104 protein-coding genes and 3 pseudogenes (1 of these 107 running past the window's edge) are annotated in these 115,343 nt (G+C 50.5%); 29 read left to right on the forward strand and 78 right to left on the reverse strand.

Annotation, left to right across the window (positions count from 1 at the left end; genetic code table 11):
* Window positions 1–177: 177 nt before the first annotated feature.
* Window positions 178–1,695, reverse strand: a complete 1,518-nt coding sequence (locus DFQ01_RS07525; RefSeq protein ID WP_110043289.1) for a carboxypeptidase M32 — start codon at window positions 1,693–1,695, stop codon at window positions 178–180.
* 116 nt (window positions 1,696–1,811) lie between these two features.
* Between DFQ01_RS07525 and DFQ01_RS07530 the strand changes: the two genes are divergently transcribed.
* A complete protein-coding gene (locus DFQ01_RS07530; protein WP_110043290.1) occupies window positions 1,812–2,132 on the forward strand; it encodes an iron-sulfur cluster biosynthesis family protein in 321 nt (106 codons plus the stop codon).
* A gap of 12 nt (window positions 2,133–2,144) precedes the next feature.
* Window positions 2,145–2,723 (forward strand): beta-class carbonic anhydrase, encoded by a 579-nt coding sequence (locus DFQ01_RS07535; RefSeq protein ID WP_110043291.1) that lies wholly within the window; start codon window positions 2,145–2,147, stop codon window positions 2,721–2,723.
* Between the two features lie 37 nt (window positions 2,724–2,760).
* Here DFQ01_RS07535 and DFQ01_RS07540 read toward each other — a convergent pair whose 3' ends face one another.
* Window positions 2,761–3,294, reverse strand: coding sequence for a DUF309 domain-containing protein (locus tag DFQ01_RS07540; protein WP_110043567.1), 534 nt, complete (start codon window positions 3,292–3,294; stop codon window positions 2,761–2,763).
* A gap of 126 nt (window positions 3,295–3,420) precedes the next feature.
* Here DFQ01_RS07540 and DFQ01_RS07545 point away from each other — a divergent pair, with 126 nt between their 5' ends.
* Together DFQ01_RS07545 and DFQ01_RS07550 are read left to right on the forward strand one after the other, a co-directional pair.
* On the forward strand, window positions 3,421–3,849 hold the full coding sequence (locus tag DFQ01_RS07545; RefSeq protein ID WP_110043292.1) for a hypothetical protein: 429 nt from the start codon (window positions 3,421–3,423) through the stop codon (window positions 3,847–3,849).
* Window positions 3,850–3,857: 8 nt separating this feature from the next.
* Window positions 3,858–4,136, forward strand: coding sequence for a YxcD family protein (locus tag DFQ01_RS07550; protein WP_110043293.1), 279 nt, complete (start codon window positions 3,858–3,860; stop codon window positions 4,134–4,136).
* Window positions 4,137–4,193: 57 nt separating this feature from the next.
* Here the strand turns inward: DFQ01_RS07550 and DFQ01_RS07555 are convergent, their stop codons facing one another.
* The gene (locus DFQ01_RS07555; protein ID WP_110043294.1) at window positions 4,194–4,634 is read right to left on the reverse strand and encodes a GyrI-like domain-containing protein; all 441 of its coding nucleotides are present in this window, start codon (window positions 4,632–4,634) and stop codon (window positions 4,194–4,196) included.
* 215 nt (window positions 4,635–4,849) lie between these two features.
* Here DFQ01_RS07555 and DFQ01_RS07560 point away from each other — a divergent pair, with 215 nt between their 5' ends.
* Together DFQ01_RS07560 and DFQ01_RS07565 are read left to right on the forward strand one after the other, a co-directional pair.
* Window positions 4,850–6,355: a putative glycoside hydrolase gene (locus DFQ01_RS07560; RefSeq protein WP_110043295.1), complete on the forward strand. Its 1,506-nt coding sequence runs from the start codon at window positions 4,850–4,852 to the stop codon at window positions 6,353–6,355.
* Window positions 6,356–6,483: 128 nt separating this feature from the next.
* On the forward strand, window positions 6,484–7,071 hold the full coding sequence (locus DFQ01_RS07565) for a YcxB family protein (RefSeq protein ID WP_110043296.1): 588 nt from the start codon (window positions 6,484–6,486) through the stop codon (window positions 7,069–7,071).
* 16 nt (window positions 7,072–7,087) lie between these two features.
* On the opposite strand, the gene pdxR is transcribed toward DFQ01_RS07565, so the two are convergent.
* The gene (pdxR, locus tag DFQ01_RS07570; RefSeq protein WP_245946573.1) at window positions 7,088–8,569 is read right to left on the reverse strand and encodes a MocR-like pyridoxine biosynthesis transcription factor PdxR; all 1,482 of its coding nucleotides are present in this window, start codon (window positions 8,567–8,569) and stop codon (window positions 7,088–7,090) included.
* Window positions 8,570–8,725: 156 nt separating this feature from the next.
* Between pdxR and hisC (DFQ01_RS07575) the strand changes: the two genes are divergently transcribed.
* Together hisC (DFQ01_RS07575) and DFQ01_RS07580 are read left to right on the forward strand one after the other, a co-directional pair.
* Complete coding sequence (gene hisC / locus DFQ01_RS07575) at window positions 8,726–9,793, forward strand: histidinol-phosphate transaminase (RefSeq protein WP_110043297.1); 1,068 nt, start codon at window positions 8,726–8,728, stop codon at window positions 9,791–9,793.
* 117 nt (window positions 9,794–9,910) lie between these two features.
* On the forward strand, window positions 9,911–11,857 hold the full coding sequence (locus tag DFQ01_RS07580) for a glycosyl hydrolase family 18 protein (protein WP_110043298.1): 1,947 nt from the start codon (window positions 9,911–9,913) through the stop codon (window positions 11,855–11,857).
* A gap of 77 nt (window positions 11,858–11,934) precedes the next feature.
* Here DFQ01_RS07580 and DFQ01_RS07585 read toward each other — a convergent pair whose 3' ends face one another.
* The 3 genes from DFQ01_RS07585 to DFQ01_RS07595 all read right to left on the reverse strand — a co-directional run bounded on the left by DFQ01_RS07585 (window position 11,935) and on the right by DFQ01_RS07595 (window position 15,626).
* The gene (locus DFQ01_RS07585; protein WP_110043299.1) at window positions 11,935–12,705 is read right to left on the reverse strand and encodes a hypothetical protein; all 771 of its coding nucleotides are present in this window, start codon (window positions 12,703–12,705) and stop codon (window positions 11,935–11,937) included.
* Between the two features lie 142 nt (window positions 12,706–12,847).
* A complete protein-coding gene (locus DFQ01_RS07590) occupies window positions 12,848–14,938 on the reverse strand; it encodes a thioredoxin domain-containing protein (protein ID WP_110043300.1) in 2,091 nt (696 codons plus the stop codon).
* A gap of 109 nt (window positions 14,939–15,047) precedes the next feature.
* Window positions 15,048–15,626: an LURP-one-related family protein gene (locus DFQ01_RS07595; protein ID WP_110043301.1), complete on the reverse strand. Its 579-nt coding sequence runs from the start codon at window positions 15,624–15,626 to the stop codon at window positions 15,048–15,050.
* A gap of 316 nt (window positions 15,627–15,942) precedes the next feature.
* Between DFQ01_RS07595 and DFQ01_RS07600 the strand changes: the two genes are divergently transcribed.
* Window positions 15,943–16,962 (forward strand): phosphotransferase, encoded by a 1,020-nt coding sequence (locus DFQ01_RS07600; RefSeq protein WP_110043302.1) that lies wholly within the window; start codon window positions 15,943–15,945, stop codon window positions 16,960–16,962.
* A 59-nt stretch (window positions 16,963–17,021) separates the two neighbouring features.
* Here DFQ01_RS07600 and DFQ01_RS07605 read toward each other — a convergent pair whose 3' ends face one another.
* The 4 genes from DFQ01_RS07605 to DFQ01_RS07620 all read right to left on the reverse strand — a co-directional run bounded on the left by DFQ01_RS07605 (window position 17,022) and on the right by DFQ01_RS07620 (window position 18,944).
* Complete coding sequence (locus tag DFQ01_RS07605) at window positions 17,022–17,312, reverse strand: putative quinol monooxygenase (RefSeq protein WP_110043303.1); 291 nt, start codon at window positions 17,310–17,312, stop codon at window positions 17,022–17,024.
* Window positions 17,313–17,503: 191 nt separating this feature from the next.
* On the reverse strand, window positions 17,504–17,863 hold the full coding sequence (locus DFQ01_RS07610) for a GIY-YIG nuclease family protein (RefSeq protein ID WP_110043304.1): 360 nt from the start codon (window positions 17,861–17,863) through the stop codon (window positions 17,504–17,506).
* 9 nt (window positions 17,864–17,872) lie between these two features.
* A complete protein-coding gene (locus DFQ01_RS07615; protein WP_110043305.1) occupies window positions 17,873–18,352 on the reverse strand; it encodes a DUF6530 family protein in 480 nt (159 codons plus the stop codon).
* A 172-nt stretch (window positions 18,353–18,524) separates the two neighbouring features.
* The gene (locus DFQ01_RS07620; protein ID WP_110043306.1) at window positions 18,525–18,944 is read right to left on the reverse strand and encodes a VOC family protein; all 420 of its coding nucleotides are present in this window, start codon (window positions 18,942–18,944) and stop codon (window positions 18,525–18,527) included.
* A 239-nt stretch (window positions 18,945–19,183) separates the two neighbouring features.
* On the opposite strand from DFQ01_RS07620, the pseudogene DFQ01_RS31860 reads away from it, so the two are divergent.
* The 3 genes and pseudogenes from DFQ01_RS31860 to DFQ01_RS07630 form a co-directional block, all read left to right on the forward strand.
* Window positions 19,184–19,321: pseudogene (locus DFQ01_RS31860) on the forward strand (LacI family DNA-binding transcriptional regulator); the annotation flags it as partial.
* 72 nt (window positions 19,322–19,393) lie between these two features.
* Window positions 19,394–20,239 carry a LacI family DNA-binding transcriptional regulator gene (locus DFQ01_RS07625; protein WP_281271993.1) on the forward strand — a complete coding sequence of 282 codons (846 nt, stop codon included), beginning with the start codon at window positions 19,394–19,396 and terminating at the stop codon, window positions 20,237–20,239.
* A gap of 119 nt (window positions 20,240–20,358) precedes the next feature.
* Window positions 20,359–22,710 (forward strand): glycoside hydrolase family 94 protein, encoded by a 2,352-nt coding sequence (locus DFQ01_RS07630; RefSeq protein ID WP_110043308.1) that lies wholly within the window; start codon window positions 20,359–20,361, stop codon window positions 22,708–22,710.
* Between the two features lie 271 nt (window positions 22,711–22,981).
* On the opposite strand, the gene map is transcribed toward DFQ01_RS07630, so the two are convergent.
* The gene (gene map, locus DFQ01_RS07635; protein WP_110043309.1) at window positions 22,982–23,746 is read right to left on the reverse strand and encodes a type I methionyl aminopeptidase; all 765 of its coding nucleotides are present in this window, start codon (window positions 23,744–23,746) and stop codon (window positions 22,982–22,984) included.
* A gap of 240 nt (window positions 23,747–23,986) precedes the next feature.
* On the opposite strand from map, the gene DFQ01_RS07640 reads away from it, so the two are divergent.
* Window positions 23,987–25,270 (forward strand): methyl-accepting chemotaxis protein, encoded by a 1,284-nt coding sequence (locus DFQ01_RS07640; RefSeq protein ID WP_110043310.1) that lies wholly within the window; start codon window positions 23,987–23,989, stop codon window positions 25,268–25,270.
* Between the two features lie 324 nt (window positions 25,271–25,594).
* Here DFQ01_RS07640 and araA read toward each other — a convergent pair whose 3' ends face one another.
* Window positions 25,595–27,088 carry an L-arabinose isomerase gene (gene araA / locus DFQ01_RS07645; protein WP_110043311.1) on the reverse strand — a complete coding sequence of 498 codons (1,494 nt, stop codon included), beginning with the start codon at window positions 27,086–27,088 and terminating at the stop codon, window positions 25,595–25,597.
* Between the two features lie 390 nt (window positions 27,089–27,478).
* Between araA and DFQ01_RS07650 the strand changes: the two genes are divergently transcribed.
* Window positions 27,479–27,808 (forward strand): helix-turn-helix transcriptional regulator, encoded by a 330-nt coding sequence (locus DFQ01_RS07650; RefSeq protein WP_110043312.1) that lies wholly within the window; start codon window positions 27,479–27,481, stop codon window positions 27,806–27,808.
* Between the two features lie 33 nt (window positions 27,809–27,841).
* Here DFQ01_RS07650 and DFQ01_RS07655 read toward each other — a convergent pair whose 3' ends face one another.
* Both DFQ01_RS07655 and DFQ01_RS07660 read right to left on the reverse strand, forming a co-directional pair.
* On the reverse strand, window positions 27,842–28,474 hold the full coding sequence (locus DFQ01_RS07655; protein ID WP_110043313.1) for a phosphatase PAP2 family protein: 633 nt from the start codon (window positions 28,472–28,474) through the stop codon (window positions 27,842–27,844).
* A 24-nt stretch (window positions 28,475–28,498) separates the two neighbouring features.
* Window positions 28,499–30,643 carry an ATP-binding protein gene (locus tag DFQ01_RS07660; RefSeq protein ID WP_110043314.1) on the reverse strand — a complete coding sequence of 715 codons (2,145 nt, stop codon included), beginning with the start codon at window positions 30,641–30,643 and terminating at the stop codon, window positions 28,499–28,501.
* A gap of 132 nt (window positions 30,644–30,775) precedes the next feature.
* On the opposite strand from DFQ01_RS07660, the gene DFQ01_RS07665 reads away from it, so the two are divergent.
* The 3 genes from DFQ01_RS07665 to DFQ01_RS07675 are packed head-to-tail and all read left to right on the forward strand — an operon-like array spanning window position 30,776 to window position 33,124.
* Window positions 30,776–31,507: a response regulator transcription factor gene (locus tag DFQ01_RS07665; RefSeq protein ID WP_110043315.1), complete on the forward strand. Its 732-nt coding sequence runs from the start codon at window positions 30,776–30,778 to the stop codon at window positions 31,505–31,507.
* Window positions 31,494–32,363 (forward strand): class I SAM-dependent methyltransferase, encoded by an 870-nt coding sequence (locus DFQ01_RS07670; protein WP_110043316.1) that lies wholly within the window; start codon window positions 31,494–31,496, stop codon window positions 32,361–32,363. The genes DFQ01_RS07665 and DFQ01_RS07670 overlap by 14 nt, the downstream gene beginning before the upstream one ends.
* Window positions 32,363–33,124 carry an RluA family pseudouridine synthase gene (locus DFQ01_RS07675; RefSeq protein WP_110043317.1) on the forward strand — a complete coding sequence of 254 codons (762 nt, stop codon included), beginning with the start codon at window positions 32,363–32,365 and terminating at the stop codon, window positions 33,122–33,124. The genes DFQ01_RS07670 and DFQ01_RS07675 overlap by 1 nt, the downstream gene beginning before the upstream one ends.
* Window positions 33,125–33,240: 116 nt before the next feature.
* Here the strand turns inward: DFQ01_RS07675 and DFQ01_RS07680 are convergent, their stop codons facing one another.
* Window positions 33,241–33,675 (reverse strand): MarR family winged helix-turn-helix transcriptional regulator, encoded by a 435-nt coding sequence (locus tag DFQ01_RS07680; protein WP_110043318.1) that lies wholly within the window; start codon window positions 33,673–33,675, stop codon window positions 33,241–33,243.
* A gap of 263 nt (window positions 33,676–33,938) precedes the next feature.
* Here DFQ01_RS07680 and DFQ01_RS31020 point away from each other — a divergent pair, with 263 nt between their 5' ends.
* Window positions 33,939–34,106: a hypothetical protein gene (locus DFQ01_RS31020; RefSeq protein ID WP_174812651.1), complete on the forward strand. Its 168-nt coding sequence runs from the start codon at window positions 33,939–33,941 to the stop codon at window positions 34,104–34,106.
* Between the two features lie 9 nt (window positions 34,107–34,115).
* Here DFQ01_RS31020 and gyrA read toward each other — a convergent pair whose 3' ends face one another.
* From gyrA to leuC, 15 genes are all read right to left on the reverse strand, one after another.
* Window positions 34,116–36,566: a DNA gyrase subunit A gene (gene gyrA, locus DFQ01_RS07685; protein ID WP_110043319.1), complete on the reverse strand. Its 2,451-nt coding sequence runs from the start codon at window positions 36,564–36,566 to the stop codon at window positions 34,116–34,118.
* A 12-nt stretch (window positions 36,567–36,578) separates the two neighbouring features.
* The gene (gene parE, locus DFQ01_RS07690; RefSeq protein ID WP_110043320.1) at window positions 36,579–38,552 is read right to left on the reverse strand and encodes a DNA topoisomerase IV subunit B; all 1,974 of its coding nucleotides are present in this window, start codon (window positions 38,550–38,552) and stop codon (window positions 36,579–36,581) included.
* Window positions 38,553–38,926: 374 nt separating this feature from the next.
* Window positions 38,927–39,913: an ABC transporter permease gene (locus tag DFQ01_RS07700; RefSeq protein WP_110043322.1), complete on the reverse strand. Its 987-nt coding sequence runs from the start codon at window positions 39,911–39,913 to the stop codon at window positions 38,927–38,929.
* A complete protein-coding gene (locus DFQ01_RS07705; RefSeq protein WP_110043323.1) occupies window positions 39,906–40,925 on the reverse strand; it encodes an ABC transporter ATP-binding protein in 1,020 nt (339 codons plus the stop codon). Before DFQ01_RS07705 ends, DFQ01_RS07700 begins: the two co-directional genes overlap by 8 nt.
* 20 nt (window positions 40,926–40,945) lie before the next feature.
* Entirely contained in the window at window positions 40,946–41,818 is an 873-nt protein-coding gene (locus DFQ01_RS07710) for a GDSL-type esterase/lipase family protein (RefSeq protein ID WP_110043324.1), read from the reverse strand.
* A gap of 154 nt (window positions 41,819–41,972) precedes the next feature.
* On the reverse strand, window positions 41,973–43,163 hold the full coding sequence (gene purT, locus DFQ01_RS07715) for a formate-dependent phosphoribosylglycinamide formyltransferase (RefSeq protein ID WP_110043325.1): 1,191 nt from the start codon (window positions 43,161–43,163) through the stop codon (window positions 41,973–41,975).
* 164 nt (window positions 43,164–43,327) lie between these two features.
* Entirely contained in the window at window positions 43,328–45,160 is a 1,833-nt protein-coding gene (locus tag DFQ01_RS07720) for an ABC transporter ATP-binding protein (RefSeq protein ID WP_245946584.1), read from the reverse strand.
* A gap of 29 nt (window positions 45,161–45,189) precedes the next feature.
* Window positions 45,190–47,025, reverse strand: a complete 1,836-nt coding sequence (locus DFQ01_RS07725; protein WP_110043327.1) for an ABC transporter ATP-binding protein — start codon at window positions 47,023–47,025, stop codon at window positions 45,190–45,192.
* A 658-nt stretch (window positions 47,026–47,683) separates the two neighbouring features.
* On the reverse strand, window positions 47,684–51,403 hold the full coding sequence (locus DFQ01_RS07730; RefSeq protein ID WP_245946574.1) for a dynamin family protein: 3,720 nt from the start codon (window positions 51,401–51,403) through the stop codon (window positions 47,684–47,686).
* 205 nt (window positions 51,404–51,608) lie between these two features.
* The gene (gene nth, locus DFQ01_RS07735) at window positions 51,609–52,322 is read right to left on the reverse strand and encodes an endonuclease III (RefSeq protein WP_110043328.1); all 714 of its coding nucleotides are present in this window, start codon (window positions 52,320–52,322) and stop codon (window positions 51,609–51,611) included.
* Between the two features lie 143 nt (window positions 52,323–52,465).
* Window positions 52,466–55,186, reverse strand: coding sequence for an S-layer homology domain-containing protein (locus DFQ01_RS07740; protein ID WP_110043329.1), 2,721 nt, complete (start codon window positions 55,184–55,186; stop codon window positions 52,466–52,468).
* Between the two features lie 53 nt (window positions 55,187–55,239).
* On the reverse strand, window positions 55,240–55,797 hold the full coding sequence (locus DFQ01_RS07745; RefSeq protein WP_110043330.1) for a GerMN domain-containing protein: 558 nt from the start codon (window positions 55,795–55,797) through the stop codon (window positions 55,240–55,242).
* A 13-nt stretch (window positions 55,798–55,810) separates the two neighbouring features.
* Window positions 55,811–57,274, reverse strand: coding sequence for an N-acetylmuramoyl-L-alanine amidase family protein (locus DFQ01_RS07750; protein ID WP_110043331.1), 1,464 nt, complete (start codon window positions 57,272–57,274; stop codon window positions 55,811–55,813).
* 498 nt (window positions 57,275–57,772) lie between these two features.
* A complete protein-coding gene (gene leuD, locus DFQ01_RS07755) occupies window positions 57,773–58,372 on the reverse strand; it encodes a 3-isopropylmalate dehydratase small subunit (protein WP_110043332.1) in 600 nt (199 codons plus the stop codon).
* 27 nt (window positions 58,373–58,399) lie between these two features.
* The gene (gene leuC, locus DFQ01_RS07760) at window positions 58,400–59,824 is read right to left on the reverse strand and encodes a 3-isopropylmalate dehydratase large subunit (RefSeq protein WP_110043333.1); all 1,425 of its coding nucleotides are present in this window, start codon (window positions 59,822–59,824) and stop codon (window positions 58,400–58,402) included.
* Window positions 59,825–59,991: 167 nt separating this feature from the next.
* Between leuC and DFQ01_RS07765 the strand changes: the two genes are divergently transcribed.
* The gene (locus DFQ01_RS07765) at window positions 59,992–60,894 is read left to right on the forward strand and encodes a LysR family transcriptional regulator (protein WP_110043334.1); all 903 of its coding nucleotides are present in this window, start codon (window positions 59,992–59,994) and stop codon (window positions 60,892–60,894) included.
* 36 nt (window positions 60,895–60,930) lie between these two features.
* On the opposite strand, the gene DFQ01_RS07770 is transcribed toward DFQ01_RS07765, so the two are convergent.
* Complete coding sequence (locus tag DFQ01_RS07770; RefSeq protein WP_110043335.1) at window positions 60,931–61,731, reverse strand: carbon-nitrogen family hydrolase; 801 nt, start codon at window positions 61,729–61,731, stop codon at window positions 60,931–60,933.
* Window positions 61,732–61,853: 122 nt separating this feature from the next.
* Here DFQ01_RS07770 and DFQ01_RS07775 point away from each other — a divergent pair, with 122 nt between their 5' ends.
* The 8 genes from DFQ01_RS07775 to mtnB all read left to right on the forward strand — a co-directional run bounded on the left by DFQ01_RS07775 (window position 61,854) and on the right by mtnB (window position 69,966).
* Window positions 61,854–62,315 carry a hypothetical protein gene (locus DFQ01_RS07775; RefSeq protein WP_110043336.1) on the forward strand — a complete coding sequence of 154 codons (462 nt, stop codon included), beginning with the start codon at window positions 61,854–61,856 and terminating at the stop codon, window positions 62,313–62,315.
* A 153-nt stretch (window positions 62,316–62,468) separates the two neighbouring features.
* A complete protein-coding gene (locus tag DFQ01_RS07780) occupies window positions 62,469–63,668 on the forward strand; it encodes a pyridoxal phosphate-dependent aminotransferase (RefSeq protein WP_110043337.1) in 1,200 nt (399 codons plus the stop codon).
* A gap of 447 nt (window positions 63,669–64,115) precedes the next feature.
* Window positions 64,116–65,216 carry a glutamate 5-kinase gene (gene proB / locus DFQ01_RS07785; protein ID WP_110043338.1) on the forward strand — a complete coding sequence of 367 codons (1,101 nt, stop codon included), beginning with the start codon at window positions 64,116–64,118 and terminating at the stop codon, window positions 65,214–65,216.
* Window positions 65,217–65,273: 57 nt separating this feature from the next.
* Window positions 65,274–66,521: a glutamate-5-semialdehyde dehydrogenase gene (locus tag DFQ01_RS07790; protein ID WP_110043570.1), complete on the forward strand. Its 1,248-nt coding sequence runs from the start codon at window positions 65,274–65,276 to the stop codon at window positions 66,519–66,521.
* A gap of 31 nt (window positions 66,522–66,552) precedes the next feature.
* Complete coding sequence (gene proC, locus DFQ01_RS07795; RefSeq protein ID WP_110043339.1) at window positions 66,553–67,425, forward strand: pyrroline-5-carboxylate reductase; 873 nt, start codon at window positions 66,553–66,555, stop codon at window positions 67,423–67,425.
* On the forward strand, window positions 67,422–68,654 hold the full coding sequence (locus DFQ01_RS07800; RefSeq protein ID WP_110043340.1) for a 2,3-diketo-5-methylthiopentyl-1-phosphate enolase: 1,233 nt from the start codon (window positions 67,422–67,424) through the stop codon (window positions 68,652–68,654). Before proC ends, DFQ01_RS07800 begins: the two co-directional genes overlap by 4 nt.
* Complete coding sequence (locus DFQ01_RS07805; RefSeq protein WP_110043341.1) at window positions 68,651–69,316, forward strand: 2-hydroxy-3-keto-5-methylthiopentenyl-1-phosphate phosphatase; 666 nt, start codon at window positions 68,651–68,653, stop codon at window positions 69,314–69,316. Before DFQ01_RS07800 ends, DFQ01_RS07805 begins: the two co-directional genes overlap by 4 nt.
* Window positions 69,313–69,966 carry a methylthioribulose 1-phosphate dehydratase gene (mtnB, locus tag DFQ01_RS07810; protein WP_110043342.1) on the forward strand — a complete coding sequence of 218 codons (654 nt, stop codon included), beginning with the start codon at window positions 69,313–69,315 and terminating at the stop codon, window positions 69,964–69,966. The genes DFQ01_RS07805 and mtnB overlap by 4 nt, the downstream gene beginning before the upstream one ends.
* A 90-nt stretch (window positions 69,967–70,056) precedes the next feature.
* Here the strand turns inward: mtnB and fur are convergent, their stop codons facing one another.
* The 23 genes from fur to DFQ01_RS07925 all read right to left on the reverse strand — a co-directional run bounded on the left by fur (window position 70,057) and on the right by DFQ01_RS07925 (window position 93,120).
* Window positions 70,057–70,545 (reverse strand): ferric iron uptake transcriptional regulator, encoded by a 489-nt coding sequence (gene fur / locus DFQ01_RS07815; protein WP_110043343.1) that lies wholly within the window; start codon window positions 70,543–70,545, stop codon window positions 70,057–70,059.
* Between the two features lie 301 nt (window positions 70,546–70,846).
* Window positions 70,847–71,566 carry a DnaD domain-containing protein gene (locus tag DFQ01_RS07820; protein ID WP_110043344.1) on the reverse strand — a complete coding sequence of 240 codons (720 nt, stop codon included), beginning with the start codon at window positions 71,564–71,566 and terminating at the stop codon, window positions 70,847–70,849.
* 35 nt (window positions 71,567–71,601) lie between these two features.
* Window positions 71,602–72,903: an asparagine--tRNA ligase gene (gene asnS, locus DFQ01_RS07825; RefSeq protein WP_110043345.1), complete on the reverse strand. Its 1,302-nt coding sequence runs from the start codon at window positions 72,901–72,903 to the stop codon at window positions 71,602–71,604.
* Window positions 72,904–72,976: 73 nt separating this feature from the next.
* Window positions 72,977–74,191 (reverse strand): acetate/propionate family kinase, encoded by a 1,215-nt coding sequence (locus DFQ01_RS07830; protein WP_110043346.1) that lies wholly within the window; start codon window positions 74,189–74,191, stop codon window positions 72,977–72,979.
* Window positions 74,188–75,060, reverse strand: a complete 873-nt coding sequence (locus tag DFQ01_RS07835; RefSeq protein ID WP_110043347.1) for a 3-hydroxyacyl-CoA dehydrogenase family protein — start codon at window positions 75,058–75,060, stop codon at window positions 74,188–74,190. The genes DFQ01_RS07830 and DFQ01_RS07835 overlap by 4 nt, the downstream gene beginning before the upstream one ends.
* A 172-nt stretch (window positions 75,061–75,232) precedes the next feature.
* Window positions 75,233–76,744 (reverse strand): AAA family ATPase, encoded by a 1,512-nt coding sequence (locus DFQ01_RS07840; RefSeq protein WP_110043348.1) that lies wholly within the window; start codon window positions 76,742–76,744, stop codon window positions 75,233–75,235.
* Window positions 76,744–77,274, reverse strand: a complete 531-nt coding sequence (locus DFQ01_RS07845) for a hypothetical protein (protein ID WP_110043349.1) — start codon at window positions 77,272–77,274, stop codon at window positions 76,744–76,746. Before DFQ01_RS07845 ends, DFQ01_RS07840 begins: the two co-directional genes overlap by 1 nt.
* Before the next feature lie 196 nt (window positions 77,275–77,470).
* Complete coding sequence (locus tag DFQ01_RS07850) at window positions 77,471–78,004, reverse strand: cell wall elongation regulator TseB-like domain-containing protein (RefSeq protein ID WP_146216843.1); 534 nt, start codon at window positions 78,002–78,004, stop codon at window positions 77,471–77,473.
* Between the two features lie 3 nt (window positions 78,005–78,007).
* Entirely contained in the window at window positions 78,008–79,300 is a 1,293-nt protein-coding gene (locus DFQ01_RS07855; protein WP_110043351.1) for an amidohydrolase, read from the reverse strand.
* Window positions 79,293–79,940: a redox-sensing transcriptional repressor Rex gene (locus tag DFQ01_RS07860; RefSeq protein WP_110043352.1), complete on the reverse strand. Its 648-nt coding sequence runs from the start codon at window positions 79,938–79,940 to the stop codon at window positions 79,293–79,295. The genes DFQ01_RS07855 and DFQ01_RS07860 overlap by 8 nt, the downstream gene beginning before the upstream one ends.
* Window positions 79,937–82,813, reverse strand: a complete 2,877-nt coding sequence (gene dinG / locus DFQ01_RS07865) for an ATP-dependent DNA helicase DinG (RefSeq protein ID WP_110043353.1) — start codon at window positions 82,811–82,813, stop codon at window positions 79,937–79,939. Before dinG ends, DFQ01_RS07860 begins: the two co-directional genes overlap by 4 nt.
* A 28-nt stretch (window positions 82,814–82,841) precedes the next feature.
* The gene (locus DFQ01_RS07870; RefSeq protein ID WP_110043354.1) at window positions 82,842–83,600 is read right to left on the reverse strand and encodes a tetratricopeptide repeat protein; all 759 of its coding nucleotides are present in this window, start codon (window positions 83,598–83,600) and stop codon (window positions 82,842–82,844) included.
* A 229-nt stretch (window positions 83,601–83,829) separates the two neighbouring features.
* Window positions 83,830–84,213, reverse strand: a complete 384-nt coding sequence (gene panD, locus DFQ01_RS07875; protein WP_110043355.1) for an aspartate 1-decarboxylase — start codon at window positions 84,211–84,213, stop codon at window positions 83,830–83,832.
* Window positions 84,206–85,096 carry a pantoate--beta-alanine ligase gene (panC, locus tag DFQ01_RS07880; protein ID WP_110043571.1) on the reverse strand — a complete coding sequence of 297 codons (891 nt, stop codon included), beginning with the start codon at window positions 85,094–85,096 and terminating at the stop codon, window positions 84,206–84,208. The genes panD and panC overlap by 8 nt, the downstream gene beginning before the upstream one ends.
* Window positions 85,096–85,995 carry a 3-methyl-2-oxobutanoate hydroxymethyltransferase gene (panB, locus tag DFQ01_RS07885; protein WP_110043356.1) on the reverse strand — a complete coding sequence of 300 codons (900 nt, stop codon included), beginning with the start codon at window positions 85,993–85,995 and terminating at the stop codon, window positions 85,096–85,098. Before panB ends, panC begins: the two co-directional genes overlap by 1 nt.
* Before the next feature lie 443 nt (window positions 85,996–86,438).
* On the reverse strand, window positions 86,439–87,416 hold the full coding sequence (locus tag DFQ01_RS07890) for a biotin--[acetyl-CoA-carboxylase] ligase (protein WP_110043357.1): 978 nt from the start codon (window positions 87,414–87,416) through the stop codon (window positions 86,439–86,441).
* A complete protein-coding gene (locus DFQ01_RS07895) occupies window positions 87,397–88,929 on the reverse strand; it encodes a CCA tRNA nucleotidyltransferase (protein WP_110043358.1) in 1,533 nt (510 codons plus the stop codon). The genes DFQ01_RS07890 and DFQ01_RS07895 overlap by 20 nt, the downstream gene beginning before the upstream one ends.
* Window positions 88,930–88,938: 9 nt before the next feature.
* A complete protein-coding gene (gene bshA, locus DFQ01_RS07900) occupies window positions 88,939–90,102 on the reverse strand; it encodes an N-acetyl-alpha-D-glucosaminyl L-malate synthase BshA (protein WP_110043359.1) in 1,164 nt (387 codons plus the stop codon).
* 91 nt (window positions 90,103–90,193) lie between these two features.
* Complete coding sequence (bshB1, locus tag DFQ01_RS07905; RefSeq protein ID WP_110043360.1) at window positions 90,194–90,886, reverse strand: bacillithiol biosynthesis deacetylase BshB1; 693 nt, start codon at window positions 90,884–90,886, stop codon at window positions 90,194–90,196.
* A 17-nt stretch (window positions 90,887–90,903) separates the two neighbouring features.
* Window positions 90,904–91,332, reverse strand: a complete 429-nt coding sequence (mgsA, locus tag DFQ01_RS07910) for a methylglyoxal synthase (protein WP_110043361.1) — start codon at window positions 91,330–91,332, stop codon at window positions 90,904–90,906.
* 28 nt (window positions 91,333–91,360) lie between these two features.
* Window positions 91,361–92,167, reverse strand: a complete 807-nt coding sequence (dapB, locus tag DFQ01_RS07915) for a 4-hydroxy-tetrahydrodipicolinate reductase (RefSeq protein ID WP_110043362.1) — start codon at window positions 92,165–92,167, stop codon at window positions 91,361–91,363.
* Between the two features lie 5 nt (window positions 92,168–92,172).
* Window positions 92,173–92,718 (reverse strand): tetratricopeptide repeat protein, encoded by a 546-nt coding sequence (locus tag DFQ01_RS07920; protein WP_110043363.1) that lies wholly within the window; start codon window positions 92,716–92,718, stop codon window positions 92,173–92,175.
* 72 nt (window positions 92,719–92,790) lie between these two features.
* Window positions 92,791–93,120 carry a nucleotide pyrophosphohydrolase gene (locus DFQ01_RS07925; protein ID WP_110043364.1) on the reverse strand — a complete coding sequence of 110 codons (330 nt, stop codon included), beginning with the start codon at window positions 93,118–93,120 and terminating at the stop codon, window positions 92,791–92,793.
* Between the two features lie 176 nt (window positions 93,121–93,296).
* On the opposite strand from DFQ01_RS07925, the gene DFQ01_RS07930 reads away from it, so the two are divergent.
* Window positions 93,297–94,163, forward strand: coding sequence for a YitT family protein (locus DFQ01_RS07930; protein WP_110043365.1), 867 nt, complete (start codon window positions 93,297–93,299; stop codon window positions 94,161–94,163).
* A 345-nt stretch (window positions 94,164–94,508) separates the two neighbouring features.
* On the opposite strand, the pseudogene DFQ01_RS32110 reads toward DFQ01_RS07930, so the two are convergent.
* From DFQ01_RS32110 to hisC (DFQ01_RS08005), 15 genes and pseudogenes are all read right to left on the reverse strand, one after another.
* Window positions 94,509–94,926, reverse strand: a pseudogene (locus DFQ01_RS32110) (transposase); the annotation flags it as partial.
* Window positions 94,927–95,386: 460 nt separating this feature from the next.
* Window positions 95,387–96,307, reverse strand: a complete 921-nt coding sequence (locus DFQ01_RS07940; RefSeq protein ID WP_174812650.1) for a sporulation protein YpjB — start codon at window positions 96,305–96,307, stop codon at window positions 95,387–95,389.
* A 113-nt stretch (window positions 96,308–96,420) separates the two neighbouring features.
* The gene (locus DFQ01_RS07945; protein ID WP_110043367.1) at window positions 96,421–97,065 is read right to left on the reverse strand and encodes a DUF1405 domain-containing protein; all 645 of its coding nucleotides are present in this window, start codon (window positions 97,063–97,065) and stop codon (window positions 96,421–96,423) included.
* 118 nt (window positions 97,066–97,183) lie between these two features.
* Window positions 97,184–98,053, reverse strand: coding sequence for a menaquinol-cytochrome c reductase cytochrome b/c subunit (locus DFQ01_RS07950; protein WP_110043368.1), 870 nt, complete (start codon window positions 98,051–98,053; stop codon window positions 97,184–97,186).
* Window positions 98,054–98,072: 19 nt separating this feature from the next.
* Window positions 98,073–98,744, reverse strand: a complete 672-nt coding sequence (gene qcrB / locus DFQ01_RS07955) for a menaquinol-cytochrome c reductase cytochrome b subunit (protein WP_110043369.1) — start codon at window positions 98,742–98,744, stop codon at window positions 98,073–98,075.
* Between the two features lie 17 nt (window positions 98,745–98,761).
* Complete coding sequence (locus DFQ01_RS07960; protein WP_110043370.1) at window positions 98,762–99,277, reverse strand: Rieske (2Fe-2S) protein; 516 nt, start codon at window positions 99,275–99,277, stop codon at window positions 98,762–98,764.
* A 256-nt stretch (window positions 99,278–99,533) separates the two neighbouring features.
* Complete coding sequence (locus DFQ01_RS07965) at window positions 99,534–99,953, reverse strand: DUF2487 family protein (RefSeq protein WP_110043572.1); 420 nt, start codon at window positions 99,951–99,953, stop codon at window positions 99,534–99,536.
* Between the two features lie 145 nt (window positions 99,954–100,098).
* Window positions 100,099–100,287, reverse strand: coding sequence for an IDEAL domain-containing protein (locus tag DFQ01_RS07970; RefSeq protein WP_110043371.1), 189 nt, complete (start codon window positions 100,285–100,287; stop codon window positions 100,099–100,101).
* A gap of 21 nt (window positions 100,288–100,308) precedes the next feature.
* Window positions 100,309–100,550: pseudogene (locus tag DFQ01_RS31535) on the reverse strand (gamma carbonic anhydrase family protein); the annotation flags it as partial.
* A gap of 167 nt (window positions 100,551–100,717) precedes the next feature.
* Entirely contained in the window at window positions 100,718–101,935 is a 1,218-nt protein-coding gene (locus DFQ01_RS07980; protein ID WP_110043372.1) for a hypothetical protein, read from the reverse strand.
* A 242-nt stretch (window positions 101,936–102,177) separates the two neighbouring features.
* The gene (locus DFQ01_RS07985; RefSeq protein ID WP_110043373.1) at window positions 102,178–102,759 is read right to left on the reverse strand and encodes a histidine phosphatase family protein; all 582 of its coding nucleotides are present in this window, start codon (window positions 102,757–102,759) and stop codon (window positions 102,178–102,180) included.
* Window positions 102,760–102,807: 48 nt separating this feature from the next.
* Entirely contained in the window at window positions 102,808–103,416 is a 609-nt protein-coding gene (locus DFQ01_RS07990) for an anti-sigma factor family protein (RefSeq protein WP_110043374.1), read from the reverse strand.
* Window positions 103,413–104,012: an RNA polymerase sigma factor gene (locus DFQ01_RS07995; protein ID WP_110043375.1), complete on the reverse strand. Its 600-nt coding sequence runs from the start codon at window positions 104,010–104,012 to the stop codon at window positions 103,413–103,415. The genes DFQ01_RS07990 and DFQ01_RS07995 overlap by 4 nt, the downstream gene beginning before the upstream one ends.
* A gap of 563 nt (window positions 104,013–104,575) precedes the next feature.
* The gene (locus DFQ01_RS08000; protein ID WP_110043376.1) at window positions 104,576–105,667 is read right to left on the reverse strand and encodes a prephenate dehydrogenase; all 1,092 of its coding nucleotides are present in this window, start codon (window positions 105,665–105,667) and stop codon (window positions 104,576–104,578) included.
* Window positions 105,668–105,670: 3 nt separating this feature from the next.
* A complete protein-coding gene (gene hisC, locus DFQ01_RS08005) occupies window positions 105,671–106,771 on the reverse strand; it encodes a histidinol-phosphate transaminase (RefSeq protein WP_110043377.1) in 1,101 nt (366 codons plus the stop codon).
* A gap of 220 nt (window positions 106,772–106,991) precedes the next feature.
* On the opposite strand from hisC (DFQ01_RS08005), the gene DFQ01_RS08010 reads away from it, so the two are divergent.
* The gene (locus DFQ01_RS08010; RefSeq protein ID WP_110043378.1) at window positions 106,992–107,792 is read left to right on the forward strand and encodes a WD40/YVTN/BNR-like repeat-containing protein; all 801 of its coding nucleotides are present in this window, start codon (window positions 106,992–106,994) and stop codon (window positions 107,790–107,792) included.
* 83 nt (window positions 107,793–107,875) lie between these two features.
* On the opposite strand, the gene trpA is transcribed toward DFQ01_RS08010, so the two are convergent.
* The 8 genes from trpA to aroB form a co-directional block, all read right to left on the reverse strand.
* The gene (gene trpA, locus DFQ01_RS08015; RefSeq protein WP_110043379.1) at window positions 107,876–108,688 is read right to left on the reverse strand and encodes a tryptophan synthase subunit alpha; all 813 of its coding nucleotides are present in this window, start codon (window positions 108,686–108,688) and stop codon (window positions 107,876–107,878) included.
* Window positions 108,675–109,880, reverse strand: coding sequence for a tryptophan synthase subunit beta (gene trpB, locus DFQ01_RS08020; RefSeq protein WP_110043380.1), 1,206 nt, complete (start codon window positions 109,878–109,880; stop codon window positions 108,675–108,677). The genes trpA and trpB overlap by 14 nt, the downstream gene beginning before the upstream one ends.
* A complete protein-coding gene (locus DFQ01_RS08025) occupies window positions 109,877–110,602 on the reverse strand; it encodes a phosphoribosylanthranilate isomerase (RefSeq protein ID WP_110043381.1) in 726 nt (241 codons plus the stop codon). Before DFQ01_RS08025 ends, trpB begins: the two co-directional genes overlap by 4 nt.
* A complete protein-coding gene (gene trpC / locus DFQ01_RS08030) occupies window positions 110,599–111,405 on the reverse strand; it encodes an indole-3-glycerol phosphate synthase TrpC (RefSeq protein WP_110043382.1) in 807 nt (268 codons plus the stop codon). The genes DFQ01_RS08025 and trpC overlap by 4 nt, the downstream gene beginning before the upstream one ends.
* The gene (trpD, locus tag DFQ01_RS08035; protein ID WP_110043383.1) at window positions 111,395–112,450 is read right to left on the reverse strand and encodes an anthranilate phosphoribosyltransferase; all 1,056 of its coding nucleotides are present in this window, start codon (window positions 112,448–112,450) and stop codon (window positions 111,395–111,397) included. The genes trpC and trpD overlap by 11 nt, the downstream gene beginning before the upstream one ends.
* Window positions 112,450–114,015, reverse strand: coding sequence for an anthranilate synthase component I (gene trpE, locus DFQ01_RS08040; protein ID WP_110043384.1), 1,566 nt, complete (start codon window positions 114,013–114,015; stop codon window positions 112,450–112,452). Before trpE ends, trpD begins: the two co-directional genes overlap by 1 nt.
* A 385-nt stretch (window positions 114,016–114,400) precedes the next feature.
* On the reverse strand, window positions 114,401–114,769 hold the full coding sequence (gene aroH / locus DFQ01_RS08045) for a chorismate mutase (protein WP_110043385.1): 369 nt from the start codon (window positions 114,767–114,769) through the stop codon (window positions 114,401–114,403).
* Window positions 114,766–115,343, reverse strand: partial view of a 3-dehydroquinate synthase gene (aroB, locus tag DFQ01_RS08050; protein ID WP_110043386.1) — the 3' portion only. The gene runs 547 nt beyond the window's last position; the window shows 578 of its 1,125 coding nt (coding positions 548–1,125); the start codon falls outside the window, past its right edge; the stop codon is at window positions 114,766–114,768. The genes aroH and aroB overlap by 4 nt, the downstream gene beginning before the upstream one ends.

Below are 115,343 nucleotides of genomic sequence, written 5' to 3' on the forward strand. Positions count from 1 at the left end.
GAGGTCGGGTGGCTTTCGCTTGCCCATAATTTGCTCAAGAAGGTGGCAGTTGATAGAAGAATCAAAAAGGCGATTCAGGGATGACCCCCTGAACCGCCTTTTTTTGCTTTTTTTCAATAAATTGAGCTAGCTCATCAGTTAGTTGACCTACTTTTGGGACAGCTCCGTTTGCCATTCTTATAACTTGTAAATATCCTTATACTTCCGCTCCAGGTACGTCACGAGATGCGACGGATCAAGCGGCTTGCCTGTCGTACCGACGATAATCTCAGATGGCGTGCGCGCTTTGCCCCATTTGTACACCCGCTCCGTCAGCCATTGCTTGATCGGGATGAGATTACCCTCACTGACGAGCTGCCAGAAGTTCGGAAGCTCCCGCTCCAGCGTGTCAGCGATTTGAGCCGCATACATATTGCCGAGTGAGTACGACGGGAAGTAGCCGAATGCGCCGCCCGACCAGTGGACATCCTGCAGGACGCCATCGCCATTATTGCTTGGCACAACCCCAAGGTATTCGCGGTACTTCTCATTCCAGATGGCTGGCAAATCCTTCGCCTTAACGCCCTCATTGAAAATCAGCTTTTCGATCTCATAACGGATAATGATGTGCAGGTTGTATGTCAGCTCGTCAGCCTCAATCCGAATGAGCGATGGCTGCACAACGTTCGTCGCCCGGTAGAAGTCTTCTACTGGCACTTCATCGAACTGACCCGGGAAGCGGCTGCGCAGATCGCCGTAGTAGCGCTCCCAGAATGGACGGCTGCGGCCGATCACATTTTCCCAGAAACGGGATTGTGACTCATGAATGCCCATCGAAGTACCCGTAGCGAGCGTCGTGCCCGTCAGCTCCTCCATCAGGTTCTGCTCATAAAGCGCGTGACCGCCCTCATGAATCGTTCCGAACAGTGCACTCGTCACATCATCCGTCAAATAACGCGTCGTGATCCGAACGTCACCTGTATTGAGGCCCGTAGCAAACGGATGCACACTTTCGTCCAAACGGCCGGCTTGGAAGTCAAAGCCCATCTGCTCAAGAATGAACAGGCTGAACGATTTCTGGGCTTCCTTCGGATACTGCTGACGCAGGAATCCCGTGTTCGGTTGATGCGGCGACGCTGCAATTGCGGATGCCAGCGGCACCAGCTTGTCGCGCAAGCCGCCGAATACGCGGTCGAGTTCCGCAACCGTCATGCCCGGCTCGTATTGATCGAGCAGCGTATCGTAACGAGTGGCTTTCACGCCCCATAGATCGATGAACTGATTCGTGTATGTAATGATTTTATCTAAATAAGGCTCGAACTCTTCGTAGTTGCCCTTTTCTTTCGCTTCTTCCCAAGCCGACTCCGACTGCGACGTAAGCACGACATACTCCTGATACAGCTTCGGCGGAATTTTCACGCTTCGGTCGTAATCCTTGCGTGTCTCAGCGACCAATCGGCGGTCGAGATCGCTAAGCTGATCGTTGGCATCCTTCTCCTCCAGACGCGTAAGCAGTTCGCCGAGCTCCTGCGAAGTCGCAAGCTTGAAGCTCTCGCCAGACAATACGCCAATCGCTTCCGAACGCGTATTCAATCCTTTGCGCGGGGCACCTGTCCGCATGTCCCAGTACAAAACTGCGAGCGCCTCTTCGTAGCTCTTGATCTCCTTCATTTTGTCCTTAAACGTCTGCAGCGTTTGCTCGTAAGCGGTCGTCATCGAACATTCCACCTTTCCTTGATCATCCATTCTACTTGATCATACTTTTTGAACAACTTATAATCAACTTTAAAGCAATGATATAGAGACAAGAAATTTGGTGGGAGGAGAAACGCATGCACATCACGTTTACCCCTTCGGCTCAAGCGGCACTCGCCCCTTATCTTGCCGACGGTAAGCATCAACTGAAGCTGCATTATGACACAGAAGGCTGCGGTTGCGTGGTTAGCGGTGTTCCACAGCTTCAGGTTGTCGAGAACGGCCTGGATGGCGATGCGCTGGCTGAAGGCGATCCGTTTGCATTCTGGTACGAGCCTAGGTTTGAAGTGTTTTTCGAACCGAAGATGCGCGTTCACTATGATGAGAGCCGTTACGCTTACAGCTTGACGAGCGATAGTCAGATCTACACGAACCATTTGAGCTTCGTGCAATTATAGGAGGTAATGGACATGACACAACTTCAAGAAATTATCGCATTTAACGAGAAATTCGTAGAAGAGAAGCAGTACGAGCCTTACATCACAAGCAAATTCCCGAATAAAAAGATGGTCGTCGTCACTTGTATGGATACGCGTCTGACGGAGCTGCTGCCCAAAGCGTTGAATATCCATAACGGCGACGTCAAAACGATTAAAAACGCTGGCGCAATCATCACGCAGCCGTTCGGCAACATTATGCGTTCCGTTCTCGTCGCGCTCTATGAGCTTGGCGCAAGCGAAGTTATGGTCATCGGCCACCACGATTGCGGCATGACAGGCATCAACCCTGAAGCAACGGTCGGCAAAATGCTCGACCGCGGCGTATCGGATAATACGGTAAATACGCTCAAAAACTCCGGCCTCGACCTGATGCGCTGGCTGCGCGGCTTCGAAAACGTGCACTCGTCCGTCGAGAACAGCGTTAACATTATCCGTAACCACCCGCTGCTCCCGCCAGGCACGCCGGTTCACGGCTTGATCATCCATCCGGAGACTGGCAAGCTTGACCTTGTTACGGAAGGCTACGATATTGCAACAACAAATGCTTAATTAGCAGATAAAAAAGGAACGTTCCAAGCCTCTCGGCTTACGAACGTTCCTTTTGTTTGTTTAGGACAGCTTGCTGGCGTGCCGCAATAACTTCGCTGCGGTCACGGGTTAGATGCCGCTGAATGACTGCTTCATCGATTTCCGTGCTTGGCGTTCCCCATCGCCAGCCGCGCTCTACGCAAAACGATAGGCACGCTTCCCGCAGCAGCGGGTCCCGAATCGGAAGCTCCATATCCGTATAAGGATAGCTCGCGTCTAACGTCAATGCATCGCGGCGCAGCGTCAGCTCGCGGAGCATCACATCGCCTTCCAATCCCAGCTGCTCCAGCTTATCGGTCGTGAGACGAATGAGCGCCGACGACCACATTTTGACCGCACCGGCCGTGTTGCCTCTCCGATGATGATACAGCCCTACCGCTACCTGAATCAGGCCGTGCCACGTATTCGTGAACGGTTCACCTTGATGCTCCTTCCAATACTCCTCGAGCAATTCATGGCATTCAAAATAGTCGCGAGTTGCATGAAATTCGGACAAATAGGATATATATGATAGCGGATAAGATGCAGCCATCTGCACGAACACCCCCTCCTCTTTATGAGTGAAATGCACAAATAGTGAAACCATCGTCCATTGTAGCCGTATTAGGACAATATCGCAACGAGAGCCTTAACGGGCTAATTACAGGAGGAGATTGTTTTGTTTAAGAAGTTTGTTGCAGTATTCATGGTTTTCACTTTGTTGTTCGTGCTCGTGAATCAGACGGCAGATGCCAAACCACGCGGCTCGATCAAATCGCCTAAGAAGAGCTACACACAAACGCCGAAGCAGGACAACAACGTGAGCCAGACCAATCCCGGCACGAAGACTGGGACGACTTCAGGTACGACGGGAAAGACAACTACAGCGAATCGCGGCTTCTTTAGCGGCGGCAGCTTTATGAAGGGTCTTATGATTGGCGGTATTGCGGGACTGTTGTTCGGCGGTCTCTTCTCGAATATGGGCTTCTTAGGTAACCTGATTGGTCTGCTAATGAACATCATGGCTATCGTGGCCCTGATTGCGCTGGTTCGTTTGGGCATTCGTTACTTCCGAGATCGACGCCATTCCTATAACAGAAGGAGATAAGAATAGCGATGCGTATTTTTACGGACGAGATCATTAATGCCGTCTGTCTGCACATCGGACGCCGCAAGGGCATTTCTCCAACCGAGGTTGAGGTGCAGTTGTCGTGGGATGAAGAGTATGGCTTCACGGCTGAAGTGTGGGTCGAAGGACGCAGCCAGTATCTCGTGGAAGCGAACTTGTTAGAAGCTATCGAGCGTTATATGCTGGAGCAGTACCAAATGCGTGTGTTCCGATCGCAAATTACGCTGGATGCGGATGATGAGTTCTGGGCGGATATCGCCAATTAGCGGATATAATGAATGAAGCAGCATAGGGATTGTCCCTGTGCTGCTTTTTGTTATCGGCTATTCAACTGGAACTAGAATTTCAGCATTATACTTGCTTTCCTCTTGTCCAAACTGAAATACTTCAAATGAGACGGAATCGGAATGACTACGTATTCCTTTATCTCTCAAAAATGTTTCAATAAGTCCATATGGTTCCTCACCATTGGATTGCACTTTTACATATTGGTTACTTGGCACTTCAAAACCAATCATACCCTCTGGAATCGATTGCAGCTCGGTTACTTCCATGCAATAGATATAGGTGAACAACACTTCGTTTGCATAATGAACGCAAACATAAGTGCTTTCGTCTACTTTACTTTGAATTTCATCTTTTCTTGTCATGAAAAGTTGTTGTACTTCACCAATTCCTTTAACGTTTTTCGAGGGGGAAGTTACGGCAATACCGATATATTTCCTTTCACCTAATTGAACGACATCAATCTGTGCATGCTTCATTTCGCTTCGTCTCCTTTATAACGTGTAATTGTAATACAATTCAAGGATCACCCATTGTTTTCCTTCTATTAACCACCAATCCCATCACTATCCCAATCGGATCCCACCCTGCTCGTCCCTCTGATCGGATATCATGTATTAGACTCCCACGCATATAGTTAAGGTGAAACAAGTCACATCAGCAACTGTTAAAGGGGAGCACCGCTGTGAAAAAAATGATCGTCTTAGGTTTGCTGAGCGCCATGTTGTTGTTCACCGCCTCCTGCAGCTCGTCCAAGTCAACGACCGAATCGACTGATCCGCCAGCAGCAACTACACCTGATACGACGGACGTAGAGAACCCGCCTGCTGATCCAGCCGGACCGACTACGACCAGCCCGCCTGACAAACAAGACGATACACAGACAGATACCCCGGCCACTGATCCTGCTACGGATCCTACTACAACGCCGACACCGGATACACCTTCTACACCCGCCACCGTGCCACCAGGTTTCGAGTATCCAGATGCGGTTCGCGGCATCTATGTTACCGGCTGGTCCGCCGGTGGCGAGAGAATGAAGTCACTGCTTCAACTCGTAGATGATACCGAGCTTAATGCGATGGTCATTGACATCAAGGACGACGATGGCTATATTACGTTCAAGCCAGAGGGCGATATGGCGGAGTTCGGGCAGCCGTACATACGCGACCCTAAAGCGCTGCTCCAGACGCTGCAGGAGCATCACATTTATCCGATCGCTCGCATCGTCGCCTTCAAGGACAGCGTACTGGCGAAGAAGTACCCCGAACTGTCCTATGTGCTGGACGGAAAAGTATGGCGGAACGGGAACGGTGATGGGTTTATTAATCCGTTCTTGAAAGAGAACTGGCAGCACAATGTGGATGCCGCGATTCTCGCAGCTAAGCTAGGCTTTCAGGAGATTCAGTTCGACTACGTCCGGTTCCCGGAAGGGTTCGAGAGCAGAGATAAGATCCTCCAATATTCGATGGGTGAATACAAGGATAAGAAACCGACCAAATTCGTCGAGCAGGAGAAAGAATTCGCGGAAGCTACTGCTAAGTACAAGGATGGGCTGACGCCGCTGCAGGCAGCCTATGATCAAGCAGCTGCCGACTACGACAGCGCTAAGACAGATGAGAGCAAGAAAACGATGGATGCCGCGAAGAAAGCGCTTAGTGACTACAAGAAGACCGAGCCGAAAGCGCCGGATTTCAGCGAGAAAGCACGGTTTACTCAGCTCCGCGTCGATGCCGTAACAGACTTCGTTCAATATGCGCGGGAGCAGCTTAAGCCTTACGGTGTTAAAGTATCGGTGGACATCTTCGGCTATTCCGCCACACTTCCTGAAGCTCCGGGTATCGGGCAGAATTTCAGCCGGATATCGTCCAATGTCGATGTCATCTCCTCCATGATCTATCCAAGCCACTGGAGCGATGGCTACTTCGGCATTAAACACCCTGACACAGAGCCGTATCGTCTTGTTCAGGAGTACGCGAAACGTGAGTCAGAGAAACTCTCGGCGCTTTCTAACCCGCCAATCTCACGGCCGTGGATTCAAGACTTCACCGCTTCTTGGCTGGCGAAGGGCAGCTATATCAAGTACGGCAAGGATCAGGTCGACGCGCAGATTCAAGCATTGAAAGACGCTGGCATTCATGAATTTCTGATATGGAATGCAAATAACCGATACTCCGCCGGTGTAGAGTATACGCCATAGACATTTTACAGGAATAGGTAAAAGAATCGCGTGATTACGCGATTCTTTTTTATTTTACAGGTAGAATGTGTATGTTATTATTTATCTGGTAGGTTATTGCTATTATTTTATCCATCGAGGTGTTTGTATTGGCTAACGAGTCGAATCAAGCGATTGTCGTGTCGCTTAAAGAAAAGGATTTAATTGCTTTTAATCTCGATCTTCTTCTAAAACGCAAGGTCGTATTCATCCCGATTGCGGTCGGTATTATTTCATTAATTGCATTAATAAATCAGCTGATTCATCACGAACCGATTCGTGATCTGCCACAGATCTTGTTTATTCTCTTCCTTGACATCTTTATCGTCAGCAGCCTATTTATCGGTTCCAAACGTGCTATGCGCAATAAATTTGTTCAAGAAGAGAAGCGATATTCATTAACAGCCGACCATCTACACATGGAAAGTGACTCCATGACCGCAACGATACAATGGCAAGACTTCACACGAATTGTCATCTCCAAAAGGTCGGTGTGCTTGTTCACAGGTACCAATTCCGCACATCTCATTCCTGTTCACTCACTGAATGAGAACCAGTTAGCCTTCATCCGTCAGCAATCCTTCATAAATGAACAGAAGCAGCCAAATAAAAAAGGCAGTAAATTTTTAAAGCTAACATTTATTTATCTTATTCTATTTCTTGTAGTTGTTGCACTCTTGCAATTATTTACTCGTTAATCATGACCCTAGTGCTTTAGAGCAAATTTATCCATACTTCACCCAGTCGCTTTATTCCCACAGCAATCTCCTGTTCGGATAAACCTCCGAAACCTAGCATAACGGTTGAACGCGGCGCAGCCTCTTGACGGTGCCAGTACTTTGAAACCGGATATACGCGAACACCAGCTTGAGCAGCTAATTCGATCAACCGCTCCTCCGAAACTTTACTATCCTTGCCTGGGTCAAAAGATAACAGCAGGTGCAGCCCGGAGTTCTCGCCGATCAGCTTCACCTGCCTGCCAATATCGAAGCTTTCACGAAGCGATTGCAGTAGAACATCCCGCTTCCGCTGATACAAAGCTCGCATCGCTCGCATATGAGAGCCGAAACCGCCACTCTCCATGAACAGCCCCATCGCCTGCTGCAGCAGCGGCGAGGCCAGTTGATCATAGCTGTGTCTGCCGAGCTTGAATCGCTCCAGCAGCACCGGAGGCAGCACCGCATAGCTCAGCCGAAAAGAAGGCGTCAGCGCTCGCGAGAATGTGCCTATATATGCGACACGACCATTGTCGTCCATTGCTTGTAAAGCAGGAATCGGACGTCCTGTGTAACGGAATTCTCCGTCATAATCGTTCTCGATGATATATGTACCTTCTGACGATGCCCATTGCAGCAGCTTAATACGCTTGGGAGCAGACAATGTCATACCGACCGGAAACTGGTGCGAAGGCGTTACGTAGACCGCCTGAACCGATGTATCATACAGCTCCTCTGTACGAATCCCATCGCTCTCTAACCTCAAGGGTGTCACATCAGCATGGTGCCGAACGTATAACCGTTTCACGCCTTCGTTAACAGCTTCTTCCGACGCGATACGCAGAGGTTCATCATTCTCCCCTATAAGCTGTAATACTAGATCAAGCGATTGATACGTCCCCGCTCCGATTACAATCGAATCAGGCTGACATCGCACTCCCCTCGTCCGATGGAGATAGGAGGCGATCTGCTCACGCAGCTCGGGCTCACCTGCCAGTTCCCCATAACGAAATAACCTTCCATCGTCTGGCTGCAGGCACTTATTCAACTGCTTCCTCCAGGCAGCTGCCGGGAACCGTGACCAATCCACAGCACCGTACCCGAAGTCGATGTCAATCCGAGGATTGGATAGCCTCTCAGCTTTGCTTTCTCCCTCTGATTTCTCACGACTATTCGTAACTTGGTTATGTATGGGTTGGTTCTTATGTGGCTCGTCCAGGCCGCTCGATAGCAGCGCCTCGGCGTATAAGCCGCTTCTCGGAACGCTGCGCACATATCCTTCTGCCTGCAGCTGGTCATACGCAAGTGCAACTGGTGTTCGGCTAATCCCTAGCCGAGCCGCAAGCTGGCGAACGGATGGCAGCTTAGCCCCAGCCGTAATTCTCCCTTCGGACATTTCCATCCGAATGTACCGATACAGTTGTACATAGATCGGTTCATCCGAGTGCTCATCGATGGATGGTGTTAAATCGATCATCATCTGCTCCCCGTTTCCTTGAACGATTGCCTGCTTTATTCCATTATGCATCGAATGCGATTCATCTGTCATTTTCAAATTAAATATTCTGTACATTTATCAAATGACAGTTCTCGATTACGCTATTCTCATCTTAAGCGAATCAAGGAGGAATCTCATATGTCCTATGCACTCCCGCACATTGAACGAATTACACCTTATCCGGTCACAGAAGCCCCACTTCACCGTTCGATCAAGCTGGATCAGAATGAAAGTCCGTATCCCCCTTCCAACCAAGTGATTCAGCTTCTGGCAGCTACTAGCGAGCAGATTATGCGCCGATATCCAGATGCGGCAGCATCAACCCTTCGGAACACGATTGCCGCACATTACGGCATTACGAGCGATCGAATCGTCATTGGCAATGGATCTAGCGAGCTTATTACAGCCCTGTTCCGAACCTTCGTTGATCGTGAACGCTCCGCAGTCATGCCCTATCCGACATTCGCGTTGTATCAAGTGGCAGCTGAGGCAGCAAATGCGATGATTCAATTCGTTCCTACTCGCGAGGATTTCTCCGTTGATATCGAAACACTGCTCCATACGAATGCATCTGTCATCGCGCTGGTTAATCCCAATGCACCGACAGGTCGTCTGCTCTCCAGAGACGAGATCGAAACGATCGTTCAACGTGCACCTGGACTCGTCTGTATTGATGAGGCATATATGGACTTCGCCGGCGAAGATTACTCAGCGATTCCGCTTACACAGAAATACGACAACCTCGTCGTGCTGCGTACCTTCTCCAAAGCTTATGCGCTCAGTGGTGCTCGCATCGGTTATGCGATTGGCTCGCCTGCCATCATTCAAGCATTCGAGAAAACGAAAACCATCTACAACGTGAGCAGCATCAGCTTGGCGCTTGCCAATCAAGCGATGCAAGATCAGCCGCTTATACGCAATATCGTTGCTGCTGTCTGCGCAACGCGCGATCGTTTTGTAACCGCACTAACGGACATCGGATTTCATGTGGTGCCATCGCGGACGAATTTTGTACTCTGCACGCCACCCTCTGCTCCGGGTTGTCCAGATGCTCAACAGCTTGTTCAACTTCTTGCAGCGAATGGAATTGCCATAAGATACTTCAACGTGCCTCGCCTGCAGGACAAAGTTCGAATTTCGATTGGGACAGACGAACAGATGGAATCTCTCATTGACCTGCTCCGTAACGGGTATCTCGGCGTATAACATCAACCAACCTTTCGACGCTTATCGACGAAATGGGCTATTTTTCCGCGCAACCTCTTCCTCTCTACTGACGTCTAATAGAATAGGCCATGAATAGGGAGAGTGAGAGAAAGATCTATGAAACGCAAATGGTTAGCTGCAACCGCGCTGCTCGTAGCGCTTCAGACTGGTGCCGGGGTGTGGACTGCCGGACATGCTGATGCCGCTCAAGCAGCCAAAATGACGCAATATCGTGTCTATCAAAACGATAACGCCCTGAAAGAGTTCGCGGTCTACACAGACGCCGTCAAATATGCTCAGTCCTTCGCTTATTCCCATGTAGAGAAGATCGCGACGCACACATGGATGTGGGATAATTTTCCAAGGTATGCCGTTTACCAAAATGGCGAAACAAACACTTCACGACAATTCCGTACATATGAAGAAGCGTTAAAATTAGCGAAGACCCTTACGAATGCGCATATCCGCGATCTGGAGCAGCCAGGCTGGGTGTACAGCCGCTACGCGGTGTATCAGCTTTATCAAGGTGACAAAACGCAAGCAGCTTGGGCATTTATGACATTGGATGAAGCAAAGAAAGAAGCAAAAAAATGGTCGAACGCTCACATTGTTGAGATTGCATCGACCAAATGGGTTTGGAATAACATCACAGCAGCTCAGTTGACCCAGCAGCGAGCAGGTACAGCTGTTTATCAGATCGTTGTGGATGGCGTTCCTGCCAACAACAACATGTACGCTGCACTTACGGATGCTGTTCATTATGCGGCGTCTATTCCCAATAGCGAAGTCATTAACACCGCTACAGGTGTGGTCGCTCATTCGAATGCGCCGAAGTATCAGGTACTGCAAAATGGCCGCGTCATCGGCACTTCATTCCTGGATTTGCAAACTGCAATTAAATATGCCAAACGTTTTGCAAATACGCAGGTCATTGCTGATGGCAAAGAATGGTGGACCAATACGCCTTTCCTTACGGTCTATCAGAACGACAAAAAGCTGACCTCCTTCCATACGCGTGCAGCAGCTGTTGCGTATGCCGCTGGATACGCCGATTCATCGGTACAAACGGCTGATGGACATACCATCTGGTCCAATGAGACCCAGCTGCTGTACCTCGGATGGAACGGCACTTCAGATGCTGCCTCCGTGCTGGGGCAGTTATCAGGAACGCAAGGACTAGATATCGACTCGCCGACCTGGTTCGAGCTATCCGATTCCTCAGGTACGTTGACAGACCGCTCTACGAATGACCTCGCAGCTTCGATCCGTTCCCAAGGAATCAAGCTGTGGCCGCTCGTTCATAACAACTTCGACGCGAAGTTGACGACAGCGTTCCTCGCGAATGCGAACGCTCGTCAGGCCTTCATTAAAAAGCTGGTCGCTAGAACCTACGAGCTGGGTGCTGAGGGAATCAACCTTGATTTCGAGGGGCTGGCGGCATCGGATCGTGCAGCATTCACGTCTTTCGTGAAGGAGCTTACGACTGCAGCGCACGCGAGCAGTCTGAAGGTGTCGATCGATTTGATTCGCGGAGACGTTTCGTGGAATGACAAAACGGCGTACGATTTTGCCGCGATTGGCGAGATTGTGGATACGGTTGTCATGATGGCATACGACCAGCATTGGAAGGGCGGCGATACACCAGGCTCGGTCGCAGAGCTTGGCTGGGTCGAGGAAGGCGTGAAGCAGTATTTGAACTACGGCATTCCACGTTCGAAGGTCATGCTTGGTATTCCGTTCTATGTACGTGAATGGAAACTGGATGCTCAAGGCAATATCGTGAAGGACGCAAACGGCGCATACGTGTCCCGTGCCATCTTCATGAACCAGTTGTCGCAGGTCATTGCAGACAAGCAAGCCGTCGGCACGTACGACCCTACATCGGGTCAGACCAAGTACAAATATACCGAAGGCGGCTATACGTACGTATTCTGGGCTGAAACCTCCGACTCCATCCTGAAACGGGTCGACATTGCAAACAAATACGACCTTGCCGGCGTTGCCTTCTGGCGCCTCGGCTACGAAGACGCTTCACTCTGGACTTCATTATTACAGAAGAAATAATACACCGCGGCAGTCATGGACATGAATCATTACGTCCTAGACTGCCGCTTTTTATTCCTATCAACGCAACGATTGAATTAACTTTCAACTTCGTCATTCACCCACCAGTATTTCACCTGTTGTAGAAAACCCATTCCTGTTTCTATAACAAGCAGTGCATTGTGTATAGATGATTTATTTGATGCATAGTTAAGAACCGCCTCATGAAATTCATGAATTTGGCGTCCAATGGAAGTATGCTCAGGAATACATTCAACCGCCTGCGCTTTCGTCAATCCCCATACTTTTATCCCCTCGTTCGTCTGAATCGTAAGCAGTTGGTATAACGCAGGCCACACTACTGTACAGAATGCCCTCACTGATTTCAGCAGCCTATCATCTCCATGCTCAAGAAGACTTTCAGTATGTAGTGCCTTATTAGGAACTAACTCATTCAACGCTGACTTGGCTTGCAAATATAACTGTTCACCCGTATATTCTGGCAGCAGTAATTTTCCCGCTACTAACTTATAGGTGTCGGGGACCAATCTACCATACCGAACATTAGAGGGTGTAAAAACTCTTGTTTGTATATATTGGTACGGATATGGATTAATTGTTGAAAGCTCTTGATGTATCGCCATACAAAGATTCAATGGCAGCTGGTTATTCTTAAAGGCTCGATCCTCTACATACAGTTGAAAATCGATATCGCTCCAACCCTCGATAAAACCACCTTTAACAGCGGAACCGTGAACAACTAATCCAATAAACCACTTGTCGGTGTATCTGCTGTACACATCTACAACCTGCCGAATAATAGCATGAGTCTGTTCTTGAAGAACTGTATCTGAATTTAGATTAAGCATTGCAATCACCATTTTCGTATTTGGGATTAATAAATTAGGATAGAATACCAATTCGATACGAAAAAATCAAGACATAATTTAAACGGGATACAAGGTTGTTGAAAAAAAGACCAGCTGGTATCCCTACCAACTGGCCTTCATGTTATTCCGTAATCTCGAGACCGATAATATGCACCTGCAGCGCGATGCTGTCCGTCACAGGCTCTAGGCAAGCGGAGTCTCGGCATACATACGCTGCCGCCTTACCGTCCACAAGCGCTTTGTCTGCCACATGCGGCCAACGTTCGCGAATTGCTGCACCTTCCTCACCCGCTGGGACGAACAGAAGCGTACCATGCGGTGTATAGAACTGCTGTGCTACTGCAATCATCGCCTTGGTCGTGCTATCATCGCGTTCACCTGTGATAACGACATCAGGACCAGGTGTCTCTGCACCAAGACCAGCGAGCATCATCATCGTATGCGCACCTGGGAACTTGCTTACCGTATCGGACAAGCCATCGAGTGTTTCGACCGCCCAATTGCGATACTGAATTTCGCCTGTCAAACGGAACAGCTTATGCAGCTGTCTTGCCGCAACGCTGTTGCCGGAAGGCTGAGCGCCGTCCATTGTTTCTTTCAAACGAATGATCAGCTTCTCAGCGTCCGATGCAGTGAAGAAGAACCCACCATACGCACGGTCACCGAACAGTCGGATCATCGCATCCGCAATCGTCTGTGCCCATTCCAGCCACTCTGGCTTGAGTGTTGCTTCGTACAGTTCGTTCAATCCCCACAACAGATATGCATAGTCATCGAGGAATGCCGGAATCGCTGCTTCGCCGTCAATATAACGAGCAAGCAGTCTGCCATCCTCACGAACGAGCTTGTCCTTAATGAAGGTTGCTGCACGCTCTGCACGCTCCGCGTAGATCGGCTCGTCGAATGCTTTTGCGGCAGTCGCCAGTGCAGCAATCATCATCCCGTTCCAGCCGGTAAGAATTTTCTCGTCCTTATGCGGACGAACGCGCTTCGCTCTTGCCTCGTACAGCTTGTTACGGCTGTCCTCCAGCTCCTGCGCCAGTGCATTGACTGTCATATCAAACGTTGCAGCACGTTCCGCAAGTACGGTGTCGATCAGATTCGGAATGCTGCTGCCATTGAAGTTGCCTTCTTCCGTGATGTTGTACACGAGGTTGAACCGCTGTGCAGCTTCAGCGCCAAGCACGGCTTCCACTTCCTGCGGTGTCCAAACGTAGAATTTACCTTCAACACCCTCCGAATCAGCATCCTCAGCAGAATAGAAAGCACCGGAAGCATCCGTCATGTCTCGTTCTACGTATTTGAGAATTTGCTCTGCAATTGTCCGGTACAGCTGAGTGCCCGTCGATTGATACGCTTCCGTATACGCAATGGCGATTTGCGCATTATCAACCAGCATCTTCTCAAAATGCGGTACCAGCCAGCTCGTATCCGTCGAATAACGCGAGAATCCGTATCCGATATGGTCATAGATACCGCCGCGCCACATGCCATCAAGCGTCTCTTCCGCCATACGAAGCGCATTTGGCTCGCCAACTTTTGCATCATAAGCCATCAAGAACGATAGGTTGTGTGGCATTGGGAACTTCGGAGTATTACCGAAACCGCCGTTATCTTCATCGAAAATTTGCAAAAGCGTATCGAATGCATGGTTCGCCATCAATGGTTCCCATTTGCCCTTCGAGTTCGTCGCACGATGCTTCTCAAGCTCTGCATGGATCTTAGTTGCGATAGCCGTTACTTCTGAACGTCCATTCTTCCATTTGTTCGAAAGCTGCGTCAAGAGCTCCATAAGCCCGAATCGACCAGCCGTCCGCTCCTTCGGAATGTAAGTGCCTCCGAAGAATGGCTCTTGTTTAGGTGTCATAATAATCGTCAGCGGCCAACCGCCGCTTCCTGTCATCGCTTGACAAGCAGCCATATAAAGTGCGTCGATGTCCGGCCGCTCTTCGCGGTCAACTTTGATCGCAACAAAATCTTTATTAAGCAGCGCAGCTACTTCAACGTCCTCGAACGATTCACGCTCCATGACGTGGCAATAGTGGCAAGTCGAATAGCCAATCGATAGGAATATCGGCTTGTTCTCTTTCTTCGCCTTGTCGAATGCCTCTCTGCCCCACGGATACCAATCGACTGGATTATGGGCATGCTGCAATAGATAAGGTGATTTCTCATTGATCAATCGGTTAGGTTTACGTTCCGTTTCTTGCACTAACTGCACCTCCGCGGGTATGTTTCACTACAATCTTACCAAATATGCGGCAAAAAGGACACAAATCGATTCATTAACATATTCTTAGACGCAATTTTTTTTGATTTTGTTACCCTTGCTTTCCTTCAATCGCAACCATAAGTATCGCAGCAGCTAGTCCTAAGCGGCGATCCAGCTCATTATTTGTGTCGAGGGAGAAATCGACATTTAGCTTGCTGACGAAAGGATTGAAGTTTTGTTTGAACTCCGATACCGTAGTACCGCGAAGCGAAACCGTGAATTTCTGTGGAATAAGATTCGTTAGAAATCTTCTCAGAAGCGCCTTGAGAACGCTGTCTTCTTGAATCAATCCAACCTCTTCTTCCGATGGATTTAGGATTACCCATTCATCCTTAATAATCGACTTCATCCCTTTACGACGGAGCGAGCCGAGATTTTCTCCTGTTGCAGCGTCCACAACATCGTATGTAGCCGAAAAATCAATCACGCTGCGCGCCTGAATCGTAATGAGCTCTTCCTTCATCGATTCGTCGCTGTACAGTCGAATGTCCTCCTTAAGCTTGAATGCCTTCATCTGCGAGAACATGACAACCTGCTCATTTTCGTCAAAAATATGAAATTTCGCCCCGATAAGCGATAGGACTTGTTTCCTTACCAAATAGTTCGTGCGTGTGAATTTCGGATTCATGACCCAGCCTCCTCATAAAATGTTGCGTTCGTTTCGACAAATCTTCGCGACTCATACGAATAAAATTCGACACACAACTACCTAAATCCTCCCTGCTAGGGAGAACCCCAGGGACTAAGCTTATGCTCTAGAAGTGATTTCCTTGCGGAAACCTTTACCCCTGAACATGTTTGGTTTGCAGACAGAGAAACGCATGGGCTAAGGCGTGCTCGGAATCGCGCGCTACTTTGGGGCAAGCTTTTGTTCGAGCGTTGACGGGTTTTTCCATTAGGAATAACATGGTAATTAACTTCATTCTTATAAGGAGAAGAAATAGATGAACCAATCAACAACAAATGCGATCCCGTTCCAAAAGTTGTGTTCCTTGCTCTCGCTCGGAGAGCTGCAAGGGAATCCTCAACCCCTTTCCGGCGGATTTATGCATCGGATGTATGGGATCGAGACTGGTAAGGACAAATTTGCAGTTAAAGTATTAAATCCTTTAATCATGCAGAGGCCAACAGCGAAAGACAATTTTATACGATCCGAGCGAATTGCCTGCAAAGCCGCGAATTCTGTTCCTGCTGCTGCGGCGATTCAACACAACGGAGAATCCGTACATGAGATTGAAGAATATCAAATGCAAGCATTTGAATGGGTTGAAGGCATCCTTTTACATCCAAAAGATATCTCAATTGAACATTGCACTGTGATCGGTTCTATTTTGGCCGATATTCATCATACCGATTTCTCATCTCTGAATATTGCCTACCCTGCTGCACACAATGAACAGCAGCAGATGAATTGGAGCGATTATTTGACCCAAGGCGAAACTAATCAGTGTGTCTGGGTTGAACCGCTTAGAAGTATGATAGACAAGCTTTACGAATGGGATGACCAAGCTCATAGGGCTGCAGTCAAACTGGCTGCTCATATGGTTATCAGTCATAATGACCTTGATCCAAAGAACGTCCTATGGGATGGCTTGAATCCCACGCTGATTGATTGGGAATGTGCGGGCTATGTGAATCCGATGCAAGATCTAATCGAGACTTCGCTCTATTGGGCTACAGATGCTAACAGCCTTGCGGTTCAGGAGCGTTTTCTTGCGTTCATCCATGCCTATAAAGCAAAGGCAGCCACGCTTGAGACGGATTGGAGAACTGTGCTGATGAGCGGTTTCGCTGGAAAACTCGGCTGGCTCGCATATAGTCTGCGGCGATCGTTAGGGATTGAAAGTGTCGATGCTGCGGAACAAAAGCTCGGCACGGAACAGGCTTTAGCAACCCTTCAAGCACTGGACCTATATGCGCAGCAGATTGAGGAAATCGAGATGTGGCTGCGAGAAAATAACTAAACGACAACAAAAAGGAGTTACTTCCTCGGAAGCAGCTCCTTTTGTTACGTAATGAGCCCCTACACCCTCTCTCCTGCAAATACTTGCAGATCCATCGGCGCGGCCATGAAGGTCGACGCTTGCTTCACGAATTGTTGAAAATGCTCGCTTGCATTGTGCGAAGCAATCGCAGCTTGATCTCTCCACAGTTCAACCATCGTGTAATGGTGATCCCGTTCTGTACTTTTCATTAGATTGTAAGCGATGTTGCCTTCCTCGGATCGACTAGCTGGAAGCAGAGTCTTAGCAGCCTCAAGAAAAGCTTCTTCTTGTTCTGGGATGACCTGTAGATGTGCGTGAACGATGAGCAATGGAATTTACCTCCTATATTTTCTACCCACCCAAACCTTCCCTGCTGGGGAGGGCCCCATGGGGCTGCGCCCATAACTTATCTCATTGTTCCCTTCGGAACACTACATTAGCACAAATACCCCTTTGCATAAGACGAATATCCCGGACGGACAATCATCTGCAATGAGGTATTGAGTGCGTCTGACCTATTTTACTGCCGTGGTGGCTTGTTGTAGCCTTTGTCGTCGTACGGTTGCAGCTTCTCGAGCCACTGCTTTTCAAGCATTTTGAGCTCCCATTTGACGTCGGTGATTTTCTCCGTGTCCTTCTGCTCCAGCACCTCATACGTGAAGGCATCGCGGCCGAACTCTTTCCAGTCCTTCTGCAATTCGAGATTCGCGAACCGGCCCATGTCGAGCTGCATTTGCAGCGTGAACCATTTGTTCTTCAAATTGTTATGGCTATCAACGAATATCTTTCCGTTTACCGTATTTGTAATCTGTGTGATCCCCATAAACGTCTTTATTTCCTTGAACTGCTCCTGCAGCTCCTTGCGTCTACTCTTATCCATGCTTTCACCTCAATAACCCATATCTTTCAAAATACTCGACAACACGCGCAGCCGCTCACCAAGCAGCTCGCCGTCATCGCTTAACGCTTGGCTGAACAGCTTCATATCTTCATTAATCCGGTCATTGTCCGTACATACGGACACCGTCATCGCATCGCCCTGAAGACCGACCCGATCGATCGTCGGATTGGCGGGATCGTACAAGTTCTCATATCGATATGCTTCGCGAAAATGGGACATTGACCGTGCAATCAGAATCGATAGATCAAGCACACGGTGAAGCGGCAGCTCCTCGGATTGTCTCGACCATTTCTCGCCCGTATAACGCCATACTTTGGCCGAAATATCGACTTTGCCCCTATCGTTCCATTGCGCAAGTCCAAGGGACAAACCTTTCGCATCCGTCTTGCCTGCGAAACGACCGTCAACCTGCTCATAATTTTCCGACACGATCACTGGCTTATGTTTCAATGACGTAGGTATATTCATTAGGATCATCTCCATTATTCAAATTACTAATTTACTAAATTACTAAATCGACTTCTCCATCTTAGCTCGATTAACTCCCCTATGTCAATGCAGGATATGCCGATATTCCCCCATGAAAATAAAAAACCAGCGCATCTCATTATGAGACACGCTGGATATTGATCTATATCCCTTATTGTTGCGGCGGCAAATTCAACTGCCAATTGATATCGAATTTATCCGTTACTTGACCGTAGCATTTGCTCCAGAACGTTTCCTGTAATTCCATGCCGACTTTGCCCCCGTCAGCCAGCTTATTGAAAATGGAACGAAGCTCTTCTTCGCTGCTGCCTTGGTAGGACAACGTGATGTTCGTACCAACCGAGAATGGCATGCCTGGGAATGTATCCGAGAACATCATCGGTGAGGAACCTACGTTGATCATCGCGTGCATAATGAGATTTTTAGCCTCTTCAGGCAGAGGGAAGTCCGGGCTTTGCGGCGACTCACCAAACGTAGATATCGTGACAATCTCCGTGTTGAATACGTGTGCGTAGAATTCGACTGCTTCGCGGGTGTTCCCGTTGAAATTCAAATACACATTGATTGACATAAGTGAGATTCGCTCCTTTTAATCATCGCGATTGAACGTGCATTCGGCTGCCTAATCAGGCTAGTCCGTACTTGTCCTTCTCTATTATAGCCTCATGCTTGCCCAGAACAAAGCACACCAAAGGTCGTTTTCTGATATTTTCCAATATAGGACCATAGTCTGATACATTTTGTTTCAAAAGTACCGTTTGCCGCATTCCCTTTTCCGGTATATAATGGCACTAACGCGCGTCCAGAAGGGAGCAAAACATGCGAAGTGAAGATATTGCCAAGCTGGCAGGCGTTTCTCGCAGTACCGTATCTCGTGTCCTCAACAACTACCCCGACATTCCGCAACGGACCCGTGAGAAGGTTCTTCGAATCATTGAACAGTATCATTATGAGCCGAATACATCCGCCCGAGCACTAGCTGGCAAAGGCACGGATACGATCGGACTGTTCGTTGTCAGCATGGCTGAGCGCCTAACCGGCAATCGTATCTACCAGAACCATTACTTCGCGCCTATCGTCGATACCGTTATCGACACGGCCAACGCAGCCGGCTATTATGTGCTCGTGCACACCGTCTATACGCAAGACGATTATTTGAAGATCAAGCAAGCCTTTCAGCAGCGCCGAATCGATGGCGGCATTATCGTCGGTACTCAGAAGGATACTGAACGTATCGCTGATATCGCCCGACTCGGCAAACCTTTCGTTCTAATCGACTACGACACTAGCGAATTGGCTGATCAATCTCTTGACGAGCATCCGATGTCGATCATTAACTCGAGTGATTTCGAGGGAGCATGCGAAGCGATGCGTCATCTGATTCGGCTTGGCCATCGACGAATCGGTCATATCCGCGGCAGAATGAACACGTATTCCGGTCGCCAACGCTTTCTTGCGTACGAGACGATTATGAATGAATATGGCTTGCCTTACGATGATCGTGACATTGTGGACGGAGACTTTCTCAAAGATGCCGCTTATGAACAGATTGTTCGCATGCTGAAGCTGGACCATATGCCGACAGCCTTATTTTCCGCCAACGATGATATGGCGCTCGCCGCCATACAAGCGTTTCACGACAACGGCATAAGGGTACCCGACGATATTTCGATTATTGGCTTTGACGACATTCCGATTGCTTCTCAGTTCATCCCCAGCCTAAGTACGGTGCGTCTTCCCATCTACGATATGTCCAAGGAAGCGGTCAATCAGATTGTCGGCATGTGCAGCAGCGGCACTTCCACACCTCATTCCTCTGCCTTTCCTACCGAGCTTATCATCCGAGACTCTTGCAAGCGTCTGTGAACCTATCCCAAGGTTCACTCTATTTTCGACGCGAGCTAACGCGCGTTAGCTTTCTGTTTAAAATTTTTACGTGAGAATACGACGGCCATTTTCCATTTCGAGAGGAGCAATTGAAAACCATGAAATTTGGTTACTTCGATGATGTGAATAAGGAATATGTCATCACGACCCCACAAACGCCTTACCCTTGGATCAACTACCTCGGCAATGAAACGTTCTTCGGTCTCATCTCCAACACAGCCGGAGGCTACTGCTTCTATCGCGACGCTCGTCTGCGCCGCTTGACGCGTTACCGCTATAACAACATTCCAGTCGACAACGGCGGTCGTTACTTCTACATCCATGATGAAGGTGATATCTGGACACCAGGCTGGATGCCAGTCAAGAAGAAACTTGACCGCTACGAGTGCCGTCACGGCCTTGGCTACACTTCGATAACAGGCGAGCGCAATGGCATCAGCGTTACGCAGCTCGCACTGGTGCCGCTGTCCTACACAGGCGAAGTTCATCAAGTTACGGTAACGAACAAATCGAACACGAAGAAATCGGTGAAGCTGTTCTCGTTCGTTGAATTTTGCCTATGGAATGCGAATGATGATATGACCAACTTCCAACGTAACCTGAGCACAGGTGAAGTTGAGATCGAGAATTCGGTTATTTATCATAAAACGGAATACCGCGAGCGCCGCGATCACTTCTCCTTCTTCTCTGTAAACGCGCCAATCGATGGCTATGACTCGGATCGCGAGTCGTTCCTCGGTGCTTACAACGGCCTCGATGCTCCTCATGCCGTTACGATCGGCAATGCATCGAATTCGATAGCTAGCGGCTGGTCGCCAATCGCATCGCATCAGTTGAACATCACGCTTGAGCCAGGCGAGGAACGCTCGTTCAACTTCGTGCTTGGATACGTTGAGAACCCAGAGGATCAGAAGTGGTCTGCTCCAGGTGTCATCAACAAATCCGGCGCTTATGAGATGATTAAGCGTTTCGCTACGAAAGCTGACGTACAGCAAGCGATGTTCGACCTCGAAGCATACTGGGAGCGCCTGCTCAGCAAATATTCAATCGCTTCTGGCGACGAGAAACTTGACCGCATGGTGAACATTTGGAATCCCTATCAATGTATGGTTACGTTCAACATGTCCCGCTCCGCTTCTTACTTCGAGTCAGGCATCGGCCGCGGCATGGGCTTCCGCGATTCGAACCAAGACTTGCTCGGCTTCGTGCATCAAATTCCAGAACGCGCTCGCGAACGTATCATCGACATTGCTTCCACGCAATTCGAAGACGGTTCTGCGTATCACCAATACCAGCCGCTTACGAAAAAAGGCAACAATGAAGTCGGCAGCGGCTTCAATGATGACCCACTTTGGCTCATTCTCGGTACGGCTGCTTATATCAAAGAAACAGGCGATATGTCCATTCTGGATGAGCAAGTGCCATTCGACAGCAATCCGAACAACACGGCGACGCTTTTCGAGCACTTGAAACGCTCGTTCTTCCATGTCATCAATAACCTCGGACCACATGGTCTGCCGCTCATTGGCCGTGCAGACTGGAATGACTGCTTGAACCTGAACTGCTTCTCCAAGGAACCAGGCGAATCGTTCCAGACGACGCAAAATATCGAAGGCCGCATTGCAGAGTCCGTCTTTATCGCTGGCCTGTTCGTATTCGTAGGCCCTGACTACGTTGAGCTGTGTAAACGCCGCGGTCTTGAAGAAGAAGCTGCTGAAGCGCAAGCTTTTATCGAGCAAATGCGTGAAGTAACGCTGGAGCACGGCTATGACGGCGACTGGTTCCTCCGTGCGTATGACCACTTCGGCAACCCTGTCGGCAGCCACACGAACGATGAAGGTCGTATTTTCATCGAACCGCAAGGCTTCTGCGTTATGGCGGGCATCGGCGTCGAGGACGGCCGTGCACTCCGTGCGTTGGACTCGGTTCAAGAGCATTTGGAGACCGATTATGGTATCGTGCTCCAGCAACCGCCATACGCGGATTACTATCTGAACCTGGGCGAGATCTCCTCCTATCCTCCGGGATACCTCGAAGACATTAGCGAGATCCACCGTATGGAACCCTATGTCTATGCGCAAATGATTGCAGGTAAAGACGCTGTCCGCCATGGTGAAGCGAAAAACTCGTGGCTGACAGGTACGGCGGCTTGGAACTACATCGCCATTACGCAGTCGATTCTCGGTATCCAGCCGGACTTTGACGGTCTGCGTATTAATCCTTGTATCCCGCAAGCTTGGGACCGCCTCGAAATTACGCGTGTATTCCGTGGCGACACGTACCGAATCGTTATCACGAATCCGGATCATGTGAGCAAAGGCGTTGCACGCGTATCCGTGAACGGCCAACAGCTCGACAACGCAGTCGTGCCAGCATTCGGCGACGGCCGCGAGCACCTTGTCGAAGTCGTCCTCGGCGAGTCAATCGCTCAAGAAGCAGTGCAAGCATAATGACAAAGGGACTGAACCTTCGCTGTGCGGCGATGGTCAGTCCTTTTTTTTCGTCTAACGTGGTGCATTTCTGCACGATATTGATCCCGACACCGCCACTCTCACCTCATATGGTGCATTTCTGCACCATATTGGCTCCTACGATGCCACTCTCGCCTCATGTGGTGCATTTCTGCATCACACCCCCTTCTTGCCTATTGTGCGGTTGCCGCTAACCACAACAGGCCCTACAACGTGCATCCATGCACGTTGTAGGGCCCGTTATTAATTCTTATTCTTCCAGCTGGCCGCCGAGCGTCAAAATGACGGCTTTGTCCTTCGTGACAACGACCGTATGCTCGAATTGAGCTACGAGGCTGCCGTCCGTCGTTTGCAGCGCCCAGCCATCCGTACCTTGGACAACGTGATCTGCACCCGTCGAGACGAACGTCTCGAGCGCGATAACTTGGCCGTCCTCGAGAATCGTTTTATCTTCTGGATCGTAGTAGCTTACAATATGCTCCGGCTCCTCATGCAGTGAACGACCGATGCCGTGACCCGTCAAATTCTGCACGATGTGGAAGCCGCGCTTGCGCGTTTCGCGATATACGGCAGCACCGATGCTGTTCAGCTTCGCGCCTGCACGTGCTTTCTTAATCGATACGTCCACCGCATACTCCGCTGCTTCAAGCAAACGCTGCTTGATCGGGGATGAATCCGGTTGTACGACCGTTGTCGCACCTGTGTCTGCGTAGAAACCATTCTTATAAGCCGATACGTCTACATTGACGATATCGCCTACTTTAAGCACGAGGTCGCCTGGAATACCGTGCGCCACCGTCTCATTGACGCTGATGCAGGTGTGACCTGGAAACTCGTACATTTTGATCGGTGCCGATTCCGCTCCATATTTCGCCAGCAGCTCTCCGCCCAGCTGGTCAAGCTCCAGCGTCGTTATGCCCTCACGAACCTGCGCGATCAACGTGTCGCGAACATGCGCAACAATTGCTCCGATCTCGCGTAATCCTTGCCATTCTTCTTCTGTCTTTACGATCATGACGTTACTACATCCTTTCTCAATCCGCTAACAACTAACGGTAATCCCTTATTGCTATGCCTTTCTTCTATATAAAAGTATACTCCATCCCACGCTTTGTTACCATCGTTAACCCGTTCGAACAATTGTCCAAAATGATAAATATCACAATCAGGGAATTCCCTGACGCCCTCCTATAGGGATCTATAGTACAATTATTCCAATCATACGCATTCGACAAAAAGTGAGGGATTACGACCTATGGCGAAACAGAAATTTGGCTTAGTGAGAAAAATGGTCCTCGGCATTACGGCAGTTTCCATCGTTACATACGGTACTAGTGCTTTTTTCATACTCGTCTTAAAGCAATGGATGCCTTCTTCCATACCGGACTGGGCCTTCAGCATCGGGACATTAATGCTAGGTATAATTTGGACAGGCATTCTAGGCTGGCTCACGGCGGCATGGCTTATCAAGCCTCTTGTTAAATTAACTCGCGCTGCTGACGAAGCTGCAGAAGGCAATTTGCTCGTAGAGGTCCAAGCAGTTGGCAGCACCGGCGATGAGCTGCAGCAGTTGTCCACTTCGTTTCACCGTATGCTGGGTGACTGGCGGACGATTGTCGCGGGTCTGACGAGTAATGCGAATTCCGCAGATTCGAGCGCTGATGAGTTGAAAATGGCTATTGGCCAAGCCGCTCATCACATTGAGCGAATCGCAACGGCAGTCGAACGCATCGCTGCAGATGCCGACAGCCAGGAACGTTCTTCCGCCGTTATGACAGAATCGATCGATCGTCTCGTCCAATATGCTTCGAACAACGAAGCCGAAGCAAATGCAACAAGCCGTTTATCCGAGCAAATGACCGAAACGACACGTACAGGTACCGCTGCCATCGGAATGATGCTGACAGACCTTCGCCGTATGGCGGAAGAAAGCATCGAGCTTGAACGTGCTGTCCGTTCTCTTGAGCAGCAGGTGAACCAGATTAGCCAAGTGTCTGAAGTTAGTGCTGAATTCGCTGAACAGACCCACCTGCTTGCACTCAATGCTTCTATTGAAGCAGCACGGGCTGGCGAACACGGTCTTGGTTTCTCCATCGTTGCAGGTGAAGTGAAGAAGCTGGCGACGAAAAGTGCCGAGGCAGTCGGTGATATTCGCCAGCTTGTACACGATGTACAAAGCCGGTTCACTTCTGTCAGCGAACAAATGGCAGTCCAGCTCGCCGATGTGAAACAGCAATCTGCACGCGGCGAATCGATTGCTAAGGCGCTGCACCAAATGAACGACGAAACGACGCAGGTGGGCGCATCTGTCACTCGAATTGCCGATTTCTGTGCCAGCCAAACAACCGATTCAGCCAAGCTGTTGGAAGAAGCACGTCGCATAATGACTGCTGCTTCTGCTATTACAATAGAAGCAAAAGATGTTTTGTCCTCTACGCAAGAGCAGACTGCTGTCATGCAAGAGATTGCTGCTTCTTCGGAATATATGCGCGCGCAATCCGCAGAGCTCAAGGGCCGCACGGCTTACTTCCAGGTGTAAGCGTTCATACGCGGCAGTTTTAATGTAGAGGTCTCTAGATCCCGCAGGGATCCATCCGCTAGAGTGCCAAAGGTAGAGCGTGTCCCGCAGGGACGAAAGCGAGCACAAGTACGCCCCCACGCAAACACCTCGAATCCGTATGCAGACGCTCGAACGCACCAAATCACAGCCGAAACTCCCCCTATCTATCGCAATTTCTAGACCAGTTCTCCGGGGTCCAGGGGTTGGAACCCCTGGGGTCCTCCCTCTCAGGGAGGATTTAGGTGGGTAGAAAAAACAATAAAAAAGGCCGCTTCGTCAGTGACGAAGCGGCCTTTCTAGTGATTAGCGGTTGAGACGGTAGTACAGGTCGTTCCAACGAAGCTCGTTGCGGAATTGTTGTACGTTCGTGTCTTTGCCGATTACGACAACTTCAACGTTCGCCAGTTCAGCCCAGTCGAGAAGCTGCTCCGTCGTAACAGCGTACGACATAACGGTGTGGTGAGCGCCGCCTGCGTGAATCCAAGCTTCAGCCGATTCAGCAAGGGATGGCTCTGGCTTCCACAGAACGCGTGCCACTGGCAGGTTCGGCAGCGCTTGTGTAGGTTGTACAGCTTCCACTTCGTTGATGATTACGCGGAAACGGTTGCCGAGGTCAACAAGCGTAGCAACGATTGCTTGGCCCGATTTGCCGTCGAACGTAATACGAGCTGGGTCTTCTTTGCCGCCGATGCCGAGCGGATGAACCTCGATGCGAGGCTTCGTAGCCGAGATCGTAGGGCAAACCTCGAGCATGTGTGCGCCAAGAATCATTTCGTTGCCTGGCTCGAAGTGGTACGTGTAGTCTTCCATGAACGACGTGTCTTTGTTCTCAGCGATGATTTTCATCATGCGCGTCAGAGCTGCCGTTTTCCAGTCGCCTTCGCCAGCGAAGCCGTAGCCTTGCTCCATCAGACGTTGTACAGCCAGACCTGGAAGCTGCTTCATGCCGTGCAGATCTTCGAACGTCGTCGTGAATGCCGTGAAGCCGCCCTCTTCGAGGAACGATTTCATTGCGATCTCGATGCGCGCTTGGTAACGGATCGAATCCATTGCCGCAGCGTTCGCTTTCGTCTCAGCCGTGATGTCGTACGTTTCGTTGTATTCATTCATCAGCGCGTCAACTTGTGCTTCCGTTACAGCGTTCACACGCTCAACGAGGTCACCGATGCCGTAGCCGTTGATCGACCAGCCGAATTTGATTTGTGCTTCTACTTTATCGCCTTCAGTTACCGCAACTTGACGCATGTTGTCGCCAAAGCGTGCAACTTTCAGGTTTGTACCTTCCGAGTACGCTACAGCCGTACGCTGCCAGCCTGCGATCTTAGCGCGAACGTCAGCTTCTTCCCAGTAACCAACTACAACTTTACGAGCAACGCCCATACGAGCGCCGATGAAGCCGTGCTCACGGTCGCCGTGTGCCGATTGGTTCAGGTTCATGAAGTCCATGTCGATCGTTTCCCATGGAATGTCACGGTTGAATTGCGTGTGCAGGTGGAGCAAAGGCTTGCGGAGTGCGTTCAGGCCCGCGATCCACATTTTCGAAGGCGAGAAGGTGTGCATCCACGTGATGATACCTGCGCAGTTGTCGTCAGCCGTAGCTTCTTTACATACTTGGAAAATCTCTTCCGGCGTTTTTACAACGGGCTTGAACACGATTTCGAATGGAATCGCTGCATCTTGATTGAAGCTCTCTACCATTTGGAAAGAGTGAGCATCTACTTGTTGGAGTGTTTCTGGACCGTACAGATGTTGGCTGCCAGTCACGAACCAGAATTGATAAGGTTTAGTTTGAAGCATGGAACGAGTCCTCCTTATAGTGACGAATAATTGTAATTGACGTTTCCTGACTTGTATGTACATGTTAAAAGCGACTTATCATCATATCGCGCAATGCTTCTCCGGTACGTCCGAAGAACTAGACGAAATGGGCATCTTCGCATCAACAACTTGTACGAACAAGTTCCACTCCCTCATTGTAACGTTCCTGTATAACGTTTTCAAGCGTTAATTTGTATTCCCTCGCGGCAAAAATAATATGTACGTTTCCGACAGCTTGCTACATTAATCCTTGACAATGATACAATTTGTATCATAAATTAAGAGATAGGGATGTAGTAGAAAACGACTACTTCTGGTTTTACGCAATCGTAGGCCCAGGCTTGCAGTATAACCGTAAGGAGTAATGACATGACCATGACGATGGGAGATCGATTGAGGGAACTGAGACTTCGAAAAAATTTGTCACAGGAGGAGGTGGCGCGCCAAATCGGGATTACCCGATCCGCTTACAGCCATTATGAAATCAACAACCGCCAGCCCGTATATGATACGCTGATCAAGCTGTCATCCTATTTTGATGTTTCGCTGGATTACATCATTGGAGGCGATACGGACAAAACATTATCCGGCATTAATTCGGATACAGTCGAAATTTTTCGACTGCTAAGCAATATGGATCAAGATAAACGCAAGCAGTCCATCCACAAAATGATTGATGTCATACGGCAGTCGGAATGACTGCCCGTATGACATCGCTATCTCACGCTATGCTCAATTGTTCCGATGCAACGAATAATGTACCAGATGAAGTGCGAGAAGCATAACCAATGCTCCTGCTGCATACCCTGCCACAATGTCACTCAAGTAGTGCACGCCGAAAAATAGCCGGCTGAAGCCAACAGAAGCAATACAAATGATACCGATAATGGATGCGATCCATTTCGCAGCCCTGCCGGCTATGGCGTACAACACAAAAGATAACGCAATCGTTCCATATACCGCCATTGCGAGCATTGCATTCCCGCTCGGGAAGCTCGCCCCATCCACTTCAATCCCCCACGCCCCCAAAGGCCTAGGCCGGTCTACCCAACCCTTCAACAGTTGATTGCATGCATAGGCAACGATGCCTGCCGCTGGAATGTAGAGGGCTGCCCAAGTACGACGGTGTAAGCCAAACCAAATGCTGTACAGCAGCGCAACCGCCACGATAATGAGGGATGAGCCGAGATTCGTTACGGCTTTCCATACCTGCTCCCCCTGCTTCCCCGTTAAAGACTGAATCGCGTCTGCGGCCTCTCGATCGATTGCCAGAGGCCCTGCATCTGGAATCGACCAAACAATCCCGCCGAATAGGATCGCGCAGGCAAGGAATGCCCCGCCTCCGATCCATGCTCTTTTCTCCATGTGTTCTCTCTCCCCTTGCTTCTTTTACTTCGGTACTGCTAGCGGTAGCCGAATTAGGAAGGACGCGCCTTCATCCACTGTATTACGTGCTTCGATCAATCCCCAATGCTGATGGATAATCTCCTTCACGATGGATAGACCTAGCCCGCTTCCGCCCTCTGAAGAATTACGTGATTTGTCTTTCTTATAGAACCGATCGAAAATGTAGGGCAAATCCTCCGGATCAATGCCGCTGCCGGTATCCGTCACCTCAATGAGTACGGTGCCTCTTTCCTCTACAACTTCAATTGTAATGCGGCGTTCCTCGTTACTGTCCGCATCCGGCAGATAACGAAGCGCATTGTAGATCAGATTAGACATGACCTGCTCCATACGAGCGATATCGATACGTATAACTGGCGAATCAGAGCGATTCGCAGCAGTCGCTGTATCATAAATCTCACAACCGTCCAAGCTGACGCCGTTATAAATGCACTGGAGTACACCGCCTGCTCGTTCCACATCCGTCTCGAATGAGAACTGAACCGATTCCAGCCAACTTCTTACGCTAATATGCTCAAAATGAAATCGAACCTGGCCTGCCTCAAGCTTGGACAGTTCAAATAAGTCATCAATTAAGCTATTAAGCCGCGACAGCTTGCCCAGCATCATGTTGAGATGGCGCTGCTGCTGCTCTTTATTCTCGATTAGCCCATCCCTCATCGCTTCCAAATACCCTTGTACGAGTGTCATCGGCGTGCGCAAGTCATGTGAGATGTTCGATAGTAGATGTCGTCTGGATTTCTCCAGCTTCTCCAGATCGATATTCGACAGCTCAAGCGATTCGTTCGATTTCTTCAGCTCGTTCGTGCGCAGCTCGACCCGCTGCTCGAGGTTCGCATTCAACTCGCGCAGCTCGTCCGATACAAGCTCTACATGCTGCATCGCGTTCGTGAAACGGTTGGAAAGTATGATCGATTGCACAAGAATAAAGAACGTGATACCGAATGGTACAAGCTGTACGGATACATGCTGCTCACTGTAGAACAGAATGTCATTGATAACCGTGAAGATAAAGAACGTAATGCCTGCCAGAACGAGTGTCGCACCTTCTCGCTTGCGTATTTGCGCTCTTATGACCACATACAGGCAGGTCGCACATACGGTGACGATGTACAGCTGATAGGCTGCCACAACACGCGTATACGTCAACACAGGCAGGACAGCAGTCATTACCGATAATGCGATGCCGATCGTATTGAAAATCCAATAAGTGCGTTTGGAACCTTCCTGCGGGAACATTCGGAAAATATAAGCGTATCCAGCTACACCGCAAAGCGAAAAGGCAATGTATTCAATCCGCATCCCCAGCTCCCAGGAACCGCCTGGGAACCGCTGAAATAACATCGTCTCCCCTGTTACGCCCATTCGGAACGCTACGCATAAGCAGAGCAAGCCGAAGGAAAGCGTGAACCTCTCCCTTTTTCGAAAAGCATACAAGCCCATATGATACGTACCGATAATGAACAAGCTGCCGATAATGAGCATCTGTTCGGCAACCGCTAGAATCTCCTGCCTCGTAATTTCCTGCGTCGTACCAAGCGAGAAGCTCGTCCATATACCGCCCATGCGATGCTTGTAATTGGATACTTCAATCACAAGCTCGGCAATCCCGTCATTCGCTTCAAAAGAGACAACTCGCGGATATTGCTCGGCCTTGTTGTTCTCAGGCAGCTCGTCTACACGGCCTGCTTCTGCAATCAATCGGCCATTGATCCATAGCTTGTACGCCGTCATGATATTCGGCACTCGAATCGACAACGTACCTGAATCTTTCGGCACTTGAATGATGAGCCGATATGTACCATAGCCTAGACCATCTTTTACAGTAGGTTCGTGATTATAGTTGTTCCACGAAGACGGTACGCTGACGTAGCTTGCTTCTAGAGAACCATCCTTCCAATCCGTCTCCGGCCCTAACAACTGTCCGCCATAGAACGACCATATCCCGTCCATATGGATGCTGCCATTTTGATTAAAATCCCAGCTGTTCAGATCGAGAATGCCTGCTTCTGCATGCGGATCACCAGAGTTATCTCCGGTATTGAAAGTGTTGAACAGTCCTACGTTCAAAATGACTGCAATAATTAACATAATGACGAAAATCCAAACTCGTTTGCGTATACCCATACCCTCCCCGGATCGTTCGCTCTTCAAAGACACACATGATGTGTTTCATAGGATGACGAATACTGCGGTGATGTCGTTGCTTCATTTGCGCCGCTTCGATTATAATAATCGAGAAAGCAAGGAGGATGGAAGATGAATGTGAGCAAAATTTTGGTCGTGGATGACGAACCCGAAATCATTGAGCTCATTACGCTCTATCTCCAGCGTGAAGGGTACAGCGTGTTTGCTGCAGATAATGGTACTGACGCACTCCGAATGATAGGTGAGATCAAGCCGGATCTCATCCTGCTTGACGTGCTCCTCAAGCAGCTTAATGGATTGGACGTGTGTCAGCAAATCCGCCAAATTATCGATGTACCGATATTGTTCGTTAGCGCGAAGAGCGATGATCAGGACGTTATTAACGGCTTAGCAGCGGGCGGCGATGACTATATCACTAAGCCTTTTAGTCCAGGGCAGCTAGTAGCAAGAATTAAGGCTCATCTGCGTCGGCAATCGCTAAATATGCATCATCATGGCGAGCATAATCGAAATTTGCTTATCTTCGACGGACTCATTATTGATCTGACCGCTCGAACGGTTCGCGTACATAATCAATACGTTGCTTTATCTGTCAAAGAGTTTGAACTGCTTTCACTGCTTGCTAAACAGCCGAACCGCGCTTTTCAGCTCGCTACACTCTATGAAGCCGTTTGGGGCGTCGAGAGCATCGGAGATACGAGAACGCTTATGGTTCACATGAGCAATCTGCGCAAGAAGATTGAACCTGATCCAACGAATCCTCGCTGGATCGTCACAATGCGCGGCGTAGGCTATAAATTTAATACCGAGGAAGGAAATGACTTACAGAATGTATATCGCTAGCAATTGGAAAGATTATGAAGTAATTGATACAGGTAATGGAGACAAGCTCGAACGTTGGGGCAACTATACGCTCCGCCGTCCGGACCCGCAGATCATTTGGCCCATTACCAACGAAACCGGGTTGTGGAAAACATCCGACGGTCACTATCATCGCAGCAGCTCAGGCGGCGGCCAGTGGGAATTCCGCTCGAAGCTTCCTGAACGTTGGACGATCTCGTACGGTCCTCTCTCGTTCCATATTCGTCCGACGAACTTTAAGCATACGGGACTGTTCCCGGAGCAAGCGGTTAACTGGGATTGGATCATGGAACGGATTCGGAGCGCTGACCGTCCGATTCGCGTCCTTAACTTGTTCGGTTACACAGGTGGAGCAACCGTTGCGGCAGCGGCCGCAGGCGCAGAAGTATGTCACGTCGATGCCGCTAAAGGCATGGTGCAGTGGTGCAAAGAAAATGCTGAGCTGTCCGGCTTGCAGAACGCACCTATCCGCTACATTACGGACGACGTGTTCAAATTCGTCCAACGTGAGCAGCGTCGTGAACGCCAATATGACGCAATCATCATGGACCCGCCATCCTATGGCCGCGGCACCAATGGTGAAACCTGGAAGCTGGAAGAAAACCTGTATCCGTTCGTAGAGCTATGCATGTCGATTCTATCGGACAAGCCGCTCTTCATTCTGATCAACTCGTACACGACTGGTATTTCGCCAAGCGTGCTGCACAATATTCTGAGTATGACTGTCGGACGCAAGTACGGCGGTCAAATCCATTGCGGTGAGATCGGGCTTCCAATTACGAATTCAGGCCTTAACCTGCCGTGCGGAATTCTTGGACGCTGGGAGTCAGGCGAATAATGGCCGGCACATCCGCTGAGCATAACGGTTCTCAGCGCGCCCCGATCCCCGTCCTGTTCGAGGATAACCATCTGCTTGTCGTCATCAAACCCCCTGGCGTCCCTTCTCAGGAGGACGAATCTGGCGATCCTGACATGCTGACGTTGTTGAAGGAGGATCTCAAAATCCGCCACAACAAGCCGGGGAACGTGTTCCTCGGCCTTGTCCATCGTCTAGACCGCCCTGTCGGCGGAGCCATGTTGTTCGCGAAGACATCGAAGGCGGCCTCTCGTCTATCTGACACGGTCCGTACGCGTGAGTTCGGCAAGACCTATATTGCAGTCGTTCACGGCTCTCCTAAGCAAGCACAGGCCACGCTAAAGCACTGGATGCGCAAGGACAGCAAACGGAACGTCTCAGACGTATTCGACCGCCCAGTGGCCGACGCGAAGGAAGCGGTGTTGGATTATGCAGTCATCGCTTCGACTGGTGGTTTATCGCTCGTTACAGTGAAGCTGCACACCGGTCGATCCCACCAGATTCGCGCACAAATGTCAGCGATCGGCTGCCCGTTGTATGGCGATGCCAAATATGGTGCGTCCTCAGGCCAGCGATCGGCTGCACACGGTACGGTAGCGCTATGGTCGAGTTCTGTCTCCTTCCCGCATCCCGTCTCGAAGGAATGGCTTACGTTCCGCTCTATCCCTCCGCAGCTGTCTGCGGAGTGGGCACGGTGGCAGGCTGCCGACCTTGAGAGAGCTGCGCATCGTTTCGATGCTTAAGCTGTCGTAACAATAACAAAGCACCCTCTATTCGAATTCTGATCCCGCAGCATGACTGCGAATTAGAAGAATTCAATAGAGGGTGCTTTTTCATCTTATATTCTACATTCCATCCACTATGACGAGCGGCTGATCGGCTCTGCAGTGCCATTCGTAACTTTGCCAAGCAAATAAACGAGCAGCTGCTGATTGTGGGTTGAGATCCGATCCAGCGATGACTGAATGTAAGTCGAACGAATCTCCACGCCTCGGTTAGCTTCCTCTTCACCTTTATCCGTCATCGTCACCCATACAATTCGACGATCCGACTCATCGCGGTTGCGGACGATCAACTCGCCACGCTCCATGCGATCAAGCAGCGTTGTAATCGCTGCAGGCGTCGTCTCTAAGTATTGCAGCAAATCCGAAGGTTTCATCGGCTGGTAACGCTGCAGCAATTCTAGTACATTCAGCTGTCCTTCCGTCAGGCTTGGCGCCAGCGCCTCTTCCAAATGCGACTTCCACTCTTTCGTCAGCTTCATCCACAATCGAGCAAAATCTTCTGAAATCATCGACTAAACCCCGCTTCCTGTCCGTATTCCTGCTATTCCTCATTATACCATTTGAAAATGTCGATTAAAAGGTTAAGCAACTTAATAATTTGCGCCATTAATCGACGTTTGCCGTGAACAAATTGACAGGGTTAGACATACAATGTGGCGAGGATTCGCGAATAGCGGCTCGAATGCGGGTTGTTGGCGTTGTTGCCAATATAGCTTGTACACACTCCAATTGGTTGTTAGCAGGAGGGCAGCGCGAAGGAGGTTGATTTGCAATGGATGACCGGAAAGCGGAAATTTTGAGAAAGGTCCGTGCGTACGGCATATTGAATGACCCACAATGGCTGAATAAGCCGGACGAACCGGTGCCATTGTGGGTCCTTTTGGAAGCGCTCGTACAAATGATGGAGCGGCTGGAGCCGCCACACACCCCTTACGATTAAGACTCGGGTCTAGATCGTAGCGTTACGCGTAAAAATTTCTACAATCGAATCATTTTTCTCTGGCGAAACGAGCGGTTTACCAATGGATCTACGCTCATCAATCGGCGTCTTATCGGTCGACAGCGTCCAAGACGCGCCGCTCGCCGCCAGTACTACGAGCATCTTCTCTTGGCGGCAGTAAATTGCGCCTGCGAGGCCACTACCATTCGGTCTTACGCGCTTGCCTTCCTTGAATTCGAACGTTGCAATCCCTTTGCCGCCGCGTCCTTGAATCGGATACTCGGCAAGAAGTGAGCGTTTGCCATGGCCGAGATCGGAAAGGACAAGCACTTCACCTTCATCATCAGCGACGAGCGAGCATCCAACGAGCTCATCGTCATCCTTCAACTGCATACCACGAACACCAGCAGCGACACGGCCCATTGGATTCACTTCGCTCTCAGCGAAGCGTATCGCCATCCCCTGACGGCTGACGAGCAGAAGCTCGCTTGTGCTTGTGCTCTCTAGTACTGCGATAATTTCATCGCCATCAGCGACCTTCGCTGCTGCAATAGCAGTCGAGCGATTCGACTTATATTCCTTCAGCTCCGTCCGTTTCACTTGGCCGCGCTTGGTGACGAACAGCAGCGACGCATTAGCGGCTATCTGCTCAAAATCACGCACCGTTACGATACTAATGATCGCATCGTCCTTCGGCAGCGGAACAATGTTAACAACGGCAGTACCGTTATCCTTCCACTTGAATTCAGGCACCTGGTGGACAGGCAGTACGAAGTATTGCCCTTTCTTCGTGAACAGGAGCAGCGTATCAATCGTGTTCACGCTGAGCAAGTGGCGAATGACATCGCCTTCCTTCACGCCTGCACTATCCAGCTCACCGCCAGAACGCGTGTAAGACAGCATCGTCGTCCGCTTAATATAACCATCGCGGCTGAGCGTCAATAGAACATCCTCGGATTGGACCATGACCTCAAGGTTTACCTTCAGCTCTTCTACCTCGCCACGAATGTCGCAACGACGATCGATACCGAATTTGGTCCGAATCTCGAGCATTTCTTCACGGATAACGCTGAGAAGCTTCTTCTCGCTCTCCAGAATGCTGCGCAAGTATGCAATTCTCTTCTGTGTTTCGCCCAGTTCTTTCTCGAGCTGCGTAATCTCCAGATTCGTCAGACGATATAGCTGTAACGTCAGGATGGCATCTGCTTGACGCTCCGAGAAAAGGAACTTCGATACGAGGTTGTTCTGCGCATCTTGCCGGTTCTTGGAGGCCTTGATAGTCGCGATAATCTCGTCGAGCAGATTCAGTGCCTTCACGAGTCCTTCGAGCACGTGAGCGCGATCTTCAGCCTTCTCTAACTCGAACTTCGTCCGGTTCGTAACGACTTCCTTCTGGTGATCGATATAAGCAGCCAACATATCTTTTAAACCAAGCTGTTTCGGCGCCTTATTAACGATTGCAACCATATTGAAGTTGTATGTGACCTGCAGATCGGTCTTCTTAAAGAGATAAGCAAGAATACCTTGTGCATCCGCATCTTTCTTCAGCTCAATGACGATACGAAGGCCGTTACGACCGCTTTCATCTCGTACTTCAGCGATCCCTTCTACCTTCTTCTCGAGGCGAATGTTCTCCATCGCCGTAACAAGACGGGCTTTTACAACTTGATATGGAATCTCTGTAATAACGATCTGCTGCTTGCCGCCGCGAACGTCTTCAATCTCCGTCTTCGAACGAATGTAGATGCGGCCTTTACCGGTTGTATACGCTTCACGAATGCCTTCTCCGCCCATGATTGTACCGCCCGTTGGGAAGTCCGGTCCACGTACGATCGACATCAGTTCATCAATCGACATCGATGGATTCGCCATGAGCGCGAAGCAAGCATCAATCACTTCTCGCAAGTTGTGCGGCGGAATTTCCGTGGCAAAGCCTGCAGAGATACCGCTGACACCGTTCACGAGCAAGTTCGGATAACGCGACGGCAACACGACAGGCTCCTTCGTCGTGTTGTCGAAGTTGTCCTTGAACGGTACTGTCCGTTTGTCTATGTCACGAAGCAATTCCATCGCAATGGACGATAGCCTAGCCTCGGTATAACGCATCGCTGCTGCTGGGTCATCGTCCTGCGAACCCCAGTTGCCGTGGCCGTCGATCAGCGGATGGCCCATCTTCCACGGCTGTGCCATCCTCACCATGCCTTCATAAATGGACGAGTCCCCGTGCGGATGATAGTTACCCATAACGTCGCCGACCGTTTTGGCCGACTTGCGGTATGGCTTGTCCGGCGTATTGCCCGCATCGTACATCGCGTACAAAATACGGCGCTGAACCGGCTTCAATCCGTCGCGAACGTCAGGAATGGCGCGATCTTGAATAATGTATTTGGAATATCGGCCGAAGCGATCGCCGACAACTTCTTCGAGAAACGCTGGCATAAAATTTTCCAGCATGCCCATTAAGCTCTCCCCCTACTCCTCGAATTCGGTAAAATCGACGTTGTCGATAATCCACCGTTTCCGCGGATCGACCTTGTCGCCCATAAGCGTCGACACGCGCCGTTCCGCCTTCGCAGCGTCTTCGATCTGTACCTGCAGCAATGTACGGGTTTCTGGGTCCATCGTTGTCTCCCACAGCTGCTCTGGGTTCATCTCGCCTAGACCTTTGTACCGCTGAAGCTCGTAATTTTTGCCGAATTCCTTCAGGTAGTTCTGGAGCTGCTCATCTGTCCAAGCATATCGAACCGTCTCCAGCTTCCCAGACTTGCGGGTCAGCTTATACAGAGGCGGCTGTGCAATGTAGACTTTGCCTGCATCAATCAACGGCTTCATGTACCGGTAGAAGAACGTCAGCAGCAGCACTTGTATGTGCGCGCCGTCCGTATCGGCATCGGTCATTATAATGATTTTGGCGTAGTTGCATTCTTCGTCGTCGAATTCCGAACCAACACCGGCACCGATTGCCGAAATAATCGCTTTATACTCGTCATTCTTCAGAATATCGAGCAGCTTTGCTTTCTCCGGATTCATCGGCTTACCCTTCAGCGGCAGGATCGCCTGATACTTCGAGTCGCGCCCCTGCTTCGCAGAACCGCCTGCCGAGTCACCTTCGACGATGAACAACTCGTTGCGCGAGGTGTCCTTCGACTGCGCGGGCGTCAGCTTGCCGCCAAGGTTAGAGCTCTCGCTCTTCTTCTTGCCGGAACGAATTTCTTCCCGTGCTTTACGCGCCGCTTCGCGAGCTTTCGAAGCTTGAATCGCTTTCTTCATGAGCATTTGCGCAGTTTGCGGGTTTTCCTCAAGGAAAACGGCCATTTTGTCTGCAACAACTGCATCCACCGCGCCACGAGCAGAAGCACTGCCAAGCTGATCCTTCGTCTGTCCGACGAATTCGACCTCGGACATTTTGATATTAATGACGGACATCATGCCTTCGCGCAAATCGTTGCCCTCAAGGTTCTTATCCTTCTCCTTAAGCAGCCCGTTCTTGCGTGCATAATCATTCATGATCCGCGTATATGCTGTTTTGAAGCCGGTCTCATGTGTACCGCCGCCGCGTGTCGGAATCGAGTTAACGAACGAAGCGATCGTCTCCGTATAACCGTCGTTATATTGCAGTGCAACCTCGACCTCAATATCGTCCTTCTCCGCGGCAAAATGAACGGCCTCGTGCAGTACGGTCTTGTCCTCATTCAAGAACTGGACAAACTGCTTCGCTCCGCCCTCGTAGTGGAATACAAGCTCATTCCCATTACGCTCATCCTTAACGGTCACCTTCAAGCCCGAGTTCAGGAACGCAATTTCCTGCAAACGCTCAGACAGCGTGTCAAAGTTAATCGTCGTACCGTTCTGGAACACGCGTCCGTCCGGCTTAAACGTAACCTTCGTACCTGTCCGGTTCGTATTGCCAATGATCTCTAATCCCGTTGTCGGTTCGCCGACGTGTTCTTTGCCGCTTTCGTCGACCCAATATTCAAACCGCTGCTTGTGTACTTTGCCGTCGCGATAAATCTCGACTTCAAGCCATTCGGACAACGCGTTTGTAACAGAAGCACCTACGCCGTGCAAGCCGCCGGACTTCTTGTACCCCCCGCCGCCGAATTTGCCCCCTGCGTGGAGCATCGTGAAAACGACCTGTGGTGTCGGAATACCACTCTTGTGCATCCCGGTCGGAATCCCCCTGCCATTATCCTTGACGGAGATGGCATTGTCTTTATGTATGGTGACGTCAATCGCAGAGCAGAACTTCGCCAAATGCTCATCGACCGCGTTATCCACAATTTCCCACACGAGATGATGTAAACCGGAGCTGCTTGTGCTGCCGATGTACATACCAGGCCGTTTGCGTACGGCAGTGAGCCCTTCGAGAATTTGAATATCGTCCGCGTCGTAATTCCGTTCGGCGGATGCTGCCTGTTTCGCGAACAGATCCAATTGCTCGGCCATACGCGCCCTCCTAAAAGTTTTTGCGAATGCTTGATGATCCGAATCCATTCGGATCATGGTGAAGCAAAAACTTGCTTCGTAAGCATCAACTGTGTTTTTGCGAATGCTTATGTTCCGATAGCAATCGGAACGGAATGAAGCAAAAACTTACTTCGTAAGCATTAGCTTTGTTTTTGCTGAAGCTTGATGATCCGAATCCATTCGGATCATGGTGAAGCAAAAACTTGCTTCGTAAGCATCAACTGTGTTTTTGCGAATGCTTATGTTCCAATGGCAATCGGAACGGAATGAAGCAAAAACTTGCTTCATTCGCATCAGCTTTGTCTTGCCCTCGTTCATTCATCACTTTAAAAAGTTGTCGTCAGACGTTTATTTTAATTCAACATATCCTGTTTCGTAAAGACGCTGAACGAAACGATAATTGCGGCGACCGCCCAAACGGCCAGTACACTAACTGAAAATAACAAGCTCATGCCTTCGATCGGCGGCGGTGAACCAGCCAAATAATTGGTTAAATCCAGGTTGACCGAGAAAATATATTTGGCAGTATGCCAGGACGAGGCCATGTTCGTCAAGATCGAGCCTGCAATAATCGCAGCCATCATCGTCACAATGCTCGCAGCCGTACTGCGAACGAGCACCGATACCATCAGCGCCAAGCAAGCAATCGTCATCGCCGACAGCCAGGTCAGCCCCGCAGACATAAACAAATAATACCATTGCGGAACTGCGTGAACAGCGGAGCTATCTACTTCGGAGCCTTGAATGACGAAGCCAGTGAACACGGGCAATGTCCATCCCCCATAACCGAAAAATATGCCGGAGATCAGGTAAGACAATATTATGGTGGCTAGGAGCGTTAACGATACATAAAGCGTAAGTGCGATGAGCTTGCTAAGCAATATTTTCCACCTTCGCACCGGTCTGGTTAGCAGCATCTTGATTGTGCCAGTCGAGCGTTCGCCGGATACAAGATCAGATGCAACAGCAAGCACGAGAAGTGGAATAAACATCGTAATCGACGCCTCGACGAAACTTCTACTGAATGTAACGGCATTCGGGGAGTCAGGATTAACATCATGATCCAAATAATATTGTAATTGCTGCACAGCAATCCGCCGAGATTGTTTCCATTCCTCAGGAATACGGTCACTGGACAGCTGATTCTGGTAGTCCGTTATTTTCTGCTGAAGCTGCAATCTCCAATCATCGAATTTATCTCGATTGTTTAATGCTACCTTCATTTGGGCGTATGTAAAAACCGGAATGAGGACGAGCAGCACGAGAATGACGACGAAAAAACGTTTTTTCTTCCACACTTTGATCGTCTCGTTGCGCACGAGTGGCAGCAAACTACTCAACGACATCGCCCTCCGTCATCGTAATAAACAGCTCCTCCAGCGTTGGCGCTACCTTCTGCACCGCTGTAATCCCCACGCCTGCCCTCGTCAAACGTTCAACCGTTGCAGCAACCTGCTCCTGCGGCATTGTCGTTATAACCGCGCCTGGCAGCATCGACAAAATCGACTCATCGATATAATGATCGTGCTCAGCGATAACAGTTATCTCCAGCGTTTCAGTTAGTACGCGGATACCCGCTTCACGATCATCGAACTGCCAGATCACATAAGCTCCGCGCTGCGACAGCAGCTCCTCTACGGTTCCAACCGCTAGAAGCTCGCCTTTGCTAATAATCGCGACTCGGTCACACATGAGCTGAATTTCGCTGAGCAGATGGCTCGATATAAATAAGCTCATGCCTTGTGCTGCCAGCTTACGGATAAAATCGCGCAGCTCCTTGATGCCTTTCGGATCGAGACCGTTCGTCGGCTCGTCCAAAATAAGCAGCTTAGGTCGGCCCAGCAGCGCTTGTGCGATACCAAGCCGTTGGCGCATGCCGAGTGAATATGTTTTTACCTTATCATGGATCCGGTTGTCCATACCGACGATTTCTACCACTTCTGCAATACGAGCGGCGTCAATTCCCTTCTGCATTCGGGCGAAATGCTCAAGGTTTTCCCAACCGGTCAAATAGCTGTACATTTCCGGATTTTCAACGATACAGCCGACATGGGAAAGCGCCTTCTCTGGCTCGCGCAGCACATGATGACCGCAGATGTATATGTCGCCTGACGTTGGACGAATAAGATCGACCAGCATCCGAATCGTCGTTGTTTTGCCTGAACCGTTCGGTCCGAGGAAACCAAAGATCTCTCCTGCTTGAATATCGAAGCTGATGCCGCGAATAATCGCACGGCCGCGTATTTTTTTCGTCACAGCTTGTACGGACAAGACAACTTTGGAAGGAACTCCATCTCCGATATGAGAAGCTTCGACCTGCAACTCGTTTGGATGTTTCGCTGTTAAAGCCATGAGCAAGCCCCTTTCATGTCCTAATCAATTGCTTGTACGATACGCTGCGCAATAGCGGCATAACCGTCGTGATTCGGATGAAAATGATCAGACGCCAGGTAGCGCGTCAAATTTTTCTCGAATAGATCAGATGTTGGTACTAGCAGCATATTCGGATAACGATGAATGACATCATAGGCAGCACGATTCCAGTCCTGTACTTGCAGACTCCCGTCACGAAGCTCCGCTACATCGTAGAATGGGTTATATAAGCCTATATAGACAATTCGCGCATCTGGGTTGATACTGTTCAGCAATTCCAGCGTCTGCCGCAGCAGTCCGACCCCTTCAGCCAAATTTGTTTTCACTTCTTCGAGCGATATTTGATCCTCGATATCGTCATCCGTTTGTGAAGAAGACGCCTCATTCTCCGCCGTGTTATCCGCTGCAGCATCCTGCTTACTGGCAGCATTGCCTCCTCGCGCAAACCGGAACAGATCATTGCCACCGATTGTCAGTAAAATAATATCTGCTTCTGAAACCGCCAGCCGATACCCTTTGTCACTCTTCAGCTTCTCGACCAATTGATCAGCACGCATTCCGTTAATGGCTAGGTTATTCAACAATTTGACCGGCTTGTCATACTTGCCTTCCATCAGCTTGATCGTCTGCTTCACATAACCCTCGCCGGTCGAATCTCCCGTTCCCTTGGTCAGCGAGTCTCCCAGCGCCGTTACATGAATCACATCGTCCTTTACGTAGCTCTGTTCTGGCTCTCCTAAGTCACCCAAGCTTGGTGCTTGTCTAGGGTTCAAAATATCATTCATGGCAAAACCGAAGCCGCAAATAAACACAATCGTCGTAATCAATGAAGTAATGCCAATCAATCGCCACAAGCCATTGCCCCGATTCATACGGATACGCTCCCTTCTCGTTAACGGTCGGATTATCCTCTAAGATAAATCGAACGGAATTTTTTTGCAAATTGACCATATGAGAAATGTGCAAAAAAGACCGTCTCAACCACAACACGATTCCGGTTAAGACGGTCTATTCGATCGTTATGAATTAAGCCTCGCCGTATACGATACGAAGCGATTGTGCTGCGTGCTGCGCCGTTTCTCGTGCTTGCTCCACATCATTGGCGCTGCTGAGCGCTACTGCCATCCGACGGCCCTTCTTCGTCTCTGGCTTACCAAATACGCGCACTTGCGTATTCGGCAGCGACAGCGCTTCCTCTAGACCGCCAATGGTGAACGATTCACTGTCACGGTCAGCCTTCAACGTATGCGTCGCACCTGGCGTAAGCAGACGAATCGTAGGGATTGGAAGTCCAAGAATGGCACGAGCGTGCAGCGCGAACTCGGACAAATCCTGCGTGATCATCGTGACCATCCCCGTATCATGTGGACGTGGAGATACTTCACTGAACAACACGCCTTCTTTCGTGAGGAACAGCTCCACCCCATAAATTCCATAGCCGCCGAGCGAATCTGTTACTTGCTGCGCGATATGCTCAGCCTCACGAATCTGTTCCTGTGACATCGCATGCGGCTGCCAGGACTCAATATAGTCGCCGTCCTTCTGAACATGACCAATCGGTGCGCAGAACGTCGTGCCCGATACCGAACGGACCGTCAGCAGCGTAATTTCGGATTCAAAATGAATGAAGCCCTCTACAATAACACGCTGTTTCTTCGCGCGGCCGCCTTCCATCGCATAGTTCCAGCAGCTTTCGATCTCAGCCTCAGAACGACAAACGCTCTGACCTTTGCCCGACGAACTCATGATCGGCTTGATGACGCATGGCGTACCAAGCTCCTCCACAGCTGCACGAAGCTCGTCCAGCGTATCTGCGAAGCGATACGGAGCTGTAGGCAGCTTGAGCGTTTCCGCAGCAAGGCGGCGAATGCCTTCACGGTCCATCGTTAGACGCGCAGCGCGGGCCGTTGGCACAACGGTGCGTCCTTCACGTTCCAGCTCGACGAGCGTTTCGGTCGCAATCGCTTCGATCTCAGGTACGATCAAATCTGGCTGCTCCTGTGCAATCACGCGGCGAAGCGCTTCGCCGTCCAACATATCAATAACATGAGAGCGATGCGCAACCTGCATAGCAGGCGCATTCGCATAACGATCAACTGCAACCGTCTCGATTCCGAGACGCTGCGCTTCGAAAATGACTTCCTTGCCGAGCTCGCCCGAGCCGAGGAGCACAATCCGCTTGGCACGCGAGGACAGCGGTGAACCATAGTTAGACATGATGACCTCCTGAAAAGTTATTGCGTAAGCATACGCTTTGAAAGTTATTGCGTTTGCATACATAAGACGGCAGACCAATGCGCGTGAAGCGCTTAGGGCCTGCCGCCGTTTGCTGTTTCTTTCCATTGTGGACAATGGTGCTGAGAAAATCAAGTGAAATCGGCTTACGCCGACAAGAAACGGTACTGTGCTTCGATCAATCCATGGTACGTACCGCGAATGGCCATCAGCTCATCATGTGATCCCTGCTCTACAATCGAGCCATGATCGAGCACGACAATCATGTCCGAATGGCGAATCGTTGACAACCGGTGTGCGACGATAAACGATGTACGTCCCTTCAGCAGCGTTTGCAACGCCTTCTGAATGCGCAGCTCGGTCTCCGTATCGATGCTTGCCGTTGCTTCATCAAGAATCAGAATACGTGGGTTAGCCAATAGCGCTCTTGCGAACGACAGCAACTGACGTTGTCCCATGGACAGTACGTTACCGCGCTCTTGAACTTCCGTGTCGTAACCATCCTTCAAGCTCATGATGAAATCGTGTGCATGCACAGCTTTCGCCGCTTCAACGATTTCTTCGTCCGTCGCATTCAGCTTGCCGAACCGAATATTGTCCCGAATCGTACCAGAGAAAATGAAGGTGTCCTGCAACACGATACCGATCTGCGAACGCAAGCTTTCCAGTGATACATCACGAATGTCCGTGCCATCAATCAACACACGTCCTTCCGTCGGGTCGTAGAACCGGCAAAGCAGGTTCATGATCGTGCTTTTGCCTGAACCGGTATGACCAACCAGCGCGATCGATTGTCCAGGCTTCGCCTCAATCGTTACGCCTTTCAATGCCGGACGACCTGCTTCGTATTCAAAAACAAGATTGTCAAACAGCACATGACCATTAGCCTCAGCAAGCTTGCGTGCTTCTGGCAGTTCACCAACAACCGGCCGCTCGTCCAAATACTCGAAAATCCGTTCCGACGACGCCATTGCGATGAGCAGCTGCGAATACATTTGGCCCAGACGGTTAATCGGCTCCCAGAAGTTGCCGATGTAATTGGCGAAACCAACAAGCATACCGACCGTTAGCAGGTCGTTCTGAATCAGATAAGAACCGTACCAGAACAGAATAAGCGAGCCAACTGCACTAGTAAGCTCGATAATGGGACCAAACGATTGGTTCATCGCCGATGCTTTATTCCAAGATCGAATATTGGATGAGTTCATCGATTCGAAGAATTGAATGTTTTCTTTCTCCTGCACATAAGCCTGCGTTACTTTAATGCCTTGAATCGACTCGTTCAAATGCGAGTTGATGCGGGATTGTTTGATTCGAACATCCTGCCAAGCGAAACGAATCCGTTTGCGAAGCGCACTCGATACAAGGAACATAAGCGGCACCGTGAGCATAACCGCCAAGCCTAACTTGAAGTTCCAGACGAGCAGGATAATAACGATACCAACGAGCTGGACGCAGTCCATCAGCAGGTTGACAACACCGTTCGTGAACAAATCCTGCAGTGCATTGACGTCGTTCGTTACGCGAACGAGCACCGACCCTGCTGGACGCTTATCGAAAAATCGGAATGACAACGTCTGAATGTGCGAGAACAAGTGGCTGCGCAAATCGTGAATGACCCGCTGGCCCACGATATTCGTATGTTTGATCCGGTATGTGTTCGAACCCCATTGGATGATATAAAGAGCGAGCATGATTGCTGCGAATAGGAGCAGCTTAGGTATGCTCGCTTCACCATCCTTCGGATCGATCGCTTCGTCGATCGCCATGATGACGATCGTAGGAATTGCAAGTCGGGTCAGTGTACCGAGCACCATCCCGACGAGAATGACAGGCAGCAATTGCTTGCGATAAGGCTTCAAATAAGTAAACAGTCGGCCCAATTGACGCCAGTTGAACGGCTTCTCGATCAGTTCATCGTCCTGATAAATAAACCGTTCTTTGCGATTGCCATCCTGCTTCTTGAAGCGCTTTGCCAGTTCATCTGCCGACTCTTGCTGTTGGTTACTCAATGGTACAACCTCCCTTCGGATTGCACTTGCTTCTGACCCGCAAATCCGCGTTCAGGCTCGCCAGGAATCCATGCATCAGCCGCTGTCGCAGAATCGTTGTCAGGACGATCGGCGTATTGAATCCGGTACACGTCACGATATGTACCATTCACCGCAAGCAGCTGCTCGTGCGTGCCTCGTTGAACGATTCGGCCGTTATCCAATACGATAATTTCATCTGCATGTCGCAGAGAGGAGATCCGGTGCGCTATGACGAACGTCGTGCGTCCTGCCATCAGCTCGCGGAAGCCCGCTTGAATTTCATGTTCCGTCTCCATATCGACGGCGCTCGTCGCATCGTCAAGAATGAGAATGCGAGGATTGCGAATAAGGGCGCGTGCGATGGAAATCCGCTGTTTCTGGCCGCCGGACAATCCCATGCCGCGTTCACCGACAACCGTGTCATATCCGAGCGGCAGCTCCATAATGAAATCATGCGCCTTCGCCAGCTTCGCCGCCTTCACGATCTGCTCCATCGTCGCATCCTTCATGCCATAAGCGATGTTGTTGCGAATCGAAGCCGAGAACAGGAATGTTTCTTGAAAAACAGGTGCGATCGCGCCGCGCAGCGATTCGATATCCAGCTCGCGAACATCGATTCCATCAATCGTCACCTTGCCCTGCTTCACATCATAAGCGCGCATAAGCAGCTGGATGACCGTCGATTTGCCGGAGCCTGTGCCGCCAAGCAAACCAATCACTTTGCCCGGCGCTGCATCGAGGGCGAAATTCGTGAGTGCCATCGGGCCATCGCCATAGCCGAATGATACGTTGTCGTACCGAACATGACCTTTCATCGCGTCGCCGCTCAGAACGACGGGATGCTCCACATTTTTCACATGAACATACTCATTCAGCAGCTCCAGCATCCGCTCGCCGGAAGCCTTCGATTGCGTGTAGTTGTTAATGTGGAAGCCAATGCCCCACATCGGGCCGATGATGTACCACGTTAAGCTGAAGAAGGCAACGAACTCACCGATCGACAGCTTGTCATGGATAACGAAAATACCGCCCGAGATAAGGAGAATGACGGCGCTTATATTCGCAAGAAGCTCCATAATCGGGAAGTATCTTCCCCATACGCGTGATACGCTGATTTGATTCTCTTGATAATCATTGCTTTTCTCAGCAAATTTGTTCACTTCATGCGATTCGCGCGCGAACGATTTGACCGTACGCACACCCGTGATATTCTCTTGCACCGCTGTCGTTAAACGGCTCATCGCCAGCCGCATCTCGCGGAAGGCCGGGTGAATGCTCTTCTCCAGACGCAGCGCCGTAAAGGACAACAGCGGGATGGTCACGAGCGTCAGCAGCGTGAGCTGCCAGTTAATCGAGAGCATCATGATGCCGCCGAAGATGACCATCAGAATCATGTTAAGGATCTGAGCAAAGCCGAAGCCGATAAAGTTGCGAAGCGCTTCCAAATCAGCCGTTAAACGAGACATTAAGTCGCCTGTCTTCGCATTATCATAGTAACGGAAGCTTAAGTATTGCAGTTTGTCATAACATGCATTGCGCAGTCGATAGGCAACCCGGTTGCCAAGTCGTCCGCCGAAGAAGCCGTGGAAAAACTGAAGCGTGCTCTTGAGCGCGATAACGCCGACGAGCGACAGCGATAATGCTGGTACAAGCTCGAATCTGTTTTTCATAATGACATCGTCAATCAGAATCCGCAGCATATTCGGATATACAAGTCCAAGTGCCGTCGCTGCCATCAAGCATAAAATCGATGAAACTAAATACTTCTTCTCGACCCAGTAGAACTCTTTCAGTTGCTTAAAGACTTCCACACGTTCCCCTCTCTCTCTGTACTAGCCTGTTGGATTGGAAATACGAATGAATCGTAACAGCAACCTATCGATAGTTCAAACGGAGTATGTGCACCTATACGCGCCTATGTGCTCCTTCGCATCGCTGAGATCAGCTTATTGGGGGGTATTCTTCCATATCGTCAATAATCCGCTCCAAATGATCACAATTCCTCCGTTTTTGCACAATTTCACCTTGGTAATTGCATATTTTGCCATAGCATAATATCTGAATGTATCATGCATAATGGAGCCCGGCTCCCTTAACCCCGGAATGGTAGAGCAGGGACTTCGACCCTTGGACCCTTTAATCTTTTTCAAAAACCCTAAATCCAAGATTTCTACCCACCCAAACCAAGATTTCTACCCACCCAAACCCTCCCTGCTAGGGAGGGCCCCGGGGACGCTGTCCCCTGGACCCCTGAAAGGGGTCGTGGGATCGTCTGAGGCGTGGATAAGATGCTGCGTGCTTGGGGTCGCGTACCCCTGAGGGGTAAAGCTTTTGTTCGTGCGTTTTCTTGGGGCTGCGCCCCTTTGAGAACCTTTATTTTGAAAACAAACAGGAAATAGTGGTTACAAAAAAAACGTCTGCCTTTCCGATTGCTCGGTTTGGGCAGACGTTTTGTGATTAGAGAAAAGATTATGGTTGCAGCAGGCTTTGGAGCGACTTGTGGAGCTCGGTCAGCTCTTCGAGGTTGCTGCCGTCTTGGAGAGATGCGAGCAGACCGTCCGCGTAAGCACGGGCTTCTTCGGACAGCTTGACGCTGCTTGTATCTGCGGCTTCGCGGAGACGCGATTCGTAGATGGCGTTCCACTTGGCTGCTGCTTTCTCGGACCAGCTGCGAAGTGGATCAGCAAGCAATGCTTCGATGTCAGCGCGCATCGCGGCTTTGCCGTCACCTTCGAAGAATTGACGCGGAGATTTGAAGCGACTCCAGAACCACTTCGCATCGACTTGGCCTGCATCCCAGCTGCTGCCAACTGTGTCAGCTGACCATTCGGAGCGGACAAAGGCAGAAGCCTCGAAGCCTGCAAGCAGGTCGGCAAGCTCAGTATTGGCACGCTCATAACGCTCTTTCATGAGCGCGTTCAGCGCGTTGTCCATACGGAGTGTCGTTGCTTCGAGCTCTTGTGCAAGCTCGATTGCAAGCTGACGATCAAGCTCAAGCCAAGACGTCCAGATCGCTTTCTTCAAATCGCGGCCGTCATCGCGCAGCGTCGAAGGGTTAAACGCATTATTGTAAAACTCGCCGAACCGCAGGCCGATCCGCTGAAGAACGTAGAAGAGCAGCTCTTCGAGCTCGCGCTTCATCCGATCATACTGAAGATCTGCTAGCTCGCTGACCGATTTGGCAACAGCACCAGCACGCTCTGTCTGAACAAGCAGCTGTTCGCGCTGCTGAGCACGTTCTGCTGCGCTGCCGCGAGCAGAGTCAATCCAACCTGCTACTTGCGTACCCGTGCGTGCAATATCGCGATCAGCTGATTCTACCGCCATCCGGCCAAGATCATCACGGATAAACGTTGTGAACGATTGTTCGAATGCAGCAACACCGGATTGCTCCAATGCAGCCTGATCGCCATCTTGTTTCGCGTCGAGCGCTTGAAGGCTCGATACCGGATAGAGACGTGGGAATCGAATACCGTGCTGCAGCAAATTATCGGAGACGTGCTTGAGCACGGCTTGCAGCTCTTCCTGCGAGGACGCGAGGTCCGCAGCATTAACGAGGAAGAACATTTTATCAAGCTCGAATTGATCCTTCACGCGGCCGAGCTGCATCAGGAACTGACGGTCAGCCTGCGAGAACGCATGGTTGTAATAAGTAACGAACAACACGGCATCCGCATTCTTGATGTAGTTGAAAGCGACGCCGGTGTGCCGCGCGTTGACTGAGTCTGCCCCCGGCGTATCTACGAGTACAATGCCTGCATCGGTCAGCGGACAGCTGTAGTGCAGCTCGATCTCTGCAACGAAGCAGGAACGGGACTCTTCTGCAACGAAGCGACGGTATTCATTTTCGTCAACAGACAACACTTGGCCAAGGCTGGATGAATGATTATTCCAGCCCATCTCGGCAGCTTTCAAGAAGCTGTAATGCGGACGTCCGCCTGCTTGAACCGCATCTGGACGAAGCGCTGCGATGCGGCGCATCAAGCCTGCCTCGTCCGCCGGCAGATCGGTTTCGCCGAGAAGGGCAAGCGAGTAACGAAGGTCGTCGAGCATGCCTTCCTTCGGTTTCATGACAACACGTGCGCTGCCGTGCGGCTGTGTATCGGTCGGCGGCACGATGCGGTTGATCGCTGCCGTTGTTGGGTTCGGCGACACAGGCAATGCCGATGCGCCGATGAGCGCGTTCGCGAGCGATGATTTGCCGGCGCTGAATGCACCGAACAGCGCGATCGTGAACCGGCTGCTCTGCAGCCGGTCAGCCTTCTCGCGCATCGCGCGAGCAGCGGCGCCGAGCGTGCCGTACGGCGCCAACAGCGCAGCAGCGCTGCGAAGGCGCGCAGCCGCCTGGCGCTGCGGCGCAAAGGCGTCGCCGCCAGCGAGCGCAGCCGCTGGCGCAGCTACCGCGCGAGGCGCGGCTGGCGCTGCGGCAGAGCCGCGCGCCCCGGCGCCGGCGTTGCCCGCCGCCACAGCGGCTGCCTGCTGCGTCGCAGCAGCAGCGGCGCTTGGCGCAGCAGCGCGAGCGTCTCCGCGCTGCGCTGCCGCTGGCGCAGGCAGCACCGGCGCCGCCGGCTTCGCCGGCAGCAGTGCCGACTGCGCAGCCGCGTCGGCAGCGAGCCGCTGCGCGAGCGCCTCAAGCTTCGCGAGCGCTGCCGCACGCGAGCCAAGCGCACGAAGCTCCGCTTCGGCTTCCTTCACCGCTGCATCATTGCTCGCAGCGATGAAGGCTGCGATCTCATCGATCAGCGGCATGACCAGCTGACGATAAACCGATTTGACATCCGCGGCAACATCGCGGCTATAGGTCATCGTGTACTCGTTGCCAAACGATGCGCCTTTGTTGACCCGCTCCGTCAGCCACTCACCCGTTGGCGACCAAACAATTTGCTTCAAATGCGCAGTCACTTGATCATCTGACAAGCCTGCTTTTTCTGCTGCCTTGCGCAGCAGCTCCGTCAAATGCCACTCGATCGCCGATTTAACAACCGACTCGAACTCACTGCGGAATTGCTCCTGTCGGCGTTCTTTCTCCGCAGCTGTCTTCGCGCCTGCAAACAACAGCCCTGCCTTGAAGCCAGGCTTGCAGCTCTCAAGAAATTGATGCGCGATATCACGCAGCGCAGCAGGCGTAATAATGGCACCGTCCAGCAGCGATTGCACATCCTTACGCATCGCTAGACGTTCCTGCTCGGCTTGCCCTTTGAGTGCTGTAAGTCGATCTTCAAGTGCACGAAGTGTGCCTTTTACTTCAGCCGCGCCTTCTTCGCCACCTGCTGCTTCGAGATACTGCTGACGTTCTGGTTCTGCCAACTCTTCCTGCCGTTTCGCATGAACATTTACTAGATGACGCAGCGATGCCGACACACTCCAGTCTGCCAGCTCTCCTCGAACGGTTGCCAGCTTGCGAAGCAAGCCTTTGAGCGACTCGTATTCATTATGCGGGTGTTCCGGTTCACGGCTCGTCACATACAGAATGCCTGCTGGCTCCAAGTGCCAGTTCGCGAATGCTTGCTCTACACTCGTGCGATACTCCTCGAACGACAGCTCACGTTCACGATGCTTATCGATTTGATTGACAACCAAGTAAAGCGGTTTGCCCCAATCCTTCAGTTCTTTCGCAAACGAGAAGTTGATCTCCGACTGGACATGGTTGTAGTCCATTACATAAAACACAACGTCGGCCAAATGAAGCGCTGATTCCGTTGCTTGTTTATGCGCATCATCTGTCGAGTCAATACCCGGCGTATCGAGCAGCATCATATCATTGCTAAGCAGCTCTGACGGATATACAATATCGACGGTCATATAACGAGCGCCGTCAATGCAATATTTGTTAAGGTGCTCCAGCTCCGAGGTCGGAAGCTCCACCATCTCTTGGCGTCCGTCTGCGGTTATCTGTTCAATCTTCACAGCAGCGCGTGGGCCACCTTGAATGGTCACAACGTTAGCACTTGTCGGAATCGGACTAGAAGGCAGCAGCTGCGCGCCGCACAACCGATTCACCAGCGTCGATTTCCCTGCTGAGAAGTGGCCGCAAAATGCAACAGCAAGCTTATCGTTCGATCGTTTATCCGCTAACTGCTTTAACTTGCCTGCTGTTTCGCTGTCCCCTGTCTGCACCATTTTCGTTTCAAGCGTTTCAATCGCTTCTGCCCAAACACTTTCTTTCGTTTCCGTTAAACGGCTCATCATCGGTTTCTCCCACTTTCTTCTCTCTATCGTTCGACCGTACAAGTAGACAGGTTAGCACGTATCTATAAAGACATGACACGTGATATCTGTCTGCTGCAACTCGTATAAGCCGCCCTATCTGTACATGCCTCACGGTTCCCCAATCCGCAGCTCTCTGTCATATACATACGCGTTTTCCTCTAAGCAAGACTCCGCGTTATTGACACTACGATGAACTCTTCTTCGTCTTCGCCACAGCACGAGTCGTTACTGTAGTCTTCCTCGATCTCGTGGCGGTTGGCTTCATCCGACGAGCACCTTCTTTGCAAATATCAAGCAGCGGACAAATGTCACACTTCGGCTGCTGCGCCTTACAGTGATAGCGCCCGAAAAATATTAACGTATGATGCGTCTGTGTCCACATGTCTTTCGGCACCAGCTTCATCAGCTTTTTCTCGACCTCAAGCACCGAGTCATCTTCTTTCGCAACTCCTAGACGTTTAGACACACGCTCCACATGGGTATCAACCGCGATAGCGGGTACACCAAATGCATTCGATACAACGACATTTGCTGTCTTACGCCCTACCCCAGGCAGTTCCGTCAGCTGTGAATGCTCTCTTGGCACATCGCCGTTGTACTTATCAATGACGATCTGGCAAAGCTTCTGAATGTTCGATGCCTTGCTGCGAAACAGTCCGATCCGTTTAATATCCTGCTCAAGCTCTTCTAGAGGAACAGCTAGATAGTCTTCCGGACGCCTATATTTCTGGAATAACGACTCTGTTACCTTATTAACCGTCTCGTCCGTACATTGTGCAGATAGTAATACAGCGATCGTCAACTCAAACGGATTACTATGACGAAGCTCACAATGCGCATTCGGAAACATCGCATACGTCTCTTCCAATATGCGCTTCATACGTTCCTTTCCTGTCATTACCCTCTCTCCCCAAATAAACGCTATTAGTCAAAAGTGTAGCGAAAAATGTCACGTCATGCAACCAAAACGAGAAACAAAAGACCTCTGCAAGCAGCCGAGCACCGGCGTACTTACAGAGGTCTTGTCATTGAGACTAGGAATTATTGCTTCGCGATCTCGATTACTTTGCCATCATAATAGTACAAAACGAGCGTATCGCCGTCTACAAGTGATGTTGGTTCAATCGTCGTGCCACCGGACGTCAACGAAATGTTCGTTAGTGTAAACTTATAGTTCGTATCGGTTACAACTTGACGTTTCGTTTGAATCGTGTCTGTCGTAGCATCATACTTGAAGAATGTTTTCTCCTCACTCGTCAGTACCGTAATGAGTACATTACCCTTCGTATCTTTGCTAGTTTCCACACGATCGCCTGTTTTGAGCGTTGTATAGCTAGTCGACGAAACACCATTACGCTTGATTGTGTAGCTTGAACCAAGCGGTACAGTCACCGTCTGTCCTGAATAATTGACCAGTTGAATCTGATTCGCATCAACGCTTGTTACTGCACCAACATTGATGGATACACGCTGTACACTCGATGGCGTGCTGCCGACGAAAGTTACGTTCACTACATTGCCTGCTGCCAAGCTTCCAACCGTGATTGTGTTTCCATTCTCATCGAGCATATCGATACTGCCCGCACTGTATTCAACCGCCGTGCCGCTGCCTTCACGAATCATAAGCTTATTGGTGGAAGCATTCACGGAAACTACCTTCATTTGAACCGTACGGTGAATATAGATGCCACTTACTTTATCTTGGTCCGAGTTCATTGCAGCTGTAATCGTATCGCCTGTCTGAATGTCAGCCAGCGTAGTGCTCGTGCTGTTATATGACTCGACAAATGGCGAGTCCAACGGCAGTGTCATCAACGTGCCATTCATAGACATCGTGATTTTAGAAGTCGACGTAGAAACCGAAACGACTGTACCCGTATATCGGAATGCGAGCTGGACTCGCACGATGGTATCGCCCGTGTAGCTGATCGTAATTTTACGACCTTTGGTCAGCAAACCGCTTGCTACCGCAGTTTCGATCGTGAACACGGTTCCGTTCAAATCAATCTGGCTGTCAGAATTAAAATAAAGCGTAAGGATTTTGCCGTTTCCATCCACGACACTGAGTGCGCTCTGGTCGCTATAATAACCTAAAATCTCAGTTCCGACCGCCATCTCCACCTTGCGGTTTTGAACGGATATCTTCGTTACTTGATCCGAAGCGTTAATCGTCAGTTCAAGCTGGTCACCATCTTGCAGGTCGGTCATCTGCGAAGTTGGCAGTCCCTCAATATATACAACAGTCGAACTTATAATCGGCTTAGTAATATATTTATTGTCTTTCACATACGTAATCGTTTTGGAATCGGAACTATAGAACGTGCCCGTCTCCGTCTTAGCTGCATTCGTCGATTCAACGACCAATTTAGTGAGTTCGCCGTTCTTCACTTCATACGTGATCGTATCTCCGGCCTTAATCTCGGACAACGAAGTAATGAGTGTATTGCCGTTTAACAGCAAAGCGTTGGATGCAATATCCCAAGTCTCCGAAGTACCGTTGTTATTGATCGTAATCGATGTAGTGCCTACGGATTGAACTGTGCCTGAACCACTTTTCGTTTGCGAATCCCCAGCAATCTGAATCGAAATCGCAGTTGGCGTTTGACGATATTTATCGCGTAATACTTTAATCTCTGCTCCTGCAGGAACCTCAGATAATGAGATTGTGTTTCCATTGCTATCAAGCACCTGTAAATTATTGCTATAAGGAATTTTCAAATAATCATCGGCACCACTAGGCCAGATAAATAGCGTATTCGTGCTAGAAACCGCTCTTTCGAACGTTCCATTAATCGTTTCGACCTGTTGTTCCGTGCTAAGCTGCTCAATATATTGAACAGCGCCGTCCTTAACGATAACCGATACAGGCGCGTACGGTACAAGATTAGAAGCAGTCGTCAATTGCTCAGAATCCGAGCGTGCATAGACCGTGCTGGCGCTGCTGCTGTAGGTTTGATCGCCATTATCGGTGTATAAGCCAATCGTACCGTCCTCCAGCGTTGTTAGAATACCTTCTGTCTGCCCTTCATAACTAACTGGATATTCTCCTTCAGCCAAGCTAAGCAGCTTTGCCATCATGGCACGCGTTACAGCGCCTGCTGGATCGAACTTGTTGTTCGCCACACCGTTCATCAGCTTGAGATTCACTGCCTCATTGATATAACCAGCGTAGCCATCACCTACCGCCGACGCATCATCGAATGGAATCGATTGGTTGGCTAATGCCTCTGCATCGGCATTCTTACCAATAGCCTTCACGATCAGTTTCGTTACCCATTCCCGTGAAGCCTTCGCGCTGCCCCAGTCCTTGCCCTCTTTATCTGCAATCGCGAATTGATCGTTCTGATCGATCAAACCTTTCTCGAATGCAAGAACAACATATGGAACGAAATAATTGTCGACATGGAACGAGCTCGGGAATACAACTGCTTCGTCAAGATTTAACTGGTCTTCTAATCCAGCGAAGCGAATCGCCATAACGATCGCTTCCTGACGAGTCACACTATCAGATGGTCGGAACGAACCATTATTGCCGACGATAATGCCTTGGAACGCCAGCTTCGAAATATGTTTCTCAGCCCAGTGTCCCGATACTACGTCCGAAAACGGCGTAGTAGATGCAGTTGCTCCAACAGCATCTGTCGACGTTACACTGGAGGTTGTATCGTATGGTACTGCAGCTGCCGAAACGGTGCCGCCAGCTGTTAACGACAATGCAAGAAGCCAAGCAGCTGCTTTATAAGATTTCGGATGATAAATCATGTACGATAGCCTCCTCGATTAGTAAACAGGTTGCTCCTACTTGTACTTCTAATCTACTTTACAAACGGATGGGACAATTCCTCATGTCCCATCAACGTTTCAACAGACTCACCATCTAGAAGCACATCAATGGATTGGACTTCATCAAACTGAAATAACGTCTGTTTCAAGGCTTGCAGCGCCAGCATCTCGCCAGACGCTCCAAGTCGTGCCTCCTCCGGTAAATGAAGGTCGATCGTAACAGCCCCGTCCTTCACTACTGCCGTCTTGAACTGTACCTTGCTCCACAGCGACAATGCATCGCTGCCGCCGTCTGTTTGCAGTGCTTCCAATGCCGCACTGATCATCGTATCCGGTGAATCATATTCAATTTCACGATTAAGCTCGACAAGCTTGGTCAAATCCTGATCGGAATAATAAATATGTATCGATTGCTTCTTCTTGTCCGATGAGGATGCTTGCTCCGATTGACCTGCAGATGCCGTCACGCTCGTATCCGTGTTGGCACTATCCTGCGGCGACTTCTGCTTAGCTCCACAACCGCTTGCAGCTGTTACAATTGCAGCTCCAAGCAGCAGTAAGCCAATTGTCGTACGTATTTGACGCATCATGCTCACCTCATTTTTATTGAAGCTTCAATTGCTCCTTAAGACCCGAAACAATTGCAGCAGCAATTTTGGACTGAATCGCGCTATCGAACAGCGCTTTTGCGTCTGTCGCATTCGTCAAGTAACCGGATTCGAGCAGAATAGCAGGCATCGTCGTCTCACGAATGACTTTGAAATCTCCAAAACGAACACCGTTGTCCTTCAGACCTGTTGCTTTAACCAAGTACTTGTGCATAATGGTCGCAAATGGCTTCGAATCCGCGCGATTGTAATACGTTTCTGTTCCGTTCGTTGTAGCAGTATAGCTGTTCGCATGGATAGAAATGAATGCATCCGCCTTCAGTTTATTGGCAGTATCCACTCGTTCCTGCAAGGTAGGATAAGTGTCACCCGTACGCGTGTAGGTCGCTTGAATACGGCTCTCCTTATCGAGCAGTTCCTTCACTTTCAATACAATGCTAAGATTGAACGTCTTCTCGTACAGTCCGCTTGCCGTACTTGCACCCGGGTCTTTGCCACCATGTCCAGCATCGATGACGACTTTGTATACTTTGTCACTTGATCCTGTGCTTGTGCTTGGGGTCGAAGGTGTCGTCGTCTCTGGCGGCGTTACAGCAGGATCAAGCACATCAATTTTAATGCGTCCGCTTTCTTCCGATACGTTATAACTCGAAGCTGCCTTCAAATCCAGAACGACGCGCAGCGTCGTCGGACTATCGGGTCCTACAGCATAACGAATCTTCGTTAGTGTTGGATGTGAGTCAACAACAACTTGTCCCGGTGTTAAAGTGGATGCAAATGCCGAGTTCGGCAAATCGATTACGATACGATCCGGGGCCGTTAATGTAAACGCTTTATTCGGTGTAACTGTTCCATCGTAATCGATGAGTACGCTCGACATGCCATCAAACTGAACCGACTTCAGCAAGCCTTGCACGCCTGCTGGCAACGACGTATTCGAGTCCGTACTGTTGTTATTCGAGCTTCCAGACGAATTTCCTGTGTTGGAATTGTCAGAACCTGAAGAAGATCCCGAATCTGTCGAGGTTCCTGCACGTTGGTACAAATGAACGGACTTCGTCGGCGAATCATAGTACACTTGCAGTCCAAGACTCTCTGCAACAAATCGAATCGGTACCATTGTGACCTTGTTAATGATCATTGCCGCAGCTTCAAGCTGCACGACGGTTCCATTGACGCTGGCCGAACGACTGTCTACCGTCAATGTAATCAGATTTGAATCATCTTGGATATCAATCCGCTTCTCTTCTTGATTCCAACCTACGTCATAACCTAATCCTTCAGCAACTACCCTAACTGGCACAAGTGTCGACTTGTCAACAATTTGGGGATCTTCTTGCGTTTCCAACAATTTGCCGTTCAAATAAAGCTTCGGCGCGACGGAAGCTGCTTGTCCGATCGCTGGGAACAGCGAGAAGAAGAGCGACAACAACATGATGACGACAACTAGCTTTCTCATCTTTCACCTCTAAAACAAAATATGGATTGCCCGCAACGAAACACGTCGAGTTAGCACGCAATTCGTCTATTACAGACGAAATATTAGACGCGCTCTATCGGAAAAAGTTGCGTATAAAGGATAAATTGTGTGAACTTTTTCGCGGGAAAAGAGGGGCTTGGCCCCTTCTAACCCCATTTTACTTCCCAACTAAATCCTGAGTACTTCTACCTAGCCAACTCTCTCGGGATCTCTACCCACCCAAACCAAGAGTTCTACCCACCCAAACCCTCCCTGCTAGGGAGGGCCCCGGGGTTTCCAACCCCTGGGACCCGGAAGGGGTCGTGAGATTTACGGAAGAGCGGATAAACAACTACGTGCAGGAAGCCGCGTGCCCTTGTGGGGCAAAGCTTTTGTTCGAGCTTCCTTGGTTGCTAATGTGCTGAAACAAAAAAGCTCTGGACTGCCTTTCGGCAGCCACAGAGCTCACTTGTATTAGACCGTTGTCAGATCAGGCTTTTACGCCGTTTGACCTGCGCGTTTTGCTTCGAAAGCAGCGATTTTGTCTTCATGCTGAAGCGTCAGGCCGATATCGTCCAGACCTTGCAGCAAGAATTGACGACGGTGCTCGTCGAGCTCGAACTCGATGCGGAGGCCATGCTCGTCAGTGAGCACTTTGTTCTCCAGATCGATGTTCAGCTTGTAGCCTTCGTGTTTAGCCGTACGTTGGAACAGATCTTCTACTTGCTCTTCGCTAAGCTTGATCGGCAGGATGCCGTTCTTAAAGCAGTTGTTGTAGAAAATGTCTGCATACGACGGTGCGATGATGCACTTGTAGCCGTAGTCCAGAATCGCCCAAGGAGCGTGCTCACGGGAGGAGCCGCAGCCGAAGTTAGCGCGGGAGATCAGAACCGATGCACCTTCATAACGAGCTTTGTTGGGCTCGAAGTCAGGGTTTACATCACCGTTCTCGAAGAAACGCCATTCGAAGAACAGGAATTGGCCGAAGCCGCTGCGCTCGATACGTTTCAGGAATTGTTTAGGAATGATTGCGTCTGTATCGACGTTTACGCGGTCAACCGGTGCGACGATACCTGTATGTTTAACAAAAGCTTCCATGTTATATCGTTCTCCTCTCTTAGGCGATTAGTTCGCTACTTCTGTTTTCAGCTTCCAGTCGCGTACGTCTGTGAAGCGGCCCATAACTGCTGCTGCTGCAGCCATTGCTGGGGAAACGAGATGCGTACGACCACCGCGGCCTTGACGGCCTTCGAAGTTACGGTTCGACGTCGAAGCGCAGCGTTGGCCTGGCTTCAGTACGTCTGGGTTCATCGCGAGGCACATCGAGCAGCCGGCTTCACGCCATTCGAAACCTGCTTCTACGAAGATTTTGTCGAGACCTTCCTTCTCAGCCTGCAGTTTAACGCGGCCTGAGCCTGGAACGACGATTGCCGTTACACGGTCGCTAACTTTGTAGCCTTTCGCTACTTCAGCAGCAGCGCGAAGGTCTTCGATGCGGCCGTTCGTGCAAGAACCGATGAACACGTAATCGATCTCGATTTCGGTCATTGGCGTACCTGGTTTCAGAGCCATATAGTCAAGCGCAGCTTCAGCAGCTTTGCGCTCATTTTCAGTTGCCATTTCTGCTGGGTTAGGAACAACAGATGTAATGTCCGTACCCATACCTGGGCTTGTGCCCCACGTTACTTGCGGAATGAGCGAGTCAACGTCGAACTCAACAACCGTATCGAACGTTGCGCCTTCATCCGTACGCAGCTGCGACCATTCTGCTACAGCTTTGTCGAATGCTTCGCCTTGTGGTACGTATTCACGTCCACGCAGGTATTCGAACGTCGTTTCGTCCGGAGCGATCAGACCAGCGCGTGCGCCTGCCTCGATCGACATGTTACAAACCGTCATACGCTCTTCCATCGTGAGCGAGCGGATTGCTTCACCCGTGTACTCGAGAACGTAGCCCGTTGCGAAGTCCGTACCGTATTGCGCGATTACGCCGAGGATCAAGTCCTTCGCCGTAACGCCCGGTTTGCGGGAACCGTTGAAACGAATTTCCATCGTCTTCGCTTTCGATTGCTGCAAGCATTGCGTAGCCATGACGTGTTCAACTTCGCTCGTACCGATACCGAATGCGAGTGCGCCGAATGCGCCGTGCGTCGACGTATGGCTGTCACCGCAAACGATTGTGTAACCTGGGTGCGTCAGACCGATCTCTGGACCCATAACGTGTACAACGCCTTGGTCGATGTTGTTCAGGTCGAACAGTTTAACACCGAAGTCCGCGCAGTTTTGCGTCAGCGTATCGATTTGCTGTTTGGAGATCGGATCTGTAATATTGAAGCGATCTTTCGTTGGAACGTTATGGTCCATCGTTGCGAACGTACGCTCAGGACGGCGTACTTGACGGCCCGACATGCGCAGACCTTCAAACGCTTGCGGCGACGTTACTTCGTGAACCAAGTGCAAGTCGATGTACAAAATGCTTGGCTTGCCTTCTTCCGAATGAATCACGTGGTTATCCCAAATTTTCTCAAACATTGTTCTTTTCTTAGTCATCGCGTTTCACCCCGTAATTGTCTATTTCTCATTTGGCTATAAATATAAGTGCCTTGAAATTAACTTAACAATAGCATGTTCTTATTCATTGATCCAAGATATAATATCTATAATAGCTATAGGTTATAACTATGAACCCAGTCGATACGAAGGGAAGTTCCAAAACGATGGAATTGCGTCAGCTCCAATATGTCATTCAAATTGCAAAAGAGAAAAACTTCTCCCGCGCCGCGGAGAAGCTTCATATTGCTCAACCTTCACTCAGTCAGCAGTTATCCAAGCTTGAGAAGGAAATCGGCGTCCTGCTGTTCCGCCGGACAACGAACTCCGTCGAGCTGACACATGCTGGTGCCGTGTTTGTCCATAAAGCGCAGACGATTCTGGACGCGTCTGAACAGCTCAAGCAAGAGATGGAAGATATGGCGCATATGCGAAAAGGCAGATTGGTCGTCGGCAGCCTGCCAATTACAGGCTCGCACATCCTTCCGCTCGTGCTGCCCGTATTCGGTATGCAATATCCGGAAATTGAGGTTGTACTCATTGAGGATACTTCCGCCAAGCTAGAGCAGCTGACCGCCAGCGGCGAGACCGACATCAGTCTCCTGTCGCTTCCCTTGTTCGACACTTCGCTCGCATGGGAACCATTAATTGAAGAAGAAATTTGTCTAGCGGTTCCGCACCGCCATCCGCTCGCGAATCATCACGGTAGAATCGAACTCAGCGAGCTCGAGAGCGAATCTTTCATTGTTCTCAAGAAAGGACAAGGATTCCGGCAAATTACTCTTGATTTATGCGAGCAAGCAGGCTTCGCTCCGCGAATTGTGTTCGAGAGCAGCAATATAGAGACCGTGCAGTCACTTGTCGCAGCAGGCATGGGCATCGCCCTCGTGCCAATGATGATTACACGAGCACCGCGAAGCGAGTTTACGCCGCTTTACTTGTCGCTTAGCGATCCCGCTCCTTCCCGTACGCTAGTCATCGCGAGTCGGAAGGGCCGTTATCTCTCGCGTGCAGCAGAAGCGTTCATCCGAACGATGAAACGTACCGTCGATCGACATTACAATGGCTAGCCGGACTGCCCGGCTAGCCATCTTTTTACCATTACACTATTCATAAAGCGTTGGACGACGATCCTCGAAAATCGGAATTCGCGCACGAACCTCATCCACAATCGCGAAGTCGATCTCAGCTGTCAGAATGCCTTCCCGATCGTCACTTTCCGCAATAACCTCTCCCCACGGATCGATCACCATGGAGTGACCGAAGAACACCGTCTCTCCGCTCTGCCCGCACCGGTTGCAAGCAATGACGTACATCTGATTCTCGATCGCACGAGCCTGCAGCAGAGTCCGCCAATGATGAAGTCGTGGATTCGGCCATTCAGCCGGCACGAACACCGCCTTGACGCCGCTAAGCGCCAGCTTGCGGAACAGCTCTGGGAACCGAATGTCATAACAGATCATCATGCCTGCAGGGGTACCATCCAGTGCCAATGTGCCTGTCTGAGTGCCGGGCTGCAAATATTTCTCTTCATCCATAAGACGGAACAGATGAATTTTGTCATAAGCCCCAAGCTCTTCCCCGTTGCGTCCGAACGCATGAATCGTATTATACACGCCATTATCCCGTTTCTCCGCAATCGAGCCGCCAACTAGCAGTACGCCATGCTCCTGTGCAAAAGCAGCCAGCTTCTCTCGAGTGCGTACGCCTTCCTTATCTGCCAACTCATGAATGCGATCCAATGCGTATCCCGTGTTCCACATCTCGGGCAGCATAATCAGATCCGGCTTATCGCCAGCCGAGACTGCTTCTGTAAGCATGCGCTCAGCCCTGATGAAATTGGCTTCCGGTTCGCCAATTTGAATATCCATTTGCAGCAATGCCAGCTTCAGTTTCGTACTCGACATCATCGATCTTCCTTTGCGAACAGTTTGTATTTTCCTAATCATAACCCCTCATGGAACCGTGTCAAGCTGGGAATGTTAACGTGGAACGGCGTAATACTATCGACAGATAAAGGAGACTGGTCATGAGAATTCGCTTGTACCATCACGTTGCTGCCGTCGTAGCGCTAATGCTGCTGCTCGTCACCATGATGAACCCATCTGCTGCACATGCTGCTGACGCTAAGGCAAAAACACCGAGCCATCCCGTTCAAGTGTTCGATGTAAAAGCCGAGAAGGTCGTCAAATCTGTCGATAACGACAGACAATACCAGAAATTCGCACGCAGCTGGTTGAAGTCGGTCACTGGCTTTGCCCCGCAGCTTAAGTCGGATGACAGCTGTCTGTATGTGTACCGCGTTCCACTGAATAAGCCGACGAAAGTCAAAGTATCGCAAACCGAGCTGAACGTGCGCGAAGTATTCCTGTTCAACTGCGCGAATAAACCGCCGCTTCTGCTCGTATTCGATGACCAAAGACGCCCGTATCTGCTCCTGTTCAGCGCTGACATTGCTCCGTTCGTGAAGAAAATCGGTATCCCATCCTAATTGCAAAACTCCGACTCCTTGCATCATGCATGCGGGAGACGGTTTACATATCGAGCGGGCGCTGCCCGCTCTTGTGCTGTTATCCTCATTCTCGACACTCCATACCCATCGTGCTAAAGTATGTTCATCAAATAGGTGGAGTGTGACGCAGCAATGTCTAAGAATACGAATGCCGTTTCCATTCAACCCGCGGAGCGGATGAATGGATTGCCGAAGCAGTTCTTCGCGGCACTTGTCGCCAAAGCGAACGCACAGATGGCTAAAGGTCGCGACGTCATCAATTTGGGACAAGGCAATCCCGACCGTCCAACGCCTTCCCATATTGTAGAGTCGCTGAAATCAGCAGCAGACAATCAGCAATACCATCGTTATCCGCCTTTTACGGGTTATCGCTTCCTCAAAGAAGCTGTTGCACAACGTTATGCCGAAGATTATGGTGTTGAGCTGGACCCGGATACAGAAGTTGCGATTCTATTTGGCGGCAAAACGGGCCTCGTCGAAATTAGCCAATGCCTGCTCAATCCCGGCGATGTATGTCTGGTGCCAGATCCTGGCTATCCGGATTACTGGTCAGGCGTGAAAATGGCTGGCGCCGAGATGGCATTCATGCCGCTTCTTGAACGTAACAGCTTTCTGCCAGATTACAGCGCAATTCCTGCGGAAATGGCTGACCAAGCTAAGCTCATGTTCATTAATTACCCGAACAACCCAACCGGCGCTGTCGCTGATCTCTCCTTCTACGAGTCGACAGTAACATTTGCCCGTGAACATAATATCGTTATCGCAAGCGACTTCGCATATGGAGCGATCGGCTTCGATGGCCAGCGCCCCATCAGCTTCCTCCAAGCAGAAGGTGCCAAGGAAGTGGGCATAGAGTTCTACACCTTATCCAAATCCTACAATATGGCCGGCTGGCGCGTGGGCTTCGCACTTGGAAACAAACAAATTGTTGGCCTCATCAATCTTATTCAAGACCATTATTACTGCAGTTTATTCGGCGGCATTCAAGAAGCGGCTGCAACAGCTCTTACAGGACCGCAGAATTGCGTGGATGAGCTTCGTTCTGAATATGAGCTGCGGCGAAATGCTTTATTCGAGGAACTGGATGCCATCGGCTGGCAAGCCAACAAGTCTGGCGGCTCGTTCTTCTGCTGGCTGCCAGTACCGAAGCCTTACACATCTGCGCAATTCGCAGATCTTCTATTGGAGCAAGCGGACGTTGTCGTTGCGCCTGGTATTGGATTCGGCGAGAATGGTGAAGGCTATGTTCGACTTGGTCTCCTCGCCCCTGCTGAGCGGCTCCGTGAAGCGGTTCGCAGAATCGGTGCACTCGGAATTTTCAAACCGAAATAGTTGAGTGTATCAAGCGTAAACTGGGGGCTTGCCTTTCTTTACACACGACTCCCAATCATGTTATGCTGATATCAATCGAAAATACGGAACGTAATGACGGGACCAGTAGGCCATAATAGCACCGCGAGCAGAGAGTAAATTCCGATAGGCTGTGAGAATTTACCGCGGATCTTGGCTGAACCCTACCCCTGAACGGCCGGCGATAAGCCGGACAGCGCCTTCTGTTATAAGGCACGAGCGGGATGGCCCCGCAGCGATTCGTTTGCTCATGATTTGAGCGCTGAACTTGCTGCACAAGCCGTCAACAAAGGTGGTACCGCGGAAGCACAGACTTTCGTCCTTTATTTAAGGATGAAAGTCTTTTTGTTTTTCGTTCTTTTTTCGAGCTCAGCTTAAAGTACGAACTACCTCTTAAATTACATACTATCATTACGGGATGGGATCCTTATGGGAGAATGCATTGTAGTCAAAATCGGCAGTAGCTCGCTTACATCAGATGAAGGCGGCCTGAACCGCAACAAGCTCGATTTCTTTGTATCCGAGTTATCTTCGCTTAAGAAAGCAGGCTATAGCGTCGTACTCGTCACATCAGGCGCTGTCGCTGCTGGATTCCGGGCACTCGGTTTTACATCAAGACCGAAACTGCTTCATGAGAAGCAGGCTTCCGCTGCAGTTGGTCAAGCGCTGCTTATGCAAGCGTATCAAGAATCATTTGGCCGTGACGGCCATACAGCTGCACAAATCCTGCTGACGCGGACCGATTTCTCGAACCGCCGACGTATCGAATGTGCATTGATGACGATGGAAGAGCTGCTTCGCCAAGGTGCAATTCCAGTCATCAATGAGAACGACACGGTCGCTACTGATGAATTGAAGTTCGGCGATAACGATATGATCTCCGCCCTCGTCGCCAATCTGCTGAAGGCGAAGCAGTTGATCATTCTGACAGACACAGATGGTCTATATACGGCGGATCCGCGCAAAAATAAAGATGCACGCCGCATCGAGCGTGTATCGCAAATTTCCGAGGATCTCATGCAGCTTGCAGGCGGCTCCGGCTCCTCTGTGGGAACGGGCGGCATGCGCTCGAAGCTGGAAGCTGCGCGCATCGCAATGCGCGGCGGCGTCCCTGCCTTCGTGGGCCGCGCGGCTGAGCCTGGCGACATGCGTCTTGCTGTTGACGACATCGGCAAAGGCACTTATTTCGAAACAAAGCTTGGCAACCTGCCCGTCAAGAAGCAATGGCTCGGCTTCCACTCGATGCCGCTTGGCCGCATTGTTGTCGATGCTGGAGCAGAAGATGCGCTTCGTACAGGTGGCAAGAGCTTATTGCCGGCAGGCGTTGCCGAGCTGTCCGGTGACTTCCATCATGGTGACGTTGTTGAAGTAACGGGATTAAGCGGCGATACGATCGGCCGAGGCATTGTCAATTACGACGCATGGCAGCTGAAGGCAGTAGCCGGCATGAATTCAGATGAGGTGAAACGCCGCATAGAAGTGTCCCGCATCGAGGTCATTCATCGCGACGAATGGATAACGCTTAAATAGCTTAAAAATCTAAGCAAATGTATTAGGAGGAGAATGGACATGAGCGAAGTGAACACGATAAGTGAAGTACGTGCGAAAGCACAGCTAGCCAAAGGTGCAGCATCCGGTATGAACCGTCTCACAACCGCACAAAAGAATGAGGCGCTGCTTGCGATGGCCGATGCATTGCTTCAGGAACAAGCGTCGATTATGGAAGCGAATGCGCGCGATCTGCAGCGCGGCCGCGAGAACGGAACGAGCGAGTCCCTTCTCGACCGACTGGCGCTGAACAGCTCCCGCATCGAAGCAATTGCAGAAGGACTGCGTCAAATCGTTGATCTTCCAGATCCAGTTGGCGATCTGCTCGAAACGTTCGACCGTCCGAACGGTATGCATATCGAGAAGCGCCGTGTCCCACTCGGTGTTATCGGCATGATCTATGAGGCCCGTCCTAACGTAACGGTGGACGCAGCAGGCTTGTGCCTCAAGACAGGCAACGCTGTCGTACTTCGTGGCGGTTCCGCCGCGCTTGATTCGAATCGCCGAATCGTTGGAGTGCTTCGCGAGGCGATTGCACGTACGGCAATGCCAGTTGAAGCGCTGCAAATGATTGAGGATTCGAACCGTTCGTCTGTTGACGAAATGTTGAAGCTGAACGGTCTGCTCGATGTCGTCATTCCACGCGGCGGCGCGTCGCTTATTCAGAACGTCGTTCAAAATGCAACCGTGCCTGTCATCGAGACTGGCGCTGGTATTTGCCATACGTTTGTTGACGAATCCGCAAATGCTGAGATGGCAGCTCGTATTGCAGTCAATGCGAAGGCGCAGCGCCCTTCCGTATGTAACTCGATGGAGACGCTGCTCGTTCATAGCAGCTTCGCAGCGAACAGCCTGACTGTAGTAACAGATGCGCTGAAAGCAGCGAACGTCGAGCTTCGCGGCTGCGACAGAACGCGCCAGTTAATCGCAGATGCAAAAGCTGTTACGGAGCAAGACTATGCAACAGAGTACAACGACTACATTCTTAACGTACGTATTGTCGATAGCCTGAATGAAGCGCTGGCCCATATCGCACGCTATGGAACAATGCACTCGGAATGTATCGTTACAGAGAATAAGGACCATGCAGAACAATTCCTGCAGGATATCGACGCAGCGGCGGTCTATCACAATGTATCCACCCGCTTCACCGACGGCTTCGAATTCGGATTCGGCGCCGAAATCGGCATCAGTACACAGAAGCTTCATGCTCGCGGACCAATGGGTCTCCCTGCTTTGACTTCGACGAAATATACGATTCGCGGCAACGGTCAAGTACGCGGATAACTTACTAAATAGAAACGGAGGTTTTTCTTCAATGAATACATCTTCCACCCCTACGGCGCTCGGCTCCATGCAATTATGCTTCTACGGTGCAGGCTCGATGGCAGAAGCCATCGTTCGCGGCCTGATCGGTCAAGGACTTACAGCACCAACAAACATCGGCATGTTGAACCGTCAAAATGCAGAACGTCTCACTGAGCTAAGCGAGCGCTACGGCGTCGTAACGGCAGGTACCGACGCAGCGAAGCAGGACATGATCCGCAATGCGGATGTGATCTTCCTCGCGCCGAAACCCAAGGACGCAGCTGGCGTCCTGGAGCAGCTGCGTGATGTCCTCTCCCCTAATCAGCTGATCGTCAGCGTAATTGCAGGTCTGTCGATCCGTACGATTGAGCAGCTGCTCGGCCGTCCGATGGCCATCGTTCGCACAATGCCGAACACGTCCAGTACGATTGGCCTCGGCGCTACTGGCATTAGCTATTCAGAATCCGTGACAGCAGAGCAGCGCGCATTGTCCGAAGCAATGTTCCAAGCGGTTGGTTTGACAACCGTTGTAGAAGAACCTCTTCTCGATGTTGTAACAGGTGTATCCGGCAGCGGCCCTGCTTACATCTACTACATGATGGAATCGATGATTGCAGCTGGCGTCAAGCTTGGACTGACGGTTGACGCAGCGCGTGACTTGACGGTGCAAACGGTACTTGGCGCTGCGGAGATGGTTCGTACAACAGGTGAGCAGCCTGCCGATCTGCGTCGTAAGGTAACGTCGCCGAACGGCACGACACAAGCTGCAATCGAGACATTGGATGCCCATGAATTCTCGACGGGTATCGAGCGTGCGGTCGCTCGCGCAGCTGAACGTGCCGGAGAGCTTGGCGCCGATATTGAACGGAGCGCATTGAAATGATCGGATACTGCATCGCAACTTATCGCTGCTATGACGATAAGGCTGATTTTGCAAAGAAAGCACAAAGTATTGCTGTTGGCTTGACGGTCGGCAGCTGGACTGAACTTCCCGAAGCAAAAAAGGCTGCGATGGAGAAGCATCTTGGGAAGGTGATTTCGGTTGATGTTCATGAGCCAGTTAACCTGGTTGCTGGAGAGCGATACGCAGACATTCGCATTGCCTATCCGGACGTGAACTTCAGCCGAGATATCCCTGCCCTGCTCGTTACGATCTTCGGCAAGCTGTCCATGGACGGCAAAGTGAAGCTGATCGATATCGAGGTATCACCCGAGTTCGAATCTGCATTCCCCGGACCACAATTCGGTATGCAGGGCGTGCGCGACCTCGTCGGCGTACATAATCGACCGCTGCTCATGAGCATTTTCAAATCGGTGATTGGTCATGACCTTACAGGTCTTGAGGAGCAATTCTATCGCCAAGCGCTCGGCGGTGTCGATCTCGTTAAGGACGATGAAATTCTGTTCGAGAATCCACTCACCCCGCTGGAGAAGCGTGTAGAAACTTGCATGCGCGCTGCGCGCAAAGCGAAAGAAACGACCGGTCAAGAGCTGCTGTATGCCGTCAACCTGACAGGTCCGACATCGCAATTGAATGCGAATGCACGCCGAGCGATTGCAGCTGGCGCGAACGCTCTCCTGTTCAATGTATTGGCCTATGGCTTCGATGCTCTGCATGAGTTGAGTGCAGATCCTACGATCCATGTACCCATTGCAGCGCACCCCGCAATGGCTGGCGCGTTCTATCCCTCACCTTACTATGGCATCTCTGCGAATGTCCTGCTCGGTAAACTCATGCGGCTCGCTGGTGCCGATCTCGTCCTCTTCCCTTCCCCATACGGCTCGGTCGTCATGCCTAAGGAAGAGAATATGGCCGTTCGCGATGCTTTGCTCGACCCGACTATATCGCTTCGCACAAGCTTCCCAGTTCCATCGGCTGGCATCCATCCTGGACTCGTACCGCTCATTCTTCGCGACTTCGGCTCCGATGTTATTGTCAATGCAGGCGGCGGCGTTCATGGTCATCCGCTTGGTACAGAAGCTGGAGGGCAGGCATTCCGCCAAGCCATCTCAGCTGCACTTGCAGGCCAACCGCTGCGGGAAGCAGCCGTACAGGCTGGCAATGAAGCTCTCAAAGCTGCTATTGATGCTTGGGGGGTTCGAGAAGCATGAAGAAGCGCGTTATTTTTTGCGACTTCGATGGCACCATTACGGTCAATGACAACATTATCGCGATCATCAAGCATTTCAATCCGCCTGGCTGGGAACAGATTGCACAGGATGTACTTGCACTGCGCAAGTCCATTCGCCAAGGTGTTGGCGAGATGTTCCGAATGCTGCCAACCTCGATGAAGGACGAAGTTATTTCGTATGGGATTCATAACGTCCGTATACGCGATGGCTTCTCTGAACTACTTGCTTACTGCAAGGAGAATAACATCGAGTTCTATGTCACGAGCGGCGGCATCGATTTCTTCGTTTATCCCGTTCTTGCTCCGTTCGGTATCCCTGTCGAACATATCTACTGCAACGGCAGTGACTTCAGCGGGGAACGAATCGAGATTACATGGCCGAATCCATGTGATGAGCATTGTATCAATGACTGCGGGATGTGTAAAACAACGATTATGCGGAACTTCCCCGCTTCCGAATACAATCGTCTTCTCATTGGGGATAGCGTGACGGACTTTGAAGGTGCGAAGCAAGCCGATCTCGTTTTCTCCCGCTCGCAGCTGACAGTCAAATGTAAAGAGCTTGGTCTTCTTCATGTCGAGTTCGAGACGTTCCATCATATTGTTGCGTATTTGAACAAAGAAAGGACGGCCGTACGATGACAGCATTCGAGCAATTGACGACGGAAGAGAAACAGCGCGCACTCTCGGAGCTGCGCCATGCGAAGGAGTTGTTCGCTTCGCGCGGATGGTTTCCAGGAACAAGCGGCAACTTGTCTGTTCGCGTAGGCGAGTTCGATCCATCCTCCTTCCATTTCGCCATTACGGCGAGTGGCAAAGATAAGACGGTGAACACACCGGAAGATTTTCTGTTCGTTAATCACGAGGGCAAGCCTAGCGAGCTCACGAAGCTGAAGCCTTCGGCGGAAACGCTCATCCATTGCGAGATCTATCGACTGACGGGTGCCGACGCTATTTTTCATACCCATAGCGTGTTCAATAACGTCATCTCCGAGTACTACTGGGAGCGCGGTTCCGTTCCGGTGGACGGCGTAGAGCTGATCAAGGGACTTTGCAACTGGAAAGAGGAAGCACATATCGATATTCCGATCGTGCCGAACTACGGAGACATTCCTCGCATCGTCCCAGAGGTTACGGCAAAGCTGCAAGAAGGGGTACCTGGCATATTGCTGCGCAAACATGGGATCTATGCATGGGGTGCAAATTCGTTCGAGGCGAAGCGGCATCTGGAGTCATTCGAGTTTCTGTTTGAATATGTGTATCGACTGGAACTGCTCAGAAAAGGGCAGTGATTAGCAGCTAATTCATAAGACTGAACATATACAAAAACGACCTTCATTCATCCGATCGATGAATGTAAGGTCGTTTTTCTATTAAAAGCGTTAGGCTGTCGCCGAAACCGCTTTGTTCTGACGTTTGCATTCTTTGTTCCGGCAATGACTAAAGTGCCCCGTGAAATCGAGTCGATGGTCCGTTACACGGAATCCATATTCGCGCAGCAGCTTCTCTTCCAGTTCAAGCAGCCAGTCATCCTTAATTTCTTTCAACATGCCGCAGGTGTGGCAGATCAAATGGTGATGCATATGCTCATGATCTTCGCTGCGCAGGTCGAACCTGGCACTGCCGTCTCCGAAGTTCATCTTCTCCACGATATGCAGCTCCGTAAGCAGCTCCAATGTCCGATAGACCGTTGCAAGTCCGATCTCCGGATAGCGAGCCTTTACAAGCATAAACACTTCCTCTGCACTCAAATGATCTTGTTCATTCTCGAGCAGAACGCGAAGCGTAATTTCACGCTGCACCGTAAGCTTATAGCCTTTGGCGGTCATCTGCCGATTTATTTTTTCGATTTCTGCTTCTATAGCCAGCATACCGACACACCCTTTCCACCTTCTCATTGTCCGAAATGAAAAAGTTTACTTTTAGAGGTTATTCAAAAAGCCCGCTTTTGATCACGAAGCATCACATGAAGTGTGCTCGACGTCGAATCTTGGATGAAGCTGTGACTTCCGGTTCTCACGTAGCACTTCACTACGCTCCGATCCTCATTCCCCGCTTGATCCAACCTTCTCGGTGCTGAAAACCGAACTTTTTGAAACGTTAACTTTAGAATTATTATAATTTAATCGTAATACAAATGACCGCCATATGCAATTGAAAGTTCTGACTGAACTAGGAACGCCCACCTCTGAACTTCTGCGAATGAGCTCGCGCTTCGTCCGGGTTCGTCACCCGATTACGGCTCCATTCGAGTAAAATACGGTCGATATAGCGGAAATGCAGCTTGCCTGCGAATACAGCTTCCTTCAACGCAAATCGAATGATATCGTCTGAATATCGGTCTTGATCGAGCCAAGCTGCGATCGTCTCACATTCCATCGGCGACAGCGGGCGGCCAAACTCCTGTTCGAACACACTAAACAGATTGTCCGACGAAGGCACAACTGTCAGTCCCTCAGAAGCCGCTGCAGCAGTTGAAGCAGTCTGACGATTCGCCGCCGACGCTTGCGCACCGGCTTCCCGCTTCATGGCGGCAGCCTGCTGGCCTGCGCGCAGCAGCCAACTTGTCCAATCATAACGCTCTGAGCGAATGTCCGTCATCAGATCGGCATCTTCTTCGATCGTCAGCATGCCTTCTTTCATCAGCTTTCGAAGCGTGAATACGATATCCGTTACCGGCTTACCCATTCGCTCTGCTAATTGTTCGGGAGTGGGAAAATCGATTCCTTCCGCATCACGGAACGCCATCAGCTGGAATAGCAGTAAAACATCGCTCTCCTCCAGCCCTAGCGAACTGTACGTCCGGAGCAAAACGGAGGGGATGAATACCCCTCCGCCACTCATTGCATCGCTTAATCCTCTTGCATAGGCTTTCCAAATTTCATCCTTCAACCGTGTCCCTCCCAAGATGAAGCGCTTGTTGCATGTTAAGGATATAAACGGTAAAGCGTACGCGGAAACGCGATCGTCTCTCTTACATGCTCCAAACCACAAATCCAAGCGACAGTCCGCTCAAGGCCAAGCCCGAAGCCAGAATGCGGCACCGTACCATAACGGCGTAAATCCATATACCAAGCGTACGCTTCCTCCGACAGCTCATGCTCTTGGAAGCGCTGTGCCATCAGCTCAGGGTCATCGATGCGCTGCGAGCCGCCAATAATCTCGCCATAGCCTTCCGGTGCAATCAAGTCGGCGCATAGCACCACTTCAGGCCGCGTAGGATCAGGCTTCATATAGAATGCCTTAAACGACGCCGGATAATGGGTAATAAATACTGGGCGGTCGAATTTCTCAGCAATCGCCGTCTCATGCGGAGCTCCAAAGTCTTCGCCCCAAGGCAGGTCGAATCCTTCTTTATGCAGCAGCTCAATGGCCTCGTCATACGTTATGCGCGGGAACGGCGCTTGTACCTGTTCAAGCTTCGACACGTCACGTCCAATCGTCTCAAGCTCTGTGCGGCAACTCGCGACAACCGACTGCACGACGAAGGAGATGAACTGCTCCTGCACCTGCAAATTTTGCTCATGATCGACGAATGCCATCTCCGGCTCAATCATCCAGAACTCAATCAAGTGGCGTCGGGTCTTCGACTTCTCAGCACGGAATGTTGGTCCGAACGAATAGACCTTGCCCAGCGCCATTGCAGCAGCTTCCATATACAGCTGACCGCTCTGCGTGAGGTATGCATCCTCATCAAAATATTTGGTATGGAACAGGTTTGTCGTTCCTTCACAAGAGGACGGTGTAAGCACCGGCGGATCAACGAGCGTGAAGCCGCGTTCATCGAAGAACTGCTGGATAGCGCGAATGATTTGCGCCCGGACAACCATAATAGCACGCTGCTTCGGCGAACGCAGCCATAGATGACGGCGATCCATCAAGAAATCGATGCCGTGCTCCTTCGGCGTAATTGGATATTCCTCGGTCACCTGAATCGTCTGAATCCCTGTAACAGTCAGCTCATAACCAGACGGACTGCGAGGCTCCTCGCGAACGATACCTGTAACATACAGCGAGCTCTCCTGCGTCAACTTCTGAGCTGCTGCCCATGTTTCCTCATCCACATCGCTCTTAGCCAGTACGCCTTGAATAAAACCTAATCCATCGCGCAGCTTTAGAAATTGGATTTTGCCGCTCGATCGTTTACCCTGCAGCCAGCAGCCGATCACAACTGTCTCGCCGACCTTGCCTGCCACATCGCGTATCGTCGTCAAGTTGCTCGTTTGCATACAACCGCCCTCTTCCCTCGTTCAAATGGTTAATCTAGTAATGCTCTACTTCCTATATTTACCGCGTTTACGATTAATTATAATCAGAAGACTCGCGAATAATTGCATATGTATCTCTAGCGATCAACAGCTCCTCGTTCGTTGGAACGACAAGCACCGTAATACGCGAGCTATCCGTTGAGATGCGGCGCGTCACTTTGCTCCGCTCACTGTTGCGCTCTTCATCAAGCTCTACCCCAAGGAATGTCAGCCCTTCACAGACAGCCTTCCTCAACACAACCGAGTTCTCACCTACACCTGCTGTGAAAATAATCGTATCAAGCCCATTCATAGCCGCAGCATAAGCGCCGACATATTTGCGAATTCGATACGTGTACATATCGAAAGCCAGCTTCGCATTCTTGTCGCCTTCGTTCATCGCATCCGTAATCTCGCGCATGTCGCTCGATAAACCGCTTATTGCCTGCAAGCCGCTATGCTTATTCAGCATGGAGTTCACTTCACTGACGCTAAGGTCTTCCTTGTTCATGACATAAGGGACGACTGCCGGGTCCAAATCACCGCTGCGCGTTCCCATCATTAGACCTTCAAGCGGTGTCATCCCCATACTTGTATCAAACGACTTGCCATCTTTAATGGCTGTACAGCTGGCACCATTGCCAATATGGCAGGAAACCATGCTGAGCGATTCCAGCGGCTTGTTCAGGAACTTGGCTGCTTGATCGCTGACATATGCATGTGAAGTACCGTGGAAGCCGTAACGACGTACTTTATGCCGGCGGTACAACACCATCGGAATCGCATACAAATACGACTGCTGCGGCATCGTCTGATGGAATGCCGTGTCGAAGACGACAACTTGCGGAATATCCGGCATGTTCTCTTCTACTGCGAGAATGCCCATCATGTGTGCTGGGTTATGCAGTGGGGCAAGATCAAACAGCTTACGAATCTCAACCTTTACATCGTTCGTCACGAGAGCCGATTGTTTGAACGTCTCGCCGCCGTGTACGACGCGGTGCCCGACGGCATGAATCTCATTGATGCTGCTGATAACGCCATGCTTGGCATCAGTCAGCAAATCAAGTACGCGACGCACTGCCGTCGTATGCTCCAGAATTTCACTTACGTTCTTCACTTCCGGCTTGTCTGCCGGCTCATGGGTGACGATCGAGGAATCCATTCCGATACGTTCGACACGCCCGCTGGCTAGAACGGATTCATCCATCATATTGTATAACTGATACTTAAGCGACGAGCTGCCTGCGTTAATTACGAGTACTTTCATGTCCGATCGCCGTCCTTATCGTATTTGAAGAAGCCAATGCCCGTTTTGACGCCTAAGTGGCCAGCTCGAACCATCTTCTTCAACACGATCGACGGACGGTATTTGAGCTCGCCATATTCGCGGAACATACGCTCCAGCGCAGCAAGAACGGAGTCAAGTCCGAAACGGTCCGCCATCTCGAACGGTCCGTGTTGGAACGAATAGCCGATGCGCATTGCGCTGTCAATATCTTCAACCGAAGCGACGCCTTCTTCGAGAACGTGAAGCGCTTCGTTAATAAACAGACAGATAAGCCGGGTTGTAACGAAACCAGGCGACTCGAATACCATGACGCCCTTCTTGTTCGTAACGACTTCAATGAACTGCTTCGTCCGTTCGAATGTAGCGTCCGATGTCTGCAGACCGCGCACGATTTCGACGAGATCGATTTTGTAAACAGGATAGACAAAATGCATGCCAATCACACGTTCCGGACGCGCCGTAACGCTTGCAAGCTCAGTTAAGCTCAATGTAGACGTATTGCTCGCGAGAATGACCTCAGGACCACAAGCACGATCAAGCTTCTCGAAAATTTCTTTCTTCGCTTCCAGATCTTCAGTAACTGTCTCAATGACGAATTCGCACTGTGCCAGTTCCTCAATCCGCTCCAGCGGGTGAAGTCGATTGAGCACCTGCTTCTTCTCTGCCTGCGTGAGCGCCCACTTCTCAATCTGTTTATCCAAGCTGAGCTCAATCTGTGAAATGCCCGCCGCCAGCTTGTCCGCGCACTGATCGACGAGATAAACATCTAACCCTTTGAAGGCGAGCATCTCTGCAATGCCCTGTCCCATTGTACCAATCCCGATTACACCTGCTTTACGCACTGTCATATCCGTTTCCTCCGCTCCAACTACTGTACTAGTCCGCAATGCGTGCTGTTTCACGATCGTATTACCTATTGCCCTATAAGTACAGCTCTATCTATATATAACTTTATTATAACTTTTTTTCATACAAATAAGAAGGCAGACGGATTGTCTGCCTTCATTTTGTCATACTTATTTAAACAGCTGCTGGCACTGATTCGCGAAGCATATCACGGAACCGGCTTCCGTCTACAACCTCTTCAGCGACAAGGATATCAAGTGCATATTCAAACGCATGAATCTGCTCTTGGAGCATCACTTTCGTCTGCTTCAGCAAGTCTTCCAACATGCCCGAAGCAAGCGACGACAGCTTCTCTGGCGTCAACATGCCAGGATCGATGATGCCAAGCTCCGTTAGACCGCATTCCGCCATCGTGCGTACCATGTTGATAGCTTGATCGAAGTCACCTTTGGAACCGGTACTGCGGTTGTCGTAAAACAGTTCCTCAGCTGCCGCACCGCCAAGGGCAATACGAATCTGACCTTCGAGATAGTCCTTCGTGTACAGATAACGCTCACGCTGCGGTTGATGGCGAACATAGCCGAGCGCTTGTCCGCGTGGCGACAGCGTTACGTTCGCAACGCTGCCCGGTGCGACGAGCTCCGCAATAATCGCATGGCCGAGCTCATGACGTGCAACGCGGACACGTTCCTCATCCGTCGTCTCACGATCGGTTTTTTCACCCATCATGACTTTATCGATTGCGCTCGTCAGATGCGAGCGGCCAATGACTTCCAAGTTATCACGCATTGCATAGATCGCCGCTTCATTCATAACGCTTTCCAGCTGTGCACCGGAGAAACCAAACGTTTCAGCCGCCGTACGGTCGAGAAGCTCCATCGATTCCAACGGTTTATTTTTGGCATGGATCTGAAGAATATGCAGACGACCTTTCACATCCGGCAGCTCAACGCCGATATGGCGGTCGAAACGGCCTGGACGGAGCAATGCTGGATCGAGCATTTCTTTACGGTTCGTTGCTGCCATGATAAGGATTCGCGGCGCCTCCGACGTATGAATACCGTCCATCTCCGTCAGCAGCTGATTAAGCGTCTGATCGTACTCACGCTGCTGTCCGCCATCCCTCTTGCCGCCAATAACATCAATCTCATCTATAAAAATGACCGCAGCGGACTTACCAGCCTTCGCTGCCTTCTTCCGTGCCTCTGTGAACAAATCACGGATACGGCTTGCGCCGACACCGACATACATCTCGACGAACTCGGAACCCGATGCTGCAAGGAACACAGAATCCGTATATTGCGCGGCTGCCTTCGCCAGCAGTGTCTTACCTGTGCCCGGAGGGCCCGTCAGCAGAATCCCTTTCAACGGACGAATGCCAAGTCGTGCAATCTCTTCCTTCTTCACGAGAAAATCGAGTGCCTCGACGAGTTCACGCTTCGCCCGCTCCTGACCGCCGATTTGCTCGAACGTCAGCATCTGAGTCGACGCTTCCTTCTTCGCCTGTATCCCGCGCGAGGATGCCGCGAGCGGACCTTGACCTCTCATTTTTGCTGCAAATGCAAGTCCAACGACAATACCAGCTACCATCGCTAACGGCAGTAAATTCACACCTCTATACAAAAGGAATACAACAAGGGATACAGCGGCGCCGATCCCAATCTCGATCTTATAATTTCGAAGCATTATTCCCACACCCCCATAGTTGCCGGCGTACGCGGCAGGATGATGTATTTGACAGCCTCGCCTTTAGTAAGTGTTATATATACGTTCGTATCGTCCATCTCTGTATTAACCGTCAAGCCAGCATTCGCTGCTGCCAGCTCATCAAGTGCAGCAGGAATTTGCGAATAAGTCTTCGTCTCCATCGCTTGTGCCACATCAAACAATACGGTTGACCACAGCTTGTCCAATTCATCGCTGCTTACTGAACCTGTTACATCTAATTTCAAATCGCGGCCCTTTAGCACGGAGGAACCATCCGTTGTTAATTGATCATATACCGTACGTAAATCTGCGCCTTCAGCAAGCGTCAGTGAGACATTAGCTGTACCGTTCTCTAAGCTCGAAGTCGAATCAACGACATTCGGCAGATTGCTAATGGCTTTCTCCAGCGGTCCTTTGACCGCAAATTGATCATACGTATACCAGCCTCCGAACAACAACAAGGCACTAACCGCTACCGACACGAGTGCAGGAATCCATCGAATTCGCATCGTATGACCTCCTATATAATGAAGTAGTTGAGTAGTTCTAAAAGTCATTCATTCAAAACAAATCAATCGTTCGTACGCCTCAATTGCTATATTCAGAGTATATCACAGTTGATATACGAATGAGCGGTGTAATAAAAGGAAACGCCGCCAGGCGAATGCCGGGCGGCGTTTAACATTGCTTATATGAAGATGTAGGCTACTGCGCCAAATGCTCAGCAGGCAGCTTCAATGTATTAATGAATGTGCCATTCTCGAAGTTGTAGAAATCATAGCTGTACTTTTGTTCGCCGCCTTCGCTGCGACTGTAGAACACTTCCCACACCCGTTGGCCACTCACAATGCCTGGACGAATATGTTTGATATGTGCGTCCGGCTTATTCTGGAGAAACGTGTCATGAATCTGCTGTTTGCTTACGGCATCAGCGGCACGGACCGTTTCCGTACCATTCTCACGAAGCCAAACATATTGCTCTTGTCCGTCTTCCGTCTTACCTTCAACAACCCATACCGATTCATCCCACACATACTTTTCCGTGCTATCAACCTCGGTTAACGCGGCTGCTTCTATTGCTTGCTGCTTCGCCTTTGCTTCGTCCGACCAGATGCCTTTGAAGATCGTGTTGTACCACATGCCTAGCCCTGCGATGACCGCAAGCAGAATGACGAGCGAAAGCGCCGTCCACCGCTTCGGATTCATAAAGGGAGCACGTTTCTTCCTCGTTGCCCGCATCGATTACAGCAGCCTTTCAAATGCAGCTTGCGCTTCCCGATAAATCCGCTCTTCGTCCAGCGTCAAGCATTCGCCGTTACGAACGGTCTGCTTGCCATCGATCCATACGTGAACGACGTCACTGCCAGAGCCTGCGTACACGAGATGCGAGATGATATCCGTTAGTGGGAAGAAATGCGGCTTATTCAGATCAAGCGCAATAAAGTCCGCCTTCTTGCCCGCTTCTATACTGCCGATAGACGATTCCTGCCAGATTGCGCGTGCACCATAGATCGTACCAAGCTTCAACGCCTCGATTGCAGGTACAGCGGTTGGATCACCGGATACACCTTTATGAATCAGACCTGCGAGTCGGATCTCATCAAACGTGCTGAGGTTGTTGTTGCTTGCCGCGCCGTCCGTACCGAGCGATACCGTAACACCTGCACGAAGAAGATCAGGTACGCGTGCAACACCGCTCGCCAGCTTCAGGTTGCTTGCGGCATTGTGTGAAATCGCAACTTTACGTTCTGCCAGCAAAGCGATTTCTTCATCATTAAGATGAACGGCATGCGCAAGCAGTGTCGGACGTCCGAATACGCCAAGCTTATCCAAATGTTCAACAGGACGAGCGCCGTAATCGCGCACGTTCTGTTCAACCTCCGCTGCCGTTTCCGACATGTGTGTATGAATCGGAACGTTCAGGTCATGCGACGCTTGAACGAAACGTTCGATGAATGCAGGCCCGCATGTATAAGGTGCATGCGGCGACAGCATCGTACGGATGCGTCCATCGGCTTTGCCTTCCCAGTCGCGTACAAAATTGCAGGATTCAGCGAATTTCGCATCGAGCTCTTCAGGCGAGCCGAAGCCGATAACGCCGCGTGCGAGTACGCCGCGAAGACCGGACTGCTCCACAACGCCAGCAATAATATGAGTACGATCATACATATCAACGAATGCCGTCGTACCTGTCTTCAGCATTTCAAGCTGAGCAAGGGCTGAGCCCCAATGAGCCGAATTATCGTCAAATTTCGCTTCAAGCGGCCAAATTTTATCCTGCAGCCATGTTTGCAGCACCATATCGTCCGCGAAACCACGCAGCAGCGTCATCGGCGTATGGCCGTGTGTATTAATCAGACCTGGCATGAAGACGAGTCCTTGGCCATTCACAATCTCCGCACCTTCGGAAACTTGAGGCTCTTGCTCCCCTATGTATGCGATGCGGTCATCAATGACATGGAGAAATCCACGAACAACTGGCTGTGCATCGTTCATTGTGACGAACAAGCCGTTTTTAATCAGCAATTCACTCATCGCGTTCTAACCTCTCTTTTTCAATATAATAAGCCAAGCTTAACAGCTCCGTTGTAAAATTCGCATGATGGATACGAACATCCTCCGGCACTTTCAGAATAGCCGGTGCGAAGTTTAGAATGCCGTCAATGCCGGATGCGACCAGCTCATTCGCTACGTTCTGTGCTTCACTTGCCGGAACTGTAATAATGCCTATTCGAATGTGCTGATCCTGGATGGCCGACCGCAGCGCGTCCATCGGTTGAACGGTAAGACCATTAATCTTGGTACCGATCTTAGATGGACTTGCGTCGAATACAGCTGTAATCTGAACATTATCCTTCAAGTACGTATTATAATTGCAAAGCGCATGTCCAAGATTACCTGCACCGATTAGCGCCGCATAATGCGTCGTATCGAGATTTAGAATTTGCCGAATCTTCTCGATCAAATAATTGACGTCGTAACCAATGCCCTTGCGCCCGAATTCGCCAAAATAAGCGAGATCCTTGCGGATTTGCGCCGGATTCAAGTCCAACTTCTGACCGAGCTCCTGCGAGGACACGGTCTGCACCTCGCGGATGCTCAGCTCATTCAGCACCTGCAAATAGATCGGAAGCCGTCTGACGACCGCCTCCGATATTTTCAATTGCTGTTTCATGACTGCACCCCTTCCTGCTCGGTTCCCAGCCATTGCTGCATACGCGGAACAATTTGCTCCGTGTGCATATGCTCAATCTTTGGACCAGGTAACGAGTACAGAAAATATTTGCCGTAGTACGTTTCTAACACGCGCGTATCATAGATGAGTACAATGCCGCGATCCTTCGCTGACCGAACAAGCCGGCCGAAGCCCTGCTTGAAGCGAATAACAGCCTGCGGAATCGACAGCTTCATGAATGGGTTCTGCTTCTGTGCCAGCAGCATCTCCGACTTTGCCTCCACGAGCGGGTGGTTAGGCGGTTGGAACGGCAGACGCACGATGGCTAGACAAGTTAATGCATCTCCCGGTATATCGACACCTTCCCAGAAGCTGCTCGTACCAAGCAGTACTGAAGCGCTTTGCTGCCGGAATCGGCGTGTCAGCTTGCTTCGATTGCTGCTGTCGATGCCTTGTCCGAGCACTTGAATCTGGTGCTGCTCAAGCGCTTCCTTCAGCGGATCGTATACTTGCCGCAGCATCCGATAAGAGGTGAACAACACCAGCATGCGACCACCCAGCAGTACCGCAGAATCTGCTAACGACTTCACCAACAAGCTTACAAAGTTCTGGTCGCTGCCAGCGCCTTTCAACTGCGGGAAGTTGCGTGGGATGATGACAAGTGCCTGCTCTCGGTAGTTGAATGGTGACGGCAGTTGAACGGTTGTCAGCTTTCCCGCTTCCTCTAAGCCTTCCAAGCCTAGCTGCTCACTTGCATATTGGAACGATTTCTGCACCGATAAAGTTGCCGAAGTCAGAATGACGCTTTTCTTCGCCTCGAACAAATGCGTACGCAGCTGCTCGCTAACATCGGCCGGCACTGCGTTGAGCTGCAGCGATTTGGCCTTAAATTGCGCAGTCGCTTCCATCCAGTATACCGTATCTCGCTTATCGGCGCGAACGAACTCTCGCATATCGTCACGAATTCGAGCCAAATCTTTGACTGCACCGTTCAGGTCCGTGACCATGTTGACGATCGGTGTATCATCGATTTTCTCCTTGATATCATTGAGCGTCTTCTCCAGCGTTCGAACGGCTTTGTTCAGATCGGCAAAGACGTTGCTCTCTGTATCCGTAATCGACTTCCATCCGGTCGGATGCTCATTCGGACGAATCCGGAACACGGATTGTCCATTCTCCGTCTGCGTCGCTGGCGCACCGCCTGTCATTCCCATCAGCGTATACATCAGCTCGAACATTTTGTCCCAGTCTTCACGAATGCTTGTAAACGATTTGCCCAGTTCATCCAGTGTCTCGATCCATGCCGGAACATTCGACTCTGATTCCCCATGCAGCAGCGCGATCAATTGACTTAGCAGGCCGCCGCCACGACTGTCCTTCACCAATCGATTAAACGGATGTACGAATGAAAAATAAGATAATTGCAGCCCAAGGTGCTTGCTTGCCACTTCCTCCAGGTGATGGGCCTCGTCAACAACGAGATGCTCATAGCCCGGCAGCAGTCGATGCTCTGCTTGAATATCCGTAAATACAAGCGAATGGTTCGTAATGATGACGTCCGCGATATTGGCTTCATGCTTCGCTCTATGATAGAAACAGCGTCTGAACCAAGGACATGCACGGTTAAGGCAGGAATCCGCATCGCTTGCGACCGTTTCCCAGAACTCCCCGCCTTTGTTGCCGAAATTCAGCTCCTCCTGATCACCTGTACCCGTTTCACCGAGCCAAATAATCATCTGCGCAGCGGTCATTAAGTCTTCATTAGGCGATACGTATTCCCGCATACGAAGTTTCGTATCAAATTTGCGCAGACAGATGTAGTTGCCACGACCTTTGAAGATCGCCGCTCGGAACGGGAAAGGGGCAACCTCATGCAGCAGCGGGATGTCACGTTGACGCAGCTGTTCTTGCAAATTGATGGTATGCGTGCTGACAACCATTTTTTTATTTTCTTTTACACCATAATATAACGATGGAAGCAAGTAGCCGAGCGACTTGCCTGTTCCTGTGCCTGCTTCGATGAGCAAATGACGTTCATTATCAAGCGCCTTGTGCACTTCATCAAACATGATCGATTGCGCTTCACGTTCTTCATAGTCCGGCATTAAAGCCCGGAATCGATCGCGGACACCATCCATATACTCTTCGAACGTCATTGTGCTAATGGCTTCTTCGTCCATGTCTTCACGAGCCGGCTGAAGCTCCGCCCAATCGGACGCCTTCATGGCCAGTTGATTGAAGTAAACATGGGATTGCAGATCAAGCGACGTCTCGCGTTCCTTCTCTTTAAGCATAGATTGAATGAGCCAGCTAAGATCATCATAGCCGTTAAACAGCTCACCAAGCCGCTGCAGACTGAGCAGCGGGAGTTCTCGCAGCTTATGCATGCAAGCTGCGAACAGAAGCGAAGTGGCTTCGGCGTCGCTGTCGGCTTGATGGGCACGCTCATGCGTAATACCAAACGCCTCCGATACAGCGCCGAGCTGATACGACGGCAGCGTCGGATACAGCATGCGCAGCAAATCCACTGTATCAAGCCTGCGTCCTGTAAACGGGCTGTAGCCGCACCGATCGAGCTCACGGTTCAAGAAGTGGGCGTCGAACCCGACATTATGAGCCACAAGGATTGCGTCTCCGAGCAGCTTAACGACGTCTGGCAGTACATCCTCTAGAACAGGGGCGCCTTCCACCATCTCATCCGTGATGCCCGTTAGCCCTGTAATGAACGGAGGTATCGCTTTATCTGGTCGCACGAAGGAGCTGAACGTATCTGCTACGTTCAGCTCCTCGTTTAGCACGACGATGCCGATTTGAATAATCTGATCGTCAGCTTGATGGCCTGTCGTTTCCAAATCGAGTATGGCAAATCTCATCCGAGTTCCAAGTCCTCTCCTAACTCTCCTAACGAATCAGCTCTGCGCTTCCGAATCGAAGCGATAAAGAACCATTTCGTTCCTTGCAGCATTTTAAATTAATCAATGAATCAGCAAAGCTTGGATCAGCGTCATGCGCTTTTAGAAAATATTGCTCTGCAAGCTCCAAATTCATATGCACCGCTTGAATGCACCCGAGAGCATTATAACCGATTGCGCGCCATTTGGCATGGTCCGTGAGTGATATTAGAATTTGGAAATGCTTCTCCGCATCAACCCAGCGCTGCATATGCATAAGGGTCATTGCCATAAACAGACGAGCGAGCTGACAATCAGGCGATAAGTTGATCGCTTTATGAAGCTCATCTTCCGCATGGCCAAACATGTGAAGCTTGAAGTAGCCTTGTCCTTTTGAGATAAAAAAAGCGGTATCGGACGGAAAATTCCATTCTTCCTGCTCCTTGGCGGCTTCAGCAGGTACTGACATCTGCTTGTCAGCGGCCTGCTCCGCTTGCGAAGCTTGAAGCTCCTTGGAAGCTGCTGCAGAAGCCGCATATGGCGGCGACTGCTGTGACACCTTCTGGGCTGGCTGCATCTTCAAATCATCATAAAAGTCAGCCAGCTTCTCTTCGAATAACAGCCAGTGCTCAACGATCGAATCACTCATCGCCTTCAGCACTTCAAGCTGCTTGTTCAGGTGGTCGCGCTTATCACCAGTAACGCGCGGATACAGCTGCTTAATTTCGTCCAACTTGTCGTTCATCGTCGCGAACAGATGCGCAAACATAACGGCACCCGCCTTTACGTAAGAATGAGTGTAGAACGATGCCGGTCGATGTGAAATGGATAAGGACAACTTGTTTGACCGGTCTTTAAACTCATTCTTTGTCGCGGAGGCTTGTTTCATACGGCAACCCAGCCTTTACACAGTGCTGGTATCAAGGTGAACGTTCGTCGCCGTTATTGGGACGAATAAATGAAGACGTATATGACTTCGAGCTAAAAGTGCGATTGCATTACAGGATTACGGAGTGAATCTCTTGCTCCAACGATTGGAGCTTCTCATTATTCTCGTCAAGAATGACGATTGTTGGCTTGTAAGTGCGTGCTTCCTCATCCGTCATCATAGCATAAGAAATAATAATGACTTTATCCCCAGGCTGAACCAACCGGGCAGCCGCACCGTTCAAGCAAATAACACCAGAGCCTCTCGGCCCTTTAATGACATAAGTTTCCAGGCGCGCGCCATTGTTATTATTTACAATCTGCACCTTCTCGTTCTCCCACAGGTTACCAGCATCCATCAAATCTTCGTCGATCGTAATGCTGCCGACGTAGTTCAAATTGGCTTCCGTCACTGTAGCGCGGTGCAGCTTCGATTTCATCATCGTTCTAAACATCGATTGTCACCTCCGAAAAGCTCAAAATCCGATTATCGATCAAACGCGTGCGTCCGAATTTCACGGCCACCGCTAACAACAGTTCGCCTGGTGTTTCTAAGAGCAATTGATTAGGCGCAAGCGGCGTCAGATTCGGATAAGCAAGCAGTTCGACATAGTCGATATCCGCAAGTTGTGATTCACGAATGTGGTTAGATACTTCGTCAATCAGACCTTGCACCGTCTTTCCGGCTGTCTCGCCGATACTTTTCGCCTTTGCGAGTGACTGCGACAGGACAAGCGCCTGCGAGCGCTCCTCAGCGCTCAAGTACACATTCCGTGAGCTGAGGGCCAAACCGTCTGGCTCTCGCACGATATCGCATGGAACGATTTTGATCGGCATATCCAGATCATCGGTCATTCGGCGAATAACGGCAACCTGCTGCGCGTCCTTCATACCGAAGTAGGCACGTTGAGGTTGAACCAGATTGAACAGCTTGCTTACAACTACCCCTACGCCGTCAAAATGACCCGGGCGCGAAGCGCCGCACAGTCGGTCCGTCACAACGTCAACCGTAATGCTCGTCAGCGGCTTCGTCGGGTACATCTCTTCCACTGTTGGCAGGAACGCGATATCTGCTCCGCTAGCTTCAGCCAGTGCAAGGTCACGCTGCTCATCGCGCGGATAGCGATCGAAATCTTCGTTTGGACCAAATTGAAGTGGATTTACAAAAATACTGAGAACGGTCAAATCGCACTCCGCTACTGAACGACGGATTAGACTTGCATGTCCTTCATGCAAATATCCCATTGTCGGAACAAAGCCTGTCGTTAGACCTGGCTTTTGTTTTCTCTTATTTTCCAGCGCTTCACGCAGCTGTTGTTTCGTACGGCAAATCATAATCATGTCGTCTGCTTCCTCTCTTGCTCCGTCGGCTCGTCTCCCTGACTGCTGCCCGATCCGTATAAGTTTGGAATTACAATGGTGCCCGGCTCCAGCTGAAACGTATGCTTCTCCTCAGGAAACGCGCCAGTTTTCACATCCGACACATAAGCGCCGATCGCGTTGCGGATCGTCGTGCCGATATCCGCGTATGTCTTCACGAAGCGCTTCTCGCGATACGGTGATGAGTATTGCAATATATCATGATAAACAAGCACTTGGCCGTCGCAGCCTCGTCCAGCGCCAATTCCGATCGTCGGAATGGACAGCTCCTTGCTGATCGCTTCCGCAATCGGCTCTGTTACGAGCTCTAGGACGATCGCGAACGCGCCAGCTTCCTCGAGCGCCTTAGCATCACGAAGCAGCTGAGCGGCCTCTTGCTCTAATTTACCTTGAATTTTATAACCGCCAATTTGATTAATGGATTGTGGTGTCAGACCCAAATGTCCCATAACAGGAACACCTGCGTGAACAAGAGCCTGAACCTCATCGGCAATGTCAGCGCCGCCTTCCAACTTCACGGCATTCGCCAACCCTTCCTGCAGCAGTCTCGCTGCATTACGAAGTGTTGCTTCCCGTCCAATCCGGTACGTCATGAATGGCATATCTGCAACGACGAACGTATTAGGTGCGCCTCTGCGTACCGAACGAGTATGGTATACCATGTCGTCCAGCGTCACTGGAATGGTCGTATCGTAGCCGAGTACGGCGTTGCCAAGTGAGTCGCCAACCAGAATGACGTCGATTCCCGCTTCCTCTGCCAATTTGGACGACGGATAGTCGTACGCGGTCAGTACGGAAATCGGATTGCGATCGTGCTTCATTTTCTTCATCTTCGTGATCGTTAACGGTTGCGCCATGATTCGCTTCATCCCCTTTAAAGTATAGGATAAACACAAAAAAACCTTTTAGCCGCGCTAAAAAGGTCCCTAACGATAAAGGAACGTGTTGCTCAATGCTTCCTTCTGTCTCGGTCCCTAACGGCTCAGAGCAGAGTGCGCAGTTGCCTATCTGGCAAATCTAAACGAAACTCCGTGCATGGTCGCAAGTGCAATTCCAAGCGGATACCGCCTTGCGTACCACGATTATAGCAAATAATTAGGATGGCGTAAATTTAGGCTGCAAGATTTAGGCCATCCTAATACTCCACATAACAATTTAAATAAGTTTCCGAGTTCACAGGAAAAGAACAAATTCTTATTGGCGATAAAACCTACCTCACGCTTACGAAGCTGCTTTGCTAAGCAAAGCTGTAGGTCGAACATCCCCGAAAGCATCGATAAAGGTTTTCTCATTGAATCATTTATTGCTGCTTCGGTTGACCCATCTCGCCTGAGAATACGAGTCTTACCTCACCGCTGTCTAGTTCGAGCTTTATCGCACCTGTGTCATGAAGCCCGATTGCGCGGCCAGCTAGTTCTCCTTGCGGCGTCTGAATCGTAACCGGCGTATGCAGTGACACCGATAGCGCTTCCCACAGCGTACCAATCGGACCAAAGCCTTCCTTCAGGTACAAGTCATACAGCTGCTCCCATTCAAGCATAAAGTCAGCGATAACAACCTCACGTGAGAATTTACGGCCAGCTTGGATGGACAGCGATGTAGCACGTGCAAGAAGCTCCTCTGGATAGTCTGACGGATCCAAGTTCACACTGATGCCCGTTCCAGCAACGATATATTTAATGCGCTCGTCCTCTGCCGAGGATTCGAGCAGAATGCCGCTAATTTTGCGGCCGTCGATAAGCAGGTCGTTCGGCCACTTGATGCCGATCTCGAGCTCAGTCGACTTGCGCAGGCTGCGGCACAACGCAACAGCCGTAAGAAGCGTCAGCTGCGGGGCAAAATGGATCGGGGTGCTTGGCCGCAGAACGAGGCTCATCCAGATGCCTTTCGTATAAGGCGATACCCATGAACGTCCCATCCGGCCGCGGCCGCTCATCTGCTGTTCGGCAATGACAAGTGCACCTTCCGGCGCGCCCGCTTCTGCCCATCGCTGCGCTTCGTTTTGCGTGGAATCCACTTCATTCAGCAGCCGCACCTCACGTGCGAACCGTTGTGTCTTAAGCAATCCGTCCAGCTTCTCTAGCGATAGCGGCTCTGGTTTGAATAGGAGCCGGTATCCAAGCTTGCGCGATGCCTCGATGACATAGCCCTGCTCTTCCAGCTTGCGGATTTGCTTCCAGACCGCAGTCCTGCTGACATTAAGCGTTCGGCTAATTGCTTCACCCGACACATATTGTCCTTGCTCCTGATCGAGCAGCTCAAGAATGGTGTTCGCCATTGTTCATCCGTTCCTCTTCCATAGATTGCGCAAGCGCAAGCAGTGCTTCACGCTCGTTTGGCACTTCCCTTAATGCAGCAGCTCGCAGCAGCGCGTTCAACAGCTCGCCTGTACGCGGTCCTGGTTTCAAGCCAAGGCTTGTCCCGAGCTCGCCGCCGTTTACCGACAGTTGGCGTATGGTTGTACAAGGCATAGCGGCCAGCTCGTGAGCCAGCCACACGATAGTGCCGAGTGAGAGCGGCATGCCGCCAAGCTCGCCGTGCGCGTCTTGGTAGACGCGTGCAATGCGCAGCCATGCCTCGGCTGCTTCTGTGCCGAGGCGGAGGACCGCGTCGACCCAGCGGGCGCGGTGCGTAGTTGTGAGCGACTGCGATGCACAGAGCGCAGGAGACTGCTTCTGCTCTGATTCAAGAGCGGTAGACTGCTTCTGCCCTGACTCAAGAGTGGTAGACTGCTGCTGCCCTGATTCAAGTGCGGTAGACTGCTGCTGCGATGCAGCCTGCTGCTGCGATGCTGTAGATGGCATCGCGGACGCTGAGGCGGCTAGCGGAGCCGCCGCCTCGTGCATAAGGACGACCGACCGGATCGCCGCTGTGCGGCGAATCGGGAAGCGCAGGCGCGAAAGCGTCTCCTCGGCGTCGTCCGGCGACAGCCGGAGCGCCAGGAAGACGGCCGCCCAGCGGTCGTCCTTGTCCGGCAGCCGCGTCAGCGCTGCCGTGAGCGGCGGAACGCCGCAATCCCGGCCTTCGCCCTGCGCTACGCGCAGCGCAGGGCGAAGGCCGCTGCCGCCAGCCGCCTGAGCGAAGCTAGGCGGCAGCGGCTCTTTGGTGCGCGGCAGCAGCCCGCTTGCCGCAAGCCAGGAGGCGGCGCGGTGCGGGCCAGCGCCGCCGATCATTTTGTCCAGCTCGGTGCTAATCCGCTCCATCGCTACATGCTGCAATAAATCCCGATTGCGCCGGATCGCTCGCCATGCACTCACTGCAATGGAGTAGCCGAACGTTGAAGCGAAACGAATCGCTCGCACCATGCGCAGCGCATCCTCACGGAAGCGTTCATCAGCTACGCCTACGCAGCGAATAACGCCCTCACGGATGTCATCCATTCCCCCATACAAGTCTACTAACGACCCATCGCTCCGAATCGCCATCGCGTTCATCGTGAAATCACGTCGAAGCAAATCGCCTTCGAGATCAGGGATAAAGGATACACCAGAAGGACGGCGATGATCATCATACGCCGCCTCGCTCCGATATGTAGTTACTTCATAGCTTCGTTTATTAAGAAGTACGGTAACGGTGCCATGTGCAAGTCCTGTAGGCACTGTACGCTCGAAGATCTCCATTACTGTCTCCGGCAGAGCCGAAGTGGCAATGTCGATATCGGTCAACGGCCTGCCAACAACCACATCTCGAACGCATCCGCCGACGAATACAGCCTCATACCCGTTCTGACGAAGTGTCTCCAGCACCGGCAGCGCCTGTTCCATCTCCGCGTTTCGGTACAGTTCCATCATTGCTTGCTCCTATTCCGAGCAGACCGGCATCGGAATGTCCGCTTCTATACCAAGCGTCCGATAGTAAATCTGTTCATAGTGCGCCGTAATCAAATCGTTGCAGAACTCGAGGCGTGCCCGCTGAATGCAAGCCTCTCGGAATTGGCGGAACATGTCTGGATCAGAGAGCAGCTTGATCGCGTTCGTCGCCATCGATTCTGTATCGCCAATCGGCGACAGGAAACCCGTTTGTCCGTGCGTCACCAGCTCTGGAATGCCGCCAGCGATCGAACCGATCGTAGGCACGCCACAAGCCATCGCTTCAAGCGCGACGAGGCCGAAGCTCTCCTTCTCCGAAGGAAGCAGCATCAGATCGGCAATCGAAATAATTTGGGCGACATCATCCTGCTTGCCAAGGAAATGAACCCTATTCTCCAAACCAAGCTTATTAATCTGACATTGCGCCTTCGTCAGCTCTGGTCCCTCACCGACCAGCAGCAGCTTCGCAGGCATCGCTTTCGCCACACGAGCAAATACGTCAATCACGTCGCTGATCCGTTTCACCGGACGGAAGTTCGATATATGCATAAGCAGCTTCTCGCCATTTGGCGCATAATCCGCTTTGAGCGATTGGCATTCACGCGGATAATAAACACGTTTGTCCACAAAATTATAGGTCAGATCGATCTCTCTCGTAATATCGAGCAGTTCGCGCGTTTCCTTGATCAAGTCTGCCGAAACCGCTGTTACGCTATCACTGCTGTTAATCGCCAGGCGAATCAGATCCTTCAACGACTCATCCTGCGCAAGGACCGTTATATCCGTACCATGCAGCGTTGTCACGGTCTTCAGCTGATTGCCAACCATTTGCTTCGCAAGATATGCACAGATCGCATGCGGTACAGCGTAGTGTACGTGCAGCAGATCAAGCTCCTGCATTTGCACCACCTGTGCCATTTTGCTTGCAAGTGCAAGATCATATGGGGGATAACGGAATACGTAATAATCGTTAACTTCAACTTCATGATAGAAAATATTTTTATGAAATTTGCCAAGCCGAAACGGTACGCTGTGTGTTATAAAATGGATCTCATGTCCTTTTTCCGCCAGCAGTTTTCCGAGCTCGGTCGCCACGACACCTGAGCCGCCTAGCGACGGGTAACACGTGATGCCGATTTTTAATTTCCTCGTCACGGTTCGCAACTCCTCGGATTGCAAATTGTTGTAGCCTTATTCATGTTAAATATCCTATGTCATACGGGGAGGCCTCATTCGACACAAGCCCTTAGAACCGTTCCACTGTATGCGGTTTCTTCGTCGTGAACCCTTCTGCGTACGACCATCCGCGCGCTTGTCCAAGCAGACGATCCCGTGCTTCAACACGATCGACATACCCACTTGTGAGTGGTGTAGCGACTCTATCCTCGCCCTGTCCAACAGCCTCAAACTGTGAACGATATGCGCGAAGCGAAGCAAGCTTGCTGTCATAGACATCGGAAACATTCACTGCAAGCCGTACATCTTCAACATCGTTTATGTAATAAAAGATTAGCTGCTCGACCGTCACCGCCTCAAGATGCGGCATATAACGGCGAAGCTTCGCATTGAATACTGCTTCTTCAACGAGCGCACTGCATTTATTATGATCGGGATGGCGATCGTTCCAGTAAGGTGCAAACACAATACGTGGACGCCATTTGCGAATCTCAGCCGTAATCGCTTCAACATGGCCATCTGCTCCGAGACCTCGATCAGGTAGACCTAGATTCGTTCGCACGGTCAGTCCAAGCGCCTCAGAAGCTGCAGCAGCCTCCTGCCGCCGCAGCTCCACCGTTCCGTTGGATGACATCTCTGCTTCTGTCAGATCACACATGCCAACGCGATAACCGGCTTGAATATGCTTGACGATTGTACCCGACATACCGATCTCTGCGTCATCAGGATGCGCCCCGAATATTAGAATATCGAGCTTGTCCACTTCGGTACCTTCTTTCCTTACTCTGGCTGCAACGACTCTGGCTTGTATTTGTGCACAAGCTCACGCCAAGCAAAATCTCCGCGCTCCAACGCTTTTACAAGCAGCTCTGCAGTCGCAATATTCGTTGCAACTGGGATGCCTTGTACGTCGCATAGACGAAGCAAAGCAATGATATCCGGCTCGTGCGGCTGTGCCATAAGCGGATCGCGCAAGAAGATGATAAAGTCCATCGTGTTCTCTGCGACAAGCGCGCCGATCTGTTGGTCGCCGCCAAGCGGACCTGACATGAACCGATGAATTTGCAGCGATGTATTCTCCATAATGCGCAGACCGGTCGTTCCCGTCGAATACAGCTGGAAATTTTTAAATACATGCTCATAAGCGGTAACGAAGTTCACCATTTCTTCTTTCTTGCGATCGTGTGCGATAAATGCGATATGTAACATAGCTGTCGTTCCCCTCTCCGACTGTTTGTTAATCCATTAGATGTTCGAAGCCGTAAATCATACCTTCATAGCCCATAACCTTGCGAACCGCAACTGCAACACCCGGCATATAGCCTGCGCGGTCGTACGAATCGTGACGAATCTTCAGCGATTGGCCAAATGCGCCAAAGATAACTTCTTGCTGAGCGAACACGCCCGGCAGCCTTACACTATGTACTCGGAAACCGTTATAATATCCACCACGAGCGCCATCAATAATTTCTTCCTCGTTCGGATTGCCTTGACGAATCTCTTCGCGTACCTTTGAGATTAGCTCAGCCGTCTTGATCGAAGTACCGGAAGGTGCATCCAGCTTCTGATCGCCGTGATACTCAATAATTTCGAGATGCGGAAAATATTTGGACGCCTGTGCAGCGAACTGCATCATCAGAATCGCACCAATCGAGAAGTTCGGCGCGATTAATCCGCCAATGCCCTTTTCCTTGCACAGCTTGTCCAGCTCTTCGATCTGCTCAGGCGATAAGCCTGTTGCACCAAGAACGGGGCGAATGCCGCGGGAAATTGCTGCTTTGGCGTTCTCATATACCGCGTGCGGCACGGTAAAGTCTACTAGCACGTCAATTGGACCGCTGTCAAGCGCTTCCTCCAGCGTTGAGCTGAACGTTACACCACATGCTGACTTGCCTACAAATGTGCCGGCGTCGACCGGACCTGTTGATCGGGCAGACGCCGCGGCGAGTACGAAATCCGCTTCATCCAACACCATTTTTACGACTTCGCGGCCCATGCGTCCGCTTGCTCCAGCAACTGCTACATGAATGGGTTTCGTTGTCATTCTATTCACCTGTTCCTTCTTCTTTGTCTTCGCTGCTGACGATAGCGCATCGCCCGTCTCTTCCGGCTAATCTCAGCGAACAATGCTCTAGCATCTTCGTCTGCCGGATTCAGTCGGATTGCTTCTAATGCGTATCGCACCGCGTCGTCAAGCCGGTTCAGCTTAACATACGCTTCAGCCAGCCAATAATAAGCTTCGAAGCTGAGTGGATCGAGCTCCACTGCTTCCTGAAGTGCTGCAGCTGCAACTGACGCATCTGGCGGCTGCTTGCCAAGCTCTTGCTTGCCGGACAGCACCAGAAGTTTAGCTTGCACCGTATGAAGTTGGTACGTATGCGCTTTTTGATTAGGTTCCAGCTCTACAGCTTTTACCGCGTAGTGAAGCGCACGCTCCCATTTGCCGCTTCTGCCATATGATATTGAGCACCTATAATAATATGAAGCATTGTTCGGGTCGGCGGCAATCGCCCGTTCAAACCATAGGATGGCACCTTCGAAATCGTTCTGCAAAATACATCCGTACGCCTGCTTGAGGCAATCGTCCCCTTCCATATGCCCACCCCCCTTGTACACCGGTTGTGGTACAGCATATGTTAAGGAATGTATCGGCGTTACGGCGCCTGTTTAGCTATCCTTACGCGTCCACCGATTGGCGTCACGCGTATTGAATTTGTTCATGACAGCATCATGGGCTTGTGTCAGATCGATCCCGAGCGAATTCGCAAAGCAGCACAGAATAAATAAGCAGTCACCAAGCTCCATCTCAACCGAATTGTCGGCTTCGTCTGGTTTCTTCGGCTTCTCGCCATAATGATGATTAATTTCGCGTGCCAGCTCGCCTACTTCCTCCGTCATTCTCGCCATAAGGGCAAGTGGACTAAAGTAGCCTTCCTTGAATTGCGATATGTAGGCATCCACTTCGCGCTGGATGTCAGATAATGATTTATCGGCCATATGCATTCCTCTCTTTAATCGCCACTGGCGGATTATTTTATATGTTAGCCTAAAGCGGCATTGAAAACAATGGTTTTCAAACTTCGGTAAAAGCAGCATACTAATTAGAAGCTTCATGCACGGATGACACACTTTCCGTGATCTTCATTATTGGTCGATCTACAAGGAGGCAGCACATGTTAAGCAAACTATGGCATCAGGCCAAATCACTCGTACCTATTATGGCCGGTACCGCCATTTATGCGTTCGGGCTCCATTATTTCGTCATCCCTAATCAGCTCATGGAGGGCGGTGTCACCGGTATCGGTGTCCTCTTAAATTATGCGCTGGGCGTCCCTCTCTCCATCTCAACGCTGGTACTGAACATTCCATTATTTCTGCTCGGACTCAAAATGCTGGGCAAAAGCCAAATGGCCTATACGATATTCGGTACAGTGAGCTTATCCGTCTTTCTAGCGTTAATCGAACGTGCTATTGCTCACGGCTGGATTGTTCCTTTTCAATCGTCACAGGACTATATCCTTGCGGCTTTATACGCGGGTGTTACGCTCGGGCTTGGACTTGGCATCACGTTCCGATTTGGCGGTACGACTGGCGGGGTCGACATCATCGCTCGCATCATCGGCAAATCAAAGGGCTGGAGCATGGGACAAGTCATTCTCACGCTCGACATTGTCATCATCGGACTTGCATTACTGTACATCCCGAAGGAAAAGGTGTTATACACACTTGTTACCGTCTTCATCGCCTCACGCATGATTGATTTCATTCAGGAAGGTGCCTATGCTGCCAAGGCCGTTTCCATCATTACGAATGCCGGTGACGAAATCGCTGCGCGGGTAACGGAGAAAATGGACCGTGGCGTGACGCTTATCCCTGCAATCGGAGCCTACTCCCGCTCACACAAATATATCGTGTACTGTGTTGTGAATCGGCAGGAAGTGCGGACACTCCGCGAAATAGTTAAGTCGATAGATCCACGAGCGTTCATCGTCATCAACGATGTTCATGATGTGCTGGGGGAAGGTTTTAAGGAGGATTAAGGGCTGCGCCCCTATATACCCCCTATCTTATACTTGGATTAGAATAAAAATTTTAAAAATTTCTACCCGCCTAAGGATTTCTACCCACCTAAATCCTCCCTGCAAGGGAGGACCCCAGGGGTTTCCCAACCCCTGGACCCCGGAAGGATAAACGTAATATGGACAGAGGCGTTATTTAGGTGCTGCGTGCTGGGAATCGCGTGCCCTGTGGGGCAAAGCTTACTCGTTGTGCGGGAAAGATTAAGATTGTTGTCCGTTTCAAAGAGGCTGTTTCAAAAATAGGTCAGCTCACTGAGGAGCTAGCTCAACTTATTGAAAAAACGTAAGAGAAGGCGGTTCAGAGGGTCACCCCTGAACCGCCTTCTCTATTTTTCTATCGGCTGCCACCTTTTTAAGCAAATTATAGGCAAGCGAAAGCCACCCGATCTCAAGGCTTACTTTTTTTATAAGCCTCGAAGCAGAAACCGCCGGATCCCCGATTATTCTTTATTTGCCCAAACACACTCTCTGTTTCGATCATTCACCTTACTGATAATGCGTAGCCTTCCTCGCTCCGAAGCTTTTCCCGTGCCTGTACTTTGTAATGCATGTATCGGAAGCTAACGCTAATTTCCCGATTTCCCTGAGCTTTCATGCAATTCGCTTTAAGCGGACACCCTGCACAATTTTCACTTCGGCAATGACGCCTTCTGATTTCATATCCACTTTCTGTCTTCTTTTTGCTTTCATAGCGATACAAGAGCTTTTGCCCGGCCGCACATGTAAGCACTGGCGAAGATCTTGTCGTCCAGCCGATTTACGGCAGCATGGACGATACGAACGAGGTGATTCGAGGGAATGTCCTCTTCGAGATCATTGGCAGGAGTTGGTCCATGGTATATTGGATGTACAACAGAAACAGCTCCTTTAGTATAGTTGGTGGTACTTCCATTTTACCAAAAGGCAGTTTCTTTTGTTTGTCTAAAATAAAATACTGCCAGCAGCGGAGCAGACGAATGATTCTGAAGAAGCGTCAGCGGTCGCCTTTGTCAACGGATTGCTACCCTGTCACGATCTTACCCATTCAGAGCAATCCGGTGACAACAGCGATCGTAAGAACATTCGCTCTGCGCAGCTGCCTTTGCAGTTCATTGAAACACAAAGGGCTATCCCAAAGTCTAATGACTTTTGGGACAGCCCCTTTGATATTTAGTTAGAGGATGAAGTGACATTATCATCGTTATTCACTTGATCTTCCGTTTCAAATACAATGGCTGCTGATTGCTCGCATCGCCCTTTTTGAGAATTGCATAAGGTGAATGTTTATATTTACGCCATGACACATAGGCCAGCAGGCTTGATATAAGGGAGGAAATTCCGAATATCCATCGATGAGGTACACCGCCGCCGATCGGTGCAATGACAGGCTGTTCACGCTCATGGTTACTGCCGAATAATGCAGCCGATGCTGCTTCAACCGGTGCAAGCACTTGCTGTGACAGCTGAGTTGCAATTGATCCGCGCTCTCCCGCTTCAAGCAGCCGCGACATATAGGTAACGCTATTCTGCAAGGCGTTCATTTCCGCTGTCTTATTCGCGATTGTCGCTGCAATAGCAATACGATCCACATGCTCCTGTAAAGTGTGCAGCATTGCACCAGCAGATGCATAAGCTTGAGCATTTCGCATATTGATTGCCTGTTTGATACGTGCAATATCTTCTTTAATGATAGGATCGTACTGCAGCCACATCGCGTTGGAAGGAACACCAACCGCTGCAGCACCTGCAGCATCAACTGCAAGCTTAATTCGTATGGCCTGCGGCCTCCATAATACAGCCGATTTGCCCTGCTCGATGTTTCCAAGCATAAGCTTCGATTCCTGGTAGATCCCCCGCCATTGATTGACGGTATTACTGCTATCTGCTGTTAACAGCTCCTGCAACTGGCTGGATAGCTGTTGTCCCGCAAAATAAGCGGTTTGTCGATTTCCTTCCGTAGCAGCCTCGTAGATGGCATCTGCCGAGCGCTGCACTCGCTGCCAACTCGTGCTTTTTGAATTTGATGATGCCGTAAGCTCTGTTGGGGCCGCTGTCGCCGCTGCACCAATAAGCAGAGCTGTCAGCACAATGCATAGCATACAAGCGACCAACCATCTTTTCCTCACGTGACATCCCTCCACAGCTATTGCAGTTGCGAGTGCTTCCCCAGCTACCGCATTCATTCTAGCTTATGAAGAGACTGTCCAAGATAGACTAGCTATCCGTTATTCTTATACGGTCAATAAGCTCTCCGGTTATTATCCCTAAGCACAATTGCAGCGTTCGTCACGATCCAGCTAAACAATGTGAGTCCAAATGTACAAATGCACACAATCGGCAGATGATCATACAGCGGCTTCGGCAGCCATGGGAATACATCGAATCGATAGTCGACCATGTCATTAAGCAGCAGCCAAGCTGCAGCTACACCTACAGCCGCTGATCGAACAGACATAAAGCGCAAATATAATAAGCCTTCCACTGCCATGCCTAAATGAGAGACGATAAGCATCCAGTCCTGCCATTCCATTGAAACACCTTCCGAAGCACCAGCAATTATCATCGCTACCGCCCAAATCCCGTATTTGACCGATGTCGCAACGCCTAATGCTTCAATAATATAACGAATGATTCGGCCGGCGGCTGTTTTCGGCTTCGCTTGAACAAGCAAATATATAAGTGACAGCGTGAAAAATAAGCTTGCTGTCGGGCTGTCCGGAACGAAAGGAAGCATCCACAAAGGCTTATTTGCTGCTGTCCATTCGATCTGCTCGCCATACCAAATGTATCCGTAAATGGTGCCAAGGAAATTGACAATGAGCAACGTCCATAGCATAGTGCGAGACGTCAGAAATTCACGGCTCCAAAATAAACGAAGTGACAACTCACATACTCCTCTCAGCTGGACGCACAAGAAGCTCGTCCGCACGTTTTCGAATTTCTTATATAATTGTGAAAAAACCTGACCGCTATAAATGACGGTCAGGTTCTGTTGTACATCATTATTGAGCTTTCTTTTGCTTCGCGAGCCAAGACGTAATCTGATCGATCTCTTCAGCCGTGAGCTTATCTTTGAAGGATGGCATGTTGCCGTTACCATTCGTTACTGTATTAACGAGTTCTTCTTTCGAAAGAACATCGCCGATACCATGCAGCGAAGGCACCTTCATTTTGGAGTTACCATTCAGGTCAGCAGCGTGGCAGGCGATGCAGTTCGCTTTTGCGATTTCCATTGCTGGATCATCTGCATCAACGAGTGCAACTGTCTCTTCCTTCTTAACTGCGCTGTACGATTCACCCTTCTCAGCAGCTTCACGCGCTTTCTCTTCACGCTCGATATGCTCTGGAACTGTACCTGTGATCTCCAGCTCGTGCTGGTAGTGATCCCAAGATACTTTCGTCAAGTACACGAGCGAGAATAGCGACAATATCATCAAAGCCGAAGCTACTGGACGACGATAGAAGCGGCGTTCTTTGCCTGTATCCAGGAATGGAGCAAGCAGCAATGCGCCGAACGCAATACCTGGAACAAGAACTGCGCCCAGTACGACATAATCACCAGAAGCATAAGGATATTTCAAATATTGATACAGGAACAGGAAGTACCAGTCCGGCATCGGAATGAAAGCAGTATTCGTTGGATCCGCCGGATAACCGAGTGGCGGAGCCTCAGCGATCGTCAGTACGAGGAAACCAACAAGAACGACGCAGCCGACCAGCCATTCCTTGAGCAGGAAGTTAGGAATGAACACTTCCGATTTGCCTGGGAAAGCGGTGTAGTCGGGCGGTACGCTGTTTTTGTTTGTCCGCTTGCGTATGCGGGAGTCTCCGACGTAGACGATCTTCTCATCAGATTTATGACCATGCGCCATCGTAATAACCTCCCTTCGCTTATAGCGGTCCCGAAATGCCTTGTTTACGAATCATGAAGAAGTGGCCTGCAAGCAGGGCGAGCAACGCGCCTGGCAGGAAGAAGACGTGAATCGCGAAGAAGCGCGTCAGCGTCTGCGCACCTACGATCGTACCGCCCTGCATCAGTTCTTTCAAATAAACACCGATGTACGGAACGGATTCGGCAATTTGCATACCGACCTTCGTAGCGTAGTAAGCTTTGTTATCCCACGGCAGCAAGTAGCCCGTGAAACCGAGACCAAGCATAACGAAGAAGATAAGCATCCCGACAACCCAGTTCATTTCGCGCGGTGCTTTGTAAGAACCGGTGAAGAAGACACGAAGGGTATGTAAGAACATCATAACGATTACAAGACTAGCGCCCCAGTGGTGCATACCGCGAACGATACCGCCGAATGCTACCTTGTGCTGCAAGTAATCGACACTGGCATAAGCATTGTTAATATCCGGTACAAAGTACATCGTCAAGAACATACCGGACAGAATTTGGATAACCGTGATGAAAAACGTCAAGCCGCCGAAGCAGTACACGAATGCGGAGAAGTGGTGCGCAGGGTTAACGTGCTCAGGCACTTCATGATCCGCTACGTCCCTCCACAACGGCGCTACATCAAGACGTTCGTCAATCCAGTTGTATACAGCTTTAAACATCTGACTTTGCGCCTCCTTTATACACGCGTATTCGGCTTAATTGGACCGAGATAAACAAAGCCGCCATCCAGCTTCACTTCGTACTCGTCAAGCGGATTTGGCGCAACGCTTAGGTTCTTACCATCTCTGGTATAGTGCGCACCGTGGCACGGACAAACGTATTGATCGCTGTTCTCCGTATTCCAGCCAATGGTACATCCCAAGTGTTTGCACACAGGCGATAATGCAAAAATGTTTCCGTTCGCGTCCTTCGAAACCCATGCGACGAGCTCCGCTTCACTCTCGTACCAGCCGTCGACTTGATGGATTTTGAATTTGTATTCCACCGGATCGTTCGTAATTTTCGCTTCTTCCACCACTTTAATGAACGCGCTCTCTTCTTTCTTCTGCAAGAGCGGATCAACAGCGAATCGAATCATTGGAAGCGCGACGCCGCCAGCCATGAAAGCGGTTGTTCCACCGAGTGTATACGACAAAAATTGACGCCGGGACATCTCTTTGCGCACCGGTTTTTGACCTTCGTGGTTGCTCATCTTCTGTTCTACCCCCTTTGCCAACCATATCTCCCGTCTTGTCCAAAGTGACAAAACTGTGGACGAACTAAGACATTTTCTATAATATCCTAGGTGTATGGGAGCGTCAAGAATATGGAAGACGTTATTTTGACCGATGCAAATAGCGTTTCATTTTTGTTATGAAATTGTCACAATTACACGGGAACCTATTCCCCTAACTCATGACGTCGACATTGTTTTCCCCATATTAGGAATATATTATGCATCAAACTGGTTATACATGGGTCGCAGGCGTCCACATGGAACGTATTTCCTGTCCAATTTGCACAGCAGAGGGAACTTCTCCCGTTGGAGCAGGTGCAAACACGAGATCTGCCGATGGTGGTGCGAGATTTGTCAAGCGAACACTTACTACTATTATATAGCGGAAGCCTGTCCGTTTGAGCGAAGCGCACAACTGCTCAACGATCGAGTGGCCCTCTTCCTCACCTGTATAGTGGCATGCTGGATATGTAACGACTCTTCCTTTGAACGGAATCTCAATACCGTCCATTATGTCTCTCAAATCTTCGAGTGCACGCGTTGCCTCAGCAGGCGACTCCAAACCTGTCATCCCTGTTACTGGCAGCAAACACGTATCTAGATATGGTTGTAGCTCTTCCCACTTGGCGCTTTCAATTTCACTGAATTTCATCGAATCTCCCTTTCCTTCCTTATGTGCTGTCATCCTCCCATCGTAACGCGCCTTCCTTCGTTTGCCAACCCATTCCGCACAAAAATAGCCTGCACCGTGCCATGACGGACATCAGGCTATTCGAAGTTTTTCAAATCGCAGCCGGTTAATGAGAAAGACGAATTGCGTTCAATTGTTCTGCAAGTCGATGGAACGTATCCTCATCGCCACTAGCAAGCGCTAGGTCGATATCGCGATAAATCCGTTCGGTACGAAATTTCAGAACCGCGTCGTCCAATACCATCTCTGCCGCCAAACCTAGCATTGTTTCATACGTTGCTTTCATTTTGTCCATAGGATACACCTCCAACCGGGGTTAAGAGATCCTATATTCTTTTCCTTTCACCACGTAGCTTTCCATCGTCTTTCTCATGCGCTGCAAATCGTCTTTGGTCCATTATCTGACGACTTTGGCGGGTGATCCGAGAGAAAGAGTATAGGGTGGAATCTTTTTTATTCTCGGTTACGATTGAACCGGCTCCTACTAAATCATATTCACCGCGTTCAACTCCGCTCCGTGCGAAGGCCCCCCATTCCAATTAATGTGCCTCTGCCTATTAGGAAGCATGGGCACTTGGAGGATGGCAAACCGATACTACTTACATCATTTCCGCCACATACACACTATTGCCGGATCGGCATAATTCCTTTATGCATAATCCACACTACCGCTGCTTCTCTTTCGTCTGACAATGTTCTGCTAGTCTATTAGTTGTATTGGAATGTCAACGATTGGAACGTACAGCTTCTTCCTTAAAGGCATTCCCAATAACAGCACTGCCAAGCTTCGTCATCCGGATTACCGTCCCGTACCGTTCATGCTCTCCGATACGAACCAATCCAAGATGTAGCATCATCGCGACGATTCGCTGAGCGAATACCGATTCCGAAGTATCATAATAGTACGGCTTCACATAGGGAAGCAGCGTACGCTGGAGCGACTCTGCAGTAACCCAGTTTCTAGCTAACCGGTCGATCCAATTCACTAATGCGAGCAAATTCGGAATCGGATTTTTGTACAGTCTGAGCCAATAACGATATAGCTTAGCCGTTTCGTCCAGCTGCTCTTCCGACAATTTGTCTTCTCCAGCTTGCGTGAGCGTTAAACGCTCCGTCGCTTCGACGAGCAGCTTGCTGTCTGTCGCGTAGTCGTACAGCAGTGCTAATCGATTCGGATAAACATGAAACTTGCGTCCATACCCGAACCGCCATTCCCCTTTCTGAGGAAGTGATTCACGTACACCCATATGCTCGATAAGCTGCTGCAGGTTGCGCTTATACATGGACCCATCTGTTGATGTCGGCACCTCGTAACGCTGTACATACTGCAGCATATGGTACAAATCTTCGCTCAGCAGCCCTTGTTCATCTCGATATGCGTTCGGCTCTTCGGCTGCTTCCACCAGAATGGACATCTTGCGTTCCAGCGTGTCTCTTAATCTTGTTTTCAAATCGGCTGGTACATGAAACATATACCGATTCGGACCCGCCAATCCATTAAAGAGCCACCCCTGATGCTTGAACTTCAAAATAATATCTCGTGGTGTTACCTCTTTGACGGGGTTCGAAGCTTTGGAACGTTTCTTCGTTGCCTGCGAACTTTTCGCTTTGCTTGTCCCCTTGGACTCAGTTGGCTGCCCTTCAGCGGTTGAACTAGCAGGCTTCGTCAGATCCTCTCCAAATTTGCTCTGCTGAATCCGTGCTGTTAGATCCTCCATGCTAAACGATGTTCTCGTGTCAAACAGCAAGGAGTTTAGAAACCTCAAATCTTCTAATCCTAAACGACCAACCTGCTCCTCGAAAATTTCCCTTCGGCTAACGGCGGAGAGAATCGTCTGAATCAATTCGTTTTTGGAATTTCCGTTGCATTCGCATTGATATTCAACCGCAATCCGACTAAGCTGTCCAATATCGGCGTAACCAAGCATATCGGCCAAATTCATCGTGTTCCCTCCTCACATCAGGACCTTTGAACAGAGTTCAAAGTCACTCTGCTACCACATCAGGACAATGGAGTTCAAAGTCTCTCCGCTTACGTTGAATGTATTACCATTATGGGAAGAACATCATTATTTAAAACATCGATCGGCAAAATGTGAAAACCTTTTTCAATTTTTATCAAATGATCGACTATGCTATACGCAAAAAAGACCGCTCAGCCATAAGGCCAAACGGTCTTCTTTCATTATACTTCAACGTGCGCGGTGCAATTATAAAGCAGCGGTGTCCAACCTTCGTTGTTCCATTCGAGAATCGAATACGAGAGATTGCCGATATGATTATCTTCAAGTGATTCGCATAGGACCGGCAGTAATGCCGCAATCAATCCTCCATGCGATACAACAAGCAGCGACATATCAGGCTTCTCATGTCTCCATTGTTCAACAAATGCATGAGCCCGTTCACGAACCGCTTCCATCGGTTCAATCCCGTTAACATGTTCAACCGGCCACTCGCTGCCCCAGCGTTCCTCTCGCTCCGAGCGGGTAGTGCCTTCCATATCGCCAAAATACCGTTCCCGCAGCCGCTGGTCACCTGGCAGCAGCGGTACATCGATGGCTTCTGCAATAATTCGTGCCGTCTCATTCGCACGAATCAAATCACTTGATATTACCGCATCCCACTTGCGATCCTCGGATGCGATTCGTCTACCCAATGCTTTCGCTTGACGAATTCCTTCTTCGTTCAAAGCAATATCGGTCTGTCCTTGAATGCGTCCAACTGCATTCCAATCGGTCTGACCATGTCTAACAAGACCTATTATCACGCTTCTATCAACTCCAACCCAAAGGTACTGCCGCATCCAACATCAGCATTATTTCCGTGTACGAGCAAACCAATTCGAAAGCAGCAGTGTTGCGATAACGCCGAATAAGGAGAACACAATCCAATATTGCGGTACTGTCGGTACGACTTTTAGTACGAACGGATCACTAATACTCGCTACAGGTACTTGGGCATAAAACTCGCCGCCTAGTACAGAGCCGTCATCGCCAGCACTCGCCGTTTCGAGCAATCCCGTCATCGGCTCCATATTCTGAGCGGACGAACCCCAGTCTCCGAAAATAGCGAATAGCAGTCCGCTGACAAAAATCGCCAAGCAGCACGCGATGAGGGCGGTGCTTCGGAAGCGGAACGACGCTGTGAAGCGATAGGACCGCTCATGAACTGGCCGAAGATGTTCCATATCCGCATAAATGCGGTCCATAACGGATCGATTCATTCGATAGGAATCATCATCCAACTCTTGTTCGAAATCCTCAGACAGCGACCGAATAATCAGATCGCTCTCTTCCCACAAGCGTAGTTGTTCCGCGCATGCCGGACAATCCAAGAGATGACGGTCTATAGCCGTTCTTTCATCGTCCTGTTCGGGGAGATCCCAATACAGACCGAGTTTCTCTTGACATTCGTCGCATCTCATCGCGTTCTCATCCCTTCATATGACTCCACCGCAACAATCGACTCGTCAAAATATGGCTCGAGCTGTGTCTTCACACTTGCCCGTGCGCGGAACAGCAGCGATTTTACAGAACTGACGGTCTGCCCCAAAATGCTGGCAATCTCCTGATAATCAAGCTGTTCATATTCACGAAGGATGAGCGCGGATCGTTGTTTTTCTGGCAAATTGTTAATTGCCTCGCGTACCATGGACATGCGTTCGTTCTGCAGCAAGCGTAATTCCGGCACGACATCCGGCGGGGCCAATGGAATGACATTCGATTCTTCCAGCGGCACATTGCCTGCCTTCTGCTTACGCAGCTCGCTGAGCACGGTGTTGCGAGCGATTGTATATAACCACGTCGAGAAAGATGCATCCAATTCACGGAAGGAATGTAGGCTTCTATAGGCTTTATAGAACGTCTCCGAGCATAAATCCTCCGCCATAAGCTCGAGCCTAGCGCTCTTGAGCATATGATAAATAAAGGCGAGGATCTTACGCTGGTATCGCCGCATCAATTCCGCATACATTTGGACATTGCCGTCTTTAATTTCTCGTATCAATTGGGTGTCGGTCACGACTGGCGAACCTCCCCACCTGCGGAGTCTTCTCGGTTCGGCCTAACTATTGTACCGAATCGAAAGCAAAAAGTTTCTGTACTTCTAAAATAAATATGAAGAACGACAAAATCGTTATTAAATAAGTTCAACTTATGCGTCTAAATTCCTGCCTCTTTCGACATAGATGGCATACAGATTTTGCAAACCCTTTCCCTGCCAAATGCTCCTGTATTGTATCACAACCTTGATCCATGGTGGATAAATATTTGACAAAGAAACAATTCCCAGTTGCCCCCGACGAAACAAGCAGATCATTAACTTTTCTTCAGAAGTTTGGAAAGGCTTTCATTATAATCGCTTGACAAAATGAAAACGTATACATATAATAAAAGTACAGTATGGTTTCTCTCCACTCCTATCCAAATACTTCGCACTTTGTGCGGACCACCTCCTATCGAGGTGGTTTTTTTTTTGCCATTATTTCTTACCCCCATCCATAGGCTGCTCAAACACTTTTTTCATTAAAAATAAAGAGACTGCCCAGAATCATCCTCGAAGAGGATTGGACAGTCCCATTCCATTTAGAAGTGCACCGAATATTGCAACTCGCCAAGCGCAATAACCGCTTGATCGAGATCATCCTGCTTACGGAACGAGAGACGCAGAATACCTGGAACATCCTCTCGACTCTCAATAATCTGCATGTTGCTCAAGTTAATGTGACGATTACCCAGCTCTGTTGCAATCCGACCAATAACGCCCGGTGTATCTGGAACGTCAACATAACATTCGTAGATTGCATGAATGACACCCTTACGGCGCTCTGGCAGACTATTGCGGAATTCACCAGACGTTCGGAAAGCTTCTCCAATGCCTTCAAGATCGCCAGCCTTCAGCATACGAGCGAACTCTTCGATGCCTGTATTCCAATCGTCGATTAAACGAAGCAGCACATCGCGATTGTTGACAAGAATATCGCGCCATACCGCAGGATCGCTGGAGGCGATGCGCGTAATGTCACGGAAGCCGCCTGCCGCTAGCTGCGAATAGAGAGCATTGGTCTCGTTGTAACGACGGACCTGGTTCGTTAGCGCTACCGCAATCATATGTGGCAGATGGCTGATCGCGCCAACGATATCGTCATGCTCTTCTGCATCGACGATCACAATGTTCGCTTTCGTATAAATGAGAAGTTCCTTCAGCCTCTCGACCGCCTCGGGAGGTGTCGAGCTGTTCGGCGTTAGTACATAGAAGGCGTTCTCGTATAAATAGAGAGATGCTGCTTCTACACCGGAACGCTCCGAACCAGCCATTGGATGACCGCCAATGAAGATCGCTTCACCAAGATCAAGGGATCTTGCACAAGCGTTAACGGACGCCTTCGTGCTGCCTACGTCTGAAATGATACAGCCTGGCTTCAGCTTGATCTCAGACAGCTGCTTCATATACGATTCCAGGCTGCCAACTGGCACGCAAAGAAAGATAAAGTCGGCGTCTTCAGCCGCTTCGCGCAGAGACGTCGTGGCATGATCCACGACGCCTCGCTCGATATACTTCTGCACGGATGATTGGCGAGTCGAATGTCCGACTACATACAGATCTGGCTTGCCTTTGAAGCAAAGTGCCAGCGAGCCGCCCATCAGTCCCACGCCGAATATCGCGATTTTAACCATATGCTATCCAAGCACCGCCGCTTCTTGCAGTACTTGTTCCAGCGCCGCAATGAACTTCTCGTTCTGCTCGCGGCTGCCGACTGTAATCCGAATGTAAGTCGGGTATTTGCCCCAGCCTGAACGGGAAATGATGCCTTTGCGAAGCAGAGCGTTGAACACATCTCCAGACGGAAGCTTCGTATCGAACATAATGAAGTTGCCATGTGCGTCAAAGTAATGCAGACCAAGACGCTCGAATTGCTCACGCAGGTAGTTCAAGCCTTCCGTATTGCGGTCACGGCATTCGTTAAGGAACGCTGCATCATCAAGCGCTGCGCTTGCAGCCGCTTGTGCAACACGCGACGTATTGAACGGCTCGCGCACTTGGTTGATCGAGCGAACAACGTCTGGATGTCCAACGCCATAACCGATGCGAAGTGACGCAAGGCCGAAGATTTTGGAAAATGTGCGAAGTACGATCAGATTCTTGTATTGCGACAACAGCTCGATGCCGTTAGGGAACGCTTCGTCTGTTACATACTCTACATAAGCCTCGTCCAATACAACAAGTACATGGCTAGGTACTTGCTTCATGAACGCATCGACTTCATCCTTCGTTACGATCGTACCTGTTGGATTGTTCGGGTTGCACACCCAGATGAGCTTCGTGCGGTCCGTTACATGGGACAGCATCGCAGGCAGGTCATGTTTGCCGTCCGTCAATGGCACTTCGATAACACGAGCATTCTCAACTTCAGCATTGTGCTTGTACACGCTGAATGTTTGATCTGCCATAATCGTCTCGTCGCCAGGAACGAGGTAAGCACGCGTGAGCATCAGGATAACTTCATCCGATCCGCAGCCGAAAATAATGCTGTCCGTGCTAACGCCAAGCTGGTCTGCGAGCTTCTTCGTCAGTTCAACGCTTGCGCCGTCTGGATAGATGCTTGCATTGTTCGAAATTTCATAAATAACTGCTTCCTTCGCACGCTCGGAGCATCCGAACGGGTTCTCGTTAGAAGCAAGCTTAATGACTTCAGAGAGGCCAAGCTCCCGTTTGACGTCTTCTACTGGTTTGCCCGGTTGGTAAACGGGAAGATGGACGATATTGCTTTTTGGCTGCATGACTCCATTCACCTCATCAACAATTGTTAAAATTTCAATATATCCTTTATTGTCTCACATATCCGCCCCAATGCAAAGCATAAATAACGCACTAACGTACCAACGCTTTTGGGCAGTATTACGTTAAAGCAGCGACTCATTGGAGGTTGCGAAACAATTAATTCGACATTGACGTCTATTGATAAGACCATCTTCCATATCCATACAGGAGTTGACCCCAATGAAGAAAATGATGTTGTCCTTATTGCTTGCAGTCTCGGTTCTGCTGCCGGGCTGCAGTAGTCATGATACAAGTAGTGCGCTGGTCATTAAAACTTCGGATCCGACGACAGAAGCCGCGCCAACCGAAACGGAGCTCCTTTTGAAATGGGCAGCCACTACAGTGCCTGCAGATGCCAAGCTGCTATATTCTGCATCTATCGGAGACAGTCAGACCGACTTTTGGCTTATCTATCAACAAGCTGAGACTGGCTGCATAAGGGCGCTGCATCACGAAGATAAGCCCACCTCCAATGAAAGCTCTTCAATGCTGCCTATCCAGGAAGACTGGGAGAAACAACTGAACGAGCCGAATGTGTTTACCTCCCTTCATTCCGAACAGAGCGGAAACCCTGACTGGATTCTGCTTACCTCCGATCCTGCAATGGGGCAAATGAATAAACGGTTATACATGTCATCGGACAATGGATACATATGGAGCTACATACAAGATGTAAGCACCATCATCGACGGTTACGTTACCGGGGTGACCTTTCGTGATGAGCTAACCGGTTGGATCACCGCTGCCCAGCATGGACAGCAGCTTGTCCCTCTTTATCGTACAACTGACGGCGGCAAAACGTGGGCTGCACAGCCGATTCCAATCCCCAATGACTATAACTACGGTAATGTGAATCCGCCTGAATTCCAAGAAGGTGACTTGATGAATGGAACATTGGATATAGAATTCGTAAAGGAGAACGATCAGAAGACGTTTCATTATGTGACGAACGACGGAGGAGAGACTTGGGAGGTAAAGTGATTCATTATTATGCTGCATACCAAAAAGCCTGACCGGTCAGCTTAGCCGACCGATCAGGCTTCTCCAATTAGCTATAAGTGCGATTAACGAATCTTCAGGTTCGCTACGAATTGACCGATTTCTTCAAGCGCTGCTTCTTGCTCCGCTTCGTTACGAAGCTTCGCCTGAACCTCCTCGATCTTACGGACAATCGCACTGCCAACGATAACACCGTCTGCCTGCTTGCTGAAGCGTTCAACTTGCTCGCGGCTCGAGATACCGAAGCCGACTGCAATTGGAACTTCTGCCGCAGCACGAACATCCGAAAGGAATTCATCGATGCCGGTGTGGAAGTTCGCGCGAACGCCCGTAACGCCAAGCGAGGACACGCAGTAAACGAAGCCGCGAGCACGCGCTGCAATGCGAGCGACGCGCTCCTTCGACGTAGGCGCTACGAGTGGAATGAGGTGAATGTTCGCCTCTTCCGCCATCTCGCGCAGATCGCCATCTTCCTCGATCGGCAGATCGGGGATGATCAAGCCGCTGATGCCTTTATCCATGCAGAGCTCGAAGAACCGCTCGAATCCAAGCTGCAGCACAGGGTTGAAGTAAGTGAACAGAATGAACGGCAGCTTCACGCCCGCTTTGCGAGCTTCTTCTGCAACATTAAGCACGCCTTCAATCGTGACTTGGCCGCCAGCAAGCGCACGTTCCGAAGCTCGCTGAATGACAGGGCCGTCCGCTAGCGGATCGGAATAAGGCACGCCGAGCTCGATCATATCAGCACCTGATTCTTCTAACTTGCGGATGATTCGGACCGAAGTTGCCAAGTCTGGATCGCCAATCGTCAGGAACGGGATAAGCGCTGTAGCGTCCTGCTCTTTCAGTCGTGCAAAAGCCGCATCAATGAGATTCATTGCTGTCACCTCCGAGGTAGCCCATAATCGCTTCTACGTCTTTATCACCACGGCCAGAAAGATTGACCACAATAATTTCTTCCTTATCCAGCGTTGGAGCCAGCTTGATCGTCTGTGCGATCGCATGCGCCGACTCAAGTGCTGGGAGGATTCCCTCTGTACGCGACAGCAGCTGCAGTGCATCAAGCGCTTCTGCGTCTGTAATCGGTACATACGTTGCACGGCCCGTATCTTTGAGGTAAGCATGCTCAGGGCCGATACCTGGATAATCAAGACCTGCCGAGATCGAGTGAGCTGGCTGGACTTGTCCGTATTCGTCCTGCAGCACATAGCTGAGCGATCCCTGGAACACGCCATGACGGCCTTTCGTCATCGTTGCTGCGTGCTCATCCGTCTCAACGCCTTTGCCTGCTGCTTCTACACCGATCAGCTTAACCGTCTCGTCTTCAACGAATGGATAGAAGATACCGATCGCGTTACTGCCGCCGCCGACAGCTGCGACAACATAGTCCGGAAGACGTCCCTCTTCCTTCAGCATTTGCTCACGAGCTTCATCGCCGATAATGCGTTGGAAGTCACGAACCATCTTCGGATAAGGGTGCGGTCCTGTTACCGAACCAAGAATGTAGTACGTATCATCTACGTTGCTGACCCAGTAACGAAGCGTTTCGTTACAAGCATCCTTCAGCGTGCGCGTACCGGACATAACAGGAACAACTTCTGCACCAAGCAGCTGCATGCGGAATACGTTCAGTTGTTGGCGCTTCGTGTCCTCTTCGCCCATGAACACTTTGCATTCCATGCCGAGCAGAGCTGCGACCGTAGCGGATGCAACACCGTGCTGGCCTGCACCTGTCTCCGCAATGATCTTCGTCTTGCCCATACGCTTCGCAAGGAGACCTTGGCCAAGCGTATTGTTGATTTTGTGAGCGCCTGTATGGTTCAGGTCCTCGCGCTTAAGATAGATCTTAGCGCCGCCCAGCTGCTTCGTCAGTCGCTCAGCATAGTAAAGCGAGGTTGGGCGTCCCGAATATTTGTCCAGCAAATAGCGGAGCTCCGCTTGAAACTCAGGATCTTTCGAATACGTATTGTATGCCTCTTCGAGTTCATTCAGTGCGTTCATCAACGTCTCAGGAACGTAGCGCCCGCCGAATTGGCCAAACCGGCCTCTCTCGTCAGGTAATTGGGTCATGCTTCCCACACCTTTCTTACGAATGTATTGATTTTATCGATATCTTTAACCCCATCCGTCTCCACACCGCTGGAGATGTCAACACCGCCGGGATTGTATGTTTTGACCAAAGACTGCACATTATCGAGGCTTAAGCCTCCCGCTACATATAGCGGGACGCGGAGTTCAGCTGCCGCTTCCTTGTAACGGTCGATAACCGTCCAATCGAAGACCGTACCTGTACCGCCGCCGGCCGTATCGATAAGCACCGCATCCACGTACCCTTTATACGGAAGCAGCTGCTGCATCGCGTCGATGACATCCGACTCACCGCCGCGGCCAAGGTGGAAGACCTTCCACACTTGCGTGCCAAGCTCACGCTTCGCTGCCTCGCAATCTTCAGGCGTTTCGCTGCCATGCAGCTGAACGACGTCCAGCGAAGCAGTATTCACGGCATGCGCAAGAACAGCGAGGTCCGCATTTACGAACACGCCGACTGCTAGCGGCGCCCGGCCCGACGACGTCGTCGCAGGCCAAGCACGCACTTCTGCTATTAGTTCAGCAGCCAGTTCTGCTGATAATTGCCGTTTGCTAGGTGCGAAGATGAAGCCTACCGCCTCGATGTCGAGACCGTGCATCGCACGAATGGTTGCTTGATCGCGAAGACCGCATATTTTGATTCGAGTATAGGAAGTGCTTGCCTTGTGATCTTGACTGGCTGGTGTATGTGACGCCTCGGTCATCGTACGCCCACCGGTCCCATTAGCTCTTCAATGGCAGTGCCTACATGCGGCTTGCGCATGAAATGCTCACCAATAAGGACACCGTCTGCTCCAACAGACTTCAAATAATCCATATCTTCTACGCCTGCGATACCACTCTCACTGATTAAGGTAATGCCTTTGCCCTTCGGAACGATATCGATCAGTTCTTCCGTCGTCTTCAGGTTCGTAACGAATGAGCGAAGATCGCGGTTATTAATACCGATCAACGTTGCTTTATCGAGCTCTAACACCGTCTCCAGCTCTTGGCGATCATGCACTTCCACAAGCGCATCAAGACCAATCGACTTCGCGATATCATGGAACTCCGACAGCTGCTCCTTCGTCAGAATAGCTGCAATAAGAAGTACGGCATCCGCACCGATATCGCGTGCTTCATAGATTTGACGGTAGTCGACTGTAAAATCTTTGCGCAGCAGCGGCACATTCACAGCCTGCCGAACCGCCTGCAAATACTCATTCGATCCTTGGAAATAATCGCGGTCCGTCAGAACCGAGATGCAATCCGTACCCGCTTCTTCATAAGCGCGTGCCAGCTCCACAGGATGGAAATCTTCACGAATCAGTCCCTTTGACGGGGAAGCCTTCTTCACTTCAGCGATCAAGCCCATCGGACGCTTCCGCCCTGCTGCCGATACAGCTCGCTCGAAGCCAAGCGTTGCCGCCATATCTGCAATACGCCGTTCATAGGCTTCCAGCGAGAAGCGTCCGGACAGCTCCTCTACTTCCTGCTTCTTCGTTACTACGATGCGATCAAGAAACATGTCCCAACTCTCCTGTCGTTTGAATAAGCTGTTCCAGCTTCGCAAGTGCTTTGCCAGAATCGATCATAGCAGCAGCCTGCTGTACACCTTCGGTGAGCGTAGCTACAGCGCCACCCATATAGATACATGCGCCTGCATTAGCTAATACGACATCCCGATAAGCGCCTTGCTCTTGGCCTGTAAAAATCGATCGAATAATAGCCGCATTCTCAGAAGCTTCTCCGCCAATTATCGCATCGATCGAATGACGGCGCAATCCAAGCTCTTCCGGCGTCAGATCATACGTCCGAACAACACCGTCCTGCAGCTCAGAAATTTGCGTCGGAGCCGAAATACTAATCTCATCCAGACCATCATGGCTGCTAACAACCATCGCGCGCTTCAAACCGAGGTCGCCAAGCACTTCTGCAATCGTCTCCGTCTTGGTGCGATCATATAGGCCAAGCAGCTGGCGATCTGCGCCGGCTGGGTTCGTCAGTGGTCCAAGCATATTGAAAATCGTGCGGATACCCAGCTCTTTGCGCGGTGCAGCGGCATGGCGAAGCGACGGATGATACAGCTGGGCGAACATGAATACGATACCGATCTGATTCAAGCAATTCGCTGCTTGATCCGGTGACAGCGTAATATTCACTCCAAGCGCTTCCAGTACGTCAGCGCTGCCTGTTTTGCCCGACATTGCACGGTTGCCATGTTTCGCCACACGTACACCAGAAGAAGCTGCGATAATAGACGAAGCTGTCGAGATGTTGAATTTATGAATGCCGGAACCGCCCGTACCACACGTATCCAGCAGATTCGTCTGCTCGGTCACGACATGGTTGGAATAAGCACGCATTGCAAGGGCGAAGCCTGTAATTTCGTCGCGCGTTTCACCCTTCATACGAAGTGCCGTCGCGATGCCGCCGATCTGTGCTGGCGTCGCCTCCCCACGCATGACGTAGCCCATTACTTCCAGTGCTTCATCACGGTTCAGATGCTGACCGCCGATCAGCTTATTCATCGCGCCTGCCAGCGTAATGGTCGTATTCGTCAACGTCGTCATCAGTGTTTCGCCCCCGTCATTTCATAATCGGTATTAATCGTCGTGCCTGCCTGCACAGCTGTCCGTTTCTCGTTCGCGAACAGCAGCTCAGCCGTACGAATCGCCTTCAAGCTCGCTTTCGCTTTGTTAACCGTCTCTTCGTATTCCATCTCCGGAACCGAATCCCATACGATGCCTGCGCCGGCCTGCACATACGCTTTGCCATTCTTGAATATAATCGTGCGAATTGTAATGCATGTATTCAGGCTGCCACCGAAACCAAGATAACCGATTGCACCGGCATAAGCACCACGCGCTTCATTCTCCAGCTCCGCAATGATTTCCATTGCGCGCAGCTTAGGCGCACCAGATACTGTACCTGCTGGCAGGCAGGAGATGAACGCATCGAAGAAGTCTTTATCTTGACGCAGCTTACCGCTTACGTTCGACACAATGTGCATAACATGCGAGTACCGTTCAATCTCCATATAAGCATCACAGCGTACGGAACCAAACTCCGAGACGCGGCCAATATCGTTACGACCCAGGTCGACGAGCATCAGATGCTCTGCGCGTTCTTTCTCATCCGCGAGCAGTTCAACCTCAAGTGCCGCATCCTCTTCTGGTGTCCGGCCTCTTGGGCGTGTGCCTGCGATTGGACGAGTTTCTACTTTGTCTCCTTCAACTTTAACGAGTGCTTCAGGAGAAGTGCCTACGATAATCTCGTCATCCAGCTTCAGATAGTACATATACGGCGACGGGTTCATCGTGCGCAGTACGCGGTATACGTGCAGCGGATTGACATCCGTTTCAATGCTGAAACGTTGGGAGAGCACCACTTGGAAAATGTCACCGGCGCGGATATACTCCTTCGCCGCGTCAACATTGGAGATGAACTTCTCTTTCGTCAGGTTCGATTGCACTTCGCCAAGATCCGGATCCACTGGAATCGGTCCGCCGCTTGTCATCTGCATAGGCAGCGGCTGTTGCAGTCTCTCAATCGTTGCGTCGATACGAGCGCATGTCGCTTCGTATGCTTCTTGAATTTGCTGATCCGTAGCACCCTCTGCGATGTGCACGTTGCCGATAACTTGAATTTGCTGTTTCATATGGTCGAATACGATCACTTGATCGCAGAACATAAATTGCAGGTCGTTCATGTTCAAATCATCAATGCGATGCTTCGGCAATTTCTCATAATATTGCAGCAGATCATAACCGAAGAAGCCAATCGCGCCGCCTGTGAATGGCGGAAGATCTTTGATTTGTGGACTGCGGTACGTCCGCAGCTTTGCTTTCAACAGCTCAAGCGGCTGGTCGTGAAGCTCTGTCTTCACACCCTGCTGCTCTAGAATCATCGTACCGTTCTTACCGTATAAAAGAAGGAATGGATCTGTACCGATGAACGAGTAACGAGCCCATTGTACGCCGCCCTCCACACTTTCCAGCAAGAACGCATTACGCTCCTTGTAGAAATGTTGAAACACACGAATCGGTGTTTCGGTGTCAGCCATCGTATGGCGGACAATTGGGATCAGGTTGTACGTACCAGCTAGTTTAATGACTTGCTGCAGCTCGTTGTTCATAGCGGATCTCTCCTTCAAAGTGATTTCTACCTATCGCAATTGATATCAAAAAAGCTCCTGCCGATGGCAGGAGCTTAACGTGTAGGATGAGTGCTTACAAAGAGAGAATACGAGGAAATAGACGTCCATTGATGAAAGAAAGCCCGCACGACTCCTATCTTCACTAGGAATACATGCCACAATCCTCAACAAAGTCCATTCATCATTCCACTAAGCTAATCTCTTCTATACTCAGCTCTGCTCATCTCTACCGTCTGGCTTCTACTGCCCTACGGTCTGTTACTTGCTCTAACTTGCCTCGTCTAATTGCTTCTACTTACGATCTACTTGCTTGCTTAACTTGGTATAACTATACATCGTCAGGTGACGATCGTCAATGTTTAAATTATGCTTTCGACAGATCTGGTCGGAGCAAGCGTGCGCCGCGCAGATAAACGTGCTGAATCTCAGCCTGCGTCTTCGACGTATTCACATGGAGCATGAAACGGATGCATTTCTCCAAGCTGCCCTTGACTGGAATTTCCATTGCACACGTGACCGGAACAAGCTCCCAGCCAGTCATAACACGAATCGCCTTCGCAGGGAACGTCGAATCCAAATCACCTGTTACTGTAATCAACACACTGCAAATATCTTCTGGCGAAAATCCGTTCTCCGCAACGATTGCATTAAACAATTCCACCGTCGCATCAAGAATTTCTCCCTCTTCATTACGCTCTACTGTTACCGCACCGCGAACTCCACGTACACTCATTGCCAATCGGCCTCCTGTTTCAATTGTTCTACTGTCTCACGCACGAGTGAGGCTGCTACATCCGAACGAACCTCAACTCGGCCGATTGCTGTTGGTACAACATACACGATGCTGCCCTCTGTGAACTTCTTGTCATGCATCATAGCGCTCATAATGGCATCCGTGTCAAAATGCGCTGGCAAACGCGTCGGCAAGCCGGACTTACCGAATACCCGCTTGGTTACCTCATAGACGCTCTGCGGCGCACCCAGCTTCACGCCGACAAGCGCGGAGCCAATCATACCGATCGCGATCGCCTCGCCATGCGTAAGCTCTCCATAGCCTGCCACCGCTTCGAGCGCGTGACCGATCGTATGACCAAGGTTCAGAATGGCACGCAGACCGCCTTCACGCTCATCAACCGATACAACTGCTGCTTTAACGCTGCAGCCTTTGTACAGGGCGTATCCGAGCGCTTCTGGATCAAGCGCAAGCAGCTTGTCCATGTTCTCGTCACACCAGTCGACGAAGGACTCATCCCAGATCAAGCCATGCTTGATTACTTCCGCAAGTCCGCATTGCACTTGACGAAGCG

It is taken from the genome of Paenibacillus cellulosilyticus (assembly GCF_003182255.1).
Taxonomy (GTDB): Bacteria; Bacillota; Bacilli; order Paenibacillales; family Paenibacillaceae; genus Paenibacillus_T; species Paenibacillus_T cellulosilyticus.

Bases quoted from the DNA above. Each gene is read 5' to 3' on its own strand.
- DFQ01_RS07850 (WP_146216843.1), bottom strand. From the start codon at position 78,004: ATGCGGGCAACGAGGAAGAAACGTGCTCCCTTTATGAATCCGAAGCGG.
- aroH (WP_110043385.1), bottom strand. From the start codon at position 114,769: ATGAGTGTACGTGGAGTTCGCGGTGCGGTAACAGTAGAGCGTAATGAA.
- dinG (WP_110043353.1), bottom strand. From the start codon at position 82,813: ATGAGATTTGCCATACTCGATTTGGAAACGACAGGCCATCAAGCTGAC.
- DFQ01_RS07650 (WP_110043312.1), top strand. From the start codon at position 27,479: ATGACCATGACGATGGGAGATCGATTGAGGGAACTGAGACTTCGAAAA.
- hisC (WP_110043377.1), bottom strand. From the start codon at position 106,771: ATGCAGCCAAAAAGCAATATCGTCCATCTTCCCGTTTACCAACCGGGC.
- DFQ01_RS07830 (WP_110043346.1), bottom strand. From the start codon at position 74,191: ATGAAAGTACTCGTAATTAACGCAGGCAGCTCGTCGCTTAAGTATCAG.
- DFQ01_RS07620 (WP_110043306.1), bottom strand. From the start codon at position 18,944: ATGTCAATCAATGTGTATTTGAATTTCAACGGGAACACCCGCGAAGCA.
- DFQ01_RS07800 (WP_110043340.1), top strand. From the start codon at position 67,422: ATGATCGGATACTGCATCGCAACTTATCGCTGCTATGACGATAAGGCT.
- hisC (WP_110043297.1), top strand. From the start codon at position 8,726: ATGTCCTATGCACTCCCGCACATTGAACGAATTACACCTTATCCGGTC.
- DFQ01_RS07750 (WP_110043331.1), bottom strand. From the start codon at position 57,274: ATGAGAAAGCTAGTTGTCGTCATCATGTTGTTGTCGCTCTTCTTCTCG.
- DFQ01_RS07780 (WP_110043337.1), top strand. From the start codon at position 62,469: ATGTCTAAGAATACGAATGCCGTTTCCATTCAACCCGCGGAGCGGATG.
- leuD (WP_110043332.1), bottom strand. From the start codon at position 58,372: ATGGAAGCTTTTGTTAAACATACAGGTATCGTCGCACCGGTTGACCGC.
- nth (WP_110043328.1), bottom strand. From the start codon at position 52,322: ATGACAGGAAAGGAACGTATGAAGCGCATATTGGAAGAGACGTATGCG.
- trpC (WP_110043382.1), bottom strand. From the start codon at position 111,405: ATGTTTCTTGATCGCATCGTAGTAACGAAGAAGCAGGAAGTAGAGGAG.
- panB (WP_110043356.1), bottom strand. From the start codon at position 85,995: ATGGCGCAACCGTTAACGATCACGAAGATGAAGAAAATGAAGCACGAT.
- purT (WP_110043325.1), bottom strand. From the start codon at position 43,163: ATGTCTAACTATGGTTCACCGCTGTCCTCGCGTGCCAAGCGGATTGTG.
- DFQ01_RS07525 (WP_110043289.1), bottom strand. From the start codon at position 1,695: ATGACGACCGCTTACGAGCAAACGCTGCAGACGTTTAAGGACAAAATG.
- DFQ01_RS07980 (WP_110043372.1), bottom strand. From the start codon at position 101,935: ATGAATTTGGCCGATATGCTTGGTTACGCCGATATTGGACAGCTTAGT.
- mgsA (WP_110043361.1), bottom strand. From the start codon at position 91,332: ATGTTACATATCGCATTTATCGCACACGATCGCAAGAAAGAAGAAATG.
- trpD (WP_110043383.1), bottom strand. From the start codon at position 112,450: ATGACGACGTTGACGAATACGACCATTACGCTGGCAGGCGCGATGAAT.
- DFQ01_RS07630 (WP_110043308.1), top strand. From the start codon at position 20,359: ATGAAATTTGGTTACTTCGATGATGTGAATAAGGAATATGTCATCACG.
- DFQ01_RS07920 (WP_110043363.1), bottom strand. From the start codon at position 92,718: ATGGAAGGGGACGATTGCCTCAAGCAGGCGTACGGATGTATTTTGCAG.
- DFQ01_RS07710 (WP_110043324.1), bottom strand. From the start codon at position 41,818: ATGAATCGGGGCAATGGCTTGTGGCGATTGATTGGCATTACTTCATTG.
- DFQ01_RS07555 (WP_110043294.1), bottom strand. From the start codon at position 4,634: ATGAAGCATGCACAGATTGATGTCGTTCAATTAGGTGAAAGGAAATAT.
- DFQ01_RS07870 (WP_110043354.1), bottom strand. From the start codon at position 83,600: ATGTTTGCGCATCTGTTCGCGACGATGAACGACAAGTTGGACGAAATT.
- mtnB (WP_110043342.1), top strand. From the start codon at position 69,313: ATGACAGCATTCGAGCAATTGACGACGGAAGAGAAACAGCGCGCACTC.
- DFQ01_RS07615 (WP_110043305.1), bottom strand. From the start codon at position 18,352: ATGAATATACCTACGTCATTGAAACATAAGCCAGTGATCGTGTCGGAA.
- DFQ01_RS07740 (WP_110043329.1), bottom strand. From the start codon at position 55,186: ATGATTTATCATCCGAAATCTTATAAAGCAGCTGCTTGGCTTCTTGCA.
- DFQ01_RS07610 (WP_110043304.1), bottom strand. From the start codon at position 17,863: ATGGATAAGAGTAGACGCAAGGAGCTGCAGGAGCAGTTCAAGGAAATA.
- panD (WP_110043355.1), bottom strand. From the start codon at position 84,213: ATGTTTAGAACGATGATGAAATCGAAGCTGCACCGCGCTACAGTGACG.
- DFQ01_RS07765 (WP_110043334.1), top strand. From the start codon at position 59,992: ATGGAATTGCGTCAGCTCCAATATGTCATTCAAATTGCAAAAGAGAAA.
- gyrA (WP_110043319.1), bottom strand. From the start codon at position 36,566: ATGGGCATGCTGGAAAATTTTATGCCAGCGTTTCTCGAAGAAGTTGTC.
- DFQ01_RS07895 (WP_110043358.1), bottom strand. From the start codon at position 88,929: ATGATGGAACTGTACCGAAACGCGGAGATGGAACAGGCGCTGCCGGTG.
- DFQ01_RS08025 (WP_110043381.1), bottom strand. From the start codon at position 110,602: ATGACCGAGGCGTCACATACACCAGCCAGTCAAGATCACAAGGCAAGC.
- asnS (WP_110043345.1), bottom strand. From the start codon at position 72,903: ATGCAAACGAGCAACTTGACGACGATACGCGATGTGGCAGGCAAGGTC.
- DFQ01_RS07970 (WP_110043371.1), bottom strand. From the start codon at position 100,287: ATGGACAAAATGAAAGCAACGTATGAAACAATGCTAGGTTTGGCGGCA.
- DFQ01_RS07730 (WP_245946574.1), bottom strand. From the start codon at position 51,403: ATGATGAGCCGTTTAACGGAAACGAAAGAAAGTGTTTGGGCAGAAGCG.
- map (WP_110043309.1), bottom strand. From the start codon at position 23,746: ATGATCGTAAAGACAGAAGAAGAATGGCAAGGATTACGCGAGATCGGA.
- DFQ01_RS07540 (WP_110043567.1), bottom strand. From the start codon at position 3,294: ATGGCTGCATCTTATCCGCTATCATATATATCCTATTTGTCCGAATTT.
- DFQ01_RS07855 (WP_110043351.1), bottom strand. From the start codon at position 79,300: ATGAGTGAATTGCTGATTAAAAACGGCTTGTTCGTCACAATGAACGAT.
- DFQ01_RS07950 (WP_110043368.1), bottom strand. From the start codon at position 98,053: ATGGCGCATGGTCATAAATCTGATGAGAAGATCGTCTACGTCGGAGAC.
- DFQ01_RS07930 (WP_110043365.1), top strand. From the start codon at position 93,297: ATGTTAAGCAAACTATGGCATCAGGCCAAATCACTCGTACCTATTATG.
- DFQ01_RS08000 (WP_110043376.1), bottom strand. From the start codon at position 105,667: ATGGTTAAAATCGCGATATTCGGCGTGGGACTGATGGGCGGCTCGCTG.
- DFQ01_RS07680 (WP_110043318.1), bottom strand. From the start codon at position 33,675: ATGATTTCAGAAGATTTTGCTCGATTGTGGATGAAGCTGACGAAAGAG.
- DFQ01_RS07665 (WP_110043315.1), top strand. From the start codon at position 30,776: ATGAATGTGAGCAAAATTTTGGTCGTGGATGACGAACCCGAAATCATT.
- DFQ01_RS07845 (WP_110043349.1), bottom strand. From the start codon at position 77,274: ATGCGAATTCGATGGATTCCTGCACTCGTGTCGGTAGCGGTTAGTGCC.
- DFQ01_RS07890 (WP_110043357.1), bottom strand. From the start codon at position 87,416: ATGGCGAACACCATTCTTGAGCTGCTCGATCAGGAGCAAGGACAATAT.
- DFQ01_RS08010 (WP_110043378.1), top strand. From the start codon at position 106,992: ATGAAGAAAATGATGTTGTCCTTATTGCTTGCAGTCTCGGTTCTGCTG.
- DFQ01_RS07835 (WP_110043347.1), bottom strand. From the start codon at position 75,060: ATGACAGTGCGTAAAGCAGGTGTAATCGGGATTGGTACAATGGGACAG.
- DFQ01_RS07625 (WP_281271993.1), top strand. From the start codon at position 19,394: ATGGCTGAGCGCCTAACCGGCAATCGTATCTACCAGAACCATTACTTC.
- DFQ01_RS07805 (WP_110043341.1), top strand. From the start codon at position 68,651: ATGAAGAAGCGCGTTATTTTTTGCGACTTCGATGGCACCATTACGGTC.
- trpE (WP_110043384.1), bottom strand. From the start codon at position 114,015: ATGAACAACGAGCTGCAGCAAGTCATTAAACTAGCTGGTACGTACAAC.
- DFQ01_RS07675 (WP_110043317.1), top strand. From the start codon at position 32,363: ATGGCCGGCACATCCGCTGAGCATAACGGTTCTCAGCGCGCCCCGATC.
- pdxR (WP_245946573.1), bottom strand. From the start codon at position 8,569: ATGATGATCGATTTAACACCATCCATCGATGAGCACTCGGATGAACCG.
- DFQ01_RS07745 (WP_110043330.1), bottom strand. From the start codon at position 55,797: ATGATGCGTCAAATACGTACGACAATTGGCTTACTGCTGCTTGGAGCT.
- DFQ01_RS07560 (WP_110043295.1), top strand. From the start codon at position 4,850: ATGATCGTCTTAGGTTTGCTGAGCGCCATGTTGTTGTTCACCGCCTCC.
- DFQ01_RS31020 (WP_174812651.1), top strand. From the start codon at position 33,939: ATGGATGACCGGAAAGCGGAAATTTTGAGAAAGGTCCGTGCGTACGGC.
- trpB (WP_110043380.1), bottom strand. From the start codon at position 109,880: ATGACCCAATTACCTGACGAGAGAGGCCGGTTTGGCCAATTCGGCGGG.
- DFQ01_RS07600 (WP_110043302.1), top strand. From the start codon at position 15,943: ATGAACCAATCAACAACAAATGCGATCCCGTTCCAAAAGTTGTGTTCC.
- dapB (WP_110043362.1), bottom strand. From the start codon at position 92,167: ATGACAACGAAACCCATTCATGTAGCAGTTGCTGGAGCAAGCGGACGC.
- trpA (WP_110043379.1), bottom strand. From the start codon at position 108,688: ATGAATCTCATTGATGCGGCTTTTGCACGACTGAAAGAGCAGGACGCT.
- DFQ01_RS07705 (WP_110043323.1), bottom strand. From the start codon at position 40,925: ATGGCTTTAACAGCGAAACATCCAAACGAGTTGCAGGTCGAAGCTTCT.
- DFQ01_RS07670 (WP_110043316.1), top strand. From the start codon at position 31,494: ATGTATATCGCTAGCAATTGGAAAGATTATGAAGTAATTGATACAGGT.
- araA (WP_110043311.1), bottom strand. From the start codon at position 27,088: ATGCTTCAAACTAAACCTTATCAATTCTGGTTCGTGACTGGCAGCCAA.
- DFQ01_RS07965 (WP_110043572.1), bottom strand. From the start codon at position 99,953: ATGAAATTCAGTGAAATTGAAAGCGCCAAGTGGGAAGAGCTACAACCA.
- proC (WP_110043339.1), top strand. From the start codon at position 66,553: ATGAATACATCTTCCACCCCTACGGCGCTCGGCTCCATGCAATTATGC.
- DFQ01_RS07770 (WP_110043335.1), bottom strand. From the start codon at position 61,731: ATGTCGAGTACGAAACTGAAGCTGGCATTGCTGCAAATGGATATTCAA.
- DFQ01_RS07640 (WP_110043310.1), top strand. From the start codon at position 23,987: ATGGCGAAACAGAAATTTGGCTTAGTGAGAAAAATGGTCCTCGGCATT.
- DFQ01_RS07595 (WP_110043301.1), bottom strand. From the start codon at position 15,626: ATGAATCCGAAATTCACACGCACGAACTATTTGGTAAGGAAACAAGTC.
- parE (WP_110043320.1), bottom strand. From the start codon at position 38,552: ATGGCCGAGCAATTGGATCTGTTCGCGAAACAGGCAGCATCCGCCGAA.
- DFQ01_RS07840 (WP_110043348.1), bottom strand. From the start codon at position 76,744: ATGCTTCGAAATTATAAGATCGAGATTGGGATCGGCGCCGCTGTATCC.
- fur (WP_110043343.1), bottom strand. From the start codon at position 70,545: ATGCTGGCTATAGAAGCAGAAATCGAAAAAATAAATCGGCAGATGACC.
- DFQ01_RS07775 (WP_110043336.1), top strand. From the start codon at position 61,854: ATGAGAATTCGCTTGTACCATCACGTTGCTGCCGTCGTAGCGCTAATG.
- DFQ01_RS07660 (WP_110043314.1), bottom strand. From the start codon at position 30,643: ATGGGTATACGCAAACGAGTTTGGATTTTCGTCATTATGTTAATTATT.
- leuC (WP_110043333.1), bottom strand. From the start codon at position 59,824: ATGACTAAGAAAAGAACAATGTTTGAGAAAATTTGGGATAACCACGTG.
- proB (WP_110043338.1), top strand. From the start codon at position 64,116: ATGGGAGAATGCATTGTAGTCAAAATCGGCAGTAGCTCGCTTACATCA.
- DFQ01_RS07585 (WP_110043299.1), bottom strand. From the start codon at position 12,705: ATGCTTAATCTAAATTCAGATACAGTTCTTCAAGAACAGACTCATGCT.
- DFQ01_RS07580 (WP_110043298.1), top strand. From the start codon at position 9,911: ATGAAACGCAAATGGTTAGCTGCAACCGCGCTGCTCGTAGCGCTTCAG.
- DFQ01_RS07530 (WP_110043290.1), top strand. From the start codon at position 1,812: ATGCACATCACGTTTACCCCTTCGGCTCAAGCGGCACTCGCCCCTTAT.
- qcrB (WP_110043369.1), bottom strand. From the start codon at position 98,744: ATGTTTAAAGCTGTATACAACTGGATTGACGAACGTCTTGATGTAGCG.
- DFQ01_RS07655 (WP_110043313.1), bottom strand. From the start codon at position 28,474: ATGGAGAAAAGAGCATGGATCGGAGGCGGGGCATTCCTTGCCTGCGCG.
- DFQ01_RS07990 (WP_110043374.1), bottom strand. From the start codon at position 103,416: ATGAGATGCGACGAATGTCAAGAGAAACTCGGTCTGTATTGGGATCTC.
- DFQ01_RS07535 (WP_110043291.1), top strand. From the start codon at position 2,145: ATGACACAACTTCAAGAAATTATCGCATTTAACGAGAAATTCGTAGAA.
- DFQ01_RS07925 (WP_110043364.1), bottom strand. From the start codon at position 93,120: ATGGCCGATAAATCATTATCTGACATCCAGCGCGAAGTGGATGCCTAC.
- DFQ01_RS07960 (WP_110043370.1), bottom strand. From the start codon at position 99,277: ATGAGCAACCACGAAGGTCAAAAACCGGTGCGCAAAGAGATGTCCCGG.
- DFQ01_RS07550 (WP_110043293.1), top strand. From the start codon at position 3,858: ATGCGTATTTTTACGGACGAGATCATTAATGCCGTCTGTCTGCACATC.
- DFQ01_RS07860 (WP_110043352.1), bottom strand. From the start codon at position 79,940: ATGAAACAGCAATTGAAAATATCGGAGGCGGTCGTCAGACGGCTTCCG.